96 protein-coding genes, 2 tRNA genes and 1 pseudogene (1 of these 99 cut by a window edge) are annotated in these 102076 nt (G+C 71.5%); 50 read left to right on the forward strand and 49 right to left on the reverse strand.

Annotated elements, in window-relative coordinates:
* On the reverse strand, positions 1-240 hold the beginning of the coding sequence (gene fsa, locus J5Y10_RS16735; RefSeq protein WP_209375173.1) for a fructose-6-phosphate aldolase. The gene continues 417 nt to the left of window position 1, outside the view; the window shows 240 of its 657 coding nt (coding positions 1-240); it begins with the start codon at positions 238-240; the stop codon falls past the left edge of the window.
* A 39-nt stretch (positions 241-279) separates the two neighbouring features.
* On the opposite strand from fsa, the gene J5Y10_RS16740 reads away from it, so the two are divergent.
* Positions 280-2607: a primosomal protein N' gene (locus J5Y10_RS16740; protein WP_245214799.1), complete on the forward strand. Its 2328-nt coding sequence runs from the start codon at positions 280-282 to the stop codon at positions 2605-2607.
* Between the two features lie 11 nt (positions 2608-2618).
* On the opposite strand, the gene J5Y10_RS16745 is transcribed toward J5Y10_RS16740, so the two are convergent.
* Complete coding sequence (locus J5Y10_RS16745) at positions 2619-2906, reverse strand: hypothetical protein (RefSeq protein WP_209375174.1); 288 nt, start codon at positions 2904-2906, stop codon at positions 2619-2621.
* Between the two features lie 16 nt (positions 2907-2922).
* Positions 2923-3165 carry a hypothetical protein gene (locus tag J5Y10_RS16750; RefSeq protein ID WP_209375175.1) on the reverse strand — a complete coding sequence of 81 codons (243 nt, stop codon included), beginning with the start codon at positions 3163-3165 and terminating at the stop codon, positions 2923-2925.
* A gap of 326 nt (positions 3166-3491) precedes the next feature.
* Here J5Y10_RS16750 and atpH point away from each other — a divergent pair, with 326 nt between their 5' ends.
* From atpH to J5Y10_RS16785, 7 genes are all read left to right on the forward strand, one after another.
* Entirely contained in the window at positions 3492-4103 is a 612-nt protein-coding gene (atpH, locus tag J5Y10_RS16755) for an ATP synthase F1 subunit delta (RefSeq protein ID WP_342452947.1), read from the forward strand.
* 2 nt (positions 4104-4105) lie between these two features.
* The gene (gene atpA / locus J5Y10_RS16760; RefSeq protein WP_209375177.1) at positions 4106-5638 is read left to right on the forward strand and encodes a F0F1 ATP synthase subunit alpha; all 1533 of its coding nucleotides are present in this window, start codon (positions 4106-4108) and stop codon (positions 5636-5638) included.
* A 24-nt stretch (positions 5639-5662) separates the two neighbouring features.
* On the forward strand, positions 5663-6556 hold the full coding sequence (locus J5Y10_RS16765) for a F0F1 ATP synthase subunit gamma (RefSeq protein WP_209375178.1): 894 nt from the start codon (positions 5663-5665) through the stop codon (positions 6554-6556).
* Positions 6557-6569: 13 nt separating this feature from the next.
* Complete coding sequence (gene atpD, locus J5Y10_RS16770) at positions 6570-8000, forward strand: F0F1 ATP synthase subunit beta (protein ID WP_209375179.1); 1431 nt, start codon at positions 6570-6572, stop codon at positions 7998-8000.
* A 4-nt stretch (positions 8001-8004) separates the two neighbouring features.
* Entirely contained in the window at positions 8005-8415 is a 411-nt protein-coding gene (atpC, locus tag J5Y10_RS16775; RefSeq protein WP_209375180.1) for an ATP synthase F1 subunit epsilon, read from the forward strand.
* A gap of 196 nt (positions 8416-8611) precedes the next feature.
* The gene (locus J5Y10_RS16780) at positions 8612-9469 is read left to right on the forward strand and encodes a ferritin-like domain-containing protein (RefSeq protein ID WP_209375181.1); all 858 of its coding nucleotides are present in this window, start codon (positions 8612-8614) and stop codon (positions 9467-9469) included.
* A complete protein-coding gene (locus J5Y10_RS16785) occupies positions 9466-10620 on the forward strand; it encodes an endo-1,4-beta-xylanase (RefSeq protein ID WP_245214800.1) in 1155 nt (384 codons plus the stop codon). Before J5Y10_RS16780 ends, J5Y10_RS16785 begins: the two co-directional genes overlap by 4 nt.
* On the opposite strand, the gene J5Y10_RS16790 is transcribed toward J5Y10_RS16785, so the two are convergent.
* The 5 genes from J5Y10_RS16790 to gpmI all read right to left on the reverse strand — a co-directional run bounded on the left by J5Y10_RS16790 (position 10617) and on the right by gpmI (position 16735).
* Positions 10617-11105, reverse strand: a complete 489-nt coding sequence (locus J5Y10_RS16790; protein WP_209375182.1) for an RNA pyrophosphohydrolase — start codon at positions 11103-11105, stop codon at positions 10617-10619. The genes J5Y10_RS16785 and J5Y10_RS16790 overlap by 4 nt on opposite strands.
* Complete coding sequence (locus tag J5Y10_RS16795) at positions 11102-12286, reverse strand: divergent polysaccharide deacetylase family protein (RefSeq protein ID WP_209375183.1); 1185 nt, start codon at positions 12284-12286, stop codon at positions 11102-11104. The genes J5Y10_RS16790 and J5Y10_RS16795 overlap by 4 nt, the downstream gene beginning before the upstream one ends.
* Before the next feature lie 25 nt (positions 12287-12311).
* Positions 12312-13751 (reverse strand): S41 family peptidase, encoded by a 1440-nt coding sequence (locus J5Y10_RS16800; protein WP_432761256.1) that lies wholly within the window; start codon positions 13749-13751, stop codon positions 12312-12314.
* 109 nt (positions 13752-13860) lie between these two features.
* The gene (locus J5Y10_RS16805) at positions 13861-15195 is read right to left on the reverse strand and encodes a murein hydrolase activator EnvC family protein (protein ID WP_209375184.1); all 1335 of its coding nucleotides are present in this window, start codon (positions 15193-15195) and stop codon (positions 13861-13863) included.
* Positions 15196-15202: 7 nt separating this feature from the next.
* Positions 15203-16735: a 2,3-bisphosphoglycerate-independent phosphoglycerate mutase gene (gene gpmI / locus J5Y10_RS16810; RefSeq protein ID WP_209375185.1), complete on the reverse strand. Its 1533-nt coding sequence runs from the start codon at positions 16733-16735 to the stop codon at positions 15203-15205.
* A gap of 116 nt (positions 16736-16851) precedes the next feature.
* Between gpmI and J5Y10_RS16815 the strand changes: the two genes are divergently transcribed.
* Positions 16852-17913 (forward strand): acyltransferase family protein, encoded by a 1062-nt coding sequence (locus J5Y10_RS16815; RefSeq protein WP_209375186.1) that lies wholly within the window; start codon positions 16852-16854, stop codon positions 17911-17913.
* Here the strand turns inward: J5Y10_RS16815 and J5Y10_RS16820 are convergent.
* The 11 genes and pseudogenes from J5Y10_RS16820 to J5Y10_RS16870 all read right to left on the reverse strand — a co-directional run bounded on the left by J5Y10_RS16820 (position 17895) and on the right by J5Y10_RS16870 (position 28421).
* Positions 17895-18653 carry a class I SAM-dependent methyltransferase gene (locus J5Y10_RS16820; protein WP_209375187.1) on the reverse strand — a complete coding sequence of 253 codons (759 nt, stop codon included), beginning with the start codon at positions 18651-18653 and terminating at the stop codon, positions 17895-17897. The genes J5Y10_RS16815 and J5Y10_RS16820 overlap by 19 nt on opposite strands.
* Before the next feature lie 79 nt (positions 18654-18732).
* Complete coding sequence (locus tag J5Y10_RS16825) at positions 18733-19407, reverse strand: NnrU family protein (RefSeq protein ID WP_209375188.1); 675 nt, start codon at positions 19405-19407, stop codon at positions 18733-18735.
* A 92-nt stretch (positions 19408-19499) separates the two neighbouring features.
* Positions 19500-19952, reverse strand: a complete 453-nt coding sequence (locus J5Y10_RS16830) for a 23S rRNA (pseudouridine(1915)-N(3))-methyltransferase RlmH (RefSeq protein WP_209375275.1) — start codon at positions 19950-19952, stop codon at positions 19500-19502.
* A gap of 470 nt (positions 19953-20422) precedes the next feature.
* Positions 20423-20866: pseudogene (rsfS, locus tag J5Y10_RS27955) on the reverse strand (ribosome silencing factor); the annotation flags it as partial.
* A gap of 1002 nt (positions 20867-21868) precedes the next feature.
* Positions 21869-22615 (reverse strand): nicotinate-nucleotide adenylyltransferase, encoded by a 747-nt coding sequence (locus tag J5Y10_RS16840; RefSeq protein WP_209375189.1) that lies wholly within the window; start codon positions 22613-22615, stop codon positions 21869-21871.
* Between the two features lie 36 nt (positions 22616-22651).
* Positions 22652-23524 (reverse strand): 2-keto-4-pentenoate hydratase, encoded by an 873-nt coding sequence (locus tag J5Y10_RS16845; RefSeq protein ID WP_209375190.1) that lies wholly within the window; start codon positions 23522-23524, stop codon positions 22652-22654.
* Positions 23525-23571: 47 nt separating this feature from the next.
* The gene (locus J5Y10_RS16850) at positions 23572-24846 is read right to left on the reverse strand and encodes a glutamate-5-semialdehyde dehydrogenase (RefSeq protein WP_209375277.1); all 1275 of its coding nucleotides are present in this window, start codon (positions 24844-24846) and stop codon (positions 23572-23574) included.
* Between the two features lie 91 nt (positions 24847-24937).
* Positions 24938-25393, reverse strand: coding sequence for a DUF4126 family protein (locus J5Y10_RS16855; protein WP_209375191.1), 456 nt, complete (start codon positions 25391-25393; stop codon positions 24938-24940).
* Between the two features lie 59 nt (positions 25394-25452).
* A complete protein-coding gene (gene proB, locus J5Y10_RS16860) occupies positions 25453-26571 on the reverse strand; it encodes a glutamate 5-kinase (protein WP_209375192.1) in 1119 nt (372 codons plus the stop codon).
* Positions 26572-26619: 48 nt separating this feature from the next.
* Positions 26620-26838 carry a hypothetical protein gene (locus J5Y10_RS16865; protein ID WP_209375193.1) on the reverse strand — a complete coding sequence of 73 codons (219 nt, stop codon included), beginning with the start codon at positions 26836-26838 and terminating at the stop codon, positions 26620-26622.
* Positions 26839-26906: 68 nt separating this feature from the next.
* Positions 26907-28421: a DHA2 family efflux MFS transporter permease subunit gene (locus J5Y10_RS16870; protein ID WP_245214801.1), complete on the reverse strand. Its 1515-nt coding sequence runs from the start codon at positions 28419-28421 to the stop codon at positions 26907-26909.
* A 210-nt stretch (positions 28422-28631) separates the two neighbouring features.
* Here J5Y10_RS16870 and J5Y10_RS16875 point away from each other — a divergent pair, with 210 nt between their 5' ends.
* The 9 genes from J5Y10_RS16875 (at position 28632) to J5Y10_RS16915 (ending at position 39351) form a co-directional block, all read left to right on the forward strand.
* A complete protein-coding gene (locus J5Y10_RS16875) occupies positions 28632-30668 on the forward strand; it encodes an NAD(+) synthase (RefSeq protein WP_209375195.1) in 2037 nt (678 codons plus the stop codon).
* Positions 30669-30795: 127 nt separating this feature from the next.
* Complete coding sequence (locus J5Y10_RS16880; RefSeq protein WP_209375196.1) at positions 30796-31164, forward strand: HU family DNA-binding protein; 369 nt, start codon at positions 30796-30798, stop codon at positions 31162-31164.
* Between the two features lie 471 nt (positions 31165-31635).
* Positions 31636-33117 carry a replication initiation protein gene (locus J5Y10_RS16885; RefSeq protein WP_209375197.1) on the forward strand — a complete coding sequence of 494 codons (1482 nt, stop codon included), beginning with the start codon at positions 31636-31638 and terminating at the stop codon, positions 33115-33117.
* A gap of 63 nt (positions 33118-33180) precedes the next feature.
* Positions 33181-34233, forward strand: coding sequence for a type III polyketide synthase (locus J5Y10_RS16890; protein ID WP_209375198.1), 1053 nt, complete (start codon positions 33181-33183; stop codon positions 34231-34233).
* The gene (locus tag J5Y10_RS16895) at positions 34233-34928 is read left to right on the forward strand and encodes a methyltransferase domain-containing protein (RefSeq protein ID WP_209375199.1); all 696 of its coding nucleotides are present in this window, start codon (positions 34233-34235) and stop codon (positions 34926-34928) included. The genes J5Y10_RS16890 and J5Y10_RS16895 overlap by 1 nt, the downstream gene beginning before the upstream one ends.
* Positions 34925-36004, forward strand: a complete 1080-nt coding sequence (locus tag J5Y10_RS16900) for an NAD(P)/FAD-dependent oxidoreductase (protein ID WP_209375200.1) — start codon at positions 34925-34927, stop codon at positions 36002-36004. The genes J5Y10_RS16895 and J5Y10_RS16900 overlap by 4 nt, the downstream gene beginning before the upstream one ends.
* Positions 36005-36047: 43 nt before the next feature.
* Entirely contained in the window at positions 36048-37232 is a 1185-nt protein-coding gene (locus tag J5Y10_RS16905) for a hypothetical protein (protein WP_209375201.1), read from the forward strand.
* Between the two features lie 56 nt (positions 37233-37288).
* A complete protein-coding gene (locus J5Y10_RS16910; RefSeq protein WP_209375202.1) occupies positions 37289-38455 on the forward strand; it encodes an aminotransferase class I/II-fold pyridoxal phosphate-dependent enzyme in 1167 nt (388 codons plus the stop codon).
* 2 nt (positions 38456-38457) lie between these two features.
* On the forward strand, positions 38458-39351 hold the full coding sequence (locus J5Y10_RS16915; protein WP_209375203.1) for a GNAT family N-acetyltransferase: 894 nt from the start codon (positions 38458-38460) through the stop codon (positions 39349-39351).
* Here the strand turns inward: J5Y10_RS16915 and J5Y10_RS16920 are convergent.
* Entirely contained in the window at positions 39348-41291 is a 1944-nt protein-coding gene (locus tag J5Y10_RS16920; protein WP_209375204.1) for a sensor domain-containing diguanylate cyclase, read from the reverse strand. The two genes, J5Y10_RS16915 and J5Y10_RS16920, sit on opposite strands and share 4 nt — an antisense overlap.
* A 210-nt stretch (positions 41292-41501) precedes the next feature.
* Between J5Y10_RS16920 and J5Y10_RS16925 the strand changes: the two genes are divergently transcribed.
* The gene (locus J5Y10_RS16925; RefSeq protein WP_209375205.1) at positions 41502-41831 is read left to right on the forward strand and encodes a PhoD-like phosphatase N-terminal domain-containing protein; all 330 of its coding nucleotides are present in this window, start codon (positions 41502-41504) and stop codon (positions 41829-41831) included.
* Between the two features lie 403 nt (positions 41832-42234).
* Here the strand turns inward: J5Y10_RS16925 and J5Y10_RS16930 are convergent, their stop codons facing one another.
* The 5 genes from J5Y10_RS16930 to J5Y10_RS16950 all read right to left on the reverse strand — a co-directional run bounded on the left by J5Y10_RS16930 (position 42235) and on the right by J5Y10_RS16950 (position 47002).
* Positions 42235-42765: a transposase gene (locus tag J5Y10_RS16930; protein WP_209375206.1), complete on the reverse strand. Its 531-nt coding sequence runs from the start codon at positions 42763-42765 to the stop codon at positions 42235-42237.
* Between the two features lie 887 nt (positions 42766-43652).
* Positions 43653-43742 (reverse strand) — tRNA-Ser (locus J5Y10_RS16935).
* 363 nt (positions 43743-44105) lie between these two features.
* Positions 44106-45182, reverse strand: coding sequence for an Ldh family oxidoreductase (locus J5Y10_RS16940; protein WP_209375207.1), 1077 nt, complete (start codon positions 45180-45182; stop codon positions 44106-44108).
* 3 nt (positions 45183-45185) lie between these two features.
* A complete protein-coding gene (locus tag J5Y10_RS16945) occupies positions 45186-46181 on the reverse strand; it encodes an amidohydrolase family protein (RefSeq protein ID WP_209375208.1) in 996 nt (331 codons plus the stop codon).
* A 68-nt stretch (positions 46182-46249) separates the two neighbouring features.
* Entirely contained in the window at positions 46250-47002 is a 753-nt protein-coding gene (locus J5Y10_RS16950) for a GntR family transcriptional regulator (protein ID WP_209375209.1), read from the reverse strand.
* 151 nt (positions 47003-47153) lie between these two features.
* On the opposite strand from J5Y10_RS16950, the gene J5Y10_RS16955 reads away from it, so the two are divergent.
* The 4 genes from J5Y10_RS16955 (at position 47154) to J5Y10_RS16970 (ending at position 50399) form a co-directional block, all read left to right on the forward strand.
* Positions 47154-48128 (forward strand): Bug family tripartite tricarboxylate transporter substrate binding protein, encoded by a 975-nt coding sequence (locus J5Y10_RS16955; protein ID WP_209375210.1) that lies wholly within the window; start codon positions 47154-47156, stop codon positions 48126-48128.
* 52 nt (positions 48129-48180) lie between these two features.
* Positions 48181-49176 carry a Bug family tripartite tricarboxylate transporter substrate binding protein gene (locus J5Y10_RS16960; RefSeq protein ID WP_209375211.1) on the forward strand — a complete coding sequence of 332 codons (996 nt, stop codon included), beginning with the start codon at positions 48181-48183 and terminating at the stop codon, positions 49174-49176.
* A 41-nt stretch (positions 49177-49217) separates the two neighbouring features.
* Positions 49218-49640: a cupin domain-containing protein gene (locus tag J5Y10_RS16965; RefSeq protein WP_209375212.1), complete on the forward strand. Its 423-nt coding sequence runs from the start codon at positions 49218-49220 to the stop codon at positions 49638-49640.
* Positions 49641-49844: 204 nt separating this feature from the next.
* Positions 49845-50399 carry a hypothetical protein gene (locus J5Y10_RS16970; protein WP_209375213.1) on the forward strand — a complete coding sequence of 185 codons (555 nt, stop codon included), beginning with the start codon at positions 49845-49847 and terminating at the stop codon, positions 50397-50399.
* 48 nt (positions 50400-50447) lie between these two features.
* Here the strand turns inward: J5Y10_RS16970 and J5Y10_RS16975 are convergent, their stop codons facing one another.
* The gene (locus tag J5Y10_RS16975; protein ID WP_209375214.1) at positions 50448-51101 is read right to left on the reverse strand and encodes a helix-turn-helix domain-containing protein; all 654 of its coding nucleotides are present in this window, start codon (positions 51099-51101) and stop codon (positions 50448-50450) included.
* A 106-nt stretch (positions 51102-51207) separates the two neighbouring features.
* Here J5Y10_RS16975 and J5Y10_RS16980 point away from each other — a divergent pair, with 106 nt between their 5' ends.
* The 7 genes from J5Y10_RS16980 to obgE all read left to right on the forward strand — a co-directional run bounded on the left by J5Y10_RS16980 (position 51208) and on the right by obgE (position 58674).
* Positions 51208-52707 carry a M81 family metallopeptidase gene (locus J5Y10_RS16980; RefSeq protein ID WP_209375215.1) on the forward strand — a complete coding sequence of 500 codons (1500 nt, stop codon included), beginning with the start codon at positions 51208-51210 and terminating at the stop codon, positions 52705-52707.
* Positions 52707-54293, forward strand: a complete 1587-nt coding sequence (locus tag J5Y10_RS16985; RefSeq protein WP_209375216.1) for an ABC transporter substrate-binding protein — start codon at positions 52707-52709, stop codon at positions 54291-54293. Before J5Y10_RS16980 ends, J5Y10_RS16985 begins: the two co-directional genes overlap by 1 nt.
* Before the next feature lie 4 nt (positions 54294-54297).
* Positions 54298-55773 carry an amidohydrolase family protein gene (locus J5Y10_RS16990; RefSeq protein WP_209375217.1) on the forward strand — a complete coding sequence of 492 codons (1476 nt, stop codon included), beginning with the start codon at positions 54298-54300 and terminating at the stop codon, positions 55771-55773.
* Complete coding sequence (locus J5Y10_RS16995) at positions 55773-56702, forward strand: CobW family GTP-binding protein (RefSeq protein WP_209375218.1); 930 nt, start codon at positions 55773-55775, stop codon at positions 56700-56702. The genes J5Y10_RS16990 and J5Y10_RS16995 overlap by 1 nt, the downstream gene beginning before the upstream one ends.
* Before the next feature lie 281 nt (positions 56703-56983).
* Positions 56984-57298: a 50S ribosomal protein L21 gene (rplU, locus tag J5Y10_RS17000; protein WP_209375219.1), complete on the forward strand. Its 315-nt coding sequence runs from the start codon at positions 56984-56986 to the stop codon at positions 57296-57298.
* A 29-nt stretch (positions 57299-57327) separates the two neighbouring features.
* Positions 57328-57597 carry a 50S ribosomal protein L27 gene (gene rpmA / locus J5Y10_RS17005; protein WP_209375220.1) on the forward strand — a complete coding sequence of 90 codons (270 nt, stop codon included), beginning with the start codon at positions 57328-57330 and terminating at the stop codon, positions 57595-57597.
* Between the two features lie 72 nt (positions 57598-57669).
* A complete protein-coding gene (obgE, locus tag J5Y10_RS17010; protein WP_209375221.1) occupies positions 57670-58674 on the forward strand; it encodes a GTPase ObgE in 1005 nt (334 codons plus the stop codon).
* Here obgE and J5Y10_RS17015 read toward each other — a convergent pair.
* Both J5Y10_RS17015 and J5Y10_RS17020 read right to left on the reverse strand, forming a co-directional pair.
* A complete protein-coding gene (locus J5Y10_RS17015) occupies positions 58671-59417 on the reverse strand; it encodes an SGNH/GDSL hydrolase family protein (protein WP_209375222.1) in 747 nt (248 codons plus the stop codon). The genes obgE and J5Y10_RS17015 overlap by 4 nt on opposite strands.
* A 5-nt stretch (positions 59418-59422) precedes the next feature.
* Complete coding sequence (locus J5Y10_RS17020) at positions 59423-60562, reverse strand: OpgC family protein (protein WP_209375223.1); 1140 nt, start codon at positions 60560-60562, stop codon at positions 59423-59425.
* 22 nt (positions 60563-60584) lie between these two features.
* Between J5Y10_RS17020 and J5Y10_RS17025 the strand changes: the two genes are divergently transcribed.
* The 4 genes from J5Y10_RS17025 to egtD all read left to right on the forward strand — a co-directional run bounded on the left by J5Y10_RS17025 (position 60585) and on the right by egtD (position 65104).
* Positions 60585-61805 carry a methyltransferase gene (locus tag J5Y10_RS17025; protein WP_209375224.1) on the forward strand — a complete coding sequence of 407 codons (1221 nt, stop codon included), beginning with the start codon at positions 60585-60587 and terminating at the stop codon, positions 61803-61805.
* Positions 61806-61874: 69 nt separating this feature from the next.
* Positions 61875-62816 carry an alpha/beta hydrolase gene (locus tag J5Y10_RS17030; protein WP_209375225.1) on the forward strand — a complete coding sequence of 314 codons (942 nt, stop codon included), beginning with the start codon at positions 61875-61877 and terminating at the stop codon, positions 62814-62816.
* A gap of 129 nt (positions 62817-62945) precedes the next feature.
* A complete protein-coding gene (gene egtB / locus J5Y10_RS17035; protein ID WP_245214803.1) occupies positions 62946-64148 on the forward strand; it encodes an ergothioneine biosynthesis protein EgtB in 1203 nt (400 codons plus the stop codon).
* Positions 64145-65104, forward strand: a complete 960-nt coding sequence (gene egtD / locus J5Y10_RS17040) for an L-histidine N(alpha)-methyltransferase (RefSeq protein ID WP_342452948.1) — start codon at positions 64145-64147, stop codon at positions 65102-65104. The genes egtB and egtD overlap by 4 nt, the downstream gene beginning before the upstream one ends.
* Positions 65105-65133: 29 nt before the next feature.
* Here egtD and J5Y10_RS17045 read toward each other — a convergent pair whose 3' ends face one another.
* The 10 genes from J5Y10_RS17045 to fliK all read right to left on the reverse strand — a co-directional run bounded on the left by J5Y10_RS17045 (position 65134) and on the right by fliK (position 75736).
* Complete coding sequence (locus tag J5Y10_RS17045; protein WP_209375226.1) at positions 65134-65877, reverse strand: nucleotide-binding protein; 744 nt, start codon at positions 65875-65877, stop codon at positions 65134-65136.
* Positions 65865-66737 carry a flagellar biosynthesis protein FlhF gene (locus J5Y10_RS17050; protein ID WP_209375227.1) on the reverse strand — a complete coding sequence of 291 codons (873 nt, stop codon included), beginning with the start codon at positions 66735-66737 and terminating at the stop codon, positions 65865-65867. The genes J5Y10_RS17045 and J5Y10_RS17050 overlap by 13 nt, the downstream gene beginning before the upstream one ends.
* Before the next feature lie 83 nt (positions 66738-66820).
* Positions 66821-68872, reverse strand: coding sequence for a flagellar biosynthesis protein FlhA (gene flhA, locus J5Y10_RS17055; RefSeq protein ID WP_209375228.1), 2052 nt, complete (start codon positions 68870-68872; stop codon positions 66821-66823).
* 6 nt (positions 68873-68878) lie between these two features.
* Positions 68879-70264: a sigma-54-dependent transcriptional regulator gene (locus tag J5Y10_RS17060; protein ID WP_209375229.1), complete on the reverse strand. Its 1386-nt coding sequence runs from the start codon at positions 70262-70264 to the stop codon at positions 68879-68881.
* A complete protein-coding gene (fliN, locus tag J5Y10_RS17065; protein WP_209375230.1) occupies positions 70261-70575 on the reverse strand; it encodes a flagellar motor switch protein FliN in 315 nt (104 codons plus the stop codon). The genes J5Y10_RS17060 and fliN overlap by 4 nt, the downstream gene beginning before the upstream one ends.
* Positions 70572-71195, reverse strand: coding sequence for a FliH/SctL family protein (locus J5Y10_RS17070; protein WP_209375231.1), 624 nt, complete (start codon positions 71193-71195; stop codon positions 70572-70574). The genes fliN and J5Y10_RS17070 overlap by 4 nt, the downstream gene beginning before the upstream one ends.
* A 1-nt stretch (position 71196) precedes the next feature.
* Positions 71197-72189: a flagellar motor switch protein FliG gene (fliG, locus tag J5Y10_RS17075; RefSeq protein ID WP_209375232.1), complete on the reverse strand. Its 993-nt coding sequence runs from the start codon at positions 72187-72189 to the stop codon at positions 71197-71199.
* On the reverse strand, positions 72186-73817 hold the full coding sequence (fliF, locus tag J5Y10_RS17080) for a flagellar basal-body MS-ring/collar protein FliF (RefSeq protein ID WP_209375233.1): 1632 nt from the start codon (positions 73815-73817) through the stop codon (positions 72186-72188). The genes fliG and fliF overlap by 4 nt, the downstream gene beginning before the upstream one ends.
* Before the next feature lie 154 nt (positions 73818-73971).
* A complete protein-coding gene (locus tag J5Y10_RS17085) occupies positions 73972-74643 on the reverse strand; it encodes a flagellar hook assembly protein FlgD (RefSeq protein WP_209375234.1) in 672 nt (223 codons plus the stop codon).
* Between the two features lie 13 nt (positions 74644-74656).
* Entirely contained in the window at positions 74657-75736 is a 1080-nt protein-coding gene (gene fliK / locus J5Y10_RS17090; RefSeq protein ID WP_209375235.1) for a flagellar hook-length control protein FliK, read from the reverse strand.
* A gap of 594 nt (positions 75737-76330) precedes the next feature.
* Here fliK and flgE point away from each other — a divergent pair.
* The 7 genes from flgE (at position 76331) to J5Y10_RS27960 (ending at position 82967) form a co-directional block, all read left to right on the forward strand.
* Positions 76331-77629 carry a flagellar hook protein FlgE gene (gene flgE, locus J5Y10_RS17095; RefSeq protein WP_209375236.1) on the forward strand — a complete coding sequence of 433 codons (1299 nt, stop codon included), beginning with the start codon at positions 76331-76333 and terminating at the stop codon, positions 77627-77629.
* A 58-nt stretch (positions 77630-77687) separates the two neighbouring features.
* Entirely contained in the window at positions 77688-79211 is a 1524-nt protein-coding gene (locus tag J5Y10_RS17100) for a flagellar hook-associated protein FlgK (RefSeq protein WP_209375237.1), read from the forward strand.
* Positions 79211-80284: a flagellin gene (locus J5Y10_RS17105; protein WP_209375238.1), complete on the forward strand. Its 1074-nt coding sequence runs from the start codon at positions 79211-79213 to the stop codon at positions 80282-80284. Before J5Y10_RS17100 ends, J5Y10_RS17105 begins: the two co-directional genes overlap by 1 nt.
* A 122-nt stretch (positions 80285-80406) precedes the next feature.
* A complete protein-coding gene (locus tag J5Y10_RS17110) occupies positions 80407-81237 on the forward strand; it encodes a flagellin (RefSeq protein WP_209375239.1) in 831 nt (276 codons plus the stop codon).
* A gap of 143 nt (positions 81238-81380) precedes the next feature.
* Positions 81381-81818 (forward strand): flagellar biosynthesis repressor FlbT, encoded by a 438-nt coding sequence (locus J5Y10_RS17115; RefSeq protein ID WP_209375240.1) that lies wholly within the window; start codon positions 81381-81383, stop codon positions 81816-81818.
* A complete protein-coding gene (locus J5Y10_RS17120) occupies positions 81815-82171 on the forward strand; it encodes a flagellar biosynthesis regulator FlaF (RefSeq protein WP_209375241.1) in 357 nt (118 codons plus the stop codon). The genes J5Y10_RS17115 and J5Y10_RS17120 overlap by 4 nt, the downstream gene beginning before the upstream one ends.
* Position 82172: 1 nt before the next feature.
* Positions 82173-82967 (forward strand): DUF1217 domain-containing protein, encoded by a 795-nt coding sequence (locus J5Y10_RS27960; RefSeq protein ID WP_209375242.1) that lies wholly within the window; start codon positions 82173-82175, stop codon positions 82965-82967.
* A gap of 6 nt (positions 82968-82973) precedes the next feature.
* Here the strand turns inward: J5Y10_RS27960 and J5Y10_RS17130 are convergent, their stop codons facing one another.
* On the reverse strand, positions 82974-83948 hold the full coding sequence (locus J5Y10_RS17130) for a hypothetical protein (protein WP_209375243.1): 975 nt from the start codon (positions 83946-83948) through the stop codon (positions 82974-82976).
* 49 nt (positions 83949-83997) lie between these two features.
* The gene (locus tag J5Y10_RS17135) at positions 83998-84516 is read right to left on the reverse strand and encodes an adenine phosphoribosyltransferase (RefSeq protein WP_209375280.1); all 519 of its coding nucleotides are present in this window, start codon (positions 84514-84516) and stop codon (positions 83998-84000) included.
* 159 nt (positions 84517-84675) lie between these two features.
* Here J5Y10_RS17135 and J5Y10_RS17140 point away from each other — a divergent pair, with 159 nt between their 5' ends.
* Positions 84676-84861, forward strand: coding sequence for a DUF2842 domain-containing protein (locus tag J5Y10_RS17140; RefSeq protein ID WP_209375244.1), 186 nt, complete (start codon positions 84676-84678; stop codon positions 84859-84861).
* Positions 84862-84894: 33 nt separating this feature from the next.
* Here the strand turns inward: J5Y10_RS17140 and J5Y10_RS17145 are convergent, their stop codons facing one another.
* Both J5Y10_RS17145 and J5Y10_RS17150 read right to left on the reverse strand, forming a co-directional pair.
* Positions 84895-85650, reverse strand: coding sequence for a TorF family putative porin (locus tag J5Y10_RS17145; protein WP_209375245.1), 756 nt, complete (start codon positions 85648-85650; stop codon positions 84895-84897).
* A gap of 199 nt (positions 85651-85849) precedes the next feature.
* Positions 85850-85926: transfer RNA gene (locus tag J5Y10_RS17150), tRNA-Pro, on the reverse strand.
* Between the two features lie 188 nt (positions 85927-86114).
* On the opposite strand from J5Y10_RS17150, the gene J5Y10_RS28500 reads away from it, so the two are divergent.
* The 3 genes from J5Y10_RS28500 to J5Y10_RS17165 all read left to right on the forward strand — a co-directional run bounded on the left by J5Y10_RS28500 (position 86115) and on the right by J5Y10_RS17165 (position 89037).
* A complete protein-coding gene (locus J5Y10_RS28500) occupies positions 86115-87428 on the forward strand; it encodes a LysM peptidoglycan-binding domain-containing protein (RefSeq protein ID WP_209375246.1) in 1314 nt (437 codons plus the stop codon).
* 71 nt (positions 87429-87499) lie between these two features.
* Positions 87500-88186 carry a phosphatidylserine decarboxylase gene (locus J5Y10_RS17160; protein ID WP_209375247.1) on the forward strand — a complete coding sequence of 229 codons (687 nt, stop codon included), beginning with the start codon at positions 87500-87502 and terminating at the stop codon, positions 88184-88186.
* An 8-nt stretch (positions 88187-88194) separates the two neighbouring features.
* Positions 88195-89037: a CDP-alcohol phosphatidyltransferase family protein gene (locus tag J5Y10_RS17165; protein ID WP_209375248.1), complete on the forward strand. Its 843-nt coding sequence runs from the start codon at positions 88195-88197 to the stop codon at positions 89035-89037.
* A gap of 76 nt (positions 89038-89113) precedes the next feature.
* Here J5Y10_RS17165 and J5Y10_RS17170 read toward each other — a convergent pair whose 3' ends face one another.
* Entirely contained in the window at positions 89114-90361 is a 1248-nt protein-coding gene (locus J5Y10_RS17170) for a CaiB/BaiF CoA transferase family protein (RefSeq protein WP_209375249.1), read from the reverse strand.
* Between the two features lie 103 nt (positions 90362-90464).
* On the opposite strand from J5Y10_RS17170, the gene J5Y10_RS17175 reads away from it, so the two are divergent.
* Positions 90465-90899 (forward strand): hypothetical protein, encoded by a 435-nt coding sequence (locus J5Y10_RS17175; RefSeq protein WP_209375250.1) that lies wholly within the window; start codon positions 90465-90467, stop codon positions 90897-90899.
* Between the two features lie 40 nt (positions 90900-90939).
* On the opposite strand, the gene J5Y10_RS17180 is transcribed toward J5Y10_RS17175, so the two are convergent.
* Positions 90940-92100 (reverse strand): mandelate racemase/muconate lactonizing enzyme family protein, encoded by a 1161-nt coding sequence (locus J5Y10_RS17180; protein WP_209375251.1) that lies wholly within the window; start codon positions 92098-92100, stop codon positions 90940-90942.
* 88 nt (positions 92101-92188) lie between these two features.
* Here J5Y10_RS17180 and J5Y10_RS17185 point away from each other — a divergent pair, with 88 nt between their 5' ends.
* From J5Y10_RS17185 to J5Y10_RS17200, 4 genes are all read left to right on the forward strand, one after another.
* Positions 92189-93094 (forward strand): LysR family transcriptional regulator, encoded by a 906-nt coding sequence (locus J5Y10_RS17185; protein ID WP_209375252.1) that lies wholly within the window; start codon positions 92189-92191, stop codon positions 93092-93094.
* Between the two features lie 69 nt (positions 93095-93163).
* Positions 93164-94135 carry a Bug family tripartite tricarboxylate transporter substrate binding protein gene (locus J5Y10_RS17190; RefSeq protein WP_209375253.1) on the forward strand — a complete coding sequence of 324 codons (972 nt, stop codon included), beginning with the start codon at positions 93164-93166 and terminating at the stop codon, positions 94133-94135.
* A gap of 13 nt (positions 94136-94148) precedes the next feature.
* Positions 94149-94538, forward strand: coding sequence for a RidA family protein (locus J5Y10_RS17195; protein ID WP_209375254.1), 390 nt, complete (start codon positions 94149-94151; stop codon positions 94536-94538).
* 176 nt (positions 94539-94714) lie between these two features.
* Positions 94715-96382 carry an L-lactate permease gene (locus tag J5Y10_RS17200; protein WP_209375255.1) on the forward strand — a complete coding sequence of 556 codons (1668 nt, stop codon included), beginning with the start codon at positions 94715-94717 and terminating at the stop codon, positions 96380-96382.
* 1 nt (position 96383) lies between these two features.
* Here the strand turns inward: J5Y10_RS17200 and cueR are convergent, their stop codons facing one another.
* The 5 genes from cueR to J5Y10_RS17225 all read right to left on the reverse strand — a co-directional run.
* Entirely contained in the window at positions 96384-96779 is a 396-nt protein-coding gene (gene cueR, locus J5Y10_RS17205; RefSeq protein WP_209375256.1) for a Cu(I)-responsive transcriptional regulator, read from the reverse strand.
* Positions 96776-99184: a heavy metal translocating P-type ATPase gene (locus J5Y10_RS17210; protein ID WP_209375257.1), complete on the reverse strand. Its 2409-nt coding sequence runs from the start codon at positions 99182-99184 to the stop codon at positions 96776-96778. The genes cueR and J5Y10_RS17210 overlap by 4 nt, the downstream gene beginning before the upstream one ends.
* A 156-nt stretch (positions 99185-99340) precedes the next feature.
* Positions 99341-99667 (reverse strand): hypothetical protein, encoded by a 327-nt coding sequence (locus J5Y10_RS17215; RefSeq protein ID WP_209375258.1) that lies wholly within the window; start codon positions 99665-99667, stop codon positions 99341-99343.
* Between the two features lie 531 nt (positions 99668-100198).
* A complete protein-coding gene (locus J5Y10_RS17220) occupies positions 100199-100819 on the reverse strand; it encodes a hypothetical protein (RefSeq protein WP_209375259.1) in 621 nt (206 codons plus the stop codon).
* 139 nt (positions 100820-100958) lie between these two features.
* A partial coding sequence (locus J5Y10_RS17225; RefSeq protein WP_209375260.1) for a phage tail tape measure protein occupies positions 100959-102076 on the reverse strand: 1118 nt, incomplete at its 5' end.

Genomic DNA, 102076 nt, shown 5'->3' on the forward strand with positions numbered 1-102076 from the left:
GACGTTCGGCGCGATGCGGCCGAGGTGCTCGCCCTCTCGCATCATGCCGTCGTAATCGGTGGCCGTGACCTCGGCGGAGACCGGGCCGGGGGTGATATCGCAGATCTCCTTGATGACCTCGGCCATGGGGCGGGCGGCCTTGGCGATCAGGGAGGGGTTGGTGGTAACGCCGTCGAGCAGTCCGCTCTCGGCGAGGGCACGGATCTCGGAGACGTCGGCGGTGTCCACGAAGAATTTCATGATGGGGGTCCTGAAGGGCCTGCGGGCGGACAGATAGCCATGGAAGAGGCCGAGGCCAACGCCAACCAGCCAAGCTTTGACGGCGGCCTCTTCGGAGAGGGCCTCGTTTCGGCTCCTGCCGCCACGGCCAAGGGCAAGCGCCAGGCCGCGCCGAAGGGGCCGCCGGCCCGCCGGATCCGCGTGCTTCTACCCCTTCCGCTCGATACGCCGGGTGGCGGGGCCTATGACTACCGCGTGCCGAACGGCACCCTGCTGCCGGAGATCGGCAGCTTCGTCGCCGTGCCGCTTGGCGGGCGGGAGATGCTCGGCGTGGTCTGGGACGGCGAGCCCGATCCAAACCTGCCGGAAGGCAAGATGCGCGACATTCTCGGCGTCCTACCCGCGCCGCCGATGAAACCGGCGCTGCGCCGGTTCGTGGAATGGGTCTCCGCCTACACCCTCTCCCCGCCCGGCGCGGTGTTGCGGATGGCCATGTCCGTGCCCTCCGCGCTGGAGCCGCCGGGGCAGCAGGCCGGCTGGAAGCTCTCGGCCGCCGGGCAGGCCGCGCAGGGCGGCGCACCCGGCTACCGCATGACCCCCCAGCGCCGCCGCGTGCTGGACGTGATGGAGGCGGGCGAGCCCCGCGCCGGCGCCGACATCGCGGACGAGGCGGGGGTTTCCACCGCCGTGCTGCGCGGCATGGCCGATAATGGGTTGATCGAGCCGGCCCTGCTCCCGCGCCCCCGCGCCTTTGCCCGCCCGGACCCGGACCACCCCGGTCCGATTCTCGGTGCCGAGCAGGCCGAAGCCGCCGCCACCCTACGGGAATCCGTGGCGAGGCGGGCCTTCGGCGTCACCCTCCTCCAGGGCGTCACCGGCTCCGGAAAGACGGAAGTCTATCTGGACGCGGTGGCGGAATGCTTGCGGCAGGGGCGGCAGGCGATGGTGCTGCTGCCGGAAATCGCCCTCTCCACCCAGTGGCTGGACCGCTTCAAGGAGCGTTTCGGCTGCGCCCCCGCCCTTTGGCATTCGGAACTCTCCGGCCGCCAGCGCCGCGCGACCTGGCGCGCCCTGGCGGATGGCGAAGTGGGGGTGCTGGTGGGCGCCCGCTCCGCCCTCTTCCTGCCCTATCCCGATCTCGGCCTCATCATCGTGGACGAGGAGCACGAGACGGCCTTCAAGCAGGAGGACGGGGTGATCTACCACGCCCGCGACATGGCCGTGGTGCGCGCCCGCATGGCGGAGGCCACCTGCGTCCTCGTCTCCGCCACGCCGAGCCTGGAGACGCTGACGAACGCCGAGCAGGGCCGCTACACCGCGCTGAACCTGCCCACCCGCCACGGCAGCGCCGGCCTGCCGGAGGTGACGGTGCTGGACCTGCGGAAGACCCCGCCGGAGCGCGGCCGCTTCATCTCCCCACCCGTGATCGAGGCCATCACCGAGACCCTGGCGCGGGGGGAGCAGGCGATGCTCTTCCTGAACCGCCGGGGCTACGCGCCGATGACGCTGTGCCGGGCCTGCGGCCATCGCATCCGCTGCCCCAACTGCACGGCTTGGCTAGTGGAGCACCGCGCCCAGCGGCGGCTGCAGTGCCACCACTGCGGCCATGCCGAGCCCATTCCCCAGTTCTGCCCGGAATGCGGCGCGGAGGGGAGCCTGACCGCCATCGGACCGGGCGTGGAGCGGGTGCAGGAGGAGGCGGCGGTTCTCTTCCCCGATGCCCGCCGCCTCGTCATGGCCAGCGACACCATCCCCGGCCCCGCCGCCGCGGCGGAGGCCGCGCGGCAGATTCAGGACCGCGAGGTGGACCTGCTGATCGGCACCCAGATCGTCGCGAAGGGCTGGCACTTCGCCCATCTCACCCTGGTGGGGGTGGTGGATGCCGATCTCGGTCTGGCGGGCGGCGACCTGCGCGCGGCGGAGCGGACGGTGCAGCTGCTGCATCAGGTCTCCGGCCGCGCCGGCCGTGCAGAGAGCCCGGGACGGGTGCTGCTGCAGTCCTGGAACCCCGAGCACCCGGTGATGGCGGCCCTGGTCTCCGGCGACCTCTCCGCCTTCATGGCGGAGGAGGCCGAGGCCCGCCGCCCTGGCGGCTGGCCGCCCTTCGGCCGCCTTGCGGCGCTGATCGTGAGCTCGGAGGATGAGCGGGCGGCGGACCGGGTGGCACGCGACCTCGGCCTTGCAGCCCCCGGTGGGACGGGGGTGGAGGTGCTCGGACCGGCGCCGGCGCCGCTGGCGATGCTGCGCGGCCGCCACCGCCGCCGCCTTCTGCTGAAGGCGCGGCGGGATGTCGCGGTGCAGCCGCTGCTGCGGGAATGGCTCTCCCGCGTGGAGGTTCCGAACGCCGTGCGTGTCCAGGTGGACGTGGACCCCGTGAGCTTCCTCTAGGAGAGCGCGACCTAGCCCTGCCGGGGAAGGTCCTCCACCGCGTTCCGTGCCTGGGACACGCCCTCGCCTTCGACGAAGGCCTCCGTGGCATCGGGCTGGTCCACGAATCCGGGAATGGGGGCGCGCGTGGCCGGATCGGCCTCCGGCGCGCCCTCCGCCGCGGCCTTGTCCAGCTCGCCGCCCTGCCCGATCCCGGGGCGAAGGCCATGCCGCCACCCCCCGGTCTCGCGCAGGGCCTGCTCCTCCGCGGCGCCTTCATACGGCGTTCCGGAGGAAGTCTTGGGCGACTCGCTGCTCATGGCCGGCCGGCCCGCCTCAGGGCTTGCCGCCGGCGGTGGTGCCGGGCTGGCCCTGACCCTGGTCCGTCGACTTCGCGGTATCCGTGCCGTCCGGCTCGATAAAGCCGGTGGTGCCGGTCTTCGGGGCGGGGTCGGAGGCCGGGAAGGTGTCCTCCACCGCCTTGTCGAGCTTGGCGCTGTTGGTGGCGCCAGGCTTGAGGTCCGACACCCAGGCGCCCGTCTCGTGGTCGCGCTTCTGGTCGGTCTTGTCGCTATCCATCTTGTCCTCCTCCGGAGGGCTATCGTGAGGCCGGGCAAGCCCGGTCCTCCATGAAGCGCCGCAGACCGGGGGAGGGTTCCATCAGAGGTTACAGGGGAGAAGCAGATCTGGTCCGCCCGCTTCGAAAAGGCATCCTTCACGGCCGTGCGGACCGTTGCAGACCGATGGACGTCCCGCATTGCATCGTGTTAAGGGGCCCGCGCCGGCGCCAGGAGGATTCTCCGGGCGTCACCAGAAGGCCCGCGAAGGCCCCGCCCGGAGGTCCGCCCCGGGGCGGGCCGCGAAACGGGCCCGAAGGTCCTCACACCCCTCGAACGGGATCGCCAGTGGCCTCCGAAGCCGTCGCCAACGACAAAACCGCAGCCACCCAGGGCAGCAATGGCCAGGGCAGCCATGCCACGGGGGGCGCGGCCGGGCGCTACGCCCAGGCCCTGCTGGAACTGGCCAAGGACAATAAGTCCGTCGACTTCACCGCGGCCGAGGTGGAGAAGCTCTCCGCCGTTATGCAGGGCGACGCGTCCTTCCGCGCCTTCCTGGCCGACCCGCGCCTCGACTCCAAGGCCCAGCGCGCCGGCGCCTTCGCCGTGCTGGACCGCGCGGGCGTGGGCGGCGAGGTGAAGAACCTCGTCGGCGTGCTGATCGCCAACCGCCGCCTAGCCGTGCTGCCGGGCGTCCTCCACGCCTTCGGCAACCTGCTTGCCGAGCAGCGCGGGCAGCAGATGGCGGAGGTGACCACCGCGCACCCGCTGTCCAACACCCAGCGCGCCCAGATCGCCGCCCGCCTCACCGAGGCAGGGTACTCGAACGTCCGCCTGTCCGAGACGGTGGACGCGTCCATCCTGGGCGGCCTGATCCTCCGGATCGGGTCCCGCCTCTACGACACTTCCATCAAGTCCAGGCTGCAGCGCCTGAGCTACGCCATGAAGGGGGCCGCCTGACCATGGACATTCGTCCCGCCGAGATTTCGGACATCCTGAAGCAGCAGATTGCTGGCTTCGACACCGAGGCCGATGTGGCCGAGGTGGGCACCGTGCTGACCGTGGGTGACGGCATCGCCCGTTGCTACGGCCTGCAGAACGTCATGGCCGGCGAGATGGTGGAGTTCCCCTCCGCCGGCGTGCGCGGCATGGCGCTGAACCTCGAGACCGACAATGTCGGCGTCGTGGTCTTCGGCGACGACAGCCGCATTCGCGAGGGTGACACCGTCTCCCGCACCGGGACCATCGTGGACGTGCCGGTCGGCAAGGGCCTGCTCGGCCGCGTGGTCGATGGCCTCGGCAACCCGATCGACGGCAAGGGCCCGCTGGTCGACGTGACGCGCAGCCGCGTCGAGGTGAAGGCGCCGGGCATCATCCCCCGCAAGTCCGTGCACGAGCCGATGCAGACCGGCATCAAGGCGATCGACAGCCTGATCCCGATCGGCCGCGGCCAGCGCGAGCTCGTCATCGGCGACCGTCAGACCGGCAAGACCGCTGTCATCATCGACACGATCCTGAACCAGAAGACCGTCAACGCCGGCACCGACGAGAGCAAGAAGCTCTACTGCATCTACGTCGCCATCGGGCAGAAGCGCTCCACGGTCGCCCAGCTCGTCCGCACCCTCGAGGAGCGCGGCGCGATGGAGTACTCCATCGTCGTGGCCGCCACGGCCTCCGACCCGGCGCCGATGCAGTTCCTTGCCCCGTACACCGGCTGCACGATGGGCGAGTTCTTCCGCGACAACGGCATGCACGCCGTCATCTTCTACGACGACCTGTCGAAGCAGGCCGTCGCCTACCGCCAGATGTCGCTGCTGCTGCGCCGTCCGCCGGGCCGCGAGGCCTATCCGGGCGACGTGTTCTACCTGCACTCCCGCCTGCTGGAGCGCGCGGCGAAGATGGGCGAGGGCGCTGGCCTCGGCTCGCTCACCGCGCTGCCGGTGATCGAGACGCAGGCGGGCGACGTTTCCGCCTATATCCCGACCAACGTGATTTCCATCACGGACGGCCAGATCTTCCTTGAGACGGAGCTGTTCTTCCGCGGCATCCGCCCGGCCGTGAACGTCGGCCTCTCCGTGTCCCGCGTGGGCTCGGCGGCTCAGATCAAGGCGATGAAGCAGGTCGCCGGCAAGATCAAGCTGGACCTCGCGCAGTACCGCGAGATGGCGGCCTTCGCGCAGTTCTCGTCGGACCTCGACGCCTCCACCCAGGCTCTGCTGGCCCGTGGCGCGCGCCTGACCGAGCTGCTGAAGCAGCCCCAGTACGCGCCGGTTCCCGTCGAGGAGCAGGTGGTGTCGATCTTCGCTGGCACGCGCGGCTACCTGGACAAGGTGCCCGTGAACCAGGTCGGTGAGTTCGAGCGCCGCATGCTCGGCGAGCTGAAGGCGGCCAAGCCGGAGATCCTGGAGTCGATCCGCAGCAGCGGGCAGATCACCGGCGACAACGACAAGGCGCTGGCAGGCTTCCTTGACGGCTTCGCGAAGTCCTTCGGCTGATCAGGGGCATCAGGAGAAGCCCCCATGGCCAGCCTTAAGGACCTGCGCGGTCGCATCAACAGCGTGAAGTCGACCCGCAAGATCACGCAGGCGATGAAGATGGTTGCCGCCGCCAAGCTGCGCCGCGCCCAGGCGCAGGCCGAGGCGGCGCGGCCCTATGCCCAGCGGATGGAGCGGATGCTCGCTTCCCTCGGCGCGGCGGTGGCGGGCAGCCCCGACGCGCCGCGGATGCTGATCGGCACGGGGCGCGACCAGGTCCATCTGCTGGTCGTCGTGACGGCCGAGCGCGGCCTGTCCGGCGCCTTCAACACGAATGCCGGCCGCTTCGCGCGCGCCCGCATCCGTGCCCTGGAGGCCGAGGGCAAGACGGTGAAGGTGCTCACCGTCGGCCGCAAGGGCACGACCTACCTGAAGCGCGAGTTCAGCAGCCGCTTCGTGGGCGACGTCAGCTACCACAACGTCAAGCGCATCGGCTTCGAGCAGGCCGACGAGCTGGCCACCCGCATCACCGCGATGCTGGAGGCCGGCGAGTTCGACGTCTGCACGCTGATCTACAACCGCTTCCAGAGCGTCATCAGCCAGGTTGCCAGCGAGCAGCGCCTGATCCCGGCGCCGCTTCCCGCCAACGACGCCACGGCCCCGGCCGCGGCGGGCGAGGCGCCGGCGCTGTACGAGTATGAGCCGGGCGAGGAGGAGCTTCTGGCGGCGCTGCTGCCGAAGAACCTCGCCATCCAGATCTACCGCGCGCTGCTCGAGAACGCGGCCGGCTTCTACGGAAGCCAGATGACCGCGATGGACAACGCCACGCGCAATGCGGGCGACATGATCAACAGGCTGACGCTCAACTACAACCGCACGCGACAGGCCAACATCACCAAGGAGCTGATCGAGATCATCTCCGGTGCTGAAGCGGTCTGACAGGAGCCATCCGATGAAGAACAATGTTGGCACGGTCACGCAGATCCTTGGCCCGGTGGTGGACGTGCAGTTCCCCTCCGAGCTGCCGAACATCCTCAACGCGCTGACCACCCAGGTCGGCGACCGCACCCTCGTCCTCGAGGTCGCGTCGCATCTCGGCGAGCGCACCGTCCGCACCATCGCCATGGACACCACGGACGGTCTGATCCGCGGCACCGAGGTGGTGGACACTGGCAAGGGCATCGCGGTGCCCGTGGGTGAGGGCACGCTCGGCCGCATCGTGAACGTCATCGGCGAGCCGATCGACGAGCGCGGCCCGGTTCCGCACGACAAGACCTACACCATCCACCGCGCCGCCCCGGCCTTCGAGGAGCAGGCGACGAGCACCGAGATCCTGGTCACGGGCATCAAGGTGGTGGACCTGCTGGCTCCCTACTCCAAGGGCGGTAAGATCGGCCTGTTCGGCGGCGCCGGCGTCGGCAAGACCGTGACGATCCAGGAGCTGATCAACAACATCGCCAAGGGCCATGGCGGCGTGTCCGTCTTCGCCGGCGTGGGCGAGCGCACCCGCGAGGGCAACGACCTCTACCACGAGATGATCGATGCCGGCGTCATCAAGCTCGGCGAGAACGGCGGCACCGAGGGTTCCAAGGTGGCGCTGGTCTATGGCCAGATGAACGAGCCGCCGGGCGCTCGCGCGCGCGTCGCCCTCTCCGGCCTGTCCATGGCGGAGTACTTCCGCGATGAGCAGGGCCAGGACGTGCTCTTCTTCATCGACAACATCTTCCGCTTCACCCAGGCGGGCGCCGAGGTTTCGGCCCTGCTGGGCCGCATCCCCTCCGCGGTGGGCTACCAGCCGACGCTGGCCACCGACATGGGCGCGCTGCAGGAGCGGATCACCTCCACGAAGAAGGGTTCGATCACCTCGGTCCAGGCCATCTACGTGCCCGCCGACGACCTGACCGACCCGGCCCCGGCCACCTCCTTCGCCCACTTGGACGCGACGACGGTGCTGAACCGCTCGATCGCCGAGCTGGGCATCTTCCCGGCCGTGGACCCGCTGGACTCCACCTCCCGCGCGCTCGATCCGCGCGTGGTGGGCGAGGAGCACTACCGCGTGGCCCGCGAGGTGCAGCGCGTCCTGCAGACCTACAAGTCCCTGCAGGACATCATCGCCATCCTGGGCATGGATGAGCTGTCCGAGGAGGACAAGCTGGTCGTGGCGCGCGCGCGCAAGATCCAGCGCTTCCTCTCCCAGCCGTTCCACGTGGCCGAGGTCTTCACCGGCACGCCGGGCGTCTTCGTGAAGCTCGAGGACACGATCCGCTCCTTCGCGGGCATCGTGGCCGGCGAGTACGACCACCTCCCCGAGGCCGCCTTCTACATGGTCGGCACTATCGAGGAGGCCGTGAAGAAGGCCGAGACCCTGAAGGCGACGGCCTAAATCCATGGCCACCTTCGACCTCGAGCTGGTGAGCCCGGAGCGCCTGCTCCTCTCGCGCCCCGTCGAGATGGCGGTGATCCCGGCCTATGAGGGCGAGATGGGCGTGCTGCCCGGCCATTCCCCGATGATCGTCGCCCTCCGGGGCGGCGTGATCCGGGTGACGGAAGGCGGTCGTGAGACCGAGAGCCTGTTCATCATGGGCGGCTTCGCGGAAATCACTCCCACCCGCATGACGGTGCTGGCCGATGAGGCCACGCCGCTCGCGACCCTCTCCCGCGCCGCCGCCGCGCAGCGCGTGACGGAGGCGGAGGCCGCCCTGGCCGCCGCCGCGAACGACGCGCCGGAGATCCGGGACCGGGCGAGCGACCGCCTCCAGGCCGCCCGCGCCATGCAGGACGCTGCCCAGGCCGCCTGAGGGTAGCCCTGGCAGGAGAATCGGGGCGCCCGGGGCCGATTGGCACCGGGCGCTTCGCCGTTTCAGTGGCTGGCTCCTGCCACCGGATCACAACCCGACGTTGAATTGCCTCAGGGCTTGAAAGAATCGTCCCGGGGCCGGCAAATGCGGAACTGGCGCGGCCCTCCATTGGCTGCCCCGCGGGAAGATGGGTTTCATGAAGCACTGGACGCTCGATCAGATCGCCTGGGACAAGTTCGATCCCTCGAAGGTCGATCCCGAGATCGTGCCGCTGGTGAAGGCCGCCGCCCTGGTCGAGAAGAACGGCGTGGACTACGCCGTCTACCTGAACAACGTGTTCGTCGGTGATCCCGACTTCTCCAGGGCCGCCGACAACTGGGCGGTGGAGGAGGTGCAGCACGGCGACGCGCTCGGCCGATGGGGCGAGATGGCCGATCCCGGCTGGTCCTTCGACGATGCCTTTGACCGCTACCGCGCCGGCTACAAGATCGACGTGAAGGCCGATGCCTCCATCCGCGGCTCCCGCACGGGGGAGCTGATCGCGCGCTGCATGGTGGAGACGGGAACCTCCTCCTACTACACCGCGCTCGGCGACAGCACGGAGGAGCCGGTGCTGCGCCAGGTCTGCCGCCTGATCGCTGCGGACGAGTATCGGCACTTTAAGCTCTTTTACGACCACATGAAGCGCTATCTGGCGCGGGAGAAGCTCTCTTTCCCCAAGCGGTTGCGCGTGGCCGCCGGGCGGATCGGGGAGTCCGAGGACGACGAGCTGGCCTACGCCTACCACTGCGGCAACGAGACCGCGGATACCTCCTACAGCCATGACCGCTGCATCACCGGCTACATGGGCCGGGCGATGTCCTTCTACCGGTTCCGGCACATCGAGCGGGGCATGGGCATGGTCTTCAAGTCGATCGGGCTGGAACCGCGCGGCCGCATGTCGGACCTCGCGGCCAAGGGTGCCTGGAGGCTCCTGCAGTGGCGGCGGGAGAAGTACCGGCAGGCCCTGACGCGCGCCGCCAACGAGAACGCGCCCCGCAGCGCCGCCGCATGATGAACGCGCTTCCCCCGTCTCTCCCGGCGGGGGAGGCGACCCGTCGCGCGGCGCTCGGCATGGCGCTGGCCGCCATCAGCGGCTGCGCCCGTGCCCAGCCGGCCAACCCCGACCTGAACCCGCCCCCCGGCCTGTGGCAGATTGCCCGCGGCCGCGGCTTCACCTTCGGCGCTGCGGTCCAGGCGAACATGCTCGCCTCCGACCCCCTTTACGCCGCCGCCTATGAGCGGGAGGCGGGCGTGCTGGTGCCGGAATTTGAGGGCAAGTGGTCCGTCCTTCAGCCGAAGGAGGGGGAGTTCGACTTCTCCCAGCTGGACGCGATCATCAACTGGGGCCAGGCCCGGGGCCGCCCGGTCCGCGGCCACGCCCTGGTGTGGCATGAGGCCTTCCCCGACTGGGCCGTGGCCGCCATCGCAGAGAGCCAGCAGCGCGCCCGCAGCGTGATGGCCGCCCATTTCACCCGGGTTCTGGCCACCACCCGCCTGCGGATCCGTGACTGGGACGTGGTCAACGAGGCCGTCGCCGATCCGCCGGGCAGCGACACGCCCCAGGCGGACGGCGAGTTGCGGAACTCCCCCTTCTTCCGCGCCCTCGGGCCCGGCTACATCGAGACCGCCTTCCGCATGGCGCGGGAGCAGGACGCGACGCTGCGGCTGGTCCTGAACGACTACGGCGTGGAGGAGGACACACCCTGGGCAGAGGAGAAGCGCCGCCGGCTGCTAAACCTTGTCCGCGACCTCGTCCGCAAGCGCGTGCCAATCGATGCGGTGGGCATCCAGGCGCATCTGCAGATGCGGAACCCGTTCAACCCCGTGGTGTTCGGCAACTTCCTCCGCGCCATCCGGGCGGAGGGCCTTTCCGTGCTGGTGACGGAACTGGACATCCGCGAGGGTGACAGCGTGCCGGACGACTACGTGGCGCGGGACCGGGTGGTGGCCGAGCGCATCTCCGCCTTTATCTCGGCCAGTGCCGAGGCGGGGGTCAGGACCTTCCTCACCTGGGGTCTGGTGGACCGCTTCTCCTGGACGGTGGTCGAGGCCGCGGTGGCCCGCCGGGACGGCAAGCTGCACCGCGCCCTGCCGCTGGACTGGGAGTACAACCGCAAGGAAATGTGGCGGGCCATGGCCCGTAGCTTCAATACCGCGGCCTAGCCGGGAACGGCGTAGCGGGTGAAGTCCCGTGCCACTCGCTCGTAGATTGGGCGGCGGAACGGCACGGCGATGGCCGGCAGCTCCGCCAGCGGCGCCCAGCGCCAGGCGTCGAACTCCTGGTGCCGGTCCGCGTCCAGCCTGATCTCGCTGTCCTGCCCCAGGAAGCGCAGCGCGAACCAGAGCTGGGTCTGGCCGCGAAACCGGCCGCCGAGCGCCTTGCCGACGAGATGGGCGGGCAGGTCGTAGTCCAGCCACTCCGCCATGCGCCCGATCACCTGGGCGTTGCGCGTGCCGATCTCCTCGGACAACTCGCGCAGCACCGCGGTCTCCGGATCCTCGCCCTCGTCCAGCCCGCCCTGCGGCATCTGCCAGGCGCCGGAATTCGTCTCCCCGGCCGGCTGGTCGGCGCGGCGGCCAATGAAGACCAGCCCGTCGCGGTTGAAGAGGCAGGCGCCGACATTCGGGCGCAGGGGAAGTTGGGTCATCTCGGTTCCCGGGGAATGTCCTCGGGGCGGCGGATCAGGGCGGTGAGGGGGGCGATCACTACCCCCCGCTCCGCCAGCCCCGCAGCCCAGGCGGCCACGCGGTCCACCAGCACGGGGGAGACATCTCCCGCAAGCCCCAGCGCCGTGCCCTTCTCCCGTGCCACCCGCTCCAGCTCCGCCAGGCGACGGTCGATCTCGCTCCGCGTCGCAGGCTCGTCCACCACCAGATCGACCGTCCGCCCCCAGGCGCGAGCGGGGGATGGGGCGCCCGGGCGAGGATCGACATAGAGGAGGCCGCGCTGCCGCAGCACGTCCTGCAATCCGCCCAGGGATTCCGGCAGGGCCGCGAAGCGCTCCCCCCGCATCGGGCCGAGGGCGCCCACTGCCCCTACCTGCCCGGCGATGCGGGAGAGGGACCAGGCCAGCCGGTCCGCGTTCTCCGCCGGCGGCAGGCTGGTCAGCAGGGCGCGGTCGCCCGGATCGTTCACCGGGTAATTCGCGGGTTCCAGCGGCAGGGCGCTCAGCACCTCCATGCCGCGCGCCCGGGCACGATCCAGCAGCGGGGCGGGGCGGGCGGCGTAGGGGGAAAAGGCGAGGGCGGTCTCGGGCGGCAGGCGGCGGATCGCCTCCTCCGACAAAGCGGCGGAGAGGCCGAGATTGCCGACCACCAGCGCGACCCGCGGCCGCGTCTCCGCCCGGTCGAAAGGACGGCCATAGGCCCGGATCGGGGTTCGCCCGTCCGCCCCCGCGCGTGGCAGCGGACCGTGGGGGGAAGGCTCCTGCAGGGCGGGGTCGGGGGGCGGGATCGGCCGGTCGGCCGGGGCCTCCGTCCGTGCGGCCGGCGCGGGCAGCGGGGGCGGCTCGGGCGCGCTGGGCGGCGCCTCCGCTTCGCGGGCTGGGGGTGCCGCTTCCGGCACGGCCGGGGCTGGCGCAGCAGGAGGGGGCGCCACATCGCCCGCGGCGCGAGGCGTCTCGGGCGGGGAGGGGGATGCCGCTTCCGAAGGAGGCGGGCTTACGGGCTGGGGCTCCGGCACCGTTCGCGGCGGCGCGGATGCCGCTACGCCATCCCGGCGCAGCGAGGCCGGGATCCCATCCTCGGGCGGCCCCGCCCGGTGCAGGGCAAAGGCCCCGGCGCCGAGCCCGGCCAGCACGATAAGCCAGAAGACGCCGAGGGCCTTCATTGCCGGCTTCGGCGCCCTCTACAGGTCAGCGGCTGGCGCGGCGCTGCGGCGGGGCGCCGGCAATGCTGTGCAGAAGCCCGATGGCCTGCTGGAGCTGGTGGTCCGTCTCCGGCTTCGTCGGATCGAAGGCGGGCGCACCCTCCGGGGGCATGCGCTGCACGGCGGAGACGGCGCCCTGGGGCAGGTTCAGCGGCGGCAGCGGCGCGGGCGGGCGGGCATTCACGCCCGTGGCGCCGGTCCCGGTGCTGTCGTTCCGGAGGGCACGGTTCAGGTCCGCCTCGCGGTCGCGCTCGCGGTTCTGCTGCGCGTCCTCGCGCTGGGCCAGCACCTCGATGTCCGGCTGGATGCCGGTGGCCTGGATGGAGCGGCCGGAGGGGGTGTAGTAGCGCGCGGTGGTCAGGCGAATGGCGCCGTTCCCCGGCAGCGGCATCACCGTTTGCACGGAGCCCTTGCCGAAGCTCTTCACGCCCATGACGATCGCGCGCCGGTGGTCCTGCAGCGCGCCCGCCACGATCTCGCTGGCGGAGGCGGAGCCGGCATTCACGAGAACCACGACCGGCAGGCCGGAGGTGATGTCGCCGGACTTCGCGTTCCAGCGCTGCGCGTCCTCGGGCCGGCGGGCGCGGGTGGAGACGATCTCGCCCTGGTCCAGGAAGTCGTCGGAGACCTGGATGGCCTGGTCCAGCAGCCCGCCCGGGTTGTTCCGCAGGTCCAGCACCACGCCCTTCAGCCCGCCGCTCCCGGCCTGGCTGCGCAGCGTCTGCAGCGCCCGGCGCAGGCCCACCTCGGTCTGCTCGTTGAAGGAGGTGAGGCGGACGTAGGCGATGTCCCCCGCCTCAAGCCGCGCGCGGACCACCTGCGGGCGGATGACGTCTCGGGTCAGGGTCAGCTCCACCGGGGTGGCCGTGCCCTCCCGCCGGATCGTCAGGCGGATGGAGCTGCCGCGCTCGCCCCGCATCTGGTCCACCGCTTCCTGCAGCGTCAGGCCCTGGGTGGTCTTCTCGTTGATGTGGGTGATCAGGTCGCCCGGCTTCACCCCGGCGCGCGCCGCCGGCGTGTCGTCGATCGGGGAGATCACCTTCACGTAGCCGGCCTCCTGCGAGACCTCGATGCCCAGGCCGCCGAACTCGCCGCGGGTTTGCACCTGCATGTCGCGGAAGTTGCGAAGGTTCATGTAGGAGGAGTGCGGGTCCAGCCCCTGCAGCATCCCGTTGATCGCGTTCTCGATCACCTCGCGGTCGTTCACGGGTTCCACGTACTCGGCCCGCACCCGCTCGAACACGTCGCCGAAGAGGTTCAGCAGCCGGTAGGTCTCTGCGCGCGACCCCTCCTGGGCCCAGGCGGTCACCACGGGGCCGGCGATGGCGCCGGCGGTGAAAGCCGCGGCGACCGCGGCCATGGTGCGCGCGCGGCGGCGGGGCTTCTCGTTGCTTTCGGCCTGGATACGCTCAGCAGGAACTCGCATCCGTCAGACACCCCTCTCGCCGTGGCGGGCCACGGTGCTTCCATTTTGCCGGAGGGCGTCCTGCCCTTCGGTTAAGCCCCAGCCGGCCGGACCCGGGCCGCACGGCGCCTCAGCCCCTCGAAGTCCAGCCCGCAGGGTCCACGGGCTGCCCGCCGCGGCGCAACTCAAGGTATAGCGTCGCGCGGCCCCCGCCAGATACCCCGGCGTTACCAAGTGTTCCCACGGCCTCCCCGGCCAGAACGCGCTGCCCGGGCTCCGCGTCCAGCCGGTCGAGACCGGCCAGGACGAAATGGTATCCGCCGCCGCAATCCACAATCAACATCCGCCCGTAGGAGCGGAAAGGGCCGGAGAAGACCACCCGCCCGCCGCAGGGGCTGACCACCCGCGCCCCGGCGGGCGCGGCCCAGGTCTGGCCATTGGCGCCGGCCTGGCCGAAGGCGCGCTGGACGGACCCCGCCACGGGTGCCCCGCGGGAGGTGCGGGGCGGGGCCGCGGCCTCTCGCAGGCGCTCCCGCGCGGCCTCGGCGCTCTCCCGCGCTTCCTCCTCGTCCCGCGCGGCCTGCCGCGCCTCGTTCTCCCGCGCCCGGCCCTCGGCCTCCTGACGTCGGGCGGCCGCCTCGCGCTGCCGGGCCTCGGCGGCGCGCTCGCGCCGCTCCGCCTCGGCACGCTCCCGCGCCTCCCGCGCCCGGGCCTCGCGCTCCAGCCGCTCCACCGCGCCCCGCAGGTCGCGGGCACCCGCGGCCGCGTCGGCCGCGCGGCGGGTGGCAGCGTCCTCGGCGCCCTGCGCGCCCTCCCGCCGGGCGCGGGCCTCGGCCAGCGCCGCCTCCACTGCCTCCGCCGCTTCCCGGGCCGCGGCGCGAGCCGCCACCAGGCGGGCCCGCTCCGCCTCCAGCACCGCCGCCTTCCGGACGGCCTCCTCCTTCGCCGCGCGGTATTCCGCCGCCTCTCGCGCCAGGCGGGCCGCGACACCGCGCAGCACCAGCGCGCCGCGCAGCGCCTCCTCCGGCGGGGCGGGGATAACCAGCAGCGTCTCGGCCGGCCAGAGGCCGAGGCGGCGCATGGCGGGGATCAGGGGCGCCAGGATCTCGGCGCGGCGGGTCAGGTCCGCCTCTGCGGCGTCGCGGGCGGTGGCGGCCTCCGCCAGCCGGGCCTCCGCCTCGGCCACGGCCTCCTCGGCGGCCACGGCGCGGCGCCCGGCCTCCGCACGGCGGGCGGAGAGGGCGCGCTCGGCCGCTTCCGCCGCACGGGCGTCGCGGCCGATGGCGGCGGCCTCGTCCCGGGCCGTGCGGGCACTGCGCTCCACCTCCTCCAGGGCACGCCGGCTCGGCTGCGCCAGGGCCGGAAGGCAGGCCAGGCCGGGGATGAGCCCGAGCAGAAGCGCCAGGCGCAGTGGCCGTTTCCGTCGCGCCTGAGGGCAGGGGGCGCGGTGGCCGCCCGGGCTCACGTCATGCTCACCCGGGCGGGGCGTCGATCAGGCTGCGCCCGGTCATCGCCACCGGCTGCGGCAGGCCGAGCAGGGCCAGCATCGTGGGCGCCAGGTCCGCCAGCCGGCCATCATGCAGCGCGCTTCCCTGCGGGCCGCCCATCAGAAGCACGGGCACCGGGTTCAGCGTGTGCGCGGTGTGCGGGCCGCCCGTGACGGGATCCTTCATCAGCTCCGCATTGCCGTGGTCCGCCGTGACCAGCAGCGCGCCGCCGATGTCCCGGATGGCGCCCGCGATCCGGCCCAGCCCGGCATCCGCCGCCTCGCAGGCCTTGATCGCGGCGGCGAGGCTGCCGGTGTGCCCGACCATGTCGGCATTGGCGAAGTTGAGGATGATCATGTCGTAAGTGCCGGAGCGGATGGCCGCCTCCGCCTTCGCCGCCAGCTCCGGCTCCGACATCTCCGGCTGCAGGTCGTAGGTCGCCACCTTGGGGGAGGCGACCATGACCCGGTCCTCGCCGGGGGAGGGCGTCTCCTCCCCGCCGTTCAGGAAGTAGGTGACGTGGGGGTACTTCTCCGTCTCCGCCATGCGGAGCTGCCGCATCCCCGCCTTGGCGACGGTGGGGCCCAGCAGGTCGTGCATGGGCTGCGGCGGGAAGAGCGTCTCCAGGAAAGGGTTCAGCGCCTCGGAGTACTCCGTCATCGCGATGGCGGCGCAGAACTTCGGCACGCGGGGCCGCGCGAAGCCGTCGAAGGCGGGGTCCAGCAGGGCGGCCATGATCTGCCGCACCCGGTCCGCGCGGAAGTTGAAGCACAGAACGGCGTCGCCGTCCTTCATGCCCTGGTACCCCGGCAGGACGGTGGCGGGGACGAACTCGTCCGTCTTTCCCGCGGCATGGGCGGCGCGCACGGCCTCCAGCGCGTTCGGGGCGGTTGCGCCCTCCGCCAGGACCATGGCGCGCCAGGCCTGGGAGACGCGCTCCCAGCGATGGTCCCGGTCCATGGCGAAGTAGCGGCCGGTGATCGTGGCGATGCGCGCGCCCTCCGGCAGCGCCGTCTGGAAGGCGGGCAGGGTGGTCTCGGCAGCCTCCGGCGGGGTGTCGCGGCCATCCGTCCAGGCATGGACGTCCACGGGGATGCCCTGGCCCGCGATGATCTTCGCGATCGCCAGCGCGTGGTCCTGGTGCGCGTGCACCCCGCCCGGGGAGAGCAGGCCCATGAGGTGCAGCGTGCCGCCCGTGGCCTTCAGCTTCGCGCCCAGTGCCGCCAGCGGCGGCATGGCGGCAAGGGAGCTGTCGGCGATGGCGGCACCGATCCGCGGCAGGTCCTGCATCACCACGCGGCCGGCGCCGATGTTCAGGTGGCCCACCTCGGAATTGCCCATCTGCCCTTCCGGCAGGCCCACATCGGGGCCGCAGGTGCGGAGGAAGGCGCGAGGGCAGGAGGACCAGAGGCTGTCGAAGGTCGGCGTGTCCGCCTGCAGCACGGCATTGTCCGCCCGCTCCTCCCGCCAGCCCCAGCCATCCAGGATGACGAGCATGACGGGCTTCGGACGGGCCATCGGGCGCTCCTGGCGTGCGGGTGCGCCTGCCATAGCGCCGGGCCGGGGGCTTGAACAGGGATCGGGCCCGTGGCCGCCGGCTTCTAGAAAAGTCGACGGTGCAACATGATGGGGCGATGCCCGCCCGTATGCCCCAGCTCGCCTCCATCCAGTACCTGCGGGCGGTCGCCGCGCTGATGGTGGTGATCTACCATGCCCGGCTGCAGACGGACCGGCTGGACCTGCCGCTCTGGGGTACGGACCCGCTGGCGGCGGGGGTGGACGTCTTCTTCATCATCAGCGGCCTCATCATGTGGGTGACGACGGCAGTGCAGCCGGTCGCGCCCGCGACCTTCTGGTGGCGCCGGCTGGTGCGGGTCGTGCCGCTCTACTGGGCGCTCACCGGCATGCTCGTGACCGTTTCCCTCGTCGGGCCGAGTCTGCTGCGGACCGCGCGCTTCGACCCGGCCCATGTGCTGGCCTCCTTTCTCTTCCTGCCCTGGCCGCACCCCGCCATGGGCCTGCCCCTGCCGGTCCTCATCCCCGGCTGGACCCTGAACTACGAGATGGCCTTCTATTTCCTCTTTGGCCTGGCCCTGCTGCTGCCGGCCCGGGCGCGGTTCTGGGCGGTTGGGGCGGCGCTGGCCTTGCCCGTGGTCCTGGCCCATCTCCTGTACCCGCCGGGCCTCGTGCTGGCCTTCTACGGCTCCAGCCTGGTGCTGGAATTCTGGGGGGGGATGGCGCTCGGGCGGCTGCTGCTCGCCGGGCGGCTCCCCGGGGCGGGGGCTTCGGCGCTGCTGCTGGCGCTGGGCTTCGCCCTACTGCCCCTGGGCTGGGCGTGGTCGGAAGCCCTCTCCCGCGGCGTCGCCCTCGGCCCGCCCGCCCTGCTGGTGGTGCTCGGCGCGCTGGGGATGGAGGCGGCTGGGCGGGTTCCGTCCCGGCCCCTGCCCCTGCTGCTCGGCGACGTTTCCTACGCCATCTATCTTTGCCACGTCACGGTGCTGGCGGTCTCCGCCGAGGTCTGGCGGCGCCTCCCGATGCCGGGCGGACCGGCGGGAACGCTGATCTTCCTCCTGGCGGTGACGGCGGCCTCGATCGGGGCTGGGCTGGTGCTCTACCGGCTGGTGGAACTGCCCCTTCGGCGGGCCATGCGGGGCCGGGAGGTCCGGCTGCCGGCGGCTCAGGCGCGGGCGGTATAGGCCCGGAAGACCTCCAGCTCCGTCGCGCAGGCAGCATCGCGGAACCCGGCCGCGTCCAGCGCGCCGAGGATGGTCTCGGCCGGCACGCAGGCCTCGATCGTCTCCCAGTAGTAGCGCATCAGCTCGCCGGAGCGGTGCCGGGGCGCGGCGATGCGGCAGAGCGCGGGGATGACCGCGCCCATGTAGAAGCGCTCGACCATGCGGGCGAGGCGGCTCTCCGGCCGGCCGATCTCCAGCAACAGCACCGTGCCCCCGGGGCGCAGCACGCGCCGGTACTCCGCGAAGGCGGCGCCGAGATCGGCCACGTGGCGCAGCGCGTAACCCATGGAGAGGAAGTCCACGCTGTCATCGGGCAGCGGGATGCGCTCCGCCCGCCCCTGGACGAGGGTGACGCCCGGCAGGACCTTCCGGGCTTCCGCCAGCATGCCTTCGCTCGGGTCCAGGCCGGTGACGAGGGCCGGGTCGCCCGTGATCGCCACCGCCTGCCGCGCGACGAGCCCCGTGCCCACAGCCACGTCCAGCACCTGCATCCCCGGGCGCAGCCCCGCCTCCCGCAGCGCGCGGCGGCGGTAGCCCGGGCCGGTGCCGAGGGAGAAGATGCGGTCGATCCGGTCGTAATGCGGCGCCGTCTCGTCGAAGAGGGCGCGGACGAAGCCCTCCCGTTCCTCCGCCCGGCCGTAGCGGTGGGCGAGGACGGGGTGCGGGGCGACGGCTTCGGTGTCTGGCGTGGTCCCGGTCATGCGGGGCCGATCCCTGGACGATGGACCGCCAGGAATCGCCTGCCCCGCGTCCCGATGCAAGGGACGGCTGCGCGAGGGATCAGTACGGCAGGGGCGAGACCCCGAAGATCACGGGATGCAGGTGCAGCATCGCCGCCCAGGCCAGAAGCCCCACCAGGCCCGGCAGGACGACCTGCCGCCACGCCACCCGGTTCCGCCCGGCCAGGACGGCCCCGAAGGGCAGGATCGAGGTGCGGGCGGCGAAACCGGCCCAGCCCTGCGGGTCCCGCGCCGCCACCTTGGCGTCCAGCGACGGCATGCCGAGCGCTGCCGTCACCAGGAAGGCACCGAAGAAGACGAGCGAGGCCGAATCTCCGTTCCCGACGACGTGGACCGCCGCCCAGATGGCAAAGGACCAGAGCATCGGGTGGCGGGTGATCCGCAGCACGCCGGCCGGTTCCGCCGAGAGCGCCCCGCCCTGGCCCACGGAGGTCGGGTTCCGCGCCATGAGGCTACCGGCGAAGAGGATGAAGGCCGCGAGCATCGCTGCCACCAGCACCCAGCCAAGCGGGCGCGGCACGGACCAGAGCACCGCGGTCGGCGCGCTGCGCCAGGCCAGGACGAGCAGGGTGATCGCGAGGGCTGAGGCGAGGGAGAAGGTGGTGCGGAACCCGCCCTCGCCCAGGCGCGCCGCCAAAGCTGCCCTGGCCCGCGTACCGGCGATGCCGACATGCAGCAGAACCCAGATCAGCGCCGCGACGACCAGAGCGATCATGGAGGCGAGACTAGCTCAACTATCCGTGATCTGAAACTCTTTCGTGTTGGGGAAGGGCGTGTGAGGAAGGTCTGGAAGCGACGTCCTGCCGCTCAGCCCGGACGCCATGCACGGTGGTAGGGATGGTTCGTCCGGATGCACTGGGCGCGGAACAACGCCTCGGCCAGCAAGCCGCGCACCAGCATATGGGGCCAGGTCAGCTGGCCGAGGGAAAGGCGATGGTCGGCGCGCGCCAGCACCGATTCGTCGAGCCCCTCCGCCCCGCCAATGAGGAAAGCGAGCGGCCGGGCCGCCTCTGCCCAGGCGGCGGTCTGTGCCGCGAGCCGGGCGCTGTCCGGCATCTCGCCGCCGAGATCGAGCGCCACCGCCATCGCCTCGGACGGGATGGCTGCGAGGAGGAGCGCGCCCTCCCGCCGCCGGATCTCGGCGGGGGAGCCCTTCGCCTCCGCCAGTTCCCGCAGGTGCAGGGCCGGGCGGAGGCGGGCGTTGTAGTGCTCGAAGAGCGCCGCCTCCGGCCCGCCGCGCGCGCGGCCGACGGCGAGCAGGAGCGGGGGCTTCAGTCCTTCCTGCCCTTCTTCCGGGTGTTCGCGCCCTCGCTCAAGGTCGCGGCACCGCCGGACTCCTCGTCGGGGAAGGTGGGCTGCATGTCCTCGCCGGTGACGTTGAAGGAGAAGCCGGCGGGGCCATCCAGCGCCTCGCCGCGGGGCAGGATGGCCCCGTCGCCGTTGCCGCCCGGGCGGCCATCGCCGAGCTCGCCGATATAGGCGCGGTCCTGCGCGTCACCGGCCTGGGCGTCGTCGGCATCGCCGTCCACCATCGGCTTGCGGGGATCGGGGGCTGCCGCGGTCTCGTCGTCGGTCATGCTGTCGTCCTCATCCTCGTCGCCGGAATCCTGGTCCCCGGAATCCTCGTCCCCGACGACATCATCGTCGTCGAGGTCGTCGTCGTCCCCGTCGGCCAGGACGTCGTCCGGGCCCTCGTCACCCGCCGCCCCGTCGGAGGGGCGCGCCGACATGGTGCCCTCCTCCGGTGCCGGGCTGTCCGGGCCCCACATGCGCTCCAGCGCGTAGTTCTGCCGCGCCTCCGGCTTGAAGAGGTGGATGACCAGGTCGCCGGCATCCAGCAGCACCCAGTCCGGCGAGGCCTCCGTGCGGATGCGGCGGATGCCGTGCTCCGCCAGCGCCTCCTCCACGTGCCGCGCCATGGCCTCGATCTGCCGCTCCGCCAGGCCGGTGGCGACCACCATGCGGTCCGCGAAGGCGGAGCGGGAGGCGACGTCCAGCACCACCACGTTCTCGGCCTTGTCGTCCTCCAGGCTCGTCACGGTGGCGCGCACCAGCTCCTCCAGCCGGTCCGGGCTGGGGGCGGGGCGGGGCTGCGTGCGGCCGCGCTGCTTCGGGCCGGCGACGGTGGCGCGCTTGCGGGGGGTGGGGGCCGCCTCAGCCTCCAGCTCCGCGATGCGGGCGGCCGTCTCGTCGGGCACGGGCTTCGCTGCACGGGCGCGCGCGGGTGCGCGGGCAGGAGCCTTTGCGGAGGCCTGCTCCGCGACCTCGGTCACCGTCCGGACCGCGGCCTTCGCGGGGGCCTTTCGGGCAGCGGGGGTCCTGGGCGCCGGCGCCCTGGCAGCAGGGCGGGCCGCAGCGGCGCGGGAGGGCGCCTTCGGCGCCTCGTCACGAGCCGCCGTGCGGGGCGTGGTGGCGCGCCCGCGCGCGGGGGCGGCTGGCTCCGCGGTGCGGCGGGCCGGGCTCGCGGCCGCCTTCGGCGCGGGGGCGGCCCTGGAGGAGCGGGCCGGGGCGACCTTCACGGCGCGGGCGGGTGCCCTGGCCGGGGCGGTGCGGGCCGTCGTGGCGCGGCCGGTGGCTGGCTTCGCGGCGCTGCTGGCGGGAGCCTTCGGCGCGGGCGCCCTGGACCGGCTCGGGGCAGCGGTCGTGCCCGCGCGGGACGTCGTGGCAGGAGCCTTGCGCGCGGGAGCAGCGGCCTTGCGGGCCGGCGCGGCGGACGCGGTGCGAGCGGGCGCCGCGGAAGTCTTGCGCGCGGGTGCCGGGGCGGCCTTGCGCGCTGGCGCTGCGGAAGCCTTGCGGGCCGGCGCGGCGGCGGAGGTCCGGCGCGCGGGTGCCGCAGGGGCCTTCGCCCGGGTGGCGGTGGGCGTCGCGGCCGAGGCCCGGGCGGGCGCCGGCTTCTCGGCCCGGGACGCCGGCTTCCCGGCCGTGGTCTTGCGGGCCCCGGCGGCGGGGGGCTTCGGCCGCGTGGTCCGGCTGCGGGTGTTGCCGCCGGTGGGTTCCTTGGGGGTGCGGGCCATGACTCGCTCTTCTTCCTGTTTCTTCGTCGTGGCGCCGTGCGGCGCCGGGCTCATTCTTTGCGCCGCGTGGCGCCCGGATGGTCTGTGGTGCCCTCTGGCACCGGGCTGCTTCGTGGCACCTCGCGACGCCGGGTTCATCCTTGGCGCCCTGCGGCGCCGGGGTCAGTCCGCCCCGGCTGGCGCATGGAGGGCGGCCGGGGCGCTCCCCTCAGAAGGGCCGGAAGTGGCCGTGGTTGCGTTGGCCCGCAAGGCCCTGATCGCCGTCGCGCTCGCCGGGTGCTCCCGCGCGGGCACGAGGCACCAGGGGGCGTGCGCGCCGGGATGCCGCGCCGCCTCCGCCATCAGCATGCCGCAGGGGCGGCGATGCTGGCGGAGCGCGCCCGCCGCGGCGCCGTGCAGGGCGCGCCGCGTATAGCCCGGGCGCGGCAGGACGGCGATCGGCGTGCCGCGTGCCAGCTTCCGCCAGCGGCGCCAGCGCGGCAGCTGCACCATGTTGTCCGCTCCCATGATCCAGACGAACTCGGCGCGCGGAAACAGGCGCCGCAGGCGGGACAGGGTGCGCTCCGTCTCCCGCAGGCCCAGCCGTGCCTCGATGTCCACGGCGATCACGCGGCGGCCATCGGCGACGCGGCGGGCCGAATCCAGCCGCTCCTCGAAGGATGCCATCCCTGCGCTGGGCTTCAGCGGGTTGCCGGGGGAGACGAGCATCCAGACCTCGTCCAGCCGCAGAACGTGCAGCGCCATCTCCGCCACGTGCCGGTGGCCGGTATGGGCGGGGTTGAAGGAACCGCCGAGCAGCCCGATCCGCACCCGCCGCCCGTCGCCGTATCGGCCGGGCTCGCGATGCGAGGAAGGGGGGCGGGGCGACGGCGCCTTTTCGCGGCCGGCCGGCGGAACGGGGGGCGGCATGGGGCTAGAGCCCCCCTCGCGGAACGGGTCCCGGTTTCAGGGTGTTCGGACCGAAACGGTCACGGGACGCTCCGCCAGCCCCTCATAGGTCACGGTGACGGTGCGCCCGGCCTCCGTCGGCAAGGCGGGGGAGAAGCCGCCGAGGGAGATGATGTCGCCTGCGCGCAGGCGCCTGCCCTCCGCCTTGAGGTCTTCGACCAGCCAGGGAATGGCGTTGAGCGGATGGCCCAGCAGCACCGTGGCGGGAACGCGGGACAGCTCCTTCTGGTCGTTCGCCAGCACCACCGTCATCCCGCCCAGCCGGGCGGCGAAGTCCGGCGTGGCCTGCACGGGGATGGGTTCGCCCAGCACGCCCAGCCGGGCGCCCACGTTGATGGCCACCAGCCCCGGCCCCGTCATCTGCCCCGGCGCGAAGACAAGGTCAGGCATCTCGATGAAGGGGATCACCTGGTCCAGGTGGCGGAGGATGGCGAGGTGGTCGGCGCCGGCCTCGTTGATGCCCTCGTCCTTCACCCGCACCAGCAGGTCGCTCTCCACGTTCGGCACGGCGCCGAAGGCGGCCGGCACCTCGGCCGGGCTGCCCGCGGTGCCTTGGGCGCGGATGGTGGCCTGGAAGATCGTGCCGCGCACGGGGTGCGGGATGCCGAAGCGCCCCTGCGCGGCCGCATTGGTCAGGCCGACCTTGTAGCCCACCGGCGGCCCCAGCCGCTCCGCCATCAGGGCCACGATCTTCGCGCGCGCGCAGACCGTGTCCTCCATCGTCAGGCCCGGGCCGTAGCCCTGGGCCGGGCGGTTGGCGAGGATGTCCCCGGCCATGCGCTGCACATCGGCATCCGATGGGCAGGCGGCCCTTGCCGCCCCTGCTCCGATGGTCAGGGCCGTTGCGGCCAGCAGCGCGATGCGGCGCATGGTGTGATCTCCTCCCAGACCCGGGATTGGCCCCGTGGCAGGCCGGATCAGGGGCGAACCTGTCCGGTTCCGATCACATGGTAGCGCCAGGTGCAGAGCTGCTCCAACCCGACCGGGCCGCGGGCGTGCAGCCGGCCGGTGGCGATGCCGATCTCCGCGCCGAAGCCGAACTCCCCGCCGTCGCAGAACTGGGTGGAGGCGTTCCAGAGCCCGACCGCGGAGGCGAGGCCGTCCAGGAATTCCTGCGCCGCGGCCGCATCCTCCGTGATGATCGCCTCGGTATGCTCGCTGCCGTGCAGGCGGATGTGCTCCAGCGCGCTCTCCACCCCGTCCACCACGGCGACGTTGAGGATCGCGTCCAGCCATTCCGTCGAGAAGTCCGAATCGGCCGCGGGCGGCAGCTCCGGGACGATCGCGCGCGCCGCCGCATCCGCCCGGAAGTCGCAGCCGAGCGCGCGCAGGTCGCCGACCAGCAGCGGAAGGAGGGACGGGGCGACGGCCCGGTCGATCAGCAGGGTCTCCGTCGCGCCGCAAACTCCGGTGCGGCGCATCTTCGCGTTCGCCAGCACGGAACGCGTCATCGCCGGATCGGCGGCCGCGTGGACATAGGTGTGGTTCACGCCCTCCGCATGGGCGAGGACCGGCACGCGAGCCTCCTGCATCACCCGCGTGACGAGTCCCTTCCCGCCGCGGGGGATGATGAGGTCGATCAGCCCCGCCGCGGCCAGCATGGCGCCGACGAAGGCGCGGTCTGTGTTCGGGGCAACCTGCACGCAGGCTTCCGGCAGCCCGGCCTCGCGCAGGCCTTCCACGATGCAGGCATGGATGGCGGCGGCGCTGTTCAGGCTTTCCTTTCCGCCGCGCAGGATCACGGGGCTCCCGGCCTTCAGGCAGATGGCGGCGGCGTCGGCGCCCACATTCGGGCGGCTCTCGTAGATCATGCCGACCACGCCGATGGGCTGGGCCACGCGGCGGATGACGAGGCCGTTGGGCCGGGTCCATTCCGCGATCACCCGGCCTACGGGGTCGGGAAGGGCGGCCACCTCCTCCAGCCCGCGCGCCATGGCCTCCACCCGGGCGGGGTTGAGGGTCAGGCGGTCCTTAAAGGCGGGGGAGAGGTCGGGGGCGCCGGCCCGGTCGGCCTCGTTCGCGGCCAGGATCTCGTCCTGGCGGGCGCGCAGGGATGCGGCGGCGGCCAGCAGGGCCGCGTCCTTCGTCGGTCGCGGGGCGCGCGCCAGGATCGTGGCGGCGGCCCGGGCGGCCCTGGCGGCCTCCTCGAGCGCTGCGCGGGCGATGGCGGCGGGATCGACGATCGCGTTCATGGGAATGAGGTAATCCCGCGCGGCGGCAAGGGGAAGCGCCGTGCGGGGAAGCGGTGCGCGGGACAGACCGGCGCGGGCCGCGGGCCGCCCGCTATCGGCGGGAGGCACCCCGCACGATCCACAGCGTGGCCGCGAGCATGATCGCGTCCTCCACCAGGCCGGTGGAGACCTGGCCGTGGCGCCGCATGGAGCGGATCCGGGCATCGAAAGTGATGTATGAGGCTGCCACCGCGCCCGCGGCGCCGAGGAAGGCGGCGAAGCCCCGATTTTCGCGCGGGGCCAGGGCCATGCCCGCCACCGCGCCGGTCACCATTCGGGCCGCGATGCCCGGCGCGATGATCCGGTCCGGCGCGGAGGGCAGCTTGTCCCCGATCAGCTCCCCGATCGCGAGCGCGACAGCCCCCCAGGAGGCCCAGGAATGGGAGAGGATGGATGGCGCGCCGTTGTCCCGCGGCAACGCGCCGCGCCTGGCCGCCAGGGTGACCGCAGCGAGTGGGGTCATAGACCGCATGCCGCCGGGAAGGCCGATGAGAAGGGAACGGAACATGCGGGGCCTCCGGGGGCAGGGGTGCCCCCGCCAAACGGCCCGCACGGGGCCCGGTTCCCTCAGACCAGGACCATGTCGTCCCGGTGGACCATCACGTCCCGCCCGCGCCAGCCGAGGATCGCCTCGATCTCCGCGCTGCGGCGGCCGGCGATGCGGCGCGCGCTCTCGGCGTCATAGGCGGAGAGGCCGCGGGCGAGTTCCCGGCCATCCAGGGCTCGGACGGAGACGGCGTCGCCACGGTCGAAATCGCCCTGCACCTCCCGCACCCCGGCGGGGAGGAGGGAGCTGCCCTCCGCCAGCGCCCGTGCCGCGCCGTCATCCACCACCAGCCGCCCGTGCGGGGCGAGCGAGCCGGCGATCCAGCTCTTGCGGGCGGAACGCCCCTCCGGCGCCGGCAGGAACCAGGTGGATCGCGCGCCCTCCAGCATGGCGGAGAGGGGATTGTTCTCCTTGCCGATCGCGATCGCCATGGCGCAGCCCGCGCCCGTCGCGATCCGCGCCGCGATCAGCTTCGTCCGCATCCCGCCGGAGGAGTAGCCGGGCGGGGGATCGCCGCCCATGGCCATGATCTCCTCCGTCACCCGCTCCACCACCGGCAGGTGCCGGGCTTCCGGATCGCGGCGCGGATCGGCGGTGTAGAGGCCATCGATGTCGGAGAGGAGAACGAGGACGTCGGCCTCGATCATCTCCGCCACCCGGGCGGCCAGGCGGTCGTTGTCGCCGAAGCGGATCTCGGCGGTGGCGACGGTGTCGTTCTCGTTGATCACGGGCACGCAGCCCAGGTTCAGCAGGGTCTTCAACGTCTCCCGCGCGTTCAGGTAGCGGCGGCGGTCCTCGCTGTCCTCCAGGGTCAGCAGCACCTGGGCGGCGGTCATGGAGTGCGCGGCCAGGGCCGATTCCCAGGCGCCAGCCAGGCGGATCTGGCCCACGGCGGCGGCGGCCTGCTTCTCCTCAAGCCGCAGGGCACGGCGGGTCAGGCCGAGCTGGTGCCGGGCCAGCGCCACCGCGCCGGAGGAGACCAGCACCACCTCCGCCCCGCCCTGCCGCAGCCGCGCCGTGTCGGCCGCGACGGAGGCCAGCCACTCCGCCCGCGGCGCCGCCGTCACCGGATCCACCACCAGGGCGGAACCGATCTTCACGACGATGCGGCGGGCCGAAGCGAGCGAGGGCGTGGACATGCCCGCGGCGTTACCACGGGCGGGCGGCCCCTGCGACAGGGGAGGGGATCAGGGCAGCCCCGAGGGGGATGCGGGACCTTGCGGCGCCGGTCCAGGCTGCGTCTCGCCGGGCTGCATCTCGCCGGGCTGGACCGCCTCGTCCTCGGCCGTTTCCATCCGCTCCTCGGCCTCGCCCCGCTGCTTGCGGACCTCTCCGTCCTCCGGGCCCACGCGCCGGCGCTCCAGCCGGCGGACACGCTCCTCGAAGCTTTCCTCGCGCTCGCTCATGACCCGGGTCTCCTGTTCTGGCGCCGATCGCGCCCTACAGGCCGGGAACGCCGGGCGGGGGAGGGGGTTCAGGCCGGGCTCTCCTCCACCGAGGCGCGCAGCGTCTGCTCGGGCAGCCCCAGGACGAGAAAGAAGGCGGCCGTCATCACGACGGCGCTGAGGGTGAAGCAGCCGAGCAGGGCGGTGCGGTAGGCATTGGAAAGCACCGCGTGCTGCTCCGGCGTCAGGGCGGTGAGGGCGGCGGCCCCGCCGCGCGTGATCGCCTCCACATCGACCGGCCCGACGAGGCGCGCGGCGAGGATGGCGCCGGAGGCCGCCACCCCGACAGCCCCGCCGAGGGAGCGCAGGAAGGTCATCGCCCCCGTCGCCGCGCCGAGCTCCTTGTAGGCTACCGCGTTTTGCACGGCGGTGGTGAGGTTCGGCATCCCCATTCCCATGCCGAGCCCCAGCAGGGCCAGCGCGACGAGGAAAACCGCGGGCGGGGCGGCGAGCCAGGAGAAGGCGGCCAAGCCGCAGAGCGCCACCGCCTCCAGCCCGATGCCCCAGAGCAGGAAGATCTTGTTCTTGCCCAGCCGCGCGGCCGCTTGCCCGCCGAGGATGGAGGTCAGCACCATTCCCGCCACCTGCGGCAGCATCATCGCCCCAGCCCCCGCCGGGGTCATCCCCAGGACGAGCTGGAAATAGAGGGGAAGGAAGACCGTGGAGCCGAGCATGGCGAAAACCATCATCCCGCCCACCGCCACGCCGCGGGCGAAGACGGGGTTGCGGAACAGGCCGAGCCGGACGAGCGGGTCTTCCGCCCGGCTCTCCCGCCAGAGGAAGCCGATGAGGAGAAGGAGCACCAGCGCCGCCATCCCCGCACTGGGGAGGGAGGCCCAGGGGAATTCCGTGCCGCCCCAGGCGAGGTAGAGCAGCAGCGTGGCCGTGAACCCCGCCATCAGCAGGACCCCCGGCAGGTCCAGCGGCTTGCGCTGGCCTGAGGGCGGCGTGCGGAGCCCGAATCCGATCAGCAGCAGCGCCACCGCCCCGAGCGGCAGGTTCACGTAGAAGACCCAGCGCCAGGAGAAGGCGGAGGTGATGAAGCCACCGAGCAGCGGCCCCGCCACGCTGGCCAGGGCGAAGACGCCGGTGAAGAGGCCCTGGTAGCGCGGCCTCTCCCGCGGCGGGATCACATCGCCCACCGAGGCCTGGGCCAGCACCAGCAGCCCGCCCGCGCCCAGCCCCTGGAGGGCGCGGAACAGGATGAGCTGCCCCATCGACCCCGCCGCGCCGCAGAGAAAGGAGCCCGCGAGGAACAGCCCGATCGCCACGAGGAAGAGCTTCCGGCGGCCATAGGTGTCGGACAGCTTGCCGTAGAGCGGGGTGGTGACGGTGGAGGACAGCATGAAGGCCGTGACCACCCAGGAGAGGTGCGCCATTCCCCCGAGATCGGCCACCATGCGTGGCAGGGCGGTGTTGACGATGTTCTGGTCGAGCGCGGCCAGCAGCATGGACAGCATCGCGCCCGCGAAGACGATGCGGCGGGGGACGGGACGGGCCGGCGGGACGGTGGTGGCGGCGACCGGCGCGCTCATATCGGGCATTGTCGGACGTTTCCGTACTGGGCGGGCGTTACTGGACAGGTATCGCATGGCGCGGATCGTCCCGCCGCGGAAGCCAGGCCCGCGATGCGGCGCCGCATCACCCTGGGGCAGGGAAAGGGCGCCGCGACGCGGGTTGCGCCCCCGTGCCGGGCGGATGAAGTTGCGTCACCCCGCCAACGCGGGCGGCCCGGGATCGTTCAGTCCGACATCATGAGCTTCCACGCCCTCTACCGTCACGGCTTCGCGCGGGTCGCGGCCTGCACCACGCGGGTCCGCCTGGCCGATCCGGCCGCGAACGCAACCTCGATCCTGGCCGCCGCGCGGGAGTGCCACGCGCGCGGCGCGGCCCTGGCCGTGTTCCCCGAACTCGGCCTCTCCGGCTACGCCATCGACGACCTGCACCTGCAGGACGTGCTGCTGGACGCGGTGGAGGAGGAGGCCGCGCGGCTCGTCGCCGAATCGGCGGATCTTTTGCCCGTGCTGATGGTGGGCGCACCGCTGCGCTACATGGGGCGGGTCTACAACTGTGCCCTGGTGATCCATCGCGGCCGACTGCTCGGGGTGGTGCCGAAGATCCACCTGCCGAACTACCGCGAGTTCTACGAGCGGCGGTGGTTCGCCTCCGGCGCGGGAACGGAGGGCGGGACGATCCGCATCGGCGGCCACGAGGCCCCCTTCGGCCCCGACCAGATCTTCGCCGCTGAGGACCTGCCCGGACTCGTGATCCACGCCGAGATCTGCGAGGACCTCTGGGTTCCCGACCCGCCGAGCAATGCCGGCGCGCTGGCCGGGGCGGTGGTGCTGGCGAATCTCTCGGCCAGCAACATCACGGTCGGGAAGGCGGATACGCGCAGGCTGCTCTGCGCCTCGCAATCCGCGCGCTGCATAGGGGCCTATATCTACGCCGCGGCGGGGACAGGCGAATCGACCACCGATCTCGCCTGGGACGGCCAGGTCTCCGTCTTCGAGAACGGGGCCACGCTGGCGGAGAGCGAGCGCTTCCCCGCCGAGGGGCAGACGGTCTTCGCCGATGTCGACCTCGACATGCTCCGGCAGGAGCGGGCTCGGCAGGGCACCTTCGACGACAACCGCCGCATCCACGCGCGCCCCTTCCGCCGGATGACGTTCCGGCTTGACCCGCCGATGGAGGATATCGGCTTCGAGCGGCGGGTGGAGCGCTTCCCTTTCGTGCCCGCCGATCCCGCGCGGCTCAGCCAGGATTGCTACGAGGCCTATGCCATCCAGGTCTCCGGCCTGGTCCAGCGGCTGACCGCCATCGGCAATCCGAAGATCGTCATCGGCGTCTCCGGCGGGCTGGATTCCACGCAGGCGCTGATTGTCGCCGCGCGCGCGATGGACCTGATGAAGCGGCCGCGCACCGACATCATCGGCTTCACCATGCCGGGCTTCGGCACCAGCGCCGGCACGAAGAACGCCGCGCACGGGCTGATGAGGGCGCTGGGAATTGACGCACGGGAGCTGGATATCCGCCCCGCCGCCACGCAGATGCTGAAGGACCTCGGCCACCGCTTCGCGGGCGGCGAGCCGGTCTATGACGTGACCTTCGAGAACGTGCAGGCCGGGCTCCGCACCGACTACCTTTTCCGCGCCGCGAACAACGAGAACGGCATCGTCCTCGGCACCGGCGACCTGTCGGAACTTGCGCTGGGCTGGTGCACCTATGGCGTCGGCGACCAGATGTCGCACTACAACGTCAATGCCGGCGTTCCGAAGACGCTGATCCAGCACCTCATCCGCTGGGTAGCGGAGGAAGGGATATTCGAGGCCGAGGTCTCCGCCATCCTGCACGACGTGCTGAACACGGAGATCTCGCCGGAGCTGGTGCCGGCGGATGCCGGCGGCGCCATCCAGAGCACCGAATCGAAGATCGGCCCCTACGCGCTACAGGACTTCAACCTGTTCTACACGCTGCGCTACGGCTTCCGCCCCTCCAAGACCGCCTTCCTGGCATTGCGGGCCTGGGGCGACGCCGCCCGCGGCGCCTGGCCGCCCCACTTCCCGGAGGAGCGGCGCGGTGCCTACGACCTTCCGACCATCCGCCGCTGGCTGGAGGTCTTCCTCGGCCGGTTCTTCGGATTCGCGCAGTTCAAGCGTTCCGCCATGCCCAACGGCCCGAAGGTGGCGGCTGGCGGCTCCCTCTCCCCGCGCGGGGATTGGCGCGCGCCGTCCGACGGGAACGCGACGGCCTGGCTGGCCGAGCTGCGGCGCAACGTTCCCGAGTCGTAAACGGGAAGTGTGGCGGGAATGCCGATTTCACCCCGGTTTATTGGGAAAATTCGGCATCCCACTTGTTGGCCCCCCCGGCTTCGTGGTGATTTCTGCGACCACGCGCAACAGACATTAGGCGGATCACATGGCAAAGGCAGCGGCACCCAAGAAGCCTGCGGCGAAGGCTCCGGCAGCGAAGGCTCCCGCGAAGGATGCGGCGGCGAAGCCCGCGGCCGCCGCGGTGGTCAGCCTGAAGCAGCTCGCGGCTTCCCTGGCGGAGAGCCACGACATGCCGAAGAAGCAGGCCGAGACCCTGGTCAACGACTTCGTCGCTTCCCTGGCGGATCACCTGAAGGAAGGCGCGAAGATCCGGATCAACGGCCTCGGCATCCTCGAGGTGAAGTCCCGCCCCGCCCGCATGGGTCGCAACCCCGCCACGGGCGAGCAGATCCAGATCGCTGCCTCCAAGAAGATCGCCTTCCGGCCCGCCAAGGAACTGAAGGAGGCCGTCTGACGGCGCCTTTCCAGGCATCCGGGCCGGTTCGCCGGCCCGGGGGCCCGCGCGCCCGGCCCCGCGTGGAGCCGGGCCGCCGCCCCGCACAGGATGCGGGCTCTCCGGCAGGAGCCGGTCCTCATAAGATGTTTTCTGTCCCCGGTCGCGGCTGACGCGCTGCCCCATCGGGAAGCCGCGTCCTCTCAGCCCCTTTCTTCGGGCCTGAATGAGCCGAATCGCACCGTGAGCGGGATCATTTTGACGTCGCGGAAAAGATGATCGTGAGGCGTCCTGGAGAGGAGGAGTCCCTCTTTCCTCCGGTACGGCCGACGCCACAGGTTGGCCGAACAGGACGCGCGGCGGCGATCCGGCATCAGGCCGGGCTTGCCGCCGCGCCTTGCGCCCATTATCTGGCTGATCGTCTGGTCGCCTCTCTTTCGGCGCGTGCCGCGCGACCCCCGTCCTCATTCCTCTCGAGTACATCTGCCGTCCATGACGTCCCGTACCGATCCTGCCGTTGCGGCGGAAGCCGATCGCGCGTCCGCGCCCGAATCCGTCCTCTGGCACCACGCGGCGTTCTGCCGCCTTGCCCTTCCGGTTGAGCCGGGGGTGGAGGCGTGGCGGCGCGAGGGGGTGGATGCCACCATCCGCATCGCCCCGGGCGCGGCGGGGGATACATTGCCGGACGGGCCGGGGCTGCGCCTGCTGCTCGCCTATCTCTGCGACTCCGCGCTGCGCGCCGGCGGAGCCACCGTGGCGCTGGGCGCCGACGCGGCATCGCTGGCCGCGCGAATGGGCCTGTCCGACGGCGCAGCGGCCCCGCTCGCCGAGCAGATGGACCGGCTTCTCGGCGCCCGGATCACCGCCTCCGTGGATGGCGGGCCGGAACTGGCCGTGCTGGACGCCCGCAGCCGCCCGCGCGGCGGTGGCTGGCCCGCGCAGGTGAAGCTGAACGCGCGTTTCCTGGCGAGCCTTGAGACGAGCGCCGTGCCGCTGGACCGCGGCATCCTGCGCGCCCTCTCGGGTTCCGCCGAGGCGATGGACGCCCATGCCTGGACGCGCGAAGCCCTGGCCCGCGCCGGCGCGGACGGGACCGTGACCTCGCCCTGGCCGGAGCTGCAGGCCCGTTTCGGTGTGCCGGGTGCAGCCGCCGCAGCCTTCCGCGATGCCTTCGAGGGCGCGCTCCGCCTCGTCTTCGAGGCGGATCTGTCGATCGAACTCGCGGTGGATAATGACGGCGTGAGCGTGCGCCAGGCGCAGCCGCAGGAAGCCCCTGCTCCGGTCGAGGCGGCTCCGGCTCCGGCACCGGTGCCCGCGGCGGCCGTTCCCGTGGCGGACCCCGTTCCTGCCCCGGTCGTGCGGCCGGTTGAAGCGGCGCCGGTTCCCGATGCGCCCGCTGCCCCGCCCCGCCCGGTGTCCGCCGTGGCGGAGGAGGAGGTGCGCCCGCGCGAGGAGCGCCGGCGCGATGACCGTCCGCGCGATGAGCGGCCTCGCGAGGAGCGTTTCCGTGACGAGCGGCCTCGGGATGACCGTCCTCGCGACGAGCGGTCCCGTGACGAACGCTCCCGCGACGACCGGCCCCGCGAGGATCGCGGCCGCGACGACCGCCGCAACCGCCGTGACGAAGGCGGGGAAGGGGGCGTGGACGCGATCGTGGACGACATGGTCCGCCTGCGTTCCCACCTCACCGGGCTGCCGCAGGTGGTCTGGCTGCGGCGCGGGCACGGGGACGAGAACATCCTCATCGGCGTCACCCCCGGCACGCGCATGGACACGGACCGGCTGACCATCCTGATGGTGGAACCGATCGTGATGCAGGTCAGCGGCGGCCTGGGCCAGAACGATTTCGACCGGGTCTCCGCCTGGGTGATGGCGAACCGCGACCTGATCGACGAGTTCTGGGAGGGCAGCATCGTCTCCGCCGAGGAGGTGAACAACCGTGTCCGCAAAGCCCCGGGGCCGAGCTGGCGCTGATCCCGGCGATCTTCTGAGGCCGCACCCCTGATAATTCCTGGCGTCGTCCCGATTTGCCCGGGGATGGCCCCAGTTTTCCTCAACCGCATCGGCACGGCCACGCCGCGCCATGAGGTCCACGGCACCTTCCGCGCCTTCGCGGAAGGGCTGATCCCCGAGGGGCGGGAACGCCGCCTCTTCTCCCGCATGGCGGACCGTGCCGGCATTGCCCGCCGCTGGAGCGTGCTGGAGCCCGATGGCCGCCCGGGGCTGGTGGACGCGGAGGGCTTCTACGCCCCCGGGGGCTTCCCCTCCACCCGCGCCCGCATGGTCCGATGGGAGGCGGAGGCGCCGGCCCTGGCCTTCCGCGCGCTGGAGGCTCTGGGGCCAGTGGAAGGGATCACGCATCTCATCACCGCCTCCTGCACCGGCTTCGCCGCACCCGGGCTGGACCACGCCATCGCCGCCCGGCTGGGGCTGGAGGAGAGCGTGGCGCGCACGAATATCGGCTTCATGGGCTGTCAGGCCGCCATCGTTGCGCTACGGGCGGCCCATGATGCCGTGCGGGCGGATCCGGCCGCGCGGGTGCTGGTGGTGAACCTGGAACTCTGCACCCTGCACCTGCAGGAACGGCCGGAGGTGGAGCAGCTCCTCTGCTTCCTCCTCTTCGGCGATGGCTGCTCCGCCGCGCTCGTCAGCGCCGATCCGGAGGGGCTACGGCTGGACGGCTTCCGCTGCGCCCTGATGCCGGAGGCGAGCGAGCAGATCGCCTGGCGCGTGGCCGACAACGGTTTCGACATGGTGCTCTCCGGCGAGGTGCCAAAAAGCCTCGCCCGCGCCCTTCCGCAGCGCCTGCCGGCCCTGCTGGACGGGGCGGAGCCCGCCGCCTTCGACCTATGGGCCATCCATCCCGGCGGCCGGTCCGTGCTGGACGCGGTGGAGGAATCCTGCCGGCCGCCCCAGGGCGCGCTCGCCGCCTCCCGCGCCGTGCTGGAAGGGCACGGGAACATGTCCTCCCCCACGATCATGTTCGTGATGCGGGCGATGCTGGCGGAGCGGGAGAGGGGGCGTCGCGGCATCGCCATGGCCTTCGGCCCCGGCCTCTCGGCCGAGACGATGCGCTTCGAGACGGTGTGATGTTCCGCGCGCGGTCGGATGCGCCGGAGATCATGGACGATTCGGCGCAGAACTTCGCTGCTTTCTCCGGCGCGCTGAAGGACCTGGAGCGGATCAACCGCATGAGCCTGGCTTATCGCCCCACGCTGCGCTGGCTGGACGCGCTGGCTCGACGGGAGGGCGCGCGGCGGCTGAGCGTTCTGGATGTTGGCGCCGGCGGCGGCGACATGCTGGCGCGCGTGGCGGATTGGGGCGCGCGCCGGGGCGTGGCGGTGGAGCTGGCGGCGCTGGATCGTTCCCCCCATGCGGAGGCCCATGCGCGGGCGCGCCACCCGGACCTGACCGCGCGCTGGATCACCGCCGACCTCTTTGCGCTGGACCCGGCCGAGCGGTTCGACGTGGTGGTCTGCTCCCTCTTCGCCCATCACCTCGACGACGCCGCGCTGGTGCGCTTCCTGCGCTGGATGGAGAAGCGGGCGCGACTGGGATGGCTCGTCAGCGACCTGCACCGGCACCCGGTTCCCTGGGCGGCTGTCTGGGCGGGGGTGCGGCTGCTGCGGATGGACCCGATGGTGGTGCATGACAGCACCGTCTCCATCGTCCGCGGCTTCTCCCGCGCGGACTGGCAGGGGCTGATCGACCGCGCGGGCGTGCGCGCCGATCTGCGCTGGGCCTTCCCCTTCCGCTGGATCGTCTCCGGCCCGGGGCCGAAGTGACGGAGGTCTTGGTGATCGGCGGCGGTCCGGCCGGGGCCGCGGCGGCGATCCTCCTGGCGAGAGGCAGGGCGCGGGTGACCCTTGTGGAGCGCGAGGCGGCGGCGCGGGAGAAAGTCTGCGGCGAGTTCCTCGGGCCCGACGCCGCGGCGCTGTTGGACGGGCTGGGCCTGTCGCTGCCCGCACTGGGCGCCCTGCCCATCGAAGGGGCCCGGCTCGCGGCGGGGCGCCATGAGGCGGGCTGGAGGTTGCCCTTCGGCGCCTGGAGCCTGCCGCGCGCCGTCCTGGACGAAGCCCTCCTGGCGCTGGCCATCGAATCGGGGGCGAAGGTCCTGCGCGGCGCCGCCGTCTCCACCGCCTGGCGGGACGGGGCGGATTGGTGCGCGCGGCTTTCCGGCGGGGATCTGCTGCGCGGCGGCGCGCTGGTGCTGGCCACCGGCAAGCACGAGCTGCGCGGCCATGCCCGGCCGAAGCTGGGTGGGGCGGTCGGGCTGAAGCTGCCGTTGCAGCTTGCGGCGCCGCTGCCGGAAGCGGTGATGCTGCTTCCCTTCCGGGGCGGCTATGCCGGGCTGCAGCCCCGGCCCGGTGGCGGCGCAAATCTCTGCGCTGCTCTTCAGAGGGTGGAGGCGGCGGATTCGCGGGCGCTGCTGGCGCGCGTCTCCGCCGGCTCGGCCCGGGCGGCGGAGCTGCTGCGGGGCGCGGAGCCGCTGCTGCCACGCCCGATGGCCGTGGCCGGCGTGCCTTATGGTTTCCGCCACCGCGACGGGCCTTCGCCCGATCCGGGCCTCTATCGCGTGGGCGACCAGTTCGCGGTGGTGCCCTCGCTGGCCGGGGACGGCGTGGCCATGGCCCTGGCGGGCGGGGAGGAGGCGGCGCGGGCAATCCTGGCCGGCCGCCCCGCCCCGGCCTGCCACGCGGCGCTGGACCACCGCCTGGACCGGCCGATGCGCTGGGCCGGGCTGCTGGCGCGCGGGCTGGACCGGGCGCCGGGCGCGCTGGCGCTGGCCGCCCGCCTCTCCCCCGCCCTGGCGCGGCTGGCGGCGGCGCAAACCCGAATGCCCGGCTTCAGCGCCGCTTAACCGGTCCAGCCGCATCCTGCGCCCGCTTCAGCAGGGGGCCAGGATGGCCGGGCATGTCGTCACCTTCATCGGCGAGAACGAGAACGGCATCCTCGCCGAGCTGAACGGCGCCTTCATGCGGCGGCTGGAGCCCATGGGGCTACAGGGCCACGTCATCGACCTGCACCAGCCCGGCTGGACCGACCGCCTGCTGCCCCTGGCGCGGGACGGGATCGCCCTGGCCTGGGGCTCCGCCGGGATCGGCGCCACCCTTTCGGCCGGGGAGGGGAATCTCTGGGACATGCTGCAGGTCCCCTTCATCTCCGTCCTCGCCGATACGCCCTGCCAACTGCCGGCGAACCATCTCGTCGCCTCCCGCTGGGTGGCGAACGGCTACATGATGGAGGACTGGCTGGCGGTGCAGCGGCGCCTCATCCGCTCGCCCCAGATTTCCGCCCTGCTGCCCTTCGGCGTGCTGCCCAACCCGTTCCGGGAACGGACGCCCTGGTCCCGCCGCCCGCACCGCATGGTTTTCGTGAAGACCGGCGAGGATCCTGCCCGCCGTCGCGCGGAATGGGAGGGCTGGCCCGCCCCCCTGCGCCGCGCCCTGAACGACGCGGCTGCGGAGGCGGCGCGGCGCCCGACCGGCGACATCACCGATCTGGTGATCGAGGCGGCCCGCGCGAACGGCCTGCACCTTGAGGAGCGGCTGGAGATCCTTTTCGCGCTCGCCTTCCAGGTGGACATGCACACGCGTGCGCTGCGATCCAACGCCTTTGCCCGCGCGCTGCTGCCGCTGGACGCACTGATCATCGGCCGCGGCTGGGACCACCTGGGCGATGCGGGCGCGCGCGCGACGCTGCGCCCCGCGGTTCACGCCGCTGAGCTGCCCGCGCTTTATGCGGACACGCAGATCGTCGTCAGCACCACGCCAAACTTCGGAGGCGGCGTGCATGAGCGCGTGGCCGGCGGCTTCGCGGCGCGCGCCTGCGTCGCCTCCGACAGCAACGCCTATACCCGCGCGCATTTCGCCGAGCTTTCCGCCTTCCACGGCCTCGAATGGACGGCGCCGGATCTGACCGAGCGCATGGCGGCGATCTTTCATGACTCCGCGGACCGAGACGCGGACGCCGCGGCCGCCCTGGCCGTCGCGGAGCGCGACTTCCCGCCGGAGGCCTTTCTCCGCGCCCTGGTTGAACTGGCCGATCTCGTGCGCGCCGGAAACCGCCTGGAAAGATTCGCCGCCTAGGCTTCCCGATGCCGCCCGCCGCGCGGCACCCGATCAGGACGATCAGGAGCGTCACCATGCCCTTGGATGCGACGCGTTTCGCCGATACTGCCCGCCCGTTGGTCCTGGCACGGGGCTTTGCAGCGCCTGGTATTCCCGTGGCCCGCCCGCGCCTGCCCGCGGCCGAGGCAATCCTACCCTACCTGAGGGAGATCGATGCGAACCACTGGTACGCCAATCACGGTCTGCTCTGGCTGCGGCTGCAATCGCGCCTGGCGGCGCATTGGGGCATGGGTGGGGAGGAGGTGGCGCTGACGGCGAACGCCACACTCGCCCTGGCCCTTGCGCTGCGCGCCACGGGCGTCGCGCCCGGGCGAAAATGCCTGATGCCGGCCTGGACCTTCGTCGCCACCGCCGGCGCGGCGCGGGAGGCGGGGCTGGTGCCGCATTTCGCCGATGTGGATGCGGGCACCTGGGCTCTGGACCCGGAAGCGGTGGAGGCGCGGCCCGATCTCTGCGAGATGGGGGCCATCCTCGTCGTCGCGCCCTTCGGCCGGCCATTGGACCTGGCGCGCTGGGACGCGCTCTCGGCTCGCACCGGGGTTCCCGTGATCGTCGATGCCGCCGCCGCCTTCGATGCGCTGCGTGCAGGGGGGGCGATGGTGGTTGGCCGTGCGCCGGTGATTGTCAGCCTGCACGCGACGAAGTCCTTCGGCATCGGGGAGGGCGGGGCGGTGTTATCGCGGGACGCGGCGTGGCTGGAGCGGCTTCGGCGCCTCTCCAACTTCGGCTTCCTCGGCTCGCGCGACGCGGTGCTGGCGGGCACCAATGCGAAGATGTCGGAATACGCGGCCGCCATCGGCCTGGCCGCCATGGATGCCTGGCCGGAGACGCGGGCCGGCTGGCTCTCGATCACGCGCCACTACGCGGCTGCCCTGCAGGATGCGGGCCTCAAGGCCTCGCCGGGCTTCGGCGAGGACTGGGTCAGCGCAACGCTTTCGGTGCTTTGGTCGAGCGATGCAGCGGCGGGTGCGGCGGCGCTTGCGCGGGAAGGGATCGGGACGCTGCGCTGGTGGGGGGACGGCTGCCACGCCAATCCTGCCTATGCGGATTGCCCGCGCGATCCGCTGCCCGTCACGGAAGCGATCGCGCGCCGGGCCCTCGGCCTACCTTTCTGGCGGGACATGACGGCGACGCAGGTGGATTACATCTGCGGCGTGGCACGGCGGGCAGCGGGCGGCTGATCGTGGCGGCGCATCCCTATGCCAGCCTCGGCTACGCCGGGACCCTCGCGCATGTGGGCCGCCCGATCTGGGTGGAGCCCTGGAAGGGCGCCATGCTGCTGCGGGATGCGCCGGGGAACGCCTTGGACGCGGCCGGCCCGCACCCCTTCGGTGCGGTGGGGGAGGGGGCCGACCTGCGGGCGGGAATGGAGTTGTTGCGCGGGGCCGGTGCCGTCAGCGCGGTGCTGGTGGCGGATCCCTTGCGGACGCCAACGACGGGCGGGCTGCGTGCGGCCTTCGATATCGTCACCCCGTTCAAGACCCACTGGACGGTGGAGCGCAGCGCCGGTGCCTTCGCGCCCAGCGCGCACCATCGCGGATGCATTCGCCTGGCCAACCGGAAATGCCGGGTGCGCCCGGTCGCTCTGCGAGACCACTTGGACGAATGGTGCCGGCTCTACTGCGAGCTCACCCGGCGGCATGGCATCACCGGGATTCACGACTATCCCCGCGCCTCTTTCGAAGCCCTGGCGGAGACCGAGGGTCTGCATGCCTTTCTTGCGGCGAACACGACGGGGGAGGTGATCGGCATGCACCTCTGGGTGGATGACGGCCGCGTGGCCTACAGCCATCTGGCCGCGACGGACGCCGCGGGATACCGCGCCGGTGCGCCCTACGCCCTCTACGCAGCTGCCATCGAGAGCTTCGGCGCACATGACGCCATCGACCTGGGGGGCGGCGCCGGGCTGGCGGATGATGCGGGGGACGGTCTCGCGGGTTTCAAGCGCGGCTTCTCCAACGCGTCACGCGTCGCGCATCTCTGCGGCCGGGTTCTGGACGAGGTGGCCTATGCCCGGCTCTCGGCCGGGCATGCCACAAGGGGATATTTCCCCGCCTACCGCGCCCCTCGGCTCTAGCGTGTGCCGCTTCCGGCGCTGCGCCGGGCCTGCATCACGGTGATGGAGGGCGCCTGCACGACGCGGTTCCGCCCGGTGCGCTTGGCCTCGTAGAGCGCGGCATCGGCCGCGGCGACGAGAATGGAGGGCTCCGGCTGCGTGGCGGAGTCCGGCTGCGCCGCCGCAACGCCGATGCTCGCCGTCAACATCCCGGACTCGTTCGCCTCGTGGGCAATGCCGGCTCGCGCGATGGCGGAACGGGCCTGCTCGGCAACCTCGCGCGCGCCGGCTGCGTCGGTGACGGGAAGGATCACCGCGAACTCCTCCCCGCCGTAGCGGGCGGCAAGGTCGGCGGGGCGGCGGATCGTGGCCTCCAGGGCGCGGGCTACGGCGCGCAGCGCATCATCCCCCGCCAGGTGCCCGTAGCGGTCGTTGAACATCTTGAAGCGGTCCACGTCCAGCAGCAGCAGGGCCAGCCAAGTGCCCTCGCGCGCGGCGCGGCGCCATTCCGTCGCCAGGGCCTCGTCGAAACGGCGGCGGTTGGCCAGGCCGGTCAGTCCGTCCGTCGCGGCCAGTTCCGCCATGCGCTCCTGCATCAATCGGCGCTCCGTCACGTCACGGGAGACGGCGACGAAGCCGCCGCGCTCGGGTTCCTCGCCCGCGCGGACCTGCTGAAGGGTGGTCTCCATCCAGCCACGGCCTCCATCCGGCCGGGTGATGCGGCAGGTCACGTCCACCGGCGCGCGCGACCCGGCCGCCCCGTCCAGCGCCGACTGCAGCGCGGGGCGGTCCTCCATGTCCGCCAGTTCCGGCAGGGGGCGCCCCAGCAGCATCCGGGCTGGCACGCCGAGGAGGCGCGCCGCCGCCGGCGAGGCGTAGTGGATCCGCCCGTCAGGCCCGATGCGGGAGACCATGTCGCTCGCGTGCTCCGCCAGCAGGCGGAACTGCGCCTCGCTGTCCGCCAGGGTCCGCTCCGCCGCCCGCCGCTGGCGAGCGTGGCGGATCAGCCGACGGCCCAGGAAGGCGAGGAGGGCGGCGAGCAGGGCGGCCACGGCGATCCGCCCCAGGGCCTGCCAAGTCATGGCGCCGAGCACGTCCTGCGTCCCCCGGCCGACCAGCACGGTCAGCGGAAAGCGCTCTCCGCTCCAGTAGGCGCCGATGCGGTCCACCCCGTCGATCGGAGAGACGAAGTGGAAGCGCCCGGATTCGCGCTTCGCCACGGAGTCCCGCAGCGGCGTCCGGTTCAGGATGGGAGCGCCGAGCGCCGCCTCGTCGGCGGGCGTGCGTGCGAGGACCCTTCCGTCGTCGCGGACGAGGGTGATGGAGCCGTGTTCCCCGAGGTCGAACCCCACGAAGCCTCGCGCCACGGCGCCGATTTCCATGGCCGCGACGACCACGCCGCCGAACCGGCCATCGCGGTTCCGAAAGCGGCGCGAGAGGGTGACCACCCATTGCCCGTCCAGCCGGCTCCGCACGGCGGTGCCGAGGCGGGGGGCGGGGGAGGGATCTTCCCGGTGCAGGCGGAAATAGTCCCGGTCGGCGATGCCGATGCCCTGCGTTGGCGACTCGTAGGAGCTGAGCAGCAGCGCCCCATCGGCCCCGTAGACGGAGAAGTTCCGCAGTTCCGGCTGGTTGTCGAGCTGCCTGCGCATGAGGCGGGAGAGCTGGCCGAGACTGGCCGGGCCGGCGCCATCGGCTTCCAGTTGCTCCACCATGCTCACCAGGGCGACGTCCGCCATCGCGAAGTCACCCTCGGCGTCCCGGACGAGGGAGTGGGCGAGGTTGGAGGAGGCTGTCCGCACCTCTTCGATCCGCTGCTCACGGCCCGACCATTCGTGCCAAGCCGTCAGCGGGACCAGCAACGCGCTGGCGCCGAAGAGTAGGGCGTAGGCGATGGTGACGGTCCGGGGTGGACGTTCCGGGCTGGCCGAGGCCGGGGCGAGGACAGTCAAGGCTGACAAGGCGGCTCCCCTCGCGGTCTGATCCGACAGGCTGCTCCCTTGCGGGAGGGCCAGCAGGGCGACGTTCGCCCTATCAACGCGACCGATGCTGCGGATTTTCTATCTGAGGTTGCATCTACGGGATGGCACAAGGAAATCGGGATGTCACCCCACCCGGCGCGTCGGTGGTGTAAGCGGGAAACCACGGACTAACCGGAACAGCGGACGAGGATGTCGGTACAAGGGCTTCTGCTCCTGCGCCGCGGGGTTCTCGCCCTGCCGGGACTGACGCTGCTGGGCCATGCCCGCGCCCGGGCCGCGCAGGGAGGCCCGTTCAGCCTCGGTATCGCTTCCGGCGAGCCCGCACCGGATGGATTCGTGCTCTGGACCCGGCTCGCCTTCGACTGGCGCGGCGGCGGCATTGCCGCGCGCGCCGTGCCCGTGGACTGGGTGGTGGCGCGGGACGAAGCGCTGCGCGACGTGGTGCGGCGGGGCCAGGCGGTGGCGACGCCGCGACGCTACGTGGTGAAGGCGGGGCGGACCGCGCTTCCGCCGGGGTAGGGCGTGGCCTGGTCCGCCTCCGGTGCCGCGGGCGCGGCATGGGGTGCCATCTCCACGTCCAGCGGCACCGCCCGGGCGACGAAGAACTCGGTCAGGTCGAGCAGGAAGTCCCTCGCCAGCCCCGGGCCCGCCCGGTCCGCCTACCCCGCTGTTTCCTGGCGAAGCTTTGCGGCGCCGTCCACACCGTTGCCCGGTTCAATTCGGTGGAACGCTTCCGGAATGGGCGGAACGGTTCTCTGCCCCGTGGATCGACTCCCGGTCCACGTTCGCGGAACAAGAAATCCCGGAAGTACGGCGCCGGGCGTTCCTCACCTTCCGCAGCGACTGGAGCGAGCCGGAGCGCCGGCACGGTACCGCTCATCTGTTTGAGACACGGTTGCGGGGGTCAATGTGAGGACAAGGCTCAGTCTTTGATGGGTTGATCAGGCTGCAGCGACGGTGTCGGGCGTATTAACGGCGTTGAAGGTGTTGAGGATGGCGCAGCGGATCTGAATCTCGGCAACCTGACGGGCGGGGCCGCGGGGCGAGAGGCGCTTGAGGCGTGCGATGACGAGGTGCAAGGGGCCGCCCGGGCGCAGTAGGATACCTCGACGGTCAGGTCGTTCTGCCGTCGTGAGAGGTTGCTGTCGTGCGGCGCCTTCCAGTCCAGGCCCGCAAGCCTCCCACCCGGCTCCGGGGCCGCCCGCAGCAGCAGCTGATACAGCACCTTCAGCGTCAGCACCGTCTGGATCGCCGCGTCCGTGTAGACGCGAGAACGGCCGCGCCTGCCCGTGCCTTCCGAGGCGTGTCCGGCCATTGCGTATCCAGGACTACCGGCAGCTTTGTGCAACAACGCCGAATTGTCCCATTTCTCGGGCGGGATCTGGATGAAGATCCGCGCCACCAGCATGAGCACCAGCAGAAGGGACGAGGTGACAGTGACGATGCGCTGCACGATGCCCGGCCAGGAGGCCAGATCGGATCGGCAGTAGCCGCAAGGGGGCCAGGCACTTCACATTTTCTTGATTTTCGATTGAGAACGACTTAACGCTGACGAAGGCGATCCCAGGCCCTGAGGGGTGCAGATCCAACGAGGGCGGTAGGCCGCATCAACGAGGGCGCTTTGATGAGGTGCGAACCGACTTCGTCTCGCGAAGCGCGAGAGGAGATTGATCTGCTGCTGACGGATCTGGTTGCCCGCTTCAATGGAGCGGACTTGCCCAGATACGTGCTGCGAGATGTCGGACTGGTGCTGATCGCAGAACTGGCCCCGCCGAGCGAAATGAAGGCTCGTCTTGCAGCCTGGCGGGATCGCTGGCGGGACACGGTGCGGATGGAAGCCATGCCCATGAGGAAGTGCGCCTAGGGGCGCCTGACCGCAGCGTCTGATCGGGCTGAGGCAGTCAATCTGGGCTTGCCCGGGCTGGTGTCAGCCCACATCACACCTCGGTCCATCGGGCTCGGATCGGCGATCAAGAAATATCGCGGAAGCTCGCCATCTCGTTCCGGACTCGAATTTGCGAGGCCCCGTGCGGGCCTCAACTGCCGCGGCGCTGGCGAAAGGATCTCCCACGCGTCTGGAAGTTCCCGCAGCCTTGCTGGGCATGACCTTCAGCGAGAGCCCGTCACCGTCTGCCCGGGGGAACTTGGCGCGCTTCTCGGCAGCTTCGAACTCCCGATCCCCGAGCATGGCCGCCCTCCGTCGCCCGGTTGCTTCCCCTCTCGTTCATGCGCCGGGGTGGAAAAGGAAGAATCGAGACCCCTACGACCCTCTGCAGGGCACGGAGCCACCCGGGTTATAGGACTTGGCGGGAAGGGGAAGGATGTAGGGGCAACGGAAAGTGGCGGAGAGGGTGGGATTCGAACCCACGGTAGGGTTGCCCCTACTCCGGTTTTCGAGACCGGCCCAATCGGCCACTCTGGCACCTCTCCGGACCGTGCCGGAGGCCCGTCCTACCGAGGGCGCGAGTGCCTCGTCAAGGCCGGCACTGGCCCGCGACCTGCGAGTGTCGGCTTTACCCAGTCCCGGAGGACTCGGAGGCCGTGGCGCTCTGTCGTGCTGGCGGTCGCGGCTGGGCAGGGAACTGCACGGGCTTTTCGGATTCCGACAGAGGTCGCCAGCTCGTCAGGAATGCCCTTCGGAGCTGCCTCCGCTAGGTGTTCGAGGAAGACGGAAACGCGCGTTCATTAGCGGCGCGGCCGCCGGGGCGTCCACGGCCGAACGGGATCAGCCCGCCGGGCAGAGAAAGGCCGATCCGCAAAGCGGGTTCGTGAGCGGGGTGGCGGTGGATCGGGTCAGCGCGCTACCAGCGACGCCACGCCGGCCTCGGCGGCCAGCCGGTCGAGTTGCGCGACGAGGGCCGCGGGCAGGGCGACACCCCGCGCGGCACGCTCCCGCCGCCGCTCACCCCGCAACTCGCCCGGCGTGCGGATGCGATCCACCCCGGGCAGGCGCGCGGAGTTCCGCAGGTCTTCCAGGTGGCGCCGCACCTCCGCCTGGAAGGCTGCCGGGTCTAGGAAGCGCGAGACGTCGAGCGCGATGAGCACGTGGCCCGTCTCCGTCACCGTGCGCTCGTCGGCGTTGAAGTCCACCACGTCGCGCCCGAAGGCGGCGCGGTTCAGCGGCCCGGCCAACAGGCCGAGCACCAGGGCCAGCCCGCTGCCCTTGTAGCCGCCGACGGGAAGCAGGATGCCCTCGTGGCTGCGCTTCGGGTCGGTCAGCGGCTCACCGGTGCGGGCGTCGATCATCCAGCCCTCCGGCATCGGCTTGCCGCGCATGGCGTGGCCCTTCACGGTGCCGTAGGAGACGACTGTCGTGGCCATGTCGAGCACGACGGGATCGTCCTCCCCCATGGGCATGGCGATCGCCAGCGGGTTCGTGCCCAGCAGCGACTCCGTGCCGCCCCAGGGGGCCATGTGGTTGGCGCTGGCCACCACCGTGTAGATGCCGATCATCCCCGCCGTGAGCGGCAGGCAGGCATGCACCGCGCCCGATCCGGCATGGTTGGAGCGGCGCGCGCCCACCCAGGCGATGCCGCTCTCCCGTGCGATGGCGATCGCCGTCTCGCCCGCCTTCGACATCACCAGGTGGCCGGGGCCGTTATCGCCCTCCACCATCGCCACGGCCGGCGCCAGGCGGCGCACCGCGATCTCCGGCCGCGGGTTCATGCCGCCCGCCCGCATCCGGCGCAGGTACTGCGGCAGGCGGAAGATGCCGTGGGCGTCGGCGCCGGTCAGGTCCGCCTCCACCATCAGCTCGGCGACGCGCCGCGCCTCCTCCGCCCGCATGCCCGCGGCGGCCAGCACCTCGGCCGCGAAGCCGACCAGCACCGCCGCGCCGTGCCGGGGCGCCCCGGCCTCCTCCTCCCCCACGGCTCAGCCCTCCAGCCCGAGGAGGCGCCGGACATTGCCCGAGAGGATGGCGTCCCGCGCCGCAGGGTCCGCGATCGCCTCCTCCACCTCTTCCACACCCCGGGTCGTGCCCATGTCGAAGGGGTAGTCGGTGCCGAAGAGGATCCGTTCCGGCCCGACCTCCTCCAGCAGGAAGCGCAGGGGGCCGGGCGCGTGGGTGATGCTGTCGTAGAACAGCCGGTCCAGGCTCTCGGCCGGATCGCCCTTCAGCCGCGCCTTCGGTTCCGGCCGCACGCGCCAGCCGTGGCGGAAGCGGCCGGCCTGGAAGGGCACGAAGCCGCCGGCATGGGAGAGGAGGAAGCGGATGCGCGGGTGCCGCTCGATCACCCCGCCGAAGACGAGGGAGGCCGCGGCGATCGTTGTCTCCAGCGGATTCCCGATGAGGTTGGTGAGGTAGTAGCCGCGCATCCGCTCGGCCGCGACGACCTTGTGCGGGTGCACGAGCACGAGCAGCCCGTGGCGGTCCGCCACTTCCCACACCGCGTCCAGCGCGGGATCGTCCAGGTTCCGCCCGGCGATGTTGGAGCCGAGATGCAGGCCGCGCAGCCCGTGCGCCGTCACGGCCCGCTCCAGCGTGGCGGCGGCGCGGGCGGGGTCCTGCATCGGGGCGGTGGCGAGGCCGATGAAGCGGTCGGGATGCTCGCGGCAGAGCGCGCCGATCGACTCGTTCTGGATCTCGGACACCGTGTCCGCCCCGCCCGCATCCGCCTCGTAGAGGAAGGTGTGGGGAATGTTGCAGACCACGTGCATGTCCACCCGCTGTCTGGTCATGTCAGCGAAGCGACGCTCCAGGTCCCAGGCCGCGCGGGGGAAGGGGTTCTGCCGGACATCCAGGATCTCGAGGATTCCCGCCTCGTCGTCCAGCCGCGTCAGGCGCGGCGCCAGGCCGGGAACGGCGCCGGCGATGGCCGCGATCATGGCCTCCGTAAGGATGTGCGTGTGCGCGTCGATCACTGCCATGGCGATCCCCTCGTCGCGGTCTCGTGCCGCCGTCCTATGACGTTATAGGACGAATGCTTCCGGCCCGGTCAAGGCCGCACGGGACGGACCTCGCCCCGGCGCAGCGTGCGCGTGAAGGAGAAGCTGTCTGCGCGGTAATAGGTCCGCGCGCACTCGATCGCCTGCCCGACGGCATCGGCGGCCACGCGCTCGGTCATGACCAGCGGCTCGTGCTCGGCGATCGCCAGCAGCCCCGCGCGGAAGGAATCGGCCCGGATCACCTCGATCCGCTCCTGCGCCTCCCGCGCGACGAGGCCGAAAACCTCCTCCAGCACAAGATGCAGGGGCGGCGAGAGATCGGCGCTCAGCAGATCCGGCGCCAGGGCTGCCGGCACGAAGCTTGTGCGGATCGCGACGGGCCCGCCGTCACGGTCCAGGACCCGGCGGAGCTTGTGCACCGGCGCATCGGCCGCGATCCCCAGGCGGGAGGCCACCCAGTTCGGTGCCGGCACCGTTTCCGCCGCGTGGACGCGCATCTTGCCCGACGACGCCTCGTCGAAGGCGCTGGCCAGGAAGTGTCCGGGCTTCTGTAGGGGCGCCTCGCGCCGGGCCAGCCGCACGAAGGTGCCTCGGCCCTGCTGGCGGTGCAGCAGCCCCTCATCCACGAGGGAGGTGACGGCTTGGCGCACCGTGATCCGGGACAGGCCGTAGCGCTGCCCCAACTCCGCCTCCGTCGGGATGCGGTCACCGGGGCCGAGATCGAAGGTGACGAGGTCGCGCAGCGCGTGCTTCAGCTGCAGCCAGCGGGGGATGGCCGGGCCACCGCGCATGGGCCGCAGCACGGGCGGGCCATCACTCCCGGACCTCTCGCCCGCCGGTACCTGCCCTGACTTCATCCACCCGCATCCACGCGCTTGACAAGGGGCACGATGGATAGGTCATGTATCGTCATAACACAATTGGGCGCGGACCACCGCGGCCGGAGGAAACACGATGGCGGGCAGGGTGCGCCGGTGGCTTCTGGCCGTCGCGGTGACGGCTCTCTCGGCGGGCGGGGCGGCGGCGCAGGCGGCCTATCCCGACCGGCCCATCCGGGTGATCGAGCCGCTGGCGGCCGGCAGCGCCGTGGACGTTGTCGTCCGCATCGTGGCCGAAGGCATGGGCGACCTGCTGGGCCAACGCCTGGTGATCGAGAACCAGACCGGCGCCTCCGGCCTCGCGGGCATGCGGACCGGGGCGCGGGCCGCGCCGGACGGCTACACCCTGCTCGCCGTCAATGACGCGGTCGTCACCGCGCTGCCCAACATCCATCCTGCGGCCGGCTACGACCCGCTGAAGGACTTGGCGCCGGTCGGCCAGATCGTGCGGATCCGCTGGGGGCTGGTCGCGCACCCCTCGGCGCCCGCGCGGGACCTGGCGGGGATGATCGCCGCGGCCCGCGCCCGGCCGGGCGGGATCGACTTCGCCTCCGGCGGCGCCGGCAGCCCGCAGCACATCGCCATGGAGATGCTGCTGCGCGCGGCGGGCGTGCGGATGAACCACATCTCCTACCGCGGCGCGACGCCGGCCCTTGTCGCCGTCACGGCGGGCGAGGTGCCCTACGGCTTCTTCGGGCTGCCCACGCCCAACGCCTACGTGCGCGACGGACAGCTCCGCATGCTCGCCACCGCCGGCCCCGCGCGGATCGAATCCTTCCCGGACACGCCGACGGTCGCCGAGACCCTGCCCGGCTTCAGCTTCTTCACCTGGGGCGCCTTCCTCGCCCCCGCCGGCACGCCGCCCGCGATCATCGCGCGCCTGAACGCGGCGCTGCGCGACACGCTGGCGATGCCGGCGGTGCGGAGCCGGCTGGAAGGGCTGGGTTACGAGGTGGTCGGCAATACGCCGGAGGCCTTCGGCACGGCGCTGGCCCAGGATTACGCGAGGATGGGCGAGATCGTCCGCGCAGCGGGCATCCGCATGGAATAGCGCGTCGCCCCAGAAACGGCCGGAGAGCCGAGATCGTCGGGAGGAACCAGATATGTCCAGGACCACACGCCGCCTCCTGCTCGGCGCCGCCGGGCTGGCGGGACTTTCAGTTCCGGGACTGCCGCGCGCGGCTCGCGCCCAATCCTGGCCATCCCGCCCGGTGCGGCTGATCGTCCCGCTCGTGCCCGGCGGCACCACCGACCTGATCGCGCGGGTGATTGCCGATCCGTTGTCGAAGCTGATCGGCGGCAACGTGGTCGTCGAGAACCGGCCGGGCGCGAATGGCTGGATCGCCAATGACTACGTCATGCGCGAGCGCCCCGATGGGCACACGCTGATCGTCAACAACGTGTCCACCCACGCGATCAACTCGGCCATGGCGGGGCCGGACCGGGCCCTGGTGCCCTCCCGCGGGCTGGCCCCGATCACCAACCTGATCGAGGCACCGCAGTTCTTCCTCGCCCCGGCGGACTTTCCCGCTACCTCCCTCTCCGACTTCGTCGCGCGCGCCAAGGCCAGTTCCCGGCCGCTCGTCTACGCCTCGGCCGGCGTTGGGTCCTACCAGCACATCGACCTCGAGACCTTCGCCAGGCGCGCGGGCATCAGCCTGGTCCACCTGCCGCTTCGCGGTGCGGGGGAGATCGTGCCGGTCCTGCTGCGCGGCGACGCGCAGATCACCGAGTTCAACGTTTCCGCGGCGGCGCCGCATATCGAGGCCGGGCGCATGCGGCCCCTGGCGGTCGTCGCGCGCGGGCGCCTTTCCGCCTACCCGGACACGCCGACCACGGTGGAGGCGGGTTTCCCGGATCTCGTCACCACCCTTTGGAACGGCCTCTTCGCGCCGGCCGGCACGCCTGCCCCTCTCATCGCCACGCTGCACCGCCATGTCGTGGCCATCCTGCGCGATCCGGACGTGGTGGCCGCCCTGGATCGCCAGGCCGTGCGCACGACGCCGAGCGACAGCCCGGAGGCCTTCGGCTCCTACCTGGCGGAGGATGTCGCACGCTGGAGCGCGCTGACGCACGAGTTTAATATCCAGCTCAACTGAGCGGCGCCGCCGGCGTCGGAACGAGAGAGGATGATCGACGGATGACCACCGCGAGCAGCAAGGGCGTCGTGCTCTATCCCAGCGAGATGACGGCCTATGAGCGCGGTGGCGGGGCCAAGACCATTCCCCTCGTCACGCCCGGTATCGGCGCCAGGAGCTTCCTCAACGGCATGACAATCTTCGCGCCCGGCGCGTCCATCCCGCTGCACTCCCACAATTGCGAGGAAAGCGTGCTGCTGCTGGAGGGCAATGCCATCGCCGAGATCGACGGCGAGCGGCACGAGGTGAAGGCCGGCGACATCTCCTGGATCCCCGAGGGCGTGCCGCACCGCTTCATCAACGCGTCCAAGACCGAGGGCATGCGGATCCTCTGGACCTACGCCCGGATCGACGCCACCCGGACCCTGATCGAGACCGGCGACACCCGCCCCGTGCTGGCCGAGCACACCAAGCCGGCGGCCTGAAGCGTGGGATAGGCTGGGCAGGGGCCGCGCATCCGGGATGTGTCCGGCCTTGGGGTAGCGCGCCATCCTTGGTCGTGGCACCGGTGGGCCAGTCCCGCCGCATCGTGTTGGCGGGGTCTGTGCCGGGGCGATTACACGGGCCGTTGGCGCCGCGTTTCACCCGGGGCATGACGGAGAAGGCGCTCGATGCAGGTTAGGCCGAGGATGACGTACCCTGCGGGCAGCCTGCTGGCCGTCATGCTCGGCGAGGACGCACCGATCGACGTGCGGCGGGCGGCGCGGCGCCTGCGCTCCGAGCGAGCGCCCGCCCTCGCGGTCGACGACGACATCGCCGCCCTGGCGCGCGGGCTGGCCTCTGCCGAGATGTCGCGCTCGCCCGCCGTGCTGGACGCCCTGCCGCCGCTGTTCTGGCTCGAAGCTCACCGGCAGGACGGGGCGGGTGCGCCTGGGATCGAGGGATGGGTCGTGGAGAGGAAGGGCGGCGGGCTTGCCGTCCGTGGCTTCAGCTTCGTGTCCGGGGATGAGGCCCTGCCCGTGCCGGAGGGGACGGCGACGGTGTCGTTCGGCGCCGATGCAAGGGAGGAGACCGGCTATCTCCGGGGTCTGGTCACGGCCATCTGCCTGCCCGAGATGCTCTCGCAGATGGGGGAAAGTTCGCCCGTCGTGCTGATGCCGGCCGATGCGCCGGAGGAGGAGGCGAGCCTCCTGCGCGGCTTCAGGCTCTCCGTGGCGATGTCGCCAGGGTCTGTGCCGGGCTGAGCCCGCCGCAAGGGGCCGAGACCGCTTTCCGCCGGCCGACCCATCCGCCTAGGAGGACGCCGCGCCGCGCAATCGTCCGCTGAGGAGGGCGATCAGGGCAGCATCAAGGTCCGGGTCAATGCCGGAGCAGACGACAATGGCCCGCGCCGCGCCTTCGCCGGCATTGAGGTAGGCGTGGCCCATGGTGCTGTCGAGGTAGATGCCGTCCCCGGGCTCCAGCAGGTCGGGCTCGTAGAACTCCGTATGCACCTCCACCTTGCCCTCCAGGACGTAGCAGTACTCCTCGCCCGTATGGCGGATGAGGTCGCCGAACTCGGCGATCGAGCGGGCATGCAACTCCGCCATGATCGGGATCATGCGTTTCCGGGCTATGTCGGTGAACTGGTACAGGTACTCGTACCAGTCCGTCCGCAGGCGGCGGCCCCCTCCGGCCCGGCTGATGCTGCGGCGTGCGGTGACGGGGCGGGTGGCGGACGGCGCCTCGAACAGCGTGGCGACGCTGACGCGAAGGCCTTCGCTGAGGGCGAGCAGCTTGTCGTAGGTGAGGGACATCTGCCCGTTCTCCACCTTCGAGAGGGTGGAGATGGCGAGGCCGGAGCGGGCACTGACCTCCTTCAGGGTCAGGCCCTGGGACTGGCGCGCGGCGCGCACGCACTCCCCGAGGGAGGGGCGGCCGGCTGTGAGGTCGGCGGCCTCGGTCATGTTGACGTTTCCGGCAAGGCAGTTTCACTATCGGTCAACTTCGGGCCGATCCTAGGTGCTTCACCCCGGACAGGCCAGGGCCGGAAGGGCGGGGGAGTGCGGGAGCATGCGGATCTTCATCGCGGGCCTTGCGACGGAAACCAACACCTTTTCCCCCATCCCGACGGGCTGGGCCGGCTTCAAGGAAGGGCGGATCTGGTTCCGCAACGACGGCAGCCGGAACCCGCCCGTGGCGGGGAACGTGCCCCTCATCACCTGGCGCCGCATGGCCGAGGCGGATGGGCACGCGGTGGCGGAGAGCATCTGCACCTTCGCCCAGCCTGCCGGCACGACGCTGCGGCATGTCTACGAAGGGCTGCGGGACATGCTGCTTGAGGACCTGCGGCAAGCCGGGCCGGTGGATGTCGTGCTGCTCTTCATGCACGGCGCCATGGTGGCGCATGGCTATGACGACTGCGAAGGCGACACGCTGGCGCGGGTGCGCGAGGTCGTCGGGCCGGCCGTGAGGATCGGGATCGAGCTGGACCTGCACTGCCATCTGACGGAGCTGATGCGGACCAGCGCGGATGCCATCATCACCTACAAGGAATACCCGCATGTCGACATGGCCGAGCGGGCGGAGGAACTCTACCTCCTCTGCACCCGCGCGGCGCGGGGCGAGGTGAGCCCGGTCACCGCCTATCACGACTGCCGCATGGTGAGCATGTGGCGCACGCCGACCGAGCCGATGAAGTCCTTCGTCGCGCGCATGCAGGCGCTGGAGGGGAGGGACGGCATCCTCTCCGTCTCCTTCGGCCACGGCTTTCCCTGGGGCGACGTGGAAGAGGTGGGGGCCAAGACCGTCGTCATCGCCGATGGCGACATGGGCAAGGCCCAGGCGCTGGCGAAGACCCTGGCCGAGGAGGTCTGGGCCATGCGGGAGGCGACCTCCACCCGCCACGACACGATCGACGAGGGCATCGACCATGCGCTCTCGGGCGCGCTGGCCGGCACGGGCAGGCCGGTGGTGCTGGCCGACGTGGCGGACAATGCCGGCGGCGGCGCCCCCTCCGACAACACGGCCATCCTGCGCCGGCTGGTGGACCGGGGCGTGAAGGGCGCGGTGATCGGCTGCTTCTGGGACCCCCAGGCCGTGGCCTTCTGCGCTGAGGCGGGGGAGGACGCGAGCTTCCTGCTGCGGATCGGCGGCAAGTGCGGCCCCTCCTCCGGCGATCCAGTGGACCTGATGGTGACCGTGCGGAAGGTCGATCCCGACTTCACCCAGACCGGGCTGAGCGGCGGGCGATCCGGCTTCGGACCCAGCGCCTGGGTCTCGGCGGACGGCATCGACATCGTCCTCACCTCCAAGCGGCAGCAGACCTTCGCGCCCGATGCCTTCACCGGCCTCGGCATCACGCTGGATGACAAGGCCCTCGTCGTGGTGAAGTCCACGCAGCACTTCCACGCCGCCTTTGCGCCAGTGGCGCGGGAGATCCGCTACGTGGCCGCGCCCGGGGCCATCCCGCCGGACTACGCCAACATTCCCTTCACCAAGCGCACCCGCCCCTTCTGGCCCCGCGTGGCCGACCCCTTTGTGCCCACCAACACCCACCCGGAGGCGCCGTGATGCCCGCACCGACCCGCCGCGCCCTGTTGGGCGCCACCGCCGCGACAGCCCTCGCGCCCATGCTCGCGCGGCCGGCCGTGGCGCAGCGCGGCAGCGTGCTGCGCTTCGTGCCGCAGTCGGACCTCGCCGCGCTCGATCCGGTCTGGACCACGGGCTACGTGGTCCGGAACCACGGCTACATGGTCTACGACACCCTCTACAGCATGGATTCCCGGTTCCAGCTGAGGCCGCAGATGGCCGAGGGGCACGAGGTGTCGGATGAGGGCCGGACCTGGACCATCCGCCTGCGCGAGGGGCTGAAGTTCCACGATGGCGAGCCCGTGCGCGCGCAGGACTGCGTGGCGAGCATCCGCCGCTGGGCCGCGCGGGATGGCTTCGGCGCCACCCTCATGGCGGCAACGGACGAGCTCTCGGCGGTGGATGACCGCACGCTGCGCTTCCGGCTGAAGGCGCCTTTCCCGCTGCTGGCGGAGGCGCTGGGCAAGCTTTCCAGCCCCGTGCCCTTCATGATGCCGGAGCGGTTGGCCCGGACCTCGCCGCAGGAGCAGATCCGGGAGGCCGTGGGCTCCGGCCCCTTCCGCTTCCTCAAGGACGAGTGGGTGGCGGGCAGCCAGTCCGTCTACACGAAGTTTGACGGCTACGTACCGCGTAGCGAGCCGGCGGACGGCGCCGCGGGCGGCAAGCGCGTCTTCCTCGACCGCGTAGAGTGGAAGGTCATCCCCGATACCTCGACGGCCGTCTCGGCGCTCTCCACCGGGCAGGTGGACTGGATCGAGAACGCCTCGGCCGACCTCCTGCCGGTCCTCCGCCGCTCCCGCGATGTCACCGTCACCACCCGCGATCCACTCGGCGTCTACGTGCTGCTGCGCTTCAACCACCTCTACCCGCCCTTCGACGACCTGCGGGTGCGCCAGGCCGTGCTGCAGGCGGTGAACCAGCCGGACTACCTGCAGGCCATGGTGGGCGACGCCTCCCTGTTCAGCGAGTGCAAGGCCTTCTTCCCCTGCGGCACGCCCCTTTCCTCCGGCGCCGGCGGAGAGGTGATGCAGGGCAACATGGCCAAGGCGCGGGAGCTGCTGAAGGCCAGCGGCTATGATGGCCGCAAGGTCGTCATCATCTCCCCGACCGACATGCCCTTCCTCGCACCGCTCGGCGACGTGACGGCGGACCTGTTGAAGCGGCTGGGCATGAACGTGGAACTGGTGGCGACGGACTGGGGCACGGTGCTGTCGCGCCGCGCCTCCCAGAAGCCGCCCGAGGAGGGCGGGTGGAACATCTTCCACACTACCGCGGTCGCGCCGGAATTCATGAGCCCCGCCTCCCACCTCGCGCTCCGCGGCAATGGCCGTGCGGGCTGGTCGGGCTGGTTCACCGACGAGAAGCTGGAAGACTTGCGCAACACCTGGCTGCGCACGGACGGCGAGGCCGCGCAGAAGGCAGTGGCGGCCGACATGGAGCGCGAGGCCTTCCAGTCCGTGCCCTATGTTCCCATCGGCACGATCCAGCAGCCCACCGCCTATCGGAAGAACCTGCAGGATGTGCTGCCCGGCACCGCCCCGGTCTTCTGGAACATGCGCAAGGCCTGAACCGATGCACGACCTCATCCTCCGCAACGGCCGCCTGCTGGACCCCGAGACCGGGCTGGACGCCACGGGCGACGTGGCCGTGCGCGACGGCCGAATCGTCGCGACCGGACGGGTGGAGGGCGAGGCGGCGCGGGAGATCGACGCCGCCGGCCTCTGCGTGGCGCCAGGCTTCATCGACCTGCACGGGCACGGCCAGTCCATCCCCGCCGATCGGATGCAGGCCTTCGACGGCGTGACCACCTCGCTGGAGCTGGAGGTGGGCGTGCTGCCGGTGGATGCCTGGTACGGGAAGCAGGCGCGCTCCGGCCGCGTGCTGAACTACGGCACCGCCGTCGCCTGGGCTTTCGCCCGTATCGCGGCGATGAGCGGCCTGGAGCCCGAGCCGGAGCTGGGCTTCATGGGGCGTGCCACGCGCGAGCGCCGCTGGATGGAGGAGGTCGCGACGGACGCCGAGGTGGCGGAGGTGCTGCGCCGCGTGCGGGAGGGCCTGGATGAGGGCGGCATCGGCATCGGCCTGCCCAGCGCCTATGCCCCCGGCACCGGCGTGAAGGAGATGTCGCTGGTCTGCAGCCTGGCCGCGGATCGCGGCGTGCCGACCTATACGCACATCGCCTACATGTCGAACGTCGACCCGAAAAGCTCCATCGAGGCCTATACCCGGCTCATCGGCTATGCCGGCTCCACCGGCGCGCACATGCATATCTGCCATTTCAACAGCACGAGCCTGCTGGACGTGGAGCGATCCGCGCAGCTGGTGCGGAAGGCGCAGGAGCTCGGGCTGAAGATCACGGTGGAGGCCTATCCCTACGGCTCCGGCTCCACGGTGCTCGGCGCCGCCTTCTTCACCGACCCGGCCTTCCCCGAGCGCACGGGGCGCGACTACGGCGCGGTGCAGATGGTCTCCACCGGCCACCGCTTCACCTCGCGGGACGAGCTGGTGGCGGCGCAGCGGGAGACGCCGGCCTCCCTCGTGCTGTTCCACTTCCTCGACGTGGACGTGCAGCCCCGGCACCAGGACCTGCTGGACGTCTCCATTCTCTATCCCGGCGGCGCCATCGCCTCGGACGCCATGCCCTGGACCCTGCCGGACGCCTCCGTCTACACGGGCGAGGAGTGGCCGCTGCCAGCCGACGCCTCCTCCCACCCGCGCTCCTCCGGCACCTTCACGCGCTTCCTGCGGCAGTACGTGCTGGACCGGAAGGCGATGCCGCTGCTGGACGGCATCGCGAAATGCACCCTCATCCCCGCCCGGGTGCTGGAGGAGAGCACGCCGCAGATGCGCCGCAAGGGCCGCCTGCAGCCGGGCTGCGATGCCGATATCGTGGCCTTCGACCCGGAAACGCTGCGGGACCGCGCGGACTTCCGCAACATGAACCGCGCGGCGGAGGGCATGCGCCACGTGCTGGTGAACGGCACCCCGATCATCGCCGACGGCGCGCTGGAGACCACGGCACGGCCGGGCCGCCCGGTCCGGCGCTGATGCCCGTTCCCGTCCTGCTCGTCACCGGCTTCCTGGGGGCGGGCAAGACGACGGTGATCAACGCCCTGCTGGCGGCGGCGCAGGGCAAGCGGCTCGCGGCCGTGGTGAACGACTTCGGCGCCATCAACATCGATGCCGAGCTGCTGGCGGGCAGTGCGGAGGGCATCGTTGCCCTGCAGAACGGCTGCATCTGCTGTACGCTGCAGGGCGACCTGCTGCGCACCCTGTCCCTGCTGCTGCGGCAGGACCCGCCGCCGGAGGGGATCGTGATCGAGACGAGCGGGGTTTCCGATCCCGCGGAGATCGTCCGCAGCCTTCTGGACCCGGTGATCTGGCGGGAGGCGGCCCTGGACGCGGTGCTCTGCGTGGCCGATGCGCGGGCGCTGGCGGACCGGCCCACGGCGCTGGAGGAGGCGCTGCTGCTCTCCCAGCTGCGCTCGGGCGACTTCATCCTGCTGAACAAGTCCGATGCCGTGACCGCGGACGAGCTGGCAGCCGTGCGCGGGAGGCTCTCCGCCCTGCTGCCCGCGCGGACGGTGCTGGAGACGAGCCACGGTGCCGTGCCCAGGGACCTCTTCTTTAACGAGGAGCCGCCCGAGGTGCCGGATCGGTCGGCGCCGCCCGCCTCGCGCTTCACCACGCCGGGCTTCGAGACCCTGAGCTGGACGGCGGACCGCCCCCTCTCCCCGGCACGCTTCCAACTGGTGGTCAGCCGCCTAGCGCCGCTGCTGGCCCGGGCGAAGGGCGTGCTGCGCTTCGAGGGGCAGGAGAGGCCGATGCTGTTCCAGATGGTGGGGGAGCGCGCGACCTTCGGCGCGGCACCGCCCCCTCCGCCGGGGGCCGCGGAGGTGCGCCTCGTCTTCATCGCCGAGAACGGTCGGCTGCGGGAGGATGCCCTTCGGGCGATGCTGAACGGCTGCTTGGTATGAGGGCACGGGGTTATCGCCGTTGCCGGGCGGCCATGGCGTGGCCTAGGGACCAGGAGTGCCGCTCGCCCTCGGCCCGCGGAATCCGAGCCCCGGCGGCGGCTGGCCCCAGGGCAGGACGTAACCGCGGCGTGAACGGGGGAGGGGAGTGGTTGACTCCCGTGTGACAACCCCGCTATACGCCGCCCCTCATCCGGTGTGGTCCCCCGTCCTGGGCGCGGGCCGCGCCGGTATCTGCACGAGCGCATCTGAACCAGGCCGAGACGAGGCGGACCCGCATCCCCATGACCTACGCAGTGATCCGCACCGGCGGGAAGCAGTACCGCGTGACCCCGAATGCCGTGTTGACCGTCGAGAAGCTCGAGGCCGAGGTTGGCGCGACCGTCACTCTGCACGACGTGCTCGCCCTGGGCGGCGAGGGCGGCCTGCAGGTCGGTGCCCCGACCGTTCCCGGTGCCTCCGTGACCGCGACCGTGCTGGAGCAGAAGCGCGGCGACAAGGTGATCATCTTCAAGAAGCGCCGCCGGCAGAACAGCCGCCGCAAGAACGGCCACCGCCAGCACCTCACGGTGCTGCGGATCGGCGACTTCGCGGCCTGAGCCGGCAGCAAGACCAGGAGATCTGAGAGATGGCTCATAAGAAGGCCGGCGGCTCCTCCCGCAACGGGCGCGACTCCGCTGGTAAGCGCCTCGGCGTGAAGCTTTTCGGTGGCCAGGCCGTGCGCGCCGGCAACATCATCGTGACCCAGCGCGGCACGAAGATGATGCCGGGCCGCAACGTGCTGGTGGGCCGCACCCACTCCCTCCACGCTCTCGTGGATGGGCATGTGAAGTTCGAGCGCAAGGCCGACAACCGCGTGGCGGTCTCGGTGGAGCCGCTGGCCGTCGCGGCCGAGTAAGCTCCCCAGCCCAGCGCTGCGGATCACGGGGGCCGCTCGTCGGCCCCCGTTTTCGTTTGGATTATCTGAACCATGAAGTTCCTCGACGAAGCGAAGGTCTATCTGAAGGCCGGTGACGGCGGGGACGGCGTGATCGCCTTCCGGCGCGAGAAGTACATCGAGTTCGGCGGCCCGGATGGCGGCAATGGCGGCCGCGGCGGCGACGTGCTCGCCCAGGCGGTGGAGGGGCTGAACACCCTCATCGACTACCGCTACGCCCAGCATTTCAAGGCCCGCAAGGGTGGAAACGGCGCGGGTTCGGACCGCACCGGCGCTGCCTCCGACCAGGTGGTGCTGAAGGTGCCGGTGGGCACCGTGATCCTGGCGGACGACAAGGAAACCGTGCTGGCGGACCTGACCCAGCCCGGCCAGACCGCGGTCCTCTGCCGCGGCGGCGACGGCGGCCACGGCAACGCGCATTTCAAGACCAGCACCAACCGCGCCCCCCGCCGCGCCGACAAAGGCTACCCGGGTGAGGAGCGCTGGGTCTGGCTGCGGCTGAAGCTCATCGCCGATGCCGGGCTGGTGGGACTGCCGAATGCCGGCAAGTCCACCTTCCTGGCCGCCAGCTCCGCCGCCCGCCCCAAGATCGCGGACTACCCCTTCACGACCCTCCACCCGCAGCTCGGCGTGGTCCGTCCGAGCGCGACGGAGGAGTTCGTGCTCGCCGACATCCCCGGCCTGATCGAGGGCGCGCATGAGGGCGCGGGGCTGGGCGACCGCTTCCTCGGCCATATCGAGCGCTGCGCGGTGCTGCTGCACCTGATCGACGGCACCCAGGCCGACCCGGCCCAGGCATACCGCACCGTGCGCGCTGAACTGGAGGGCTATGGCGGCGGCCTCTCCGAGAAGCCGGAGATCGTGGCGCTGAACAAGATGGACGCCATGACCCCCCAGGCGAAAACCAGCCGGATCAAGGCCCTGGCGCGCGCCGTGGGGAAGGAGCCGCTGCTGATCTCCGGCGCGACCGGGGAAGGGGTCCCGGGGGTGCTGCGCATCCTGGCGGACACTGTCGCCGCGGCGCGCAAGGCCGGCTAGCGCCGCGCCTCCGCCACGCCGCGGGTGATCATCTCCGCCAGCCCTTCGGCCAGGCAGCGGTTGAGCTTGTCCACCTCCACCACCTTCAGCCCGGGCGGGGCGCGCTCCACATCCACCGTGCCGGCCTCCGCCCAGGCATTCATCAGGGCATAGCGGCTGAAAAGGCCAGTCCCGGTGGCTGCCGCCGCAGCCCGCAGGGCGTCGCGGTAAGACTCCACATCGGCATTGGCGCGCAGGAAGCGCGACCACTGCGGGTCCAGCAGGATCAGGTCGCCGCCGGCCTCCTTCACCCGCTCCGCGCCGTCCTGGATGGCGTCCGTCAGGTCCGCCACATCGGCGCCGCGCACGGTCTCGACGGTTCCGGCCTGCCAGAGGACCAGGGCGCGCCGTCCGTCCGACAGGGCGTCCCGGATCAGGGTGAGGTGCTCGGCCGCCATCGTGCCGCGGGCGCCGCGCACGGCCACCTCCACCCTTGCGCCGGGAAAGGCGCGGGCGAGCAGCACCTGAAGCTGGGCCGGATAGGCGCTCTCCGCCCCGCTGCCGCCGGGTCCGGAGACGCTGGCGGAACCCACCACGAGTACGGGGAGGTTGCCGGCGGAGATCGCGGCGGCGGCGGCGGGCAGGGGCTCGGGCTCGATCAGCTCCTCCGGCGCGCCGCAGGGCGCGGCCCTGGCACCGGTCCCGGCACCGGCCGCCAGCAGCAGGAGGAGGGCAGGCGCGAATCGGATGGCCCGAGGCAGCATCGTCCTCATGGCGTATCGAGCGCGGCCGCGGGCGGCAAGGCCGGCTTCGGCGGCTTCGCGTTGGACCACGCCACCACCGCCGCGATGCCCACCAGCGCCCCGAGCCCGGCGGCGTTGACGCCCAGCTGCATCGCCCAACCCTCCCGCCACTCCAGCGCCAGCCGGCCGAGGAAGGAAAGGAAGATGCCCGCGCAGAACACCGGCAGCCCCTGCTGCCCGATGAGGACGAAGGGCCGGGCGACGGCGCCGCCGAGCCAGGCCGCCCCGCGCGGCACGGCATGGGCGACGAGATAGGCCAGCGCCAGGATTGAGAGCAGGCGGAATGGGTGCAGCGCCGACTTGTCCACCGCGTCCACCACCGTGGCCACCGGCAGGGGCAGCAGCCCGATCAGGTCCCGCCGGAGATAGACGACGAGGGTGGCGGCGAAGGAGAGGACGAGGACCAGCCCGCAGGCCGCACCGATCCAGGGCCGCCAGCGCAGCCCGCCGCCCTCCCGCGCCCCGCCTCCGAGCACCGCCCCCACCGCGAAGAGGAGCTGCCAGGCGAAGGGGTTGAAGAACCACCCGCCCCCCGTCCAGGAGGGAAGGTTCAGATCGCTCAGCCGCGCCACCGCGTAGAGCAGTACGGAGGCCCCGAGCATCAGCCCCGGCCGCCTCAGCAGCGGCAGGGCCAGCGCGAAGAGGCCGAGCACCACGATGTAGAGAGGCAGGATGTTCAGGAAGGCCGGCTGGTAGGAGAGCAGCAGCGCCTTCAGCAGCGCCAGGTATGGCGCGTCCCCGAAGGGGTCGAGGTGCATCTCGTCGAGATAGGCGCTGGCGTCCAGCGTCGTGGCCGAGTACCCGACCTGGGCCGTGAAGACGACGAAGAGGAAGATGTGGGCCACATAGAGGGTGAAGCACCGCCCGGCCACCCGGGTGCCGGCGCGCAGCCAGCCCTCCCGCTCCATCTGGCGGCCATAGGCGATGCCGGCGGCATAGCCGGCCAGCAGCACGAAGACCTCCGTCGCGTCGCAGAGCAGCACGTTGCGGATCGTCAGCCGCCCCAGCACATTGCCGGGCACGTGGTCCACGAAGATGAACCACAGCGCCATCCCCCGCGCGAGGTCCACGCGCAGGTCCCGCCCCCCGCGGATCAATCCTCCCATACCGGCCTTTCCGGAGCCCTACATGCCCCAGCCTAGCACGCCCCAGGACAGCCGTCAGACCGTGCAAGCCCTCGTGCGGCAGGCGGCGGCGCGACAGGCGGTGGGGGACTTCCAGGGCGCCATCGCCCTGTACCGCCGCGCCTTCGTCATCGATCCGGACGAGCCGAACGCGATGCACCTCATGGGGATCCTGGCGCGGCAGATGGGGGAGATGGATGTGGCCCTCGACCTCTCCGGCCGCGCCGTGGCGCAGATGCCGGAGAGCCCCGTCTTCCTCGCGGCGCGGGGCGCCACCCTGGCCGCGGCGGGGATGCTCGAGGAGGCCGTGGAGGTGCTGGGCCGGGCGGTGACGAAGCGTCCGGCGGACGCCATGTCCCGCCGCAACCTCGGCCAGGCGCTCTGCGCCCTGGGGCGGGTTGCGGAGGCGATGCCGCATCTGCGGGAGGCCGTGGCGCTGATGCCGAACGACCCGGAGGCGCAGCTGGCCCTCGCACACGGCCTGCGGGAAGCCGGGGCGCCCGGCGCCGCCGAGGCCGCCCGCCGCGCCCTCTCCGCCGGGGGCGACGTGGCGGCCCAGGCCCGCTTCCTCCTCGCCTCCCTGGGGGAGGGAAGGGCGCCGGCGAAGCCCTCCGCCGCCTATGTGCGGAACCTCTTCGACAACTACGCGCCGCGCTTCGAGGCGGAGCTGACGGGCGCGCTGGGCTACCGCACGCCGGAGGCCCTGGCCGCTCTGCTGCGCGGGGCCGGGCTGGAACCGCGGGGGGAGCTGGACGTGCTCGACGCGGGATGCGGCACCGGCCTCTCCGGCCAGGCGCTGCGGCCCTGGGCGCGGCACATGACGGGGGTGGACCTCTCCCCCCGCATGCTCGACGTGGCGCGGACGCGCGGCGTCTATGAAACGCTGGAGGAGGCGGAGCTGGTAGAGTTCCTGGCCCACCACCGCGGCGCCTACGACCTGGTGGCGGCGGCGGACGTGTTGAACTACCTCGGCGACCTCGCCCCGGCGCTGAACGCCATGGCGGCCGCGCTGCGCCCCGGCGGCCACGCCGCCTTCAGCCTGGAGACGGGGCTGGACGCGCCCTACGCCCTCGGCCCGGGCATGCGCTACCGCCACGACCCCGCCCATGTCATCGCCCTGGCCGAGGCCACGCGGCTGGGCCTGGTGGAACTGGAGGACGTGACGCTCCGCGAGGAGCGCGGGGTGCCGGTGGCGGGCACGCTGCTGGTGCTACGGCGGAACTAGGCCGAGGGCTGCACGGCGGCCCCGCTCGCGCTAGGTAACGACATAACGAGGAAAGAGGGAGGACGGCGGATGACCGCGATCGCAGGGAAGGGCTTGGCACGGCGACGGCTGCTCGCAATCGCGGCGGGCGCGCCGGCGGTGCTGGCGGCCGGTCGCGCCGGCGCGGCCGCCATGGGCCGCGTGGAGGAGCGCCAGTTCGCGGACAGCGCCGTGCTGGGGAAGGACGTGCGCTACAGCGTCTATCTTCCGCCGGACTATGACATTTCCAAGCGCGCCTATCCCTTGATCTACATGCTGCACGGTGGCGAGAGCGGCACGGATACGGACTGGTTCCGCTTCGGCCGGCTGAACGTGCTGCTGGACCGGCTGATCGGCGACGGCCGCTTCCCCGCCGCGATCGTGGTGAGCCCGAACGGCCAGCGCGACGAGGCGAACCGCAACAACACCTACTACATGAACGACGCCGACGGCGCCTTCCGCTGGGAGGACATGTTCTTCCAGGACTTCATGCCGCGCATCGAGGAGCGCTACCGCGTGATCGGCGGGCGGGAAGGGCGGGCCATCGCGGGCCTCTCCATGGGCGGCTACGGCGCGCTGGCCTATTCCATGCGCCATCCCCGCACCTTCATCGGGGCCGCGGCGCTGAGCGCGGCCTTCCGCACGGACCAGCAGATCGTCACCATGGACCAGCCCGGCTACGACCGGCGCTACGGCAAGGCCTGGGGCCTCGGCCTGCAGGGCGAGGCGCGGCTGAACAACCTCTACCGGGATTACAGCGTGCTCGACATGGTGGACCGGCTGCCGCCGGAGAACATCAAAGGCACGCCCTTCCACATCGATTGCGGGGCGGAGGACCGGTTCTTCGACGGCAATGCCATCCTGCACCAGAAGCTGCGGGACATGGGCGTGCCGCACGGCTTCATGATCCGCCCTGGGCTGCACAACTGGGACTACTGGCGCTCCGGGTCGGAGGGGGCCCTGCTGTTCCTCGGCCGGCTTTTCCAGCAGTAATCGTCTCCGCGGATGGGACCGGGCGCGCGATCGTGACGCCCGGCCCCCTGACGCAGAACGGCAGGACGGGCCACTTGGCCTCCGGCCCCGCCCCGTGCCGGGCGGCGATTCGGTCCCGGAGCTCTCTGCATGAACATGATCTCGCCCGGACTGGGGACCCCGCCCGGACAGGCTCTCCTCGCGCGCTACATGGCGGTGCGGGCACGGACCGACAGGCTCACCGCGCCTCTCTCCGCCGAGGACCAGGTCGTGCAGTCCATGCCGGATGCCAGCCCGGCCAAGTGGCACCGGGCGCACACGACGTGGTTCTTCGAGACCTTCCTGCTGCGGCCCCACCTTCCCGGCTACCGGCCCGTGCGGGAGGAGTACGCCTTCCTCTTCAACTCCTATTACGAGGCGGCCGGGCCGCGTCACGCCCGGCCGCAGCGCGGCATGATCACGCGCCCGGACTGCGCAGCGGTAGGCGAGTACCGGGCGGCGGTGGATGCGGCGATGGCCGATCTCCTCCGCGAACCCTCGGCGGAGGTTGCGGCGCTGGTGGAGTTGGGCCTGCGGCATGAGGAGCAGCACCAGGAACTGCTGCTGACGGACATCCTGCACGCCCTCAGCCTCAACCCGCTCCGCCCGGCCTACGACCCGGACTGGGAGGAGCCCGCGGCCTCCGGTGTGGCGACGATGCTCGACGGGCCGGAGGGGGTGGTGGAGATCGGCCGTGCCGGGCCCGGCTTCGCCTTCGACAACGAGACGCCGCGCCACCGCGCCTACCTCATGCCCTACCGCATCGCCAGCGCGCCTGTGACGAACGGCGAGTGGCTCGCCTTCATGGAATCCGGTGGCTACGGCGACCCCCTGCTTTGGATGAGCGAGGGCTGGGCCGCGCGCGGGGCCGGGGAGTGGGAGGCGCCGCTGCATTGGGAGCGGCACGACGGCGCCTGGATGGGCTTCGGCCCGGCGGGGCTTAAGCCCGTGGACCCCGCGCTGCCCGTTCGCCACATCTCCTGGTACGAGGCCGACGCCTATGCGCGCTGGGCGGGCAAGCGGCTGCCCACGGAAGCGGAATGGGAGGCCGCCTCGGCCCTGCCGGGCTTGCGCGACGCCACCGGCGTGGTGTGGCAATGGACCGGCAGCGCCTACCGGCCCTATCCCGGCTTCAGCCCCTGGGCGGGCGCCGTGGGCGAGTACAACGGCAAGTTCATGATCGGTCAGATGGTGCTGCGCGGCGGCTCGCTGGCGACCCCGCCGGGCCATGCGGGCCCGACCTACCGCAACTTCTTCCCGCCCGGGGCGCGCTGGCAGTTCAGCGGGCTGCGCCTGGCGGAGGACGTGGCGTGAGCGGCGCGACCTCCCTCGACGCCGCTGCCATGCAGCGCGCGGCCCTCATCGCCGACGCGCTGGCAGGCCTTTCCGGCGCGCGGAAGACGCTGCCCTGCAAGTGGCTCTACGACGCCGAAGGCGCGCGTCTCTTCGAGGCGATCACCGCCCTGCCGGAATACTACCCGACACGCACCGAGACGCGGATCCTGGACGAGGCGGGCCCTGCGATCGCGCGGGCCATTGGCCCCGGCGCGCCGGTGGTGGAGTTCGGCCCCGGCGACGGCGAGAAGGCCGTGCGGCTTCTGCGTGCGCTGGACGCGCCCGCGGCCTACCTGCCCGTGGACATCGCGCCGGAATGGCTCGACGCTGCGGCGGCACGGGTCTCCGCGGCACTGCCCGGATTGCGCGTGCACCCCGTCGTGGCCGATTTCAGCGCGGCCTTCGATCTCGCCGCCCGGATGGAGGGCAGCGCCCCGGCGCTCGGCTTCTTTCCCGGCTCGACCATCGGCAACTTCGAGCCGCCCGATGCCGCCGCCTTCCTGCGCCGCATCCGCGCGGGCCTCGGGGCGGGTGCCCGGCTGCTGCTGGGCGCGGACCTGGTGAAGGATCCCGCGGTGCTGGTGCCGGCCTATGATGACGCGGCCGGAGTGACGGCCGCTTTCAACCTGAACCTGCTAGCACGGCTCAACAACGAGGCCGGTGCCGACTTCGACCTCGGCGCCTTTCGGCACCGGGCGGTCTGGAACGCCGCTGCGGAGCGGATTGAGATGCACCTCGTCTCGCTGGCCGCGCAGTCGGTGCGGCTGGCCGGGCGGGTGTTCCGCTTCGCGCCCGGCGAGACCATCCATACGGAGAACAGCCACAAGTATCGCCCGGAGCGCCTTCGCGCGCTGGCCGCCGAAGCGGGCTGGACCGTGGCGGCGATGTGGACGGATCCGGAGGACCTCTTCTCGGTCTGGCTGCTGGAGATCTGACCGGGGGCACGCTCGAAGGCGCACCGCCTTCAGGCCGCCGCCCGTGGCTCGACCAGCCCTGCCGCCAGCGTCTCCAGGTCCCGCGCGGCTGGACAGCCGGGGTGGCGGGTGAGAAGGGGCGCCTGATGGCGGATCGCGTCGCGCACCTTCGGGTCGCGGCGCACCACCCCGGCCAGCGGCACGCCGCGCCCCAGGAAGCCGCGACAGGCGCGATCCAGCGCGGCGTGGGTGCGCGCCCCGGCAGCAGAATCCGCGGCCATGTTCACGGCAACCCGTGCCTCCGTTGCCGGGGCGTCGCGACGCAGCAGCTTCAGCACGGCATAGGCATCCGTCAGGCTTGTCGGCTCATCAGTGGCCACCACCAGCAGCGCGTCGCAGCCGGCGCCAAGGCGGCGCGGCACGGGGTCCAGCCCCGCGCCGATATCCAGCACCACGTCGTCCTGCGGGGCGGCCCGCAGCAGGCCGAGGAAGCGGTCGATCCAGCCCGGGTCCAGCGCGGCCAGAGCGCCGGAGCCGGAGCGGCCGGGCAACACCTCGAACCCTGCCTCCACCCGCAGCGCAGCCTCGCCCAGCGTCACGTCGCCGGCGAGCACCGACATCAGGTCGTGCCGAGCTTCCAGCCCCAACTGCACGTCCACGTTCGCGAGGCCGAGGTCGCCATCCGCCAGGAGCACGCGGCGCCCGGCGCGGGCCAGCGCCTGGGCGAGCCCGATCGCCAGCACCGTCTTGCCGACGCCGCCCTTGCCGGACGCGATACCAATCAAGCGGCCCATACGGCCTCCTGTGCAGCTATCCTGGCGGGGCCTTGCAGCCGCTCCGCCAGCCAGGCCGGGGTGAGGGGGGTGAGGCCGTCCGCCGCGCCCGGACCGGTCCCTGCCTCCGTCAGCGCGAGCGGCCCGGCGAAGGCGGCGGCCAGCACGCCGCCGAGCCGGCGGGCGCCGTCCAGCCGCGTGGGCAGCAGGTGGCGGGCGCCCAGTGCCGCAAAGGCGCGGGCCGTCTCCATCGCTTCCTCGGAATCCAGCCCGGCGGGCAGCACAAGCAGAGGCGCGGCATCGGTGACACGCAGCAAGGCGAGAAGCTGCTCGGCCTGGGCGGGGTTGAAGGGGTCGCAGCCCGCCGTGTCCAGCAGCAGGGGCTGGCCAGGTCGTCGCCCCGCCAGCGCGGCCGCCAGCTGCGCGCCCGTGCCGGCGGTGGCAAGCGGGACACCGAGCACCCGCGTGAAGGCAGCGATCTGTTCCGCGGCCCCGGCGCGCTGGAGATCGGCCGTCATGACCATCGGGCGGGCGCCCCGCATCACCATCCGCGTGGCCAGCTTCGCGACGGTCAATGTCTTGCCCGCCCCGGGCGGCCCCACCAGGGCCAGGGGCCGCGCGGCGTCCGGCAGGGCCGCGAACCGGAACACGGCGGCCAGGGAAGCGGCACCGCCCGCACCGATGCTTGGCCGCAGGGCCGGTGGAAGATTGTGGCGTGCCAGCGGATCGGGCACCGCCGGAACGGAGGGTGGAAACGGCGGCGGCGAAGGGGGTTCCTCCTCCGCCGGCTCCAGCGCGGCCGTCACCTCCACCCCCGTGGCGGTGCGCCGGGTGGAGAGGATCAGCGCGTCGGGGCCCAGTGCCTGGCGGCATTCCGCCATGGCATCGGCCATCCTCGCTGCGCGGAAGACTCGAAGCCGCATGAGTTAAGCCTGGGCCGCCCGGGGTTGCCGAAGGGTGAAGATCAGATCGCCCCCACGGTCCGGATGCGGGCGCGCGGGTGGATTTCCGTCTGCGCCAGCACGGGGGTGGCAGGGCGGAAGCGCTCGACGATCGCGCGCACATGCGCCCGCACGCCCGGGCTGCAGACGAGCACCGGCGACTCCCCCTGCGAGGTTGCCCGGTCGAAGGAATCCCGCAGCCGCGTCATGAAATCGTGCAGGCGGGAAGGCGCCATCGCCAGCTGCCGCTCGTCACCCGGACCGACCAGCGCCTCGGCGAAGGCCTGCTCCCACTCGGCCGAGAGGGTGATCAGCGGCACATAGCCCGCCGGCCCCCTTGCTGCGTCGGAAAGCTGGCGCGCCAGCCGCGCGCGCACCACCCCCACCAGCGCCGGCACGCCGCGGGCGCCAGCCGCCATCGCCTCCTGGACACCTTCCAGGATCGTCGGCAGGTCGCGGATGGAGACGCGTTCCGCCAACAGGGCCTGCAGCACGCGCTGCACGCCGCCCGTGGTGATCTGCTGGGGGATGAGGTCGGCCACGAGCTTGCCGTTCTCCGGCGGCAGCTCGTCGATCAGCTTCTGCGCCTCCGCATGGCTCAGCAGTTCCGGCATATTGTCGCGCACGATCTCCGTCAGATGGGTCGCCAGCACGCCGGCGCCGTCCACCACCGTGCAGCCGCGCGCCAGCGCCTCGTCCTTGCGATGCTCCTCGATCCAGAGGGCGGGCAGGCCGAAGGTGGGCTCCTCGCAGGGCTCGCCGGGCATGTCGGGCCGCCCGCCGGACGGGTCGATCGCCAGCTGCATTGGGATCCGCAACTCCCCGCGTCCCGCCTCGATCTCCTTCACGCGCACCACATACTCATGCGGCTGCAGATGCAGGTTGTCCTGGAGTCGCACGCTGGGCAGCACGAAGCCCATCTCCTGCGCCACGGTCTTCCGGAGGTTGCGGATCTGCTCCGTCAGCCGCGGCCCCTCGCCGGCCGCGAGCGAGAGCAGCCCGTAGCCTAGCTCGATCCGCAGCATGTCGATCCGCAGCGTCTCCGCAATCGGCGCTTCCGCCACGGGTCCCGGCGGCGCGGCCGCCGCCTCCCCGGCCTTCACGTCGGCCTTGCCGCGCTGCCAGGCCCCGGACGCGAAGGCACCGGCCAGCAGCAGGAACGGAACCAGCGGCATGCCCGGAAGAAAGCCCATCATTCCCGCCGCGCCCGCAGCGATCCAGAGCGGCTTGGCCAGGCCGAGCTGCTTCAACAGCGCCTTGTCCGCCGTGCCTTCCGTCCCGCCCTTCGTCACCACGATGCCGGCAGCCACCGAGGTGAGCAGCGCCGGGATCTGCGAGACGAGGCCGTCGCCGACCGTGAGGGCGGAGAAGGTGGTGATCGCGTCCATGAAGGGCAGCCCGTGTCGCCCGGCGCCGATGGCAATGCCGCCCAGCAGGTTGATGCCGGTGATGATGAGGCCCGCGATGGCGTCGCCGCGCACGAACTTCGCCGCACCGTCCATGGCGCCGTAGAAGCCGCTCTCGGCTTCCAGGTCGGCGCGGCGCTGGCGCGCGGTCCTGTCGTCGATGAGGCCGGCGGAGAGGTCGGCGTCGATCGCCATCTGCTTGCCAGGCATGGCATCCAGGCTGAAGCGCGCTGCCACCTCCGCGATGCGTCCTGAACCCTTGGTGACGACCATGAAGTTCACGACGAGCAGGATGGCGAAGACGATCATGCCCACCAGCACGTCCCCACCCATCAGGAAGCCGCCGAAGGCCGAGACGACATGGCCCGCCGAACTCGGCCCCTCATGCCCGTGGGTGAGGATGGTGCGCGTGGTGGCGACGTTCAGCGAAAGGCGCAGCAGCGTGGTCAGCAGCAGGATGGTGGGGAAGGAGGTGAAGTCCAGCGGCCGCTGCAGGAACAGCGCCGTCATCAGCACGAGGACCGAGAGCGTGACCGAGAGCGCCAGCCCCCCATCCAGCAGCACCACCGGCAGCGGCACCACCAGCACGACGATGAGCATGGCGACGCCCATCGCCAGCGCCACATCGGTGGAGCCGCCGAGATTCCGCAGCCAGGGGGGAAGTGTCATGCGGCGTCAGCCGAGCTGCGCGTAAGGAAAAGGGGCCACCGGCATCTGCCCGGGCGCCATGGGCACGGGGGCACCCGTCGCGCGGTACTCGTGCAGCTTGTTCCGAAGCGTGCGGATGGAGATGCCGAGGATTTCCGCCGCCCGGGTACGGTTGCCCAGGCAGTGGGTCAGCGTCTCCAGGATCAGGTCGCGCTCGACTTCCTCCATCCGGCGACCAACCAGCGCGGCCACACCTATGGCGCGCGCGGGTTGCGCCGCGGCCAATGCCGGGGCGGCAGCTGCGGGGCGCGGTGCGGGCACGTGCAGCTCCACCGCTTCCGCCCCGATCTCGTCGCCCTCGGCCAGCAACACGGCGCGGTGCACGGTGTTCTCCAGCTCCCGCACGTTTCCAGACCAGGCGTGGCCGAGCAGCGCCGCGCGCGCGGCCGGTGAAAAGCGGCGCAGCGGGATCCCGTTCGCCTCGGCGTAGCGGCGGGCGAAGTGCTCGGCGATCGGCAGTATGTCGTCGGGCCGGTCGCGCAAGGCGGGAACCCGCAGTGCAACAACGTTGAGGCGAAAGAACAGATCCTCGCGGAAGCGCCCTGCCGCCACCTCGGCCGCCAAATCGCGGTTGGTGGCGGCGAGGATCCGCACGTCCACCTTCACGGGACCGGCGCCGCCCAGGCGGTCGATCTCGCGCTCCTGCAATGCGCGCAGGATCTTCGCCTGTAGGCGCGGGTCCATCTCCCCGATTTCGTCCAGCAGCAGCGTGCCGCCATCTGCCTGCTCGAACTTGCCGCGGCGCGCGGCAACCGCACCAGAGAAGGCGCCTTTCTCATGCCCGAACAGCTCACTCTCCAGCAGCGCTTCCGGCAGGGCGGCGCAATTCAGGGCGACGAAAGGGCGGTCGGCCCGGCGGGAATGGCGGTGGATATGCCGCGCCAGCACCTCCTTGCCCGTGCCGCTCTCGCCGGTGATCAGCACGCTCGCCTCGGCCCGCGCCACGCCCTCGGCCCGCTTCAGCACCGCGGCCATGGCGGGATCGCGGTGCACGGGCGTGTCCGCTTCCCCCGCCGCGGCCTGCAGCATGGCGGCGATCAGCTCCGCGTCCGGCGGCAGCGGCAGGAACTCCTTCGCACCGGCCTGGATGGCGCGCACCGCGGCGGACGCGTCCTGGTTGCGCCCGCAGGCCACTACGGGGCAGGCGATCCGCTCCGCCTCCAGGCAGGAGACGAGCCAGGCCACGTCGTGCAGCACGTCGCAGAGGATGAGGTCGAAGCCCTCGCCCCGCGCCATGGCGATGCCGGAGGTCACGCCATCCGCCTGCCGCAGCCGCGCCCCGCGCGAGGTCGCGATCCGCGCCGCCTGGCCCAGCTCCGCCTCCAGGCTGCCGATGATGAGGAGGCGCGTCATCCCGCGCGGTCCGCCTTCACGATTTCCGTCATCGTCACGCCCAGGCGGTTGTCCTCCACCATCACCACCTCGCCGCGCGCGACGAGGCGGTTGTTGACGTAGATGTCCACGGCCTCGCCCAGCTTGCGGTCCAGCTCCACCACCGCGCCCCGGCCAAGCTTCAGGAGCTGGCTGACCTGCAGCGTCGCGCGGCCCAGCACTGCGCTGACCTGAACGGGAATGTCGTAGACCGCGTCCAGCCCCTGGCTGGAGAGGGTGGGGCGGGAGTCGGAGGCCTCGTCGGCGCTCACGGGCTCGAAGCCGTTGCTCATGCGTCATCCTCCATCGGTAGGTGCAGGGCGGCCAGCGCCTCGCGGATCGCGGCGCGGCGGCGGGACAGGTCGAGGTCCAGCCCGCCATGGCGCCAGACGATCCGCGCATCACCCTCGGGCAAGTCCGGATCGGCCTCGATCGGCAGGCCGGTCCCGCCGAAGCGGGCGCGGGCGTGCTCCAACAGGGCAGGGGGCACGCGCAGCGTGGCGCCGGGCGGCGCCTCGTCGGGCGGGCCGAGCGCGCGCATCAGCGGTTCCAGCAGCGCCGGCGCTTCACGCGCCGCGGCGCCGGGCAGGGCGGCGTCCACCACCGAGACCAGCATCTCGGCCAGCGCGGCGGCGTGCTCGTCCACCGCATCGCGCGCGGCCTCGCGCGCGCCCTGGAGCTGCAGCAGGGCGATACGGATCGCCTCGTCCGCCATGGCATCGCGAGCGGCTTCTCCGGCGGCGCGCCCGCGCGCCTCGCCCTCGCGCAGGCCGGCGGCGTGCCCCTCGCGCCGCGCGGAATCCAGCAGCTCCTCGATCGATGGTCCCGAAAGCGGTGGCGGGGCCTCCGGCCCCTCCGGGGCGTCCAGGTCGGGAAGGGAAAGGCCGCGAAGGCCGGTGGGCAGGGGGAACATGTCAGGCGACCATCTGCTCCTGCCCGTCCTCCAGCTGGATCTGGCCCGTGGCGGCCAGGTCCTTTGCCGTGGCCACCATCATCGCCTGCGCCTCGTCCACGTCGCGCAGCCGCACCGCGCCGAGGGCCGCGATATCGTCCTTCAGCATCTTCGCCGCGCGCTCCGACAGGTTTCCGAAGAACAGGTCCTTCAGCGGTTCGCTCGCGCCCTTCAGCGCCAGGGCCAGCTTGTCCTTGTCCACGCTGCGCAGCAGCATCTGCACGCCCTGGCCATCCAGCCGGCTCAGGTCGTCGAAGGTGAACATCAGCGCGCGGATGCGCTCCGCGCTCTCGTGGTTGCGCTCCTCCAGCGCGGCCATGATGCGGCCCTCGGCGGCGCGGTCGAGGTTGTTGAAGATCTCCGCCATCATCTCGTGGCTGTCCTGGCGGCTGGCGCGGGCCAGGTTGCTCATGAACTCCATCTTCAGCGTGCGCTCCACGCCCTCCAGCGCCTCCTTCTGCACGGTTTCCATCCGCAGCATCCGCATCACCACCTCCATGGCGAAGCCTTCCGGCAAAAGCGCCAGCACGCGCGCGGCATGGTCGGACCGCACTTTGGAGAGCACGACGGCAACGGTCTGCGGATATTCGTTTTTCAGGTAGTTCGCGAGAACGGCCTCCGAGACATTGCCGGGCTTGTCCCACATGGTCCGCCCGGCGGGGCCGCGGATCTCCTCCATGATCTGCGCCACGCGGTCGGGCGGCAGGGTCTTCAGCAGCATCCGTTCTGTCGTCTCATAGGAGCCGATGAGCTTGCCGGTGGCACCGAGGCTGTCGCTGAACTCCTTGCAGAGGTCCTCCACCACCGCCGCGTCGATGGCGCCGAGCGTGGCCATGGCGGCGGAGACGTCGCGGATCTCGTCCTCGTGCAGCCGGGCGAAAAGCCGCCGCGCCTGATCTTCCCCAAGCGTGAGAAGGAGAACCGCCGCCTTCTGCGGACCGGTCAGCTTCGTCATTGCGTCTCCTCCGGCGCCAGCCAGCCACGCACCACCGCCAGCCCTTCGTCGGGATGGGCTTCCATCAGCGCGTTCACCTGCGCGACGGAGGAGGCGCGCAACTGGCCGTGCACGTTCTCAAGGCTCACCATCTCGTCCCCGTCCGGACCGGGAAGGGCGCCCGCGGGTACGGCCACGCCGGCCAGAGCCGCCGGCATCGCGCCACCCGGCAGCACCGCGCCGTCCGACCCGATGCCGGCCAGGGAGGGCTGTGGCACCAGCGTCGCGGTCAGCCGCCTCGTCATCGGCCGCACCACCAGCAGGATCGCAACCAAGGCCACAAGGGCGTAGAGCCCTGATTCCACCAGCCGCGCGGCGGTGGCCGGGCCGAGGCCGAGGCCGAGCACGCCAGGATCGGCCGGGCTGTCCCCGCCCTCCGGCGTCGCGAAGCGCATGGAGACGACCTCAACCCGGTCGCCACGCCGCTCGTCGAAGCCGATGGCGCTGCGGACCAGTGTCGCGATCCGCGCCAGCTCCTCCGCGCCCCGCTCCCGGAAGGCGGGGGGCGTCCCCTCCCACACCCCGTCCACCAGCACGGCGACGGAGAGGCGGCGCGTGACCGGGTGCTCCCGAACGGTGCTCCGCACGGTCTTGCCGATCTCGTAGTTCGTCGTTTCCTCGTTCTTGCTTTCCTGGCTGGCGTTCCCGCCGCCCGCATCGGCTCCCGGCAGCTGGTTGGCGACGGAGACGCTGCCGCCTTCCGCGCCGCGGGACTGCTCCTGGCTGCTCTGCACGCTGCGCGGCACCTGGTTGTCGGGGTCGAAGCGCTCCTCGGTGGTCTGCACGCGGTCGAAATCCATCTCGACCGTCGCCTCCGCTCGCACGCGGCCGGAACCGAGGCTTCGCTCCAGCATCTCCTCCAGGCTGCGCGCGATCCGCAGCCCCTCGGCACGGCGCATCTCCTCCTGCGTGGCCGCCGCCGCCGGCCCCGATAGTGCCTGGCCGCCGCGCGCCAGCAGCTCCCCCCGGCTGTCCACGATGGAAACGTTGCGCGGCAGCAGCCCCGGCACCGCGGTGGCGACGAGGTGCAGCACCGCCTGCACACCGTCCCGGTCCAGCCGTTGCACGCCCTGCATGGTCAGCACCACGCTCGCCTGCGCCTCGGTCTGCTGGCGGGAGAAGGCCTCGCGCCGTGGCAGCACCAGATGCACCCGGGCGGCGCGCACCCCGGACAGGCCCCGGATGGTGCGGGAAAGCTCGCCCTCCATCGCTCGGAGCCGGTTCACGTCCTGCTGGAAGGGGGTGGTGGTCAGGCTCTCGCCACGGTCGAAGATCTCCCACCCCACGCTGCCGCCGGCGGGCAGGCCTTCCCGCGCCAGCGAGAGGCGCAGGCGCGGCACCATATCCTCCGGCACCAAGATGGAGCTGCCGCCGCTGCCGAGCCGGAACGCCACCTTCTGCCGCTCCAGCGAGGCCACCACCGCGCCGGCATCGCGCGGGTCCAGCTCCGCGTAGAGAAGGGCCATGCCGGGCTGGCCCGCGCGGGTGCCGAACCAGGCCAGCAGCCCGAGCACGGCGAGCGCGGTGGCGGCCATCGCGCCCAGGCGGACGGGGCCGAGCGCGCGCAGCTGGGCCAGGAAGGCGGCCATTCAGCGCCCGCCCTGCATGACCACCGATGGCCGTCCCGCACGCCCAGGCCGCTTCTGCATGGAGCCAACCCCCTCGCGCCGGCCTTCTGCCGGCCCGGCAATCCTTGCCGGGTGGGGGTTAACGGCCGGTTACGCCTCAGCCTCAGCCTCAGCCTCAGCCTCCGCCGGCGATGGAGCGCACGGCATCGAAGCCGTAGCTCGCCGTGCCCATGCGCAGCTTCAGCGCCCCGTCCACGCGCTCCGCCGCCGTGGCCGTGCCGACCACCGTGAAGGAAGTGGCGGCGGCACCGCCATTCGCGTCCGCGCCCGTCACCGCCACCTTGTAGGCGCCGTCGGGCAGCTGCTTGCCGGTGGTATCCTTGCCGTCCCAGGTCCAGTCCTGGCTCGCGGTGCCCAGCGCCACCTGCGCCTCGCGCAGGGTCTTGCCGTTGCTGTCCAGGATCGCCACCCGGGCCGTGCGCGCGGCACCCGCGGCTGGCAGGCGCACGGTGGCGGTTCCATCCTGCAGGGGCAGCGAATCGCTCTGCACCTCCACCCTTTGCCCGAGCATCGGCGAGGCGGCGGTGAGCTGCGCGGCCTGCTGGAGCGAGACCATCGACTCCAAGTTCTTGTTCATCGCGATCTGCTGCTCCACCGAGGCGAACTGCACGAGCTGCGAGGTCATCTCGTTGGTATCGAGCGGGTCGGTGGGGGACTGGTTCTTCAGCTGCGTCGTCAACAGCGTGAGGAAGTTGTCGAAGCTGCCGGCCAGCTGCGTGCGCGCCGTGCCAGAGGCGCTAGTCGCGGTGCTGGAGGTGGTCGAAGTCGTCGCCGTGGTCGTGGCCATGCCCGGTCTCCCGTCAGATCGCGATGTCGAGAAGGCCGAGGACGGCGCGGCGCCCCGGGCCGGCCTGCTCTGCCGCGATGCTTTCGCCGGCCCAGCTTCCACCAGGCCGCCGCCCGCTCCGCTGGCCACCGCCACCCGTGCTGCCGCCGCCGGGGAAGGCGTTTCCGCCCCCGGCGCCGGAATCGGAGAGAAGGGAAAAGCCGAGGCTGCGCCCGCCCTCGCCGATCCCGGCGCCGCCGAGGGCCCGATCCAGCGCCGCGCCGTCGCGGGCCAGCAGGGCGAGCGTCTCCGGCCGTTCCGCCGCCACCTGGACATGCGTGGCCTCGCCCGAGCGCTCCACCACCACCTCCACGCGGCCCAGCTCCACCGGATCGAGGCTGATGGCGATCCGCCCGTCCGGGCCCCCGAGGGCGAGGGCGATGGCGACCGGCGCCACCTGCTCCGCTGGGGCGGTGCGCGGCGCCAGGCGCGGCGCCTCGGCCGGCGTGGCGGCGGGCATCGGCACGGGGAGCAACCCCGGCAAGGCGGAGGCGGTGAGCGCGGGCGCCCCGGCTGAAGCGGCGGGCGGGGCCGGGTCTGCGGGTTTCTTCAGGTCCCGAAGATCGGCGCCAATGTCCGGCGCTGTCGCGGCGGACACCATGGGAGCCATCATCGGCAGGGCCGCCGGCGCTGCGGAGTCCTGTCGCGGCCCCGACTGCGGTGCATCGGCCTGCGGTATGGTGGCTCGGCCGGGCTGCCCGGCCTTCCCGGCCTTCTCCCGCCCCGGGCCGTTGTCATCTCCGGCCGCACGGCGCGGTGTGGCTGGTCCGGCGGGCGCCGCGATAGTGATCTCTGGAGGAATGCGGTCCTCCGTCGGCGCGGCGGCCGCCTGCGGAACCGGCGCGGGCAGGCCCTGGGCGGGGGCGGGAAGGGGAAGAACCCGTTCCAGTGCCGGGTCTGCGGGGGCAGGGGGCGCCAAGGCCGCTGCGTCCTCCTCCTCGTCATCCGGGCCAGCGGCCACCTTCTCGGTGCCCTCCGCGGCAGGGGCGATGTCCTCCCCGGCGGGAAGGCCCGGCACAGGATCGGGCGTGCCGCCGGCCACCAAGGCGGGCACGGCCGCTTCGGCAACTTTCGAACCGGCGGGCTTCTCAGGAGCGGGCGCCGGGGCAACCTCTGCTCCGGGGCGTGGGGCTGTGGCCGACGGCAGCAGAGCAGCCGGCAGGATTGCGGCCGCGGTGACACCTCCGGGCTGCACTCCCGCAACAGGTGCCATGTCAGTTCCAATCCTTGCGCCGGGCGGCGCCCCGGCCGCGTCTGTCACGCCGCGCAGTGCCTGCGCGAAGCCGCCGCCATCGGGCGCGCCGGCCACAGGCGTGGCTCCCGCCGAGACCGCTTCCCTGGGCGCGGCGCCGCGCGGCGGGGCGCTCGCCGGCGGGCTGTCCAGCACGTCCATCATCGCCTCCGCTCCCCTGGCCGCCGCGCATCCGGCAAGCCCCGGGGGCGGAGACCGCAAGCGGCCTGCCAGCCCGTGCCAGGCCCGGCCCGGCAAGCCCGACCCGGAAGCCGGCAAGGCTTGCCGCCCCCCGGCACGCCGCGCCGCCGAAATTCCGCTTGGTGGCTGGCACGGGCGTTGCGCCAGGGCCGGCGGGCGCCAGGAAGAGCCGGCGCCCGACATTCCAATCGCACGGCCATCCCCACGGAGTCAGGCATGTCGCTCTACGCCTCGATGAACACGGCCATCAGCGGGCTGACCGCCCAGTCACGCGCGCTCGGCAACGTCGCGGACAACGTGGCGAACAGCCAGACCACCGGCTTCAAGCGCACCGACACAAACTTCGTGTCCTACGTCACCCGCTCCACCGCGCAGGTGAACCAGCCCGGCTCCGTCACGGCGCGGCCGGACTACACCGTTTCCGTGCAGGGCACCGTGCAATCCTCGGACAACCCGCTCTCCATGGCGATCGCCGGGCAGGGCATGTTCGCCGTCTCCAGCGCCACGGGCACGGAGAACGGCGCCACCACCTTCGACGCCCGCACCTACTACACCCGCGCAGGCGACTTCGGCATGAACACCGCCGGCTACCTCGTGAACGGCCAGGGCTACTACCTGCAGGGCTGGACGGTCGGCTCCAACGGCGCGCCGGACCGCTCCAACATCGCGCCGCTGCGGGTGGACCAGTCCGTCTACAACCCGGTGGCGACGAGCAACGTGAACCTCTCCGCCAACCTGCCCGCGGATTCCACCACCACCCCGGCCAATGCCTCCATCCAGATCTACGACAGCCTGGGCCGGCTGCACGCCGTGGACATGACCTGGACGAACACGGGCACCAACACCTGGCAACTCTCCATGAATATCCCGGACGACGGCTCGGGCGTGACCACGCGCACCATCGACGTGAACTTCGGCACCTCCGCCAGCGCCACCACGGCCGCCGGCACGATCGGCTCCTTCGGCACGGGCGCAGGGCTGACGGGCAGCGCGGCGACGGCCGGGGATCCGGCCACCGTCACCTTCTCCGCCGATTTCGGCCAGGGCACGCAGAGCATCCAGCTGAACCTCGGCAATTTCGGCCAGCCCTCCGGCGTCACGCAGTATGCGGGCACGGAGTACACGCTGCGCGACATCTCGCAGGACGGCGTGCCCCAGGGCAGCTTCTCCTCCGTCTCGCTCAGCGACAATGGCGACCTGACCGTGAACTATGACAACGGCCAGAGCCGTACCATCGGCCGCGTGCCCATCGTGACCTTCGCCGACCCGGACAAGCTGCAGAAGATGGACGGCCAGGCTTATCTCCGCACGACGGAGAGCGGCGAGGCGCGGGTGAACGACGCGGCGTCCAACGGCGGCGGCAAAATCGTCACCTCCTCGCTGGAGAGCTCCAACGTGGACATCGCCTCGGAGTTCTCCAAGCTGATCCTCGCGCAGCGCGCCTATGCCGCGAACACGAAGATCGTCACCGCCGCCGACGAACTGCTGCAGGACACCATCAACATGCGCCGCTAGCCGCGTCGGCCGAGATGCGTCGCACCTCGCCTGATCCCGCAACGGAGAAGCGGAGCGGATGAGCCTCGACCTTGCCCTGTCCATCGCCCGCAGCGGGCTGTCGCACGTCAACCGGCAGCTCGCGCAGTCGGCCGCCAACGTCGCCAACGCCGCCACCCCCGGCTACACCCGCAAGGAGGTGCAGGGACAGGCGGTGGTGGCCGGCGCCCTCTCCTCCGGCGTGCGCAGCGCGGAGGCGACGCGGGCAGTGGACGCGGCGTTGGTGAACCGGATGAACGCCGCACGCGCCGCGACCGACGCCGCAGCCGCCCGCGCCGCCCTGCTGAAGGGCGTGGAGGTGGCGCATGGCGCCACGGGTGAATCCGTCGCGGACCTGACAGCGGCCCTCGGCGACGCCTTCACGGCGCTGCGGGGCGATCCCTCCGATACCCTCCTTCAGTCGAAGGTCACCGGCGCCGCGCAGGACCTCGTGGACCGCTACGCCACCGTCTCCTCCGCGATCCAGGATGCACGCCAGGGCGCCCAGGACACGATGGTGCAGGACGTGAAGGCGCTGAACGACGCGCTGCGCAAGATCTCCGACCTAACGGGACAGATCGTCCCCTTGCGCGCGCAAGGGCAGAGCACGGCGGAGCTCGAGGATCAGCGCGACGCGGCAGTCGCCACCCTTTCCTCCGTCATGCAGGTCAAGGCCCTCGCCGATGTGGATGGCGGCATAACGCTGATCACCGCGGGCGGACTGAACCTGCCCCTCCAATCGGAGAGCGGCCCCTTCTCCCTCGCCGGCGCCGCCCTTGGGCCGGAGGCCTGGTACGGCAGCGGCGGGACCTTGCCAGGGGTGATGCTCGGCACCACCGACGTTACGGCGCGGCTGGGCAGCGGCACCCTGGCCGCCCATGCCTCCCTGCGCGACACGGAGTTGCCGCTTGCCCAGGCAGAGCTGGACGTCTCCGCCGCCAACCTCGCCGCCCGCTTCGACGCCCAGGGTCTCACCCTCTTCACCGGCGGCGCCGGGACCGTGCCCGATCCGTCGGCCGCCTATGCGACAGGCGGCTGGATCGGCTTCGCCGGCACCATCCGCGTGAATCCGGCCGTGACGGCCGACCCGGGCCTGGTGCGCGACGGCACCCGTGCCGTGGCATCGGGCGCGGGCGGCGCCACGGGCTTCACGCCCAACGCCGCCACTGGCCCGGCCAACTTCACCGCGCTGATTGACCGGGTGCTGAACAACACCCTCGGCGCCCAGGTCTCGAACGGGGTTTCCCAGCCGGCCTTCACCAGCACCGGCCTCGGCCCGGGCGGCAACCTCTCCTCCTCCCTCCGCGCGAACCGCAGCCTCGGCGACTACGCCTCCTCCCTCGTCGCCACCCAGACCGCGGCCCGCGCCGAGGCGGAGGAGGCGGCGAAAGGATCGGGCGACCTCCTCTCCTCCCTGGAGAGCCGCTTCTCCGGGGAGTCGGGCGTGGACATGGACAAGGAGCTGGCCGCGATGATCGCGCTGCAGACGGCCTATTCGGCGAATGCCCGGCTCATCTCGACGGTTCAGACGATGTACGACACCCTCTTCCAGGCGGTGCGGTGATGGCGATCGCGGGAATCGGCTCCGGCGCGCTGGCGCAGCTGGTGCAGCAATCCTCCGTCATCAAGGCGCAGCTCACCACGCTCGCGGCGCAATCCGCGGACGGCAGGCGCGGGACCTGGTACGGCGACTTTGCCGGCACCGCCGCACGCGCCATCAGCCTGCGCGGCGAAATCAGCCGGCGCGAGACCCACACCACGGCGATCGACCGCGCGCTCGGCACCACTGCGGCGTCGCAGGACGCGCTTGCCCAGCTCTCCACCATCGCCGAGAGCTTCCTGACGGAGGCCGGCAAGATCACCACGGCCGACAGCACCCGCATCGCCGCGCTGGCGCGCGGCGCGCGCGACGCGGTCCAGCAGGTGGCCGCGCTGCTGAACGAGAGGCAGGGGGACAGCTATCTTTTTGGCGGCGCCGATACGGGCAATCCACCGCTTCCCGATCCGGCCAATATCATGAGCACGACGATGGCGACCGATATCGCCGCGGCTGTCTCCTCCCTCGGGCCGGGGAACGGCCCCACCGTCCTGGCCGGCACGCTGACGGCGGCCAGGAACACCAATCCGGGCGAGACGCCCTTTTCCGACTACGCGCTGGACCCGGCGACGGGCGGGAACGAGCCCCGCCCCACCACCCTGACGGGGGACGGCGAATCCGTGGGCACCGGCCTCTTCGCCAGCCGCAACGCGGCGGCCACCGGCACGGGCAGCGAGACCGGCAGCTGGTCCCGCGACCTGCTGCGCGGCCTGATGACCCTCGCCAACCTGACGGCCGACAAGACCGCCGCCGGGGCCGACTTCGACGCGGTGGTGACCGGCGTGAAGGCGAGCCTGAAATCGGCCATGACCGGGCTCGGCGAGGAAGCGGGCGCGCTCGGCCTTTCCGAAGCCCGCCTGGAGGCCGCGAAGGCCCGGCACGAGGACATGGGGCTGGCGTTGAAGTCCCAGCTCTCCGACGTGGAGGAGGTGGACCTGGCCAGCACGCTGACCGCGCTGCAGGACACGCAGACGCGCCTCCAGGCCTCCTGGCAGGCGCTCTCCATGCTGTCCGGCCTCTCCCTCACCAAGTTTCTGTGATGGGCGCCGGATTCAAGGGCCGTTAACCGGCCTGGGCCAGGATGGGCCCATACCGCAAAAGGCGGAGCGCAACGCGCGGGGGCCGGAGAGGTGGCCGCCGCCGGACAGGAAAGGGGCAAGACATGGCCCTGAACTCGGTCAACACGAATATCGGCGCATCCGTCGCGCTGCAGACGCTGAACCGCACCAACGACGCGCTGAATGCGACGCAGAAGCGCATCTCGACTGGCTATCGCGTGTCGGACGCGAAGGACGACGGCGCGGCCTTCGCCGTCGCCCAGAGCGTGCGGGCGGATATCGCGGGCATCACTTCCGCCAACGAGCAGATGGGCGGCGTACAGGGTGTGCTGGACACCACGCTCTCGGGCCTGAACAAGGTCTCCGAGACGATGGGCGACATCAAGGGCGTGCTGGTGAAGCTGGCGGACGGAACCCTTTCCGACAGCCAGCGCTCCCAGTACCAGTCGCAGTACGAATCGCTTCGTACCCAGGTGCAGAACTACGTCTCGGACGCGACCTATAACGGCCGCACTCTGCTCAGCACGTCCACCAGCGCGGGTGGCGGCAACATCGCCACTGTCCGGAACGAGAAGGGGACGACCTACACGCTCGCGGCGGTGGACGGCGCCAATCTCACCGTCAATGCCGCGCCCACCGATGCGGCGTCGGCCGCCTCGATGCTCGCCTCCAGCGGTGATTTCACGACGAAGATGACGGCGGTCAACAGCGCGCTGAACACCTTCGGCAACAACAGCAACTACCTGTCCGAGCAGGTCGATTACAACAAGCAGAAGATGGACTCCCTGCAGACGGGGTTGGGGGCGCTGGTCGATGCCGACCTGGCGAAGGAAAGCGCGACCCTCCAGGCGCTCCAGATCAAGCAGCAGCTCGGCACGCAGTCGCTCAGCATCGCCAATCAAGCGCCGCAGAGCCTGATGAGCCTCTTCCGCTGAAGGATGGGGCGCCGTGAAAGAGCCACGCCGCCCCGCTCCGTCCCCATTCATCGTGCCGGGCGGCAGGTTGCCACCCGGCGGCGATGCGGCGGCCGCGCAAGGCCCGCGCCGCGCATCGCATGCCACGAAGGAACGCGAAGACCGTGTCCACGCTGGTTCTCGAACTCCGCCAGGGCGACCTGATGGTCGTCAACGGCGCCCCCATCCGTTTCCGCAACCGCGCGCGCATCGAACTGACGGCGAAGGCCCGCTTCCTGTTCGGCAAGCAGATCCTGCCGCCGGAGGCCGCCGACACGCCGGCGCGCCGCATCTACTTCGCCCTGCAGACCGCCTATATCGGCAACGAGGAGGAGAGGGAGTGCGGGCTGGAGGCCGCGCGCCAGCTCATCGCCGAGTTCCAGGCAGCCACCACCTCCAACCTCGCCTCCGCCATGCTCGATCGGGCGCTGACGGCGGCGGAAGAGGACGACTGCTACACCGCGCTGAAGCTCGCCCGCCGCGTGATGCGGCATGAGGAGGCGGTGCTCGGCATCGCCCCGCCCGCCAACACCCGCATTGCGCCGGAGGAGGTGACCGCATGATGCCGCAACCCAACCCAGCACTGGCCTATCGCGCGACACGGGCCGCGCTGCCCGTCCGCGAGCAGGAAGCGGACGTGTTCCGCCGCGTCAACGGCGCCCTGCGCGCCGCGCAGGGGGAGGGAGCGGAGGCCGGGCTGCGCGCCATCCGCGCCCTGGCGGACAACCGCCGCCTCTGGCTCGCGGTGGAGGGCGTGCTGATCGACCCCACCAACGCTCTGCCGGCGCCGCTGCGGGCCTCGATCGTCTCGGTCGGCCGCACGGTTCTGCGGGAGATGGAGAAGGACGAGCCCGATCTCGCCTTCCTTATCGGGGTGAACGAGAACATGGCCGCCGGCCTTGCCATGAACAACTAGCGTGTCGGGCTCCCTCGCTCTCGCCATCCTCGGAAGCGGCACGGCCGGGAGCAGCGGTGCTGATCCCGCCTCGGCGCTGCTTGCCCTGCGCCGTGCCAGCGCGAAGGGGGCTGAGGCGAAGGGCGTGACGCAGGTTGCCAAGGAGGCCGACGTGAAGCTGGCGCTCGCCCGCTTCACGGAGGGCGTCGCCAGGGCCAAGACCGTGGAGGCGGCGCTGCGGGACCCGCGGGTCACGGCGGTTCTGCTGCCCGCGCTCGGCCTTCCGGACGCGGTGGACAGCCCCGGCCTTGCCTTGCGCGCGCTGATGTCAGACCCGAGCGATCCCAAATCCGTGGCGGCAAAGCTTTCCATCACGGATGCGCGCTGGAAGACGGCGGCGGCCACGCTGAACCTCGCCAAGAAGGGTCTGGACGGGCTGCGTGGCGCGACGGTGCAGAAGACCCTGACCGATGCCTACACGTCCTATCAGTGGCGCGTGTCGCAGGACGACCAAGCCAGCGGCATCTCGGATGCCCTCTGTTTCCGGCAACGCGTCTCCACTGGGAAGGAGCTGAGCGCCTATGAGGTGCTGGGCGACGCGGTGCTGCGCCGCGTTGTCACTGGCGCGCTCGGCCTGCCACAGACGATCGCGATCCAGGAGGTGGAGACCCAGGCTCGGGCCATCACCTCCCGCCTGGATCTGTCGAAGCTCACCGACCCGAAGCAGGCGACGAGGCTGGCGGAGCGCTACGTCATGTCCGCCAATTCCGGCACGGCGAGCGGTGCCACGTCAGGCCTGCTGGCGCTGTTTGCCTGAAGGCCCTCAGGCCGCGCGCCAGCCCAGGCGTCGCTCCAGCCAGCTCCGGTAGACCAGGGTCGCGTCCGCGGGCGGGTTCAGCAGCGCGAAGGCGGCCCCGGCCGCGGTGCCCGTCAGCGGCTGCCCGTCAGCCGGCTGGGCGCGCTCTTCCTCCTGCCAACGTGCCGCGGCGCGGCGCCAGGCGGCCACCGTGTCCGCCGGCGTCAGGGGCGGCATGACCAGTGCGGCGCGCATCTGCAGGCCGGCCGCGGCGGCCAGCACCGCCCGACCCTCGGGGCTTCGCCCGGGCAGGGGAGGGATCTCCGTCGCCTCGCCCTCGCCGGTCGAGAGCAGGTACCACGGCACCGCCCCGATCGCCCGTGCCTGGGCCACGGGATCCGCCCCCGTGACGATCAGCGCGTCGGCCTCGCCCGCCGCGAAGGCGGTCTCGGCCGCGCCCGTCACCGGCCGCGCGGCGATGCCCAGCATGTCCAACGCCGCCAGCGTCGCCGCCTCCGGCGCGTCGGGGGAGGGGATGGCCACGCGCAGCGGCGCGCCGCCACGGCCGGGCAAGGATCCGCGCCCGGCCAGCACCGCGCCCTGCCAGCTCGCCATCAGCGGCAGCCAGGTGCCCGGCTCGAACCGCGCCCGGGTGGCGCCGGTCAGCCGCGCGTGACAGGTCCAGCCGGGCAGGACGAGGAGGCGCGGCCCCTCCGCCCCGTCCAGCGTGGCGAAGCGGTTCGCCGCCGTCACCCCGTCCGGCCCGCCGACGACGGAGAGTCGCAGCGATCCCGGCCGGTGCAGCCCCCGCGCCAGCGACGCGGCGGCCCGTGCCGCCCAGCGGGCGCAGCCGCCATCCTCCGGCCCGGGCACCAGGATGGTGAGCCCCTGCTCGGCCTGCGCCCGCGCCGCGCGCGGCAGCCCGGCCAGCCCGAGCAGCGCCAGCCCCGCCGCGCGCCGTCGGAGCGCAGGAGAAGGGGGAAGGGCGGGCGGGGCGGTCATGGGGGCGGAGGCTGACCCGTGCCTGGGGCGGGATTGTGGCACCGTCGGCTTAGTCCTCGTAGGAGATCAGCGCGTCGAAGGCGGTGTCTCCGAGGCGGGCGCGGCCGTTCAGGCCGATGAGTTCGATCAGCGCGGCGGCGGCGGGCACCTCTGCCCCGGCCTGGCGAAGCAGGGCGATGCAGGCGGCCAGCGTGCCGCCCGTGGCGAGCAGGTCGTCCAGGATCACCACCCTGTCCCCGGGCTTCACCGCATCGGCCTGCATCTCGATCCGGTCTGTGCCGTATTCCAGCGCGTAGTTCAGCCCGATGATGGCGCCCGGCAGCTTGCCGCGCTTGCGCAGCATGACGAAGCCCAGGCCCAGTTCCAGCGCCAGAGGGGCCGCCACCAGGAAGCCGCGGCTCTCGATGCCGGCCAGCAGGGTGGGGCGGTGCGGGCGCACGATCTCGGCGAGCTGGCGCATCGCCTCCTTCCAGGCCGGGCCGTGCCGCAGCAGGGTCGAGATGTCGTAGAAAAGGATGCCGGGCTTCGGGAAGTCCGGGATGCCGCGGATGTGCTGCCGCAGGTCGATTCCGGTGTCGGGGGCCGTTACGGCGGGGCTGTCGGTCATCGCGCGGGGCTCCGTCTCGGGGTGGGCCTGCGTCATATGCTGGCCGGGTGCCCCGGATCAAACCGCCCGGGTCCCATCGCGGGACTTGGCGCGCCGGCCGGATTGCGGCAGGGAGCCCGCATGTCGCGCGTCCCCGTTGCCGTCGTCGTCGGAATCCTGGGCTTCCTGCTCTACATCGGGGCGGCGGTGGTCCTCGCCGATCTCGTGCCGCGCCATTGGGCCGCCCAGCTGCTGTACTTCACGGTGGCCGGAGTCCTATGGGCCTGGCCGGCCAGCCTCCTCATGCTCTGGGCGGCGCGGAAATAGGCACCGCACCGCCCGACCGGATCAGCCCACCCCTCAGAAGGTGCGGCTGAGGAAGACCATCGCGCGCGCGTCGCAGATCTTCTGGCCGCCGAAGCACTCCCGCTTGTTGAGGTTGGTGTCGTAGTAGCCGGCCGTGAGCACGAAGTCCGAGAACTTGTAGGACAGCGTCACGTTCCAGTTCGCGAAGTCGGGCGAGCCCCAGCGCGCGTTGTTCTGGATCCACTGGTAGCCCGCGCGGCTGCCGAGCGTCAGGTCGTAGGGCAGGCCGATCTCCACGCCGCCCTCGACGTAGAAGCCGTCGCCGCTCTCCAGCTGGTAGTTGGGCGACCAGTTGAAAGCGCCGAGGACCTTCACCGGCACGGGCAGGTTCGGGATCTCGTAGCTCGCCTTCGCCGCCAGCTCGAAATACTGCAGGTCGTAGGCGCCCAGCCCGTGCTCGTAGCCGGGGTAGGTGTAGGCGATGCCACCCACATCGAGGCTGACGCCGGCGAAGGTCGTCCGCCAGCCGGCCAGCGCGTCGATCTCCTGCCGGGCATTGGTGCCGAGGAAAGCGACGTTGGACGCGAAGGCGCCGACATACAGGCCGGTGGTGTGCTGGATGTCGATCGTGCCCTGCACCGCCGGGCGGTTCCGGGTCTGGCTGACGCCGCGGAACAGGTAGTCGGACGAGACGGTGGGCGTGACGCCGACGGTCAGCCCGGCTCCCTCAAGCTCGAAGGCCCCGGCAGTGCCGGCGGCAAAGGTCAGGCCCAGCGCGAATGCGGCCGCGGCTGCGATCCTGGTCGTCATGACTTCATTCCCCCTCACGCGATGGCGTGGCGAGGCGGTCTATTGCGAGGGCCGTGCCAACCGATATGTGAGATCGCGTAAAAGTCGCGCCCGCCGCGGCTGCCGTCACAAAACTGTTGCCGATGCGCCACGAGCCTGGCGGGTGCCGGGAACGAAAAGCCCCGCATGGCGGGGCCATGCGGGGCTTCGGAGCCGTCATTGGTCGGAGCGAGAGGATTCGAACCTCCGGCCCCTGCGTCCCGAACACAGTGCTCTACCAGGCTGAGCTACGCTCCGTCATGACGGCGTCCGGGCGGCGGCGTATAGCGCCCCCCCGGAGGGACGGCAAGGCCACCCCGGGCGGTCTTTTCTCCGGCCGTCCTGGCGCGCGCTGGGACGGTGCGGGGGACGCCCTTGTGGATTCGCGCCCGGCGCACCATGCGCGCCCTTGTGATCTGCGGCCGGGCGGACGTAGTTACGTCCTCATGACAGACGCATCGCGGCTGCGAGTCGTCGGCGGTGCGGCGGTTCTGGCCGGCGCCCTGGCGGCCGGGGCCTTCTACGGGATGCGGGAGCGCGCGGTGCCGCTGCCGCCTTCCGCCATTCCCGGCGCCTCGACCCCGTCCATCGCGGAGGCGCCGCGGCGCGACGTCCTGCCGCCTGACCGGCCAGCATCCCCCGCGCCGGATGGGCGGCAGGCCGCAACCATCCAGGCCCCGGCCCAGCAAGACGCCCGGCCCGCACGCGCCCCCGAGCCGCCGCGCTTCGACGTGGTGCGGATGGGCGCCCGCGGCACCGTGGTGGTGGCCGGCCGCGCCGCGCCGGGCGCCGAGGTCCTGCTGCTGGAAGGTGGCCGCGAGATCGGCCGGGCCCGGGCGGATTCGCGCGGCGAATGGGTGATCCTTCCCGCCGATCCGCTGGGTGCCGGTGCGCGGGAACTGTCCCTGCGCGCGCGGCTGCCCGGTGGAGACGAGATGACCGGGCCGGATACGGTGCTCGTGGTCGGGCCCGCGCCCACGGAGGGGCAGGTCGCCGCCGCCCAGCCCCGCGAGGTGCCGGCCGCGTCGCGACCCGCCGGGACCCGTGCCGGCTCAGCGCCGGGCGAGGAGATCCGGGTGGCCGAGACCTCGCCCCGCGCGGCCGAGGCGCGCACCGCCGGCGCCACGCCCGGGAATGACGCCGGGGCCGATCCGGGCAACCCGGCCGGGAGCCCCACGACCAAGGCCGCAGCCGGCGCGACCCCCGCCGCGGCGGAGCAACCCCTGGTCCTCCTCCTACCGCCCACCGCGCAGGCGGCGCCGCGCCCGCTTTCCGCCCCCGCCGGGAAGGGTGCAGAGGCCGCGCTGGGACTGGACGTGGTGGATTACGACGACAGCAACACCATGCGCTTTGCCGGCACCGCACCGCCCGGCGCTCAGCTGCGCGTCTATGCGGACAACCGACATCTCGGCGATGCCACGGCCGATCCCGCCGGCCGCTGGAGCCTGACCCCCGCCGAGGCGCCGGAGCTGGGCCGCCACACCCTGCGGGTGGACCAGCTCGGCACCGGGGCGGCCGGGGGAACCGGGCCGCTGGCCGGGCGCATCGAGGTGGCCTTCCAGCGGGAATCCCTGCCCCCCGGCCTGATCCGGGACGGGCGGGTGGTGGTGCAGCCCGGGCACAACCTCTGGCGCATCGCGCGGGACGCCTATGGCCGCGGCATGCGCTACACCGTGATCTTCCGCGCCAACCAGGCCCAGATCCGCAACCCCGCCCGCATCTACCCCGGCCAGGTCTTTGCGGTGCCGGAGGCGCGCTGAGCGGAGGGGCACGGGTTGTCCGGTGGGGTCCGAACAACCATAACCGGACCTTCATTTTTCCGCGGATCGCCATGTCTCTCGGGCACAGCCTGCGCCTCGTCCTCTCCCCCCCGCACCCGGCGGGTCGCCCTTTCCTCATCGGGGGCGGCGCGGTCGCGGTCCTGGGCGGCGCCATCGTCGGCAGCTGGCTGTTCTGGCTTGGGGCGGCCTTCACCGCCTTCTGCCTCTACTTCTTCCGCGATCCGGAGCGGGTGACGCCCGCCCGGCCAGGCCTCTTCATCGCGCCGGCGGATGGACACATCGTCTCGGTGGAGCCGGCCGTGCCGCCCGAGGAACTAGGGCTCGGCCCCGCGCCGCGCTGGCGGGTCGCGATCTTCCTCTCCGTGCTGGACGTGCACGTGAACCGCGTTCCGATCGATGGAACCGTGACCCGCGTGGCCTATCGCCACGGCGCCTTTGTCAACGCCTCGCTGGACAAGGCGAGCACGGACAACGAGCGCAACGCCCTCGCGATCCGCATGGAGGACGGGCGCGACATCGCCGTGGTGCAGATCGCCGGCCTCATCGCCCGCCGCATCCTCTGCGACGTGAGGGAGGGCAGCCGGGTCCGCGCCGGCGACCGCTTCGGCATCATCCGCTTCGGCAGCCGCACCGACCTCTACCTGCCGGAGGGCGTGCGCCCGCTGGTTGAGGTGGGCCAGACCACCATCGGCGGCGAGACGGTTCTCGCCGACCTCTCCCGTCCCACCGGCGGCTGAGGCGCGGCATGGCCGAGATCCGCCGCTTCCGCCTGGCGCGCCAGCGCCGGCCGCGCATGTCCGGGCAGTCCTTCAACCGCCTGCTGCCGAACATCCTGACGATGCTCGGCCTCTGCGCGGGCATGACGGCGATCCGCTTCGCCATGGACGACCGCTGGGAGCCGGCGGTGACGCTGATCGTCGTCGCCACCTTCATCGATGGGCTGGATGGCCGGCTTGCCCGCCTGCTCCAGGCCACCTCCCGCTTCGGGGCGGAATTCGACAGCCTCTCGGACTTCCTCTGCTTCGGCGTCGCGCCCGCCTTCATCCTCTATCTCTGGTCACTCCATGAGGCGCGGGGCTTCGGCTTCATTCCCTGCCTCCTCTTCGCGGCCTGCATGGCGCTGCGGCTGGCGCGCTTCAACGCGGCCATCGACGCGCCCGTGGCGCCCGGCTCCGTCCCGCGCCCGCCAGGCTTCTTCACCGGCGTGCCAGCACCGGCGGGCGCGGGGTTGGCCCTGTTCCCGATCTTCGCTTCCCTCGCCTTCGAGGGCTGGGGGCTGGACCGGACGGCACATGCCGTCCGCCACCCCGTCTTCGCGGCGGTCGTGCTGGTGCTGGTCGCGGGGCTGCTCGTCAGCACGCTGCCCACCTGGTCGTTCAAGAACTTCAAGGTGCCGAGCCATGTGGTGCTGCCGCTGCTGCTCGGCGCCGCATCCTACGCCGCGCTGCTGGTGGCGGAGCCCTGGGCCGCCCTCGCTGCTGCCGGCATCCTCTACGCCATCATGATCCCGCTCTCGCTACGCTCCTACCGCCGCCTGCGGGCGGAAGCGACGCGGCGGCTGGCGGAGGCCGAAGCCCCGGCGGGCTGAGAGCCCTCAGCCCACCCGGAAAGCTGGACGGAGGTGGCCGCTGGAAGAGCAGCCACTTCCGGAGAATGGGGCCGAACTAGCCCCGCGGCGTCTCCACCAGGATGCCCTTCTCCTTCAGCGCCGCGATCTCCTCCTCCGAGTAGCCGGCCGCCGAAAGAACTGCATCGCCGTGCTCGTTGAAGCGCGGCGGCACGGCGCGCGCGCCGCCCGGCGTGCGGGAGAGCTTGATGGGCGTGTTCAGCGCCCGGAACTCGCCGATTTCCGCCACCATGTTGCGCGCCTTGGTGTGCGGTGCCGCCACGGCCTCGTCCACGTAGAGCACGGGGCCGGCGGGCAGGCCGGCCTTCAGCATGCGGTCACAGAGGGCGTGCCCGTCCTCCGTCGCCAGCCGCGCCTCCAGGATGGTGGTCAGGTCCGCGCGGTTCACCACGCGGTCCCCGTTGGTGGCAAAGCGCGGGTCCTTCGCCAAATCGTCCAGGCCGAGGAAGGCGCAGAACTTGCGCCAGGCCGGATCGTTCCCGCAGGCCACGAAGATCTCGCAGGTCGCCGTGCGGAACTTGGAATAGGGCGAGATGTTCGGGTGCGGGTTGCCCGTGGCCGCCGGGCGCTTGCCGTTCAGGAAGTGGTTCGCGGCCTGCGGGTGCAGCAGCGCCATGCCGCAATCGTGCAGCGTCATGTCCACATACTGCCCGCGGCCGGAGCGCTCCCGCTCCTGCAGGGCCATCAGGATGCCGATGGTGGAGTAGAGGCCGGTGGCGAGGTCCACGACGGGCGTTCCCATCCGCAGCGGCCCGCTCCCCGGCTCGCCGTTGATGGACATCAGCCCGACCATGGCCTGCACGATGGCGTCGTAGCCCGGCAGCCCGCCCAGCGGTCCCTCGCCGCCGAAGCCGGAGACGCGGCAATGCACGAGCTGCGGGAACTTCTGGGAGAGGGTGTCGTAGCCGATCCCCCACTTCTCCATGCTGCCGGGCTTGTAGTTCTCGATCAGCACGTCCGCGCCATCCAGCAGGCGCAGCAGGACCTCCCGTCCCTCTGGCTTGGAGAGGTCCAGCGCGATGCTCCGCTTGTTGCGGTTCACGCCGAGGAAGTAGCTGGCGATGCCGTCCTGGAAGGGCGGGCCCCAGGCGCGCACCTCGTCGCCCTGGGGCGGCTCGATCTTGATCACCTCCGCCCCGTGGTCGGAGAGGATCATGGTGCAGTAGGGACCGCCGAGGACGCGGGTGAGGTCGATGACCCGGATGCCGGCCAGGGCGCCGGCGCTGACGGCGCCCGGGGCGGGGCTGGTCCCGGCCTGGGGGGCAGGGGGCGGCGCATCGGTCATCGGGTGTTCCTCCATTCCGCCGTTCTGCCCCTGCCGCGCCCGCGGCTCAAGGTCGGTCCCGCCCGTTGCGGTGGCGGGAGGGGCGCTGCAGGATGCGGTTGCGATGGACCCCAAGCCCCTCCGGACCTCCGAGGCGTTCTGGTTGAGCAGCATGGCCGGGGCCTATGCCGGCATCACCGTGCAAAGCCTGTTCAAGATGGGGGGCGTGCCCCTGTCCGAGCTGTGGACCGTCCCCGTCATCATCCTGGGCTACGGAACGCTGTCGATCCCCTTCGTCGCGCTCGGGCTTCTCGTCTTCGGCCTGCCCGCGACGCCGCTGCTGCGCCGCCACGCCGGCCGGTGGTGGGTGGGCGTCGTCGCCGTGCTCTGGGGCGCGCTCGCGGGCCGGCTCGTGTTCTACGCCATCGACCACGGCCTGTTTTCCGGGAATTACCGCTTCAGCACCGTCCGGTTCTCCGACATGGGCATCATCTACGGCGTGCCCACCGCGCTGGCCTGGTGGCTCCTCCAGCGAAGGCGGCTCCTGCGCGCGGCCTGACACGGCCGCGGATCCGCGGTCGTGCCATGCGCCACCCCGGTCAGGCGGCCAAGTCGCGCATTACCTTGATGAGGTCCGACTTGCCCTCGAAGCCGATGCCGGGAAGGTCGGGCATGGTGATGTGCCCATCCTCCACCCGCACGCCGTCGGGGAAGCCGCCATAGGGCTGGAAGAGGTCCGGGTAGCTCTCATTCCCGCCCAGGCCCAGGCCGGCCGCGATGTTCAGCGACATCTGGTGCCCGCCATGCGGGATGCAGCGGCTGGGTGACCAGCCCGCGGTCTTCAGCACCTCCAGCGTGCGCTGGTACTCGCAGAGGCCGTAGGAGAGGGCGCAATCGAACTGCAACCAGTCCCGGTCCGGCCGCATCCCGCCATAGCGGATGAGGTTGCGCGCGTCCTGGTGGCTGAAGAGGTTCTCGCCGGTCGCCATGGGCGCCGGATAGAACTCGGCGAGCTGGGCCTGGAGGTTGTAGTCCAGCGGATCGCCCGCCTCCTCGTACCAGAACAGCGGATAGTCCCGGAGCATCTTGGCGTAGGCGATCGCGTCCTCGAGGTTCAGGCGGCCATTGGCGTCCACGGCCAGCTGCGCCTTCCCGTCCAGCTCCTTCAGCACGCCTTCGATGCGCGGGCGGTCCTCGGCGACGCCGTTGCCGATCTTCATCTTCACGACGGAATAGCCGCGGTCGAGATAGCTCCGCATCTCCGCGCGCAGCTGCTCGATGCCCTTGCCCGGGTAGTAGTAGCCGCCGGCGGCATAGACGAAGACGCGCGGGTTCGCCTCCCGCCCGTGACGTTCCGCCAGCAGCCGGAACAGCGGCTTGCCGGCGATCTTCGCCACCGCGTCCCACACCGCCATGTCGATGGTGCCGACGGCGACCGAGCGCTCGCCATGGCCGCCCGGCTTCTCGTTCTTCATCAGCGTCGCCCAGATGCGGTCCGGGTCCAGGTTGTCGCCCGCATCGTTCAGCAGGGCGTTGGGATCGGCCTCCAGCAGTCGCGGCGCGAAGCGCTCCCGGATCAGCCCGCCCTGGCCGTAGCGGCCATTGGAGTTGAAGCCGTAGCCCACCACGGTCCGCCCATCCCGCACCACGTCCGTCACCACGGCGACGAGGGAGAGGGTCATCTTGCTGAAGTCGATATAGGCATTGGCGATGGAGGAGGCGATCGGCGCCGTCACTTCCCTCACGTCCACGATCCGCATGGCATTTCCCCTTCTGGCGGCGCGGACAGTGCCCCGTGCGGCGCGGCAGGGCCAATGCCGATCGCGCCTCGCGTGATAAGGGTTCGGCATGACGCTCGACCTCTCCCAGATCGAGGATTTCCGGGCCCTCGCGGAGACCGGGAACTTCTCCCGCGCCGCGACCCTGCGCCACGTCACCCAGCCCGCCTTCAGTCGCCGGATCCGCGCCCTGGAGGACTGGGCGGGCACCCCGCTGTTCGACCGTGAGGCGCACCCGATCGCCCTGACCCCGGCGGGGGAGGCGCTGCGCCCGCTGCTGGCCGAGGCGCTGCGCTGCCTGACGGAGGGCCGCGACGCGGCGCGCGCCGCGGCCGAAGGGGCCCGCGCCACGCTCCGCTTCGCCGCGACCCATGTCCTGTCCTTTACCTTCTTCCCGGTTTGGCTGCGGGCCCTGGAAGGTGGGGCGCCGCCCGGCGCCGTCTCCCTCGTCTCTGACAGCCTCCTGGCCTGCGAGGCGCTGATGCTCGGCGGCCAGGCCCAGTTCCTGCTCTGCCACCACCACGAGGCCGCGCCCTCCCGCCTGGATCCCGCGCGCTTCCCATCGCACCCGGTCGGCACGGACCGTCTCGTGCCTGTGGCCGCGCCGGATGGGCCGGCGATCGGCGAGGGGAGGGGGGCGCTGCCCTTCCTCGCCTATAGCCGTGAATCCGGCCTGGGCCGCATCCTGGCCGCGGCGCTGCCGGAGGAGATCGCGGCCAGGCTGGACGCCGCCTTCACCGCCCACCACGCCGCGACGCTGCGAAGCATGGCGCGCACCGGCCGCGGCATTGCCTGGCTGCCGGAGAGCCTGGTGGCGGAGGACCTGACAGACGGCACCCTGCGCCGCGCCGGCCCGGCCGCGCTGGAGGTGGCGCTGGAGATCCGCGTGATCCGCCCCCTGGCACTCGGTGCCGCGGCGGAGGCCTTCTGGGACCAGGCAACCCGGCCCGCGAAAGCCCGCGCGCCCATGGCATAGGCGTTGCTACCCTCTGCTGCGACCGGGCGCGGGACCTTCCCGCCGCGAACCCGCCAGAGGACCCTTCCCATGCACCGCCGCGCCCTCCTCGCCATGCCCGCCCTGCTGGCCGCGCCGCTTCTGGGCGGGCCGGCCCTGGCGCAGGACTGGAAGCCCGCCGCCCCCGTGCGCTTCATCGTTCCCTTCCCGCCGGGCTCCAGCATCGACCTCGTCGGCCGACTGGTGGCGGACGGCGCCGGCCCGGTGCTCAGCCAGAACGTGGTGGTGGAGAACCGCCCGGGCGCGGGCACGCTTGTCGCCGTGCAGGCGGTGAAGACGATGCCGCCGGACGGCCAGGCGGCGCTGGTGGTGGCGAACAGCTTCACCGTGAACCCCAACCTGCACAAGCCGAAGCCCTACGACCCGCTGGCGGACTTCACCCCGCTCGCGCTGCTGGTGGAGATGCCGCATGTGGTGGTGTGCCACCCCGGGCTGGCCGCGAACTTCCAGGAGTTCCTGGCGAAGGCGCGGCAGCCCGGCCAGGGCCTGTCCTTCGGCAGCAACGGCCAGGGCACCAGCCAGCACATGGGGATGGAGCACCTGAAGCTGCTGGCCGGGCTGAATGCCCAGCACGTCCCCTATCGCGGCACGCCGCAGATGATGACGGATCTCCTTGCCGGTCGGGTGGACTACACCTTCGCCAACATGCCGGACGTGCTGCAGATGATCCGTGAGAGGCAGGTAGCGCCGCTCGCGGTCGTCGCCAGGCAGCGACACAGGCTTCTGCCGGACGTGCCGACACTGGCGGAGCTGGGCTTCCCGCAGGTGATCTCCGATTCCTGGTACGGCGTGGTCATGCCCGCCGGGGCTCGGCCCGAGGTAGCGGCGGGGCTGAGCAAGGCCTGGCTGGACTCGCTTAACCGCCCGGCCACGCGCGCGAAGATGGAGGAGTTGGGGCTGGACATTCTCGGCGGAGGCCCCGCCGACCTGGTCACCCGCATTCAACGCGACACGGGGGTCTATGCGGAGGTGATCCGCGCCGCCAACCTGCAGCCCGGCTGAAACAGGACAAACCATGACACCGCTCGAGCACATCCAACCCGCCGACCAGTTCAAGGTGGCCGCGCCGCTCTCGCCCGCGGTGAAATGCGGCAACCTGCTCTACATCTCCGGCATCCCCGCCTATGACGAGAACGGCAAGCTCGCCATCGGCGACTTCCCCGCGCAGATGACGCAGGTGATGAAGAGCATCACCGGCATTCTGAAGGAGGCCGGTGGCGATTGGTCCCGTGTGGTGAAGGTGAACGTGCTGCTGACGCGGCGCGAGGACTTCGAGGAGATGAACCGCATCTACGCCGCGCATTTCCCGGATGGGAAGTATCCCGCGCGCACCACCGCCATCGTCTATTCGCTGCCGCGCCCCAACTTCCTGCTGGAAATCGAGGCCGTGGCTGTGCTGGCTTAGGTCCTTTCCAGGCGGCATGGCATCGGGGATGAGCGGGGCTTTCCCCGCCCATGCCGGCCAGCGCGGCGCATTCGTTTTTCTTCCCAAACACTGGCTTTCCGATACTCTCCTTCCAGGAGCGGGACGGGCGGTCGCCACGCGCGACGCCGGAAAACCACCGTTCCGGAGGGAACGCGATGTGGAACCAGGTCTATAACCCGTTCGGGAATGCGGCCCTTTCGACGATCGCCGCAGCGATCCCCGTTGTCATGCTGCTCGTGCTGATCGCGACGAACAAGGTGAAGGCGCATGTCGCCGCCGTCATCGCCCTGGTGGCGGCAAACCTCGTGGCGATTCTCATCTTCACCATGCCCGCGGGCATGTCGATCCGCGCCACGATCCTGGGTGCCGTCAGCGGTTTCTTCCCGATCGGCTGGATCGTCCTCAACGTCATCTTCATGTACCGGCTCACCGTTGCCACCGGCCGGTTCGAGACCTTGCAGCGCGCCATCGGCGGGGTCACGCCGGATCGCCGGCTCCAGCTGCTTCTCATCGCCTTCGCCTTCGGCGCCTTCTTCGAAGGGGCTTCCGGCTTCGGCACGCCGGTCGCCGTGACGGGCGCGATCCTCATCGGGCTGGGCTTTTCGCCCCTCGCGGCCTCCGGCCTCTCGCTCATCGCGAACACGGCGCCAGTGGCCTTCGGCGCCCTCGGCACGCCCATTGCGGGCCTCGCCAGCGTCACGGGGATGGACCCCTATCTTCTCGGCGCGATGGTCGGGCGGCAGTTGCCGCTGTTCTCCCTCATCGTCCCGTTCTGGCTCATCTGGGCCTTCGCGGGCTTCCGCGGGATGATGCAGATCTGGCCGGCCATCCTGGTCTGCGGCATCTCCTTCGCGGTTCCGCAGTTCCTGATCTCGAACTACATCAATCCCTGGATCGTCGACATCGGCGCGTCGCTCATCTGCATGGCTTGCCTGATCGGCTTCATGAAGGTCTGGCGCCCGAGGGAGCTGTGGCTCTCGCCCGCGCTGCGCGTGCGGGATGACTCCGCGGCGACCATGCCGCCCCGCGCGCCCGCGAATGAGGAGCGCCCGAGCCGGAAAGAGGTCTGGGCCGCGGTGACCCCCTGGATCATCGTCTGCGTCATCCTTCTCGTCTGGGGCACGGGCTGGTTCAAGGGCGCGGTGAATCCCTGGGCCACCTGGAACTACCCGGTGCCCGAGCTGCACAACATGATCGCCAAAGTGGCGCCCGTCGCCCCGCGGCCGACGCCGGAGGGGGCCGTGTTCTCCTTCACCTGGCTGTCCTTCACCGGCACGGGAATCCTGATCGCGGCGATCATCTCGGCCGTCGTCATGGGCTTCTCGCCCGGCGCGATGATCCGGGAATACGGGCGGACCATCCGGGTCTGCGCCTTCTCGCTCATCACCATCTCGGCGATGCTCGCCATCGGCACGCTCACCCGCCTCTCCGGCCTGGACGCGACGCTGGGCCTCGCCTTTGCGGGGACCGGGGTGCTCTATCCCTTCTTCGGCACGCTGCTCGGCTGGCTCGGCGTGGCGCTGACGGGATCGGACACTGCGTCCAATGTCCTCTTCGGGAACCTTCAGAAGATCACCTCGGAGCAGCTCGGGCTGAACCCCGTGCTGATGGCCGCGGCCAATTCATCGGGCGGCGTGATGGGCAAGATGATCGACGCCCAGTCCATCGTCGTCGCCTCGACGGCAACGAACTGGTTCGGGCATGAGGGATCGATCCTGCGCTTCGTCTTCTGGCACTCCATCGCGCTGGCCTGCCTCGTCGGGTGCTTCGTGATGCTCCAGGCCTACGTGCATCCCTTCACCAGCATGGTGCTGAGCCAGTAGATCAGCCCCGTTCGCCCGCCAGCCCTTCCAGGATCGGGCAATCCGGCCGCGCATCGCCATGGCAGTGCGCGGCCAGGTGCCGCAGGGTGGAGGCCATGGCGGAAAGGTCGCGCGCCTTCTCCTCCAGCGCCTCCACATGCGCGAGCGCGAGGCGCTTCACCTCCGCGCTCGCCCGCGCCTTGTCCCGCCACAGCGCCAGCAGCCCCGCGATCTCCGACAGGGAAAAGCCGAGGTCCCGCGCGCGCCGGATGAAACGCAGCGCGTGGACATCCGCCTCGCCGTAGTCGCGGTAGCCGGAATCGCGCCGCGCGGCGGCAGGCAGCAGCCCCACCGCCTCGTAGTGGCGGATCATCTTGGCCGAGACGCCGGTGGCGCCGGCCGCTTCCCCGATCCTCATGGCGCGAACCCCCGCAGCCGCAGCGCATTGCCGACGACGAAGACGCTGGACAGCCCCATCGCCGCCGCCGCCAGCACAGGGGAGAGCAAGCCGGCCACCGCCACGGGGATCAGCACCACGTTATAGGCAAAGGCCCAGAAGAGGTTCTGCCGGATGTTGCGCAGCGTGGCGCGGCTGAGCGCGATGGCGGTCGCGATGCCGCGCGGGTCGCCCGACATCAGCACGACGTCCGCGCTCTCGATCGCCACATCCGTCCCCGTGCCGATCGCGATGCCGACATCCGCCGCCGCGAGAGCGGGCGCGTCATTGATCCCGTCACCGACGAAGGCCAGCGCTCCGCGGCCCTTCAGGCGCCGCACGGCCTCCACCTTCTCTTCCGGCAGCACCTCCGCCTCAACTTCGTCGATGCCCACAGGGCGGGCGATGGCCTCGGCCGTGCGCCGGTTGTCCCCGCTCACCATCGCCAGCCGCAGCCCCATCCCGCGCAGCGTCGACATGGCGGCTGGGGTGGAGGGACGCAGGGGATCGGCCACGGCCAGGATCGCTGCCAGCCGCCCGTCCACCGCCGCATAGACCGGGCTGCGCCCAGCCTCGCCCAGCCGCGCCGCCGCCGCCGCGAAGGGCGAGACGTCGACGCCGAGCGAGGCCATGTAGCGGTCCGCGCCGATCTCGACACGTTGCCCGCCCACGCTCGCGCGCAGCCCCATACCGGGCAGAGCCTGGACATCGCTTGCCATGGGAACGGAAATGCCGCGCTCCGTCGCGGCCGCGCGGATGGCGGCGGCCACGGGATGCTCGCTGCCGGACTCCGCGGCGGCGATCAGCGGCAGCAACGCCGTCTCCTCGAAGCCCGGCGCGGCGACAAGGTCGGTCAGCGCCGGCCGGCCCTCAGTCAGCGTGCCCGTCTTGTCCATCGCCACCACGGAAACGCCCTGCAGCGCCTGCAGCGCCGCGCCCCGCCGGAACAGCACGCCCAGCTCCGCCCCGCGCCCGCTCCCCACCATCACGGCAATCGGCGTGGCCAGCCCCATGGCGCAGGGGCAGGCGATGATCAGAACCGCCACCGCCGCCACCAGCGCCTGCGCCACGCCGCCGCCCAGCAGAGTCCATCCCAGGAAGGTCAGCGCCGCCACGCCGATCACGGCGGGCACGAACCACAGCGTCACCCGGTCCGCCAGCGCCTGGATCGGCAGCTTGCCGCCCTGCGCCTCCTCAACCAGCCGCGTGATCCGCGCCAGCACCGTGCCCGAACCGACCGCCGTGGCCCGCAGGCGCAGCGCGCCGGCGCCGTTCACCGTGCCGCCCACCACCACATCGCCCGCGGTGCGGCGGACGGGCACGGACTCGCCCGTGACCATGGATTCGTCGATGTGGCTCTCGCCCTCCAGAACCACCGCGTCGGTCGGCACGCGTTCGCCCGGCCGCAGGCGCATCACGTCGCCCGTGCGCAGGCCGGAGGCGGGCACCTCCACCTCCTGCCCGCCGCGCTCCACCCGCGCGACCGCCGGCTGAAGGTCCAGCAGCCGCCGGATCGCTGCCGAGGCCCGCCCGCGGGACCGCGCCTCCATCCACCGCCCGAGCAGTACGAGCGCGACGATGACGGCCGAGGCCTCGAAATAGACGTGCCGGCTCCCCTCCGGCAGCAGTCCGGGCGCCAGCATCACCGCGGCGGAGTAGGCCCAGGCCGCCAACGTGCCGAGCGCGACGAGGCTGTTCATCTCCGGCGCGCCCCGGAACAGCGCGGGCCAGCCGACCCGGTGAAAGCGCAGCCCCGGCCCGAAGACCACGGCACTGGCCAGCGCGAACTGGACCCAGTTCCAAACGCCGCCAATCGCGTCGTGGACCGCCGGCAGCAGGTGCCCGCCCATCTCCACCAGGAACAACGGCACGGCGAGGGCGGCCGCGACCAGCGCGTCCCGCCGCAGCTCTGATTCCTCGGAAATCGCCCGCGCGCCGTGGCCGGCGCGATCCCCCGGCACCGCCTCCGCAACCGGCTCGTAGCCGGCCTCGCGGATGGCGGATTCCAGCGCCGCGCGGTCCACCGCGTCCGGCGCGTGGCGCACCGTCGCGCGCCCGGTCGCGAAATTGACGGAGGCGCCGTTCACCCCCGGAAGGGCTGCGAGCTGCCGCTCCACCCGCCGCGCACATCCGGCGCAGGTCATGCCCCCCACGGCAATCTCCGTGGCCTGCTCCGGTGAGGCGTAGCCGGCTGCCTCCACCGCGGCCCGCAGCGCTCCGGCCTCGATCGCCTCGCCCTCGATCGTGGCGCGACGCGTCGCGAGGTTCACGCTCGCCGCCGTCACGCCGGGCAGTGCGGCCAGGGCACGCTCAACCCGGCCCGCGCAGCCGGCGCAGTGCATGCCCTCGACGGGAAGGGTGATCCGGGTGGTCTCGGCAACGGGCATGGAGGGAACTCCTTCGCCGGTGCAGATGGGGATTCCTATCATGGGAAGGTCAAGGGGTGCCGAAAGCGTTGTTTTTGTGCGGGTTGTAGGCGTGCCATGCCCGAATTCGCCCACTTTCGAGAACAGAAGAGGTACAGTGAAGCGCAAGCGGTCTCGCTACGCGGTGCCGAGTTGAGGCTCTCCGGGGGTATGGCGAATTACTGCTGGTAAGAGAGGAGCAGGGACAAGCGCCGCTTCGGTCTCGGTCTCGTCGGTCTTCCAGGGCGGGATCTCGGTGAAGGTCGGCGGGTTAGCAGCCTCGGTCGCTGCGATGATCTGCGCGACGGGGATGGGGGCTGGCGTGGGCTCCTCGTCCCCTTCCTCCGGGTCGGGGGTCGGGTTGAGGGAGGCGTTGTAGGCGGCGCGAATGGCTTGGGGGTGGTTCAGCCCGGTCTCTACCCGGAGAAAATCTCCGAGTAGCTCCCAGTTTTCCGCCAGCCACATAGCGTCGCTTCGATACCTCGGCTTGAGGTTCCCGAATCCATTCTTTTGGCACCACTGCCCGAAGCGCTTGTCGCTTACCTCGGCGCGACGTCCAATGAGGACGGCCCCTCCGACGTCTCGCCAATCTTCGCAAAGCATCTTGGCGCTGGCCTGGATGCGGGTCCAAGCCGCCTGCCCGGCTTCCACCGAGTAAAGTACTTTAGTCGTCGTGGTTGGTGCCAGAGTGGGCGCCATGAGGTTACTCCGTAAGCTAGATTCAAAAGACCGCCCGAAGGCGGTCTCATGACGCTTACCGACCGCCGTGCTTGCGCCGGTACATCTCGGCGCAGCGTTTCCACAGATCGGTCTTGCCCTTCTTCGGGCGGCCTGCGGCGTTGGCCATCCCCCAACCTAGCCCGAAGGCGGCAAGCCGCTGGAGGCGCCTTCAGGACTCTCCTGGGCCGTGTGGAATTACTGCCGGTAGTAGAGGAAGAGGGTCAGCGGGCGTCTCTCGGAATTACTGCCGGTAGTAGAGAAGAAGGCACTGAAGGCTCATTCGACATCAACGCCAGTAGTAGGGGAAGAAAAGCGAACGTCAGACGCTAGCAACAGCAACTGCCGATGCCTCGCTTCTCCCGATGCGACTAACCGTGCCAAAATTTCAGCAATCTCCGGATCAGGGATCTTCGCCCCGCGAAGGATTTTTGAGGCCCTGGCCAAGCTCTCCGCCTTTACGGCTTCTACGTGACCACGTGTGAGCCTTATTAGCGTCATATGATTTCGGTGAACCATTTGAAGAATCAGTACGAATAGTGAGCAGAAGCATACGCCGATCAGAGATGCTGCTATATCGGCTATTCTCCCAAGCGCATCAACTACGAGAAGAGATAAGATGCCTACGACAACTGTTTTCAAAACTGTTCCGTGAGTAGCGACTGCGAGTTGCTTAGGGTTGTCCGCCATCTCTAGATTCCAGTAGAAGTCCCTAACGACGTCGGTCGCTCGGATCATTGCCCCCTTCTTCGTGGTGCGCGAAAGATAATCTATAAAAAGAGGCAACGCTGTTCTGTCAAGTATGTGTTTCATGACCCATGCGGCCAAGAAACCCAGAATCCCCATGGTCAATGCATTCAAACTGGGAATAGTTACAAGTTCCTTCCAGCTCTCCGTCATCTTTATCCTTCAGGCGCTTCGGCGCATCGGGAACAATCAACCATAGCGGCCCAGATCAAGCAATTCATCTCGGGACTGTTGAGGCGAATACCCTAACTCCACGACGGACTTGGCCACTTCGAAAACTGGAGCGCGCGGGTTAAGCCGCCTTCGCCCGCATCATCTGACTGCGCGCCGTCGAGGCACTGGACTCAGAGGCATCGGCCCCGCGCTCCACGCCTTCCGCGATCCGCTGAGCCTCGCCCAGCTGCGCCCGGCCAACCTCAACCAAGGCCTCGCGCAGGCTGGCCACTTCCTTCCGGAGAAACCGTATTTCGGGAGCCGAAGGGTCGCTATCGCTAGGGGCACCCCCGATCATGACCGGCGGGGGCAGGACCGCCCTGACGCCAAGGCTTCCATCGGCCGCGCGCGTAAGCGGCATGATGGCCTCAGGCCCGGCTTCGCCCATCACGTTCATCCGTCCATCAGCCGACCCGAAGAAGGTAGGGCTGCTGACGATGCTGTTCGTGTAGGCGTCTCCCATCGCGTGCTTGAGGAGGCGGCCCCGATCAAAGGCCCCGCCGAGGGCGAACTTCTTGTTGGGGTCCCAGTTGGAGCCGAGATCAACCGACGCATACTCAGCGCGCCAAGTGTGACTGCCTTCGTCGTACCGCGTAACGATGGGCAGCTGAGAGCCGCCGCCGCGAGTGTCGATGCCCCCCTGAAGGGTGCTGTTGACCGCACCAACCGCCGAATTGATGGACTTCAGAGTGTCCAGAACGCTGCCCTGAAGGGTCAGATTGATCGATCCAACGCCGCTGGAAACGGTCCCCAGGACATCCACCGACCTGCGGCTCTCGTCGCGGACGTCGAGCATGCGGGCGGCGGCAGCGTTGTTGGCGTCCAGGGCCTGAAGGCTGGTATCACGCAACGTCGCGATGGCGCCGTACTGAAGACCGGCGGCAGCGGCGGCCTGCGTGTCGCTGCGCGTCATGCAGATCTCCAGCGCGGCCCGCATGGCGGCGCCGTTGTCGTTGGCAGCATCGATGATGCCGCCAGCATTGACCGCGTCAGCTGCCCAGCCGATCCCGGCGTTGGCGTTCAGGGCGGCGATGGTCGCCCCGTAACCCGCCTCAACGGCGGCCTTCGTGATCTTAGAGCATTTCCGGCTTGCACAGACTCGCGGGTTCTGATTCGACGCTGTTGTTGAGCAGCGAGGCTGGAGATGACGGCACCTCTGTCGCAGGACCTGCGCAAGCGCCTGGTCCGGGCTGTTGA

Origin of the sequence: Roseomonas indoligenes (assembly GCF_017813365.1) — a bacterium.
Taxonomy (GTDB): Bacteria; Pseudomonadota; Alphaproteobacteria; order Acetobacterales; family Acetobacteraceae; genus Roseomonas; species Roseomonas indoligenes.

What these genes read in the sequence shown, in the direction of transcription:
- J5Y10_RS17100 (WP_209375237.1), top strand. Translation starts at nt 77,688, where the DNA reads ATGAGCCTCGACCTTGCCCTGTCCATCGCCCGCAGCGGGCTGTCGCAC.
- fliF (WP_209375233.1), bottom strand. Translation starts at nt 73,817, where the DNA reads ATGGCCGCCTTCCTGGCCCAGCTGCGCGCGCTCGGCCCCGTCCGCCTG.
- J5Y10_RS17130 (WP_209375243.1), bottom strand. Translation starts at nt 83,948, where the DNA reads ATGACCGCCCCGCCCGCCCTTCCCCCTTCTCCTGCGCTCCGACGGCGC.
- J5Y10_RS16800 (WP_432761256.1), bottom strand. Translation starts at nt 13,751, where the DNA reads ATGCGAGTTCCTGCTGAGCGTATCCAGGCCGAAAGCAACGAGAAGCCC.
- atpC (WP_209375180.1), top strand. Translation starts at nt 8,005, where the DNA reads ATGGCCACCTTCGACCTCGAGCTGGTGAGCCCGGAGCGCCTGCTCCTC.
- J5Y10_RS16970 (WP_209375213.1), top strand. Translation starts at nt 49,845, where the DNA reads ATGACGTACCCTGCGGGCAGCCTGCTGGCCGTCATGCTCGGCGAGGAC.
- J5Y10_RS16910 (WP_209375202.1), top strand. Translation starts at nt 37,289, where the DNA reads ATGCCCTTGGATGCGACGCGTTTCGCCGATACTGCCCGCCCGTTGGTC.
- rplU (WP_209375219.1), top strand. Translation starts at nt 56,984, where the DNA reads ATGACCTACGCAGTGATCCGCACCGGCGGGAAGCAGTACCGCGTGACC.
- J5Y10_RS17085 (WP_209375234.1), bottom strand. Translation starts at nt 74,643, where the DNA reads ATGGCCACGACCACGGCGACGACTTCGACCACCTCCAGCACCGCGACT.
- J5Y10_RS16795 (WP_209375183.1), bottom strand. Translation starts at nt 12,286, where the DNA reads ATGAAGGCCCTCGGCGTCTTCTGGCTTATCGTGCTGGCCGGGCTCGGC.
- J5Y10_RS16870 (WP_245214801.1), bottom strand. Translation starts at nt 28,421, where the DNA reads ATGCCCGATATGAGCGCGCCGGTCGCCGCCACCACCGTCCCGCCGGCC.
- J5Y10_RS16855 (WP_209375191.1), bottom strand. Translation starts at nt 25,393, where the DNA reads ATGTTCCGTTCCCTTCTCATCGGCCTTCCCGGCGGCATGCGGTCTATG.
- rpmA (WP_209375220.1), top strand. Translation starts at nt 57,328, where the DNA reads ATGGCTCATAAGAAGGCCGGCGGCTCCTCCCGCAACGGGCGCGACTCC.
- J5Y10_RS16850 (WP_209375277.1), bottom strand. Translation starts at nt 24,846, where the DNA reads ATGAACGCGATCGTCGATCCCGCCGCCATCGCCCGCGCAGCGCTCGAG.
- J5Y10_RS17070 (WP_209375231.1), bottom strand. Translation starts at nt 71,195, where the DNA reads ATGTTCCCCCTGCCCACCGGCCTTCGCGGCCTTTCCCTTCCCGACCTG.
- obgE (WP_209375221.1), top strand. Translation starts at nt 57,670, where the DNA reads ATGAAGTTCCTCGACGAAGCGAAGGTCTATCTGAAGGCCGGTGACGGC.
- J5Y10_RS16815 (WP_209375186.1), top strand. Translation starts at nt 16,852, where the DNA reads ATGCCCGCCCGTATGCCCCAGCTCGCCTCCATCCAGTACCTGCGGGCG.
- J5Y10_RS17105 (WP_209375238.1), top strand. Translation starts at nt 79,211, where the DNA reads ATGGCGATCGCGGGAATCGGCTCCGGCGCGCTGGCGCAGCTGGTGCAG.
- J5Y10_RS17140 (WP_209375244.1), top strand. Translation starts at nt 84,676, where the DNA reads ATGTCGCGCGTCCCCGTTGCCGTCGTCGTCGGAATCCTGGGCTTCCTG.
- fliG (WP_209375232.1), bottom strand. Translation starts at nt 72,189, where the DNA reads ATGACGAAGCTGACCGGTCCGCAGAAGGCGGCGGTTCTCCTTCTCACG.
- J5Y10_RS17060 (WP_209375229.1), bottom strand. Translation starts at nt 70,264, where the DNA reads ATGACGCGCCTCCTCATCATCGGCAGCCTGGAGGCGGAGCTGGGCCAG.
- J5Y10_RS16785 (WP_245214800.1), top strand. Translation starts at nt 9,466, where the DNA reads ATGATGAACGCGCTTCCCCCGTCTCTCCCGGCGGGGGAGGCGACCCGT.
- J5Y10_RS16955 (WP_209375210.1), top strand. Translation starts at nt 47,154, where the DNA reads ATGGCGGGCAGGGTGCGCCGGTGGCTTCTGGCCGTCGCGGTGACGGCT.
- J5Y10_RS17110 (WP_209375239.1), top strand. Translation starts at nt 80,407, where the DNA reads ATGGCCCTGAACTCGGTCAACACGAATATCGGCGCATCCGTCGCGCTG.
- J5Y10_RS17200 (WP_209375255.1), top strand. Translation starts at nt 94,715, where the DNA reads ATGTGGAACCAGGTCTATAACCCGTTCGGGAATGCGGCCCTTTCGACG.
- gpmI (WP_209375185.1), bottom strand. Translation starts at nt 16,735, where the DNA reads ATGGCCCGTCCGAAGCCCGTCATGCTCGTCATCCTGGATGGCTGGGGC.
- J5Y10_RS16885 (WP_209375197.1), top strand. Translation starts at nt 31,636, where the DNA reads ATGACGTCCCGTACCGATCCTGCCGTTGCGGCGGAAGCCGATCGCGCG.
- J5Y10_RS16985 (WP_209375216.1), top strand. Translation starts at nt 52,707, where the DNA reads ATGCCCGCACCGACCCGCCGCGCCCTGTTGGGCGCCACCGCCGCGACA.
- flgE (WP_209375236.1), top strand. Translation starts at nt 76,331, where the DNA reads ATGTCGCTCTACGCCTCGATGAACACGGCCATCAGCGGGCTGACCGCC.
- J5Y10_RS17180 (WP_209375251.1), bottom strand. Translation starts at nt 92,100, where the DNA reads ATGCGGATCGTGGACGTGAGGGAAGTGACGGCGCCGATCGCCTCCTCC.
- J5Y10_RS16825 (WP_209375188.1), bottom strand. Translation starts at nt 19,407, where the DNA reads ATGATCGCTCTGGTCGTCGCGGCGCTGATCTGGGTTCTGCTGCATGTC.
- J5Y10_RS16790 (WP_209375182.1), bottom strand. Translation starts at nt 11,105, where the DNA reads ATGACCCAACTTCCCCTGCGCCCGAATGTCGGCGCCTGCCTCTTCAAC.
- J5Y10_RS16925 (WP_209375205.1), top strand. Translation starts at nt 41,502, where the DNA reads ATGTCGGTACAAGGGCTTCTGCTCCTGCGCCGCGGGGTTCTCGCCCTG.
- J5Y10_RS17185 (WP_209375252.1), top strand. Translation starts at nt 92,189, where the DNA reads ATGACGCTCGACCTCTCCCAGATCGAGGATTTCCGGGCCCTCGCGGAG.
- fliN (WP_209375230.1), bottom strand. Translation starts at nt 70,575, where the DNA reads ATGAGCAACGGCTTCGAGCCCGTGAGCGCCGACGAGGCCTCCGACTCC.
- J5Y10_RS17030 (WP_209375225.1), top strand. Translation starts at nt 61,875, where the DNA reads ATGACCGCGATCGCAGGGAAGGGCTTGGCACGGCGACGGCTGCTCGCA.
- J5Y10_RS16740 (WP_245214799.1), top strand. Translation starts at nt 280, where the DNA reads ATGGAAGAGGCCGAGGCCAACGCCAACCAGCCAAGCTTTGACGGCGGC.
- J5Y10_RS17220 (WP_209375259.1), bottom strand. Translation starts at nt 100,819, where the DNA reads ATGACGGAGAGCTGGAAGGAACTTGTAACTATTCCCAGTTTGAATGCA.
- J5Y10_RS16980 (WP_209375215.1), top strand. Translation starts at nt 51,208, where the DNA reads ATGCGGATCTTCATCGCGGGCCTTGCGACGGAAACCAACACCTTTTCC.
- J5Y10_RS17015 (WP_209375222.1), bottom strand. Translation starts at nt 59,417, where the DNA reads ATGCTGCCTCGGGCCATCCGATTCGCGCCTGCCCTCCTCCTGCTGCTG.
- J5Y10_RS17160 (WP_209375247.1), top strand. Translation starts at nt 87,500, where the DNA reads ATGTCTCTCGGGCACAGCCTGCGCCTCGTCCTCTCCCCCCCGCACCCG.
- J5Y10_RS16840 (WP_209375189.1), bottom strand. Translation starts at nt 22,615, where the DNA reads ATGCCGCCCCCCGTTCCGCCGGCCGGCCGCGAAAAGGCGCCGTCGCCC.
- J5Y10_RS16845 (WP_209375190.1), bottom strand. Translation starts at nt 23,524, where the DNA reads ATGCGCCGCATCGCGCTGCTGGCCGCAACGGCCCTGACCATCGGAGCA.
- J5Y10_RS17165 (WP_209375248.1), top strand. Translation starts at nt 88,195, where the DNA reads ATGGCCGAGATCCGCCGCTTCCGCCTGGCGCGCCAGCGCCGGCCGCGC.
- J5Y10_RS16995 (WP_209375218.1), top strand. Translation starts at nt 55,773, where the DNA reads ATGCCCGTTCCCGTCCTGCTCGTCACCGGCTTCCTGGGGGCGGGCAAG.
- J5Y10_RS17050 (WP_209375227.1), bottom strand. Translation starts at nt 66,737, where the DNA reads ATGGCGGAATGCCGCCAGGCACTGGGCCCCGACGCGCTGATCCTCTCC.
- J5Y10_RS16905 (WP_209375201.1), top strand. Translation starts at nt 36,048, where the DNA reads ATGGCCGGGCATGTCGTCACCTTCATCGGCGAGAACGAGAACGGCATC.
- flhA (WP_209375228.1), bottom strand. Translation starts at nt 68,872, where the DNA reads ATGACACTTCCCCCCTGGCTGCGGAATCTCGGCGGCTCCACCGATGTG.
- atpD (WP_209375179.1), top strand. Translation starts at nt 6,570, where the DNA reads ATGAAGAACAATGTTGGCACGGTCACGCAGATCCTTGGCCCGGTGGTG.
- J5Y10_RS16765 (WP_209375178.1), top strand. Translation starts at nt 5,663, where the DNA reads ATGGCCAGCCTTAAGGACCTGCGCGGTCGCATCAACAGCGTGAAGTCG.
- J5Y10_RS17045 (WP_209375226.1), bottom strand. Translation starts at nt 65,877, where the DNA reads ATGGGCCGCTTGATTGGTATCGCGTCCGGCAAGGGCGGCGTCGGCAAG.
- J5Y10_RS16780 (WP_209375181.1), top strand. Translation starts at nt 8,612, where the DNA reads ATGAAGCACTGGACGCTCGATCAGATCGCCTGGGACAAGTTCGATCCC.
- J5Y10_RS17020 (WP_209375223.1), bottom strand. Translation starts at nt 60,562, where the DNA reads ATGGGAGGATTGATCCGCGGGGGGCGGGACCTGCGCGTGGACCTCGCG.
- J5Y10_RS16960 (WP_209375211.1), top strand. Translation starts at nt 48,181, where the DNA reads ATGTCCAGGACCACACGCCGCCTCCTGCTCGGCGCCGCCGGGCTGGCG.
- J5Y10_RS16880 (WP_209375196.1), top strand. Translation starts at nt 30,796, where the DNA reads ATGGCAAAGGCAGCGGCACCCAAGAAGCCTGCGGCGAAGGCTCCGGCA.
- J5Y10_RS16750 (WP_209375175.1), bottom strand. Translation starts at nt 3,165, where the DNA reads ATGGATAGCGACAAGACCGACCAGAAGCGCGACCACGAGACGGGCGCC.
- J5Y10_RS16965 (WP_209375212.1), top strand. Translation starts at nt 49,218, where the DNA reads ATGACCACCGCGAGCAGCAAGGGCGTCGTGCTCTATCCCAGCGAGATG.
- J5Y10_RS17215 (WP_209375258.1), bottom strand. Translation starts at nt 99,667, where the DNA reads ATGTGGCTGGCGGAAAACTGGGAGCTACTCGGAGATTTTCTCCGGGTA.
- J5Y10_RS16865 (WP_209375193.1), bottom strand. Translation starts at nt 26,838, where the DNA reads ATGAGCGAGCGCGAGGAAAGCTTCGAGGAGCGTGTCCGCCGGCTGGAG.
- J5Y10_RS16945 (WP_209375208.1), bottom strand. Translation starts at nt 46,181, where the DNA reads ATGGCAGTGATCGACGCGCACACGCACATCCTTACGGAGGCCATGATC.
- J5Y10_RS17120 (WP_209375241.1), top strand. Translation starts at nt 81,815, where the DNA reads ATGATGCCGCAACCCAACCCAGCACTGGCCTATCGCGCGACACGGGCC.
- J5Y10_RS17175 (WP_209375250.1), top strand. Translation starts at nt 90,465, where the DNA reads ATGGACCCCAAGCCCCTCCGGACCTCCGAGGCGTTCTGGTTGAGCAGC.
- J5Y10_RS28500 (WP_209375246.1), top strand. Translation starts at nt 86,115, where the DNA reads ATGACAGACGCATCGCGGCTGCGAGTCGTCGGCGGTGCGGCGGTTCTG.
- J5Y10_RS16975 (WP_209375214.1), bottom strand. Translation starts at nt 51,101, where the DNA reads ATGACCGAGGCCGCCGACCTCACAGCCGGCCGCCCCTCCCTCGGGGAG.
- cueR (WP_209375256.1), bottom strand. Translation starts at nt 96,779, where the DNA reads ATGAGGATCGGGGAAGCGGCCGGCGCCACCGGCGTCTCGGCCAAGATG.
- J5Y10_RS17145 (WP_209375245.1), bottom strand. Translation starts at nt 85,650, where the DNA reads ATGACGACCAGGATCGCAGCCGCGGCCGCATTCGCGCTGGGCCTGACC.
- J5Y10_RS17190 (WP_209375253.1), top strand. Translation starts at nt 93,164, where the DNA reads ATGCACCGCCGCGCCCTCCTCGCCATGCCCGCCCTGCTGGCCGCGCCG.
- J5Y10_RS17025 (WP_209375224.1), top strand. Translation starts at nt 60,585, where the DNA reads ATGCCCCAGCCTAGCACGCCCCAGGACAGCCGTCAGACCGTGCAAGCC.
- J5Y10_RS16990 (WP_209375217.1), top strand. Translation starts at nt 54,298, where the DNA reads ATGCACGACCTCATCCTCCGCAACGGCCGCCTGCTGGACCCCGAGACC.
- J5Y10_RS16745 (WP_209375174.1), bottom strand. Translation starts at nt 2,906, where the DNA reads ATGAGCAGCGAGTCGCCCAAGACTTCCTCCGGAACGCCGTATGAAGGC.
- atpA (WP_209375177.1), top strand. Translation starts at nt 4,106, where the DNA reads ATGGACATTCGTCCCGCCGAGATTTCGGACATCCTGAAGCAGCAGATT.
- proB (WP_209375192.1), bottom strand. Translation starts at nt 26,571, where the DNA reads ATGTCCACGCCCTCGCTCGCTTCGGCCCGCCGCATCGTCGTGAAGATC.
- J5Y10_RS16895 (WP_209375199.1), top strand. Translation starts at nt 34,233, where the DNA reads ATGTTCCGCGCGCGGTCGGATGCGCCGGAGATCATGGACGATTCGGCG.
- J5Y10_RS17210 (WP_209375257.1), bottom strand. Translation starts at nt 99,184, where the DNA reads ATGCCCGTTGCCGAGACCACCCGGATCACCCTTCCCGTCGAGGGCATG.
- J5Y10_RS16820 (WP_209375187.1), bottom strand. Translation starts at nt 18,653, where the DNA reads ATGACCGGGACCACGCCAGACACCGAAGCCGTCGCCCCGCACCCCGTC.
- J5Y10_RS17170 (WP_209375249.1), bottom strand. Translation starts at nt 90,361, where the DNA reads ATGACCGATGCGCCGCCCCCTGCCCCCCAGGCCGGGACCAGCCCCGCC.
- egtB (WP_245214803.1), top strand. Translation starts at nt 62,946, where the DNA reads ATGAACATGATCTCGCCCGGACTGGGGACCCCGCCCGGACAGGCTCTC.
- J5Y10_RS17195 (WP_209375254.1), top strand. Translation starts at nt 94,149, where the DNA reads ATGACACCGCTCGAGCACATCCAACCCGCCGACCAGTTCAAGGTGGCC.
- J5Y10_RS16875 (WP_209375195.1), top strand. Translation starts at nt 28,632, where the DNA reads ATGAGCTTCCACGCCCTCTACCGTCACGGCTTCGCGCGGGTCGCGGCC.
- J5Y10_RS16890 (WP_209375198.1), top strand. Translation starts at nt 33,181, where the DNA reads ATGGCCCCAGTTTTCCTCAACCGCATCGGCACGGCCACGCCGCGCCAT.